Source organism: Pectobacterium actinidiae (genome assembly GCF_000803315.1).
GTDB lineage: Bacteria > Pseudomonadota > Gammaproteobacteria > Enterobacterales > Enterobacteriaceae > Pectobacterium > Pectobacterium actinidiae.
Window position 1 is genome coordinate 863,686 of the sequence record NZ_JRMH01000001.1, and the last position, 115,343, is coordinate 979,028.

At 51.6% G+C, this 115,343-nt stretch carries 83 protein-coding genes, 3 tRNA genes and 1 pseudogene; 54 read left to right on the forward strand and 33 right to left on the reverse strand.

From position 1 onward, the window contains the following. The first annotated feature begins 373 nt into the window (after positions 1-373). Positions 374-1,618, forward strand: a complete 1,245-nt coding sequence (gene amiC, locus KKH3_RS03610) for an N-acetylmuramoyl-L-alanine amidase AmiC (protein ID WP_039355879.1) — start codon at positions 374-376, stop codon at positions 1,616-1,618. 153 nt (positions 1,619-1,771) lie between these two features. Here the strand turns inward: amiC and KKH3_RS03615 are convergent. The 3 genes from KKH3_RS03615 to KKH3_RS03625 form a co-directional block, all read right to left on the reverse strand. Continuing rightward, a tRNA-Met gene (locus KKH3_RS03615) sits at positions 1,772-1,848 on the reverse strand. A gap of 48 nt (positions 1,849-1,896) precedes the next feature. Continuing rightward, a tRNA-Met gene (locus KKH3_RS03620) sits at positions 1,897-1,973 on the reverse strand. Positions 1,974-2,028: 55 nt separating this feature from the next. Then, positions 2,029-2,105 (reverse strand) — tRNA-Met (locus KKH3_RS03625). A gap of 272 nt (positions 2,106-2,377) precedes the next feature. Between KKH3_RS03625 and mltA the strand changes: the two genes are divergently transcribed. The 3 genes from mltA to tcdA all read left to right on the forward strand — a co-directional run bounded on the left by mltA (position 2,378) and on the right by tcdA (position 6,672). Then, positions 2,378-3,508 (forward strand): murein transglycosylase A, encoded by a 1,131-nt coding sequence (gene mltA / locus KKH3_RS03630; RefSeq protein ID WP_039355883.1) that lies wholly within the window; start codon positions 2,378-2,380, stop codon positions 3,506-3,508. A gap of 24 nt (positions 3,509-3,532) precedes the next feature. Further along, entirely contained in the window at positions 3,533-5,791 is a 2,259-nt protein-coding gene (locus KKH3_RS03635; RefSeq protein WP_039355884.1) for a molybdopterin-dependent oxidoreductase, read from the forward strand. A gap of 68 nt (positions 5,792-5,859) precedes the next feature. Further along, on the forward strand, positions 5,860-6,672 hold the full coding sequence (gene tcdA, locus KKH3_RS03640) for a tRNA cyclic N6-threonylcarbamoyladenosine(37) synthase TcdA (RefSeq protein WP_039355888.1): 813 nt from the start codon (positions 5,860-5,862) through the stop codon (positions 6,670-6,672). A 35-nt stretch (positions 6,673-6,707) separates the two neighbouring features. Here tcdA and csdE read toward each other — a convergent pair whose 3' ends face one another. Together csdE and csdA are read right to left on the reverse strand one after the other, a co-directional pair. Further along, on the reverse strand, positions 6,708-7,163 hold the full coding sequence (gene csdE / locus KKH3_RS03645; protein ID WP_039355891.1) for a cysteine desulfurase sulfur acceptor subunit CsdE: 456 nt from the start codon (positions 7,161-7,163) through the stop codon (positions 6,708-6,710). A gap of 3 nt (positions 7,164-7,166) precedes the next feature. Continuing rightward, positions 7,167-8,372, reverse strand: coding sequence for a cysteine desulfurase CsdA (gene csdA / locus KKH3_RS03650; RefSeq protein ID WP_039355894.1), 1,206 nt, complete (start codon positions 8,370-8,372; stop codon positions 7,167-7,169). Between the two features lie 183 nt (positions 8,373-8,555). Between csdA and KKH3_RS03655 the strand changes: the two genes are divergently transcribed. From KKH3_RS03655 to rlmM, 4 genes are all read left to right on the forward strand, one after another. Then, positions 8,556-8,777, forward strand: coding sequence for a YgdI/YgdR family lipoprotein (locus tag KKH3_RS03655; protein WP_039355898.1), 222 nt, complete (start codon positions 8,556-8,558; stop codon positions 8,775-8,777). A 524-nt stretch (positions 8,778-9,301) separates the two neighbouring features. Then, positions 9,302-10,225, forward strand: coding sequence for a transcriptional regulator GcvA (locus tag KKH3_RS03660; RefSeq protein WP_039362098.1), 924 nt, complete (start codon positions 9,302-9,304; stop codon positions 10,223-10,225). 146 nt (positions 10,226-10,371) lie between these two features. After that, positions 10,372-10,755: a DUF423 domain-containing protein gene (locus KKH3_RS03665; protein ID WP_039355901.1), complete on the forward strand. Its 384-nt coding sequence runs from the start codon at positions 10,372-10,374 to the stop codon at positions 10,753-10,755. Between the two features lie 4 nt (positions 10,756-10,759). Continuing rightward, a complete protein-coding gene (gene rlmM, locus KKH3_RS03670; protein ID WP_039355904.1) occupies positions 10,760-11,860 on the forward strand; it encodes a 23S rRNA (cytidine(2498)-2'-O)-methyltransferase RlmM in 1,101 nt (366 codons plus the stop codon). Positions 11,861-11,913: 53 nt separating this feature from the next. On the opposite strand, the gene xni is transcribed toward rlmM, so the two are convergent. The 3 genes from xni to queF form a co-directional block, all read right to left on the reverse strand. Beyond that, entirely contained in the window at positions 11,914-12,696 is a 783-nt protein-coding gene (gene xni, locus KKH3_RS03675; protein ID WP_039355907.1) for a flap endonuclease Xni, read from the reverse strand. A gap of 72 nt (positions 12,697-12,768) precedes the next feature. Continuing rightward, positions 12,769-14,133: a nucleotide 5'-monophosphate nucleosidase PpnN gene (gene ppnN, locus KKH3_RS03680; protein ID WP_039355910.1), complete on the reverse strand. Its 1,365-nt coding sequence runs from the start codon at positions 14,131-14,133 to the stop codon at positions 12,769-12,771. Between the two features lie 318 nt (positions 14,134-14,451). Further along, positions 14,452-15,300, reverse strand: coding sequence for an NADPH-dependent 7-cyano-7-deazaguanine reductase QueF (gene queF / locus KKH3_RS03685; RefSeq protein ID WP_039355913.1), 849 nt, complete (start codon positions 15,298-15,300; stop codon positions 14,452-14,454). 70 nt (positions 15,301-15,370) lie between these two features. Between queF and syd the strand changes: the two genes are divergently transcribed. From syd to KKH3_RS03705, 4 genes are all read left to right on the forward strand, one after another. Beyond that, a complete protein-coding gene (syd, locus tag KKH3_RS03690; protein ID WP_039355916.1) occupies positions 15,371-15,919 on the forward strand; it encodes a SecY-interacting protein in 549 nt (182 codons plus the stop codon). Positions 15,920-16,740: 821 nt separating this feature from the next. Then, positions 16,741-17,091, forward strand: a complete 351-nt coding sequence (locus tag KKH3_RS03695; RefSeq protein ID WP_039355919.1) for a YqcC family protein — start codon at positions 16,741-16,743, stop codon at positions 17,089-17,091. Then, on the forward strand, positions 17,084-17,869 hold the full coding sequence (gene truC / locus KKH3_RS03700; protein ID WP_039355923.1) for a tRNA pseudouridine(65) synthase TruC: 786 nt from the start codon (positions 17,084-17,086) through the stop codon (positions 17,867-17,869). The genes KKH3_RS03695 and truC overlap by 8 nt, the downstream gene beginning before the upstream one ends. Positions 17,870-17,950: 81 nt before the next feature. Continuing rightward, on the forward strand, positions 17,951-18,406 hold the full coding sequence (locus KKH3_RS03705; RefSeq protein ID WP_039355926.1) for a flavodoxin: 456 nt from the start codon (positions 17,951-17,953) through the stop codon (positions 18,404-18,406). A gap of 84 nt (positions 18,407-18,490) precedes the next feature. Here the strand turns inward: KKH3_RS03705 and KKH3_RS03710 are convergent, their stop codons facing one another. The 4 genes from KKH3_RS03710 to map all read right to left on the reverse strand — a co-directional run bounded on the left by KKH3_RS03710 (position 18,491) and on the right by map (position 23,443). Then, a complete protein-coding gene (locus tag KKH3_RS03710) occupies positions 18,491-18,880 on the reverse strand; it encodes a DUF3461 family protein (protein WP_010284811.1) in 390 nt (129 codons plus the stop codon). Positions 18,881-18,964: 84 nt separating this feature from the next. Next, positions 18,965-19,792: a 2,3,4,5-tetrahydropyridine-2,6-dicarboxylate N-succinyltransferase gene (gene dapD / locus KKH3_RS03715; RefSeq protein ID WP_039355929.1), complete on the reverse strand. Its 828-nt coding sequence runs from the start codon at positions 19,790-19,792 to the stop codon at positions 18,965-18,967. A gap of 28 nt (positions 19,793-19,820) precedes the next feature. Further along, positions 19,821-22,535, reverse strand: a complete 2,715-nt coding sequence (glnD, locus tag KKH3_RS03720; protein WP_039362101.1) for a bifunctional uridylyltransferase/uridylyl-removing protein GlnD — start codon at positions 22,533-22,535, stop codon at positions 19,821-19,823. A 113-nt stretch (positions 22,536-22,648) separates the two neighbouring features. Next, positions 22,649-23,443, reverse strand: a complete 795-nt coding sequence (gene map / locus KKH3_RS03725; RefSeq protein WP_039355933.1) for a type I methionyl aminopeptidase — start codon at positions 23,441-23,443, stop codon at positions 22,649-22,651. 344 nt (positions 23,444-23,787) lie between these two features. Between map and rpsB the strand changes: the two genes are divergently transcribed. The 19 genes from rpsB (at position 23,788) to tilS (ending at position 45,529) form a co-directional block, all read left to right on the forward strand. After that, on the forward strand, positions 23,788-24,513 hold the full coding sequence (rpsB, locus tag KKH3_RS03730) for a 30S ribosomal protein S2 (RefSeq protein ID WP_010284816.1): 726 nt from the start codon (positions 23,788-23,790) through the stop codon (positions 24,511-24,513). Positions 24,514-24,647: 134 nt separating this feature from the next. Further along, entirely contained in the window at positions 24,648-25,499 is an 852-nt protein-coding gene (gene tsf, locus KKH3_RS03735; RefSeq protein WP_010284820.1) for a translation elongation factor Ts, read from the forward strand. Between the two features lie 154 nt (positions 25,500-25,653). Next, positions 25,654-26,379, forward strand: coding sequence for a UMP kinase (pyrH, locus tag KKH3_RS03740; RefSeq protein WP_010296404.1), 726 nt, complete (start codon positions 25,654-25,656; stop codon positions 26,377-26,379). Positions 26,380-26,513: 134 nt separating this feature from the next. Further along, complete coding sequence (frr, locus tag KKH3_RS03745) at positions 26,514-27,071, forward strand: ribosome recycling factor (RefSeq protein WP_014914447.1); 558 nt, start codon at positions 26,514-26,516, stop codon at positions 27,069-27,071. 373 nt (positions 27,072-27,444) lie between these two features. Then, positions 27,445-28,641, forward strand: a complete 1,197-nt coding sequence (ispC, locus tag KKH3_RS03750; RefSeq protein WP_039355938.1) for a 1-deoxy-D-xylulose-5-phosphate reductoisomerase — start codon at positions 27,445-27,447, stop codon at positions 28,639-28,641. Between the two features lie 198 nt (positions 28,642-28,839). Continuing rightward, positions 28,840-29,601 carry a (2E,6E)-farnesyl-diphosphate-specific ditrans,polycis-undecaprenyl-diphosphate synthase gene (gene ispU, locus KKH3_RS03755; RefSeq protein WP_039355942.1) on the forward strand — a complete coding sequence of 254 codons (762 nt, stop codon included), beginning with the start codon at positions 28,840-28,842 and terminating at the stop codon, positions 29,599-29,601. 9 nt (positions 29,602-29,610) lie between these two features. Beyond that, positions 29,611-30,468: a phosphatidate cytidylyltransferase gene (gene cdsA / locus KKH3_RS03760; RefSeq protein ID WP_039355945.1), complete on the forward strand. Its 858-nt coding sequence runs from the start codon at positions 29,611-29,613 to the stop codon at positions 30,466-30,468. Positions 30,469-30,489: 21 nt separating this feature from the next. Beyond that, positions 30,490-31,845: a sigma E protease regulator RseP gene (gene rseP / locus KKH3_RS03765; protein ID WP_039355947.1), complete on the forward strand. Its 1,356-nt coding sequence runs from the start codon at positions 30,490-30,492 to the stop codon at positions 31,843-31,845. A gap of 35 nt (positions 31,846-31,880) precedes the next feature. Beyond that, positions 31,881-34,310: an outer membrane protein assembly factor BamA gene (bamA, locus tag KKH3_RS03770; RefSeq protein ID WP_039355950.1), complete on the forward strand. Its 2,430-nt coding sequence runs from the start codon at positions 31,881-31,883 to the stop codon at positions 34,308-34,310. A gap of 143 nt (positions 34,311-34,453) precedes the next feature. Further along, the gene (skp, locus tag KKH3_RS03775) at positions 34,454-34,951 is read left to right on the forward strand and encodes a molecular chaperone Skp (RefSeq protein ID WP_039355952.1); all 498 of its coding nucleotides are present in this window, start codon (positions 34,454-34,456) and stop codon (positions 34,949-34,951) included. A 3-nt stretch (positions 34,952-34,954) separates the two neighbouring features. Next, complete coding sequence (gene lpxD / locus KKH3_RS03780; protein ID WP_039355954.1) at positions 34,955-35,977, forward strand: UDP-3-O-(3-hydroxymyristoyl)glucosamine N-acyltransferase; 1,023 nt, start codon at positions 34,955-34,957, stop codon at positions 35,975-35,977. Positions 35,978-36,060: 83 nt separating this feature from the next. After that, the gene (gene fabZ / locus KKH3_RS03785) at positions 36,061-36,534 is read left to right on the forward strand and encodes a 3-hydroxyacyl-ACP dehydratase FabZ (RefSeq protein ID WP_172644777.1); all 474 of its coding nucleotides are present in this window, start codon (positions 36,061-36,063) and stop codon (positions 36,532-36,534) included. Between the two features lie 4 nt (positions 36,535-36,538). After that, complete coding sequence (lpxA, locus tag KKH3_RS03790; protein ID WP_039355957.1) at positions 36,539-37,327, forward strand: acyl-ACP--UDP-N-acetylglucosamine O-acyltransferase; 789 nt, start codon at positions 36,539-36,541, stop codon at positions 37,325-37,327. Between the two features lie 3 nt (positions 37,328-37,330). After that, a complete protein-coding gene (gene lpxB, locus KKH3_RS03795) occupies positions 37,331-38,482 on the forward strand; it encodes a lipid-A-disaccharide synthase (RefSeq protein ID WP_039355960.1) in 1,152 nt (383 codons plus the stop codon). A gap of 20 nt (positions 38,483-38,502) precedes the next feature. Continuing rightward, positions 38,503-39,099, forward strand: coding sequence for a ribonuclease HII (gene rnhB / locus KKH3_RS03800; RefSeq protein ID WP_039362104.1), 597 nt, complete (start codon positions 38,503-38,505; stop codon positions 39,097-39,099). Positions 39,100-39,184: 85 nt separating this feature from the next. Beyond that, positions 39,185-42,667: a DNA polymerase III subunit alpha gene (dnaE, locus tag KKH3_RS03805; protein WP_039355964.1), complete on the forward strand. Its 3,483-nt coding sequence runs from the start codon at positions 39,185-39,187 to the stop codon at positions 42,665-42,667. A 12-nt stretch (positions 42,668-42,679) separates the two neighbouring features. Continuing rightward, positions 42,680-43,639, forward strand: coding sequence for an acetyl-CoA carboxylase carboxyl transferase subunit alpha (gene accA / locus KKH3_RS03810; RefSeq protein ID WP_039355966.1), 960 nt, complete (start codon positions 42,680-42,682; stop codon positions 43,637-43,639). A gap of 107 nt (positions 43,640-43,746) precedes the next feature. Further along, positions 43,747-44,136, forward strand: a complete 390-nt coding sequence (locus tag KKH3_RS03815; protein WP_039355969.1) for a VOC family protein — start codon at positions 43,747-43,749, stop codon at positions 44,134-44,136. Further along, complete coding sequence (gene tilS, locus KKH3_RS03820; RefSeq protein ID WP_052201288.1) at positions 44,126-45,529, forward strand: tRNA lysidine(34) synthetase TilS; 1,404 nt, start codon at positions 44,126-44,128, stop codon at positions 45,527-45,529. Before KKH3_RS03815 ends, tilS begins: the two co-directional genes overlap by 11 nt. Before the next feature lie 72 nt (positions 45,530-45,601). Here tilS and rof read toward each other — a convergent pair whose 3' ends face one another. Then, complete coding sequence (rof, locus tag KKH3_RS03825; RefSeq protein WP_029367608.1) at positions 45,602-45,862, reverse strand: Rho-binding antiterminator; 261 nt, start codon at positions 45,860-45,862, stop codon at positions 45,602-45,604. Beyond that, a complete protein-coding gene (locus KKH3_RS03830; protein ID WP_015731006.1) occupies positions 45,849-46,049 on the reverse strand; it encodes a YaeP family protein in 201 nt (66 codons plus the stop codon). The genes rof and KKH3_RS03830 overlap by 14 nt, the downstream gene beginning before the upstream one ends. 240 nt (positions 46,050-46,289) lie before the next feature. Here KKH3_RS03830 and KKH3_RS03835 point away from each other — a divergent pair, with 240 nt between their 5' ends. Together KKH3_RS03835 and nlpE are read left to right on the forward strand one after the other, a co-directional pair. Next, positions 46,290-46,844, forward strand: a complete 555-nt coding sequence (locus tag KKH3_RS03835) for a YaeQ family protein (protein WP_039355972.1) — start codon at positions 46,290-46,292, stop codon at positions 46,842-46,844. A gap of 73 nt (positions 46,845-46,917) precedes the next feature. Continuing rightward, the gene (nlpE, locus tag KKH3_RS03840; protein ID WP_039355976.1) at positions 46,918-47,613 is read left to right on the forward strand and encodes an envelope stress response activation lipoprotein NlpE; all 696 of its coding nucleotides are present in this window, start codon (positions 46,918-46,920) and stop codon (positions 47,611-47,613) included. A gap of 58 nt (positions 47,614-47,671) precedes the next feature. On the opposite strand, the gene mutS is transcribed toward nlpE, so the two are convergent. The 3 genes from mutS to KKH3_RS03855 all read right to left on the reverse strand — a co-directional run bounded on the left by mutS (position 47,672) and on the right by KKH3_RS03855 (position 52,561). Further along, positions 47,672-50,236, reverse strand: coding sequence for a DNA mismatch repair protein MutS (gene mutS / locus KKH3_RS03845; RefSeq protein WP_039355979.1), 2,565 nt, complete (start codon positions 50,234-50,236; stop codon positions 47,672-47,674). Between the two features lie 452 nt (positions 50,237-50,688). Beyond that, positions 50,689-51,336 carry a LysE family translocator gene (locus KKH3_RS03850; protein WP_039355982.1) on the reverse strand — a complete coding sequence of 216 codons (648 nt, stop codon included), beginning with the start codon at positions 51,334-51,336 and terminating at the stop codon, positions 50,689-50,691. A 10-nt stretch (positions 51,337-51,346) separates the two neighbouring features. After that, entirely contained in the window at positions 51,347-52,561 is a 1,215-nt protein-coding gene (locus tag KKH3_RS03855) for an ATP-grasp domain-containing protein (protein WP_039355984.1), read from the reverse strand. Between the two features lie 159 nt (positions 52,562-52,720). Here KKH3_RS03855 and KKH3_RS03860 point away from each other — a divergent pair, with 159 nt between their 5' ends. The 6 genes from KKH3_RS03860 to KKH3_RS03885 are packed head-to-tail and all read left to right on the forward strand — an operon-like array spanning position 52,721 to position 60,101. Then, positions 52,721-53,905 carry a PLP-dependent cysteine synthase family protein gene (locus KKH3_RS03860; RefSeq protein ID WP_234991558.1) on the forward strand — a complete coding sequence of 395 codons (1,185 nt, stop codon included), beginning with the start codon at positions 52,721-52,723 and terminating at the stop codon, positions 53,903-53,905. Then, positions 53,895-55,082, forward strand: coding sequence for an argininosuccinate synthase (gene argG / locus KKH3_RS03865; RefSeq protein ID WP_039355986.1), 1,188 nt, complete (start codon positions 53,895-53,897; stop codon positions 55,080-55,082). Before KKH3_RS03860 ends, argG begins: the two co-directional genes overlap by 11 nt. Next, positions 55,079-55,882 carry a dimethylarginine dimethylaminohydrolase family protein gene (locus KKH3_RS03870; protein WP_039355988.1) on the forward strand — a complete coding sequence of 268 codons (804 nt, stop codon included), beginning with the start codon at positions 55,079-55,081 and terminating at the stop codon, positions 55,880-55,882. The genes argG and KKH3_RS03870 overlap by 4 nt, the downstream gene beginning before the upstream one ends. A gap of 11 nt (positions 55,883-55,893) precedes the next feature. Further along, on the forward strand, positions 55,894-57,588 hold the full coding sequence (locus KKH3_RS03875; RefSeq protein ID WP_039355991.1) for a carbamoyltransferase family protein: 1,695 nt from the start codon (positions 55,894-55,896) through the stop codon (positions 57,586-57,588). Positions 57,589-57,606: 18 nt separating this feature from the next. Then, positions 57,607-58,782 (forward strand): MFS transporter, encoded by a 1,176-nt coding sequence (locus KKH3_RS03880; protein WP_039355994.1) that lies wholly within the window; start codon positions 57,607-57,609, stop codon positions 58,780-58,782. Positions 58,783-58,799: 17 nt separating this feature from the next. Beyond that, entirely contained in the window at positions 58,800-60,101 is a 1,302-nt protein-coding gene (locus KKH3_RS03885; protein ID WP_039355997.1) for an ATP-grasp domain-containing protein, read from the forward strand. On the opposite strand, the gene KKH3_RS03890 is transcribed toward KKH3_RS03885, so the two are convergent. The 8 genes from KKH3_RS03890 to fecI all read right to left on the reverse strand — a co-directional run bounded on the left by KKH3_RS03890 (position 60,098) and on the right by fecI (position 68,762). Then, positions 60,098-60,808: a helix-turn-helix domain-containing protein gene (locus tag KKH3_RS03890; protein WP_039356001.1), complete on the reverse strand. Its 711-nt coding sequence runs from the start codon at positions 60,806-60,808 to the stop codon at positions 60,098-60,100. The two genes, KKH3_RS03885 and KKH3_RS03890, sit on opposite strands and share 4 nt — an antisense overlap. Positions 60,809-61,129: 321 nt before the next feature. After that, complete coding sequence (gene fecE / locus KKH3_RS03895; RefSeq protein ID WP_039356003.1) at positions 61,130-61,897, reverse strand: Fe(3+) dicitrate ABC transporter ATP-binding protein FecE; 768 nt, start codon at positions 61,895-61,897, stop codon at positions 61,130-61,132. Then, positions 61,898-62,857, reverse strand: coding sequence for a Fe(3+) dicitrate ABC transporter permease subunit FecD (gene fecD, locus KKH3_RS03900; RefSeq protein WP_039356006.1), 960 nt, complete (start codon positions 62,855-62,857; stop codon positions 61,898-61,900). Next, positions 62,857-63,852, reverse strand: coding sequence for an iron-dicitrate ABC transporter permease FecC (gene fecC / locus KKH3_RS03905; RefSeq protein WP_039356009.1), 996 nt, complete (start codon positions 63,850-63,852; stop codon positions 62,857-62,859). The genes fecD and fecC overlap by 1 nt, the downstream gene beginning before the upstream one ends. Beyond that, on the reverse strand, positions 63,849-64,763 hold the full coding sequence (locus tag KKH3_RS03910) for a Fe(3+) dicitrate ABC transporter substrate-binding protein FecB (protein ID WP_039356013.1): 915 nt from the start codon (positions 64,761-64,763) through the stop codon (positions 63,849-63,851). Before KKH3_RS03910 ends, fecC begins: the two co-directional genes overlap by 4 nt. 85 nt (positions 64,764-64,848) lie before the next feature. Further along, positions 64,849-67,197 carry a TonB-dependent Fe(3+) dicitrate receptor FecA gene (gene fecA / locus KKH3_RS03915; RefSeq protein ID WP_039356015.1) on the reverse strand — a complete coding sequence of 783 codons (2,349 nt, stop codon included), beginning with the start codon at positions 67,195-67,197 and terminating at the stop codon, positions 64,849-64,851. Positions 67,198-67,287: 90 nt separating this feature from the next. Beyond that, positions 67,288-68,244 carry a ferric citrate uptake sigma factor regulator FecR gene (gene fecR / locus KKH3_RS03920; RefSeq protein WP_039356018.1) on the reverse strand — a complete coding sequence of 319 codons (957 nt, stop codon included), beginning with the start codon at positions 68,242-68,244 and terminating at the stop codon, positions 67,288-67,290. After that, a complete protein-coding gene (fecI, locus tag KKH3_RS03925; RefSeq protein WP_039362113.1) occupies positions 68,241-68,762 on the reverse strand; it encodes a ferric citrate uptake sigma factor FecI in 522 nt (173 codons plus the stop codon). Before fecI ends, fecR begins: the two co-directional genes overlap by 4 nt. A gap of 291 nt (positions 68,763-69,053) precedes the next feature. Between fecI and KKH3_RS03930 the strand changes: the two genes are divergently transcribed. The 4 genes from KKH3_RS03930 (at position 69,054) to KKH3_RS03945 (ending at position 73,749) form a co-directional block, all read left to right on the forward strand. Continuing rightward, positions 69,054-70,670 (forward strand): EAL domain-containing protein, encoded by a 1,617-nt coding sequence (locus KKH3_RS03930; protein ID WP_039356021.1) that lies wholly within the window; start codon positions 69,054-69,056, stop codon positions 70,668-70,670. 120 nt (positions 70,671-70,790) lie between these two features. Next, positions 70,791-71,132: a zinc ribbon domain-containing protein YjdM gene (locus KKH3_RS03935; protein WP_039356024.1), complete on the forward strand. Its 342-nt coding sequence runs from the start codon at positions 70,791-70,793 to the stop codon at positions 71,130-71,132. 137 nt (positions 71,133-71,269) lie between these two features. Further along, a complete protein-coding gene (mltB, locus tag KKH3_RS03940; RefSeq protein WP_039356027.1) occupies positions 71,270-72,355 on the forward strand; it encodes a lytic murein transglycosylase B in 1,086 nt (361 codons plus the stop codon). A 668-nt stretch (positions 72,356-73,023) separates the two neighbouring features. Beyond that, entirely contained in the window at positions 73,024-73,749 is a 726-nt protein-coding gene (locus KKH3_RS03945; RefSeq protein WP_200802244.1) for a sulfite exporter TauE/SafE family protein, read from the forward strand. Here the strand turns inward: KKH3_RS03945 and KKH3_RS03950 are convergent. Both KKH3_RS03950 and KKH3_RS03955 read right to left on the reverse strand, forming a co-directional pair. Then, entirely contained in the window at positions 73,746-74,639 is an 894-nt protein-coding gene (locus KKH3_RS03950; RefSeq protein ID WP_039356030.1) for a LysR family transcriptional regulator, read from the reverse strand. The genes KKH3_RS03945 and KKH3_RS03950 overlap by 4 nt on opposite strands. A 123-nt stretch (positions 74,640-74,762) precedes the next feature. Further along, positions 74,763-75,956: an alpha/beta hydrolase gene (locus KKH3_RS03955; RefSeq protein WP_039356033.1), complete on the reverse strand. Its 1,194-nt coding sequence runs from the start codon at positions 75,954-75,956 to the stop codon at positions 74,763-74,765. 211 nt (positions 75,957-76,167) lie between these two features. On the opposite strand from KKH3_RS03955, the gene KKH3_RS03960 reads away from it, so the two are divergent. After that, the gene (locus KKH3_RS03960; RefSeq protein ID WP_039362120.1) at positions 76,168-76,902 is read left to right on the forward strand and encodes an FCD domain-containing protein; all 735 of its coding nucleotides are present in this window, start codon (positions 76,168-76,170) and stop codon (positions 76,900-76,902) included. 285 nt (positions 76,903-77,187) lie between these two features. Further along, a complete protein-coding gene (gene uxuA / locus KKH3_RS03965; RefSeq protein ID WP_039356036.1) occupies positions 77,188-78,384 on the forward strand; it encodes a mannonate dehydratase in 1,197 nt (398 codons plus the stop codon). 101 nt (positions 78,385-78,485) lie between these two features. Here the strand turns inward: uxuA and pelI are convergent, their stop codons facing one another. After that, positions 78,486-79,529: a pectate lyase PelI gene (pelI, locus tag KKH3_RS03970; protein ID WP_039356039.1), complete on the reverse strand. Its 1,044-nt coding sequence runs from the start codon at positions 79,527-79,529 to the stop codon at positions 78,486-78,488. Between the two features lie 569 nt (positions 79,530-80,098). Between pelI and KKH3_RS03975 the strand changes: the two are divergent. Further along, a pseudogene (locus KKH3_RS03975) lies at positions 80,099-81,306 on the forward strand (glycoside hydrolase family 28 protein). 319 nt (positions 81,307-81,625) lie between these two features. On the opposite strand, the gene KKH3_RS03980 reads toward KKH3_RS03975, so the two are convergent. From KKH3_RS03980 to KKH3_RS22065, 4 genes are all read right to left on the reverse strand, one after another. After that, the gene (locus KKH3_RS03980) at positions 81,626-82,795 is read right to left on the reverse strand and encodes an HlyD family type I secretion periplasmic adaptor subunit (RefSeq protein WP_039356041.1); all 1,170 of its coding nucleotides are present in this window, start codon (positions 82,793-82,795) and stop codon (positions 81,626-81,628) included. Positions 82,796-82,805: 10 nt separating this feature from the next. Beyond that, positions 82,806-84,935, reverse strand: coding sequence for a type I secretion system permease/ATPase (locus tag KKH3_RS03985; protein WP_039356044.1), 2,130 nt, complete (start codon positions 84,933-84,935; stop codon positions 82,806-82,808). A gap of 39 nt (positions 84,936-84,974) precedes the next feature. Beyond that, positions 84,975-86,414 (reverse strand): TolC family outer membrane protein, encoded by a 1,440-nt coding sequence (locus KKH3_RS03990; RefSeq protein WP_039356049.1) that lies wholly within the window; start codon positions 86,412-86,414, stop codon positions 84,975-84,977. A 363-nt stretch (positions 86,415-86,777) separates the two neighbouring features. Next, positions 86,778-103,526, reverse strand: a complete 16,749-nt coding sequence (locus KKH3_RS22065) for an Ig-like domain-containing protein (protein ID WP_080756518.1) — start codon at positions 103,524-103,526, stop codon at positions 86,778-86,780. A 714-nt stretch (positions 103,527-104,240) separates the two neighbouring features. Here KKH3_RS22065 and KKH3_RS04000 point away from each other — a divergent pair. The 7 genes from KKH3_RS04000 to KKH3_RS04030 all read left to right on the forward strand — a co-directional run bounded on the left by KKH3_RS04000 (position 104,241) and on the right by KKH3_RS04030 (position 112,008). Continuing rightward, entirely contained in the window at positions 104,241-105,887 is a 1,647-nt protein-coding gene (locus KKH3_RS04000; protein ID WP_039356052.1) for a multidrug ABC transporter permease/ATP-binding protein, read from the forward strand. A 206-nt stretch (positions 105,888-106,093) separates the two neighbouring features. Beyond that, positions 106,094-107,143: a type II asparaginase gene (locus tag KKH3_RS04005; protein WP_039356054.1), complete on the forward strand. Its 1,050-nt coding sequence runs from the start codon at positions 106,094-106,096 to the stop codon at positions 107,141-107,143. 405 nt (positions 107,144-107,548) lie between these two features. After that, entirely contained in the window at positions 107,549-108,070 is a 522-nt protein-coding gene (aroL, locus tag KKH3_RS04010) for a shikimate kinase AroL (RefSeq protein ID WP_039356055.1), read from the forward strand. A 139-nt stretch (positions 108,071-108,209) separates the two neighbouring features. Then, positions 108,210-108,494: a pyrimidine/purine nucleoside phosphorylase gene (gene ppnP, locus KKH3_RS04015; protein WP_005975968.1), complete on the forward strand. Its 285-nt coding sequence runs from the start codon at positions 108,210-108,212 to the stop codon at positions 108,492-108,494. A 261-nt stretch (positions 108,495-108,755) separates the two neighbouring features. Further along, positions 108,756-110,033 carry a nucleoside permease gene (locus KKH3_RS04020; RefSeq protein WP_039356057.1) on the forward strand — a complete coding sequence of 426 codons (1,278 nt, stop codon included), beginning with the start codon at positions 108,756-108,758 and terminating at the stop codon, positions 110,031-110,033. Continuing rightward, positions 110,030-111,031, forward strand: coding sequence for an ADP-ribosylglycohydrolase family protein (locus KKH3_RS04025; RefSeq protein WP_039356061.1), 1,002 nt, complete (start codon positions 110,030-110,032; stop codon positions 111,029-111,031). Before KKH3_RS04020 ends, KKH3_RS04025 begins: the two co-directional genes overlap by 4 nt. Continuing rightward, positions 111,031-112,008 (forward strand): PfkB family carbohydrate kinase, encoded by a 978-nt coding sequence (locus tag KKH3_RS04030; protein ID WP_039356063.1) that lies wholly within the window; start codon positions 111,031-111,033, stop codon positions 112,006-112,008. Before KKH3_RS04025 ends, KKH3_RS04030 begins: the two co-directional genes overlap by 1 nt. Here the strand turns inward: KKH3_RS04030 and KKH3_RS04035 are convergent. Beyond that, complete coding sequence (locus KKH3_RS04035) at positions 111,982-112,728, reverse strand: GntR family transcriptional regulator (RefSeq protein ID WP_039356065.1); 747 nt, start codon at positions 112,726-112,728, stop codon at positions 111,982-111,984. The genes KKH3_RS04030 and KKH3_RS04035 overlap by 27 nt on opposite strands. Positions 112,729-113,465: 737 nt before the next feature. Here KKH3_RS04035 and KKH3_RS04040 point away from each other — a divergent pair. Continuing rightward, positions 113,466-115,256: a methyl-accepting chemotaxis protein gene (locus tag KKH3_RS04040; protein WP_039356066.1), complete on the forward strand. Its 1,791-nt coding sequence runs from the start codon at positions 113,466-113,468 to the stop codon at positions 115,254-115,256. Positions 115,257-115,343: the final 87 nt, after the last annotated feature.

Below are 115,343 nucleotides of genomic sequence, written 5' to 3' on the forward strand. Positions count from 1 at the left end.
CCAGAAAAGTCAGGATTCTGTTTCATCTTGCTACCATGCCCTAAATAATTCGAGTTGCGTGAAGGCGGCAACCGCGCGAATCCCCAGGAGTTTACATAAGTAAGTGACTGGGGTGAGCAAGGACAAATTGGCTAAGCCATTTGAACGCCGTTTACGGCGGCCCTTCAGGGCGAGGCTCAGAGAGGAGCCGAGTATTGCCAACGTACATGCGGCTTGAAGTATGACGGGTATGAATAGGATTTTTGCATGACAGCGTGGGACAGATTCGTTAAAGTTTTTGACAATTTTCATCTTTATTCACTTTTTAATTGCCTATTAGTGCATTCGCAACACACCAATGCAGGATAGTGCACAGCAATCAGATCGGAGTGTCATGTCTCATTCGAATCATCATTTGACTCGACGGCGTCTATTACAAACCGCAGCAGCAACCTGGCTGTTAAGCGTAAGTGGTGTAGGGATAGCGGCGACGACGCAGGTCGTTGCGGTGCGCGTCTGGCCGTCTTCTGCCTATACCCGCGTTACGCTGGAATCCAATCACCCGCTGAAATATAAACAGTTTAGTCTGAGTAATCCTGAACGCATCGTGGTGGATATCGAAAATGTTCATCTGAACAGCGTATTGAAGGAGATAGCCAGCCAGTTTACGTCAGATAACGATCCGCTGATTAAAGAAGCGCGTATCGGACAGTTTGATAAAACCACGGTGCGTTTGGTGTTGGAGCTCAAGCAACAGGCGACGACCAAAGTCTTTACGCTGGGGCCAGTGGCCGAATTCAAGCACCGGCTGGTACTGGATTTGTATCCTGCCGCAGGGCGCTACGACAACGAAGACGATCCGCTGCTGGCGCTGCTGGAGGATTACAACAAAGGCGATCTGGAACGTACGTTACCGGCAGAAGCACCGAAAGCTGGGAAAGCAGGGCGGGATCGTCCGCTGATTATTATGCTCGATCCCGGCCACGGCGGTGAAGATCCCGGTGCGATTGGCAAGAATAAAACGCGCGAGAAAGACATCGTGCTGCAAATCGCTCGTCGCCTGCGCAAGCTGATCGATAATGAATCCAACATGAAAGCGTATATGACGCGTAATGAAGATGTGTTCATTCCGCTGCGCGTGCGGGTAGCGAAAGCGCGCAAGCAGCGTGCCGATCTGTTCATTTCGATTCATGCGGATGCGTTTACCAATCGATCGGCAAGAGGATCCTCGGTTTTTGCACTGTCGAAGAAAGGGGCAACCAGTACCGCTGCCAGATTTCTGGCGGAGACCCAGAATGAATCGGATTTGATTGGTGGCGTGAGCATGAGCGGCGATCGCTATCTGGATCACACCATGTTCGATCTGGTGCAGACCGCGACGATTAGCGACAGCCTGAAGTTTGGTAAAGAGATCCTGACCCGGCTGGGTAGGGTGAATCGTCTGCATAAAAACAGTGTCGATCAGGCCGGATTTGCGGTACTGAAAGCGCCGGATATTCCGTCTGTTCTGGTTGAGACGGCATTTATCAGCAATCTGGAAGAAGAGCGTAAGCTGCGCACCAGCCATTTCCAGCAGCAAATTGCGGAATCCATTTTTGCTGGAATTAAGGCCTACTTTGCCAGTCAGGCTGAGCGATAGTTGATGTTGCACGATAACCGCGTCTTACTGGCGCGGTTCAGAGGGAATCAATAAGTCTGGAGTGCGCGTAGGAACTGCATAGAAAATAGGTGGCGCAGAAAAACAAAAAAGCACCCGTTAAGGTGCTTTTTCGCTATCAGATATAGTTTTAGTTGGTTGCGGGAGCCGGATTTGAACCGACGACCTTCGGGTTATGAGCCCGACGAGCTACCAGGCTGCTCCATCCCGCGTCCGTAATAACTAATCTTCACTGCTTTTGATGGACGACTCACATCAATTGGTTGCGGGGGCCGGATTCGAACCGACGACCTTCGGGTTATGAGCCCGACGAGCTACCAGGCTGCTCCACCCCGCGTCCGTGTGACTTATTTTACTACCTTTACTTCTTTTGATGGACGACACACATCAATTGGTTGCGGAGGCCGGATTTGAACCGACGACCTTCGGGTTATGAGCCCGACGAGCTACCAGGCTGCTCCACCCCGCGTCCGTGGATGCGCACTATACTCTCCATGAGCATTGATGCAACCTATTTCTATAAAAAGCGCGGTATTGGGTTGTCAGGTGATTGATTTACCACCTGATAGGTTGTTTTGTGACCGCAATGGTAGTGGTAAGCAGAACCCGTGACTTTTGTTACGCCGCCTACCGAACAGTACACGCTTGATCCGTGGATTTATATGCTGTCCCATTCCTTTCTCGATAGCCGTTTGTTATCGTTCGACGGTAAATTTTTTGATGTAAAAAGCGAGCGCAAAGATGAAGGGACGGTGGGGAAAATACGTGCTGACCGCAGTGGTCATTGCCATTCTGGCGGGGTGCCAATCCAGGCCAACCGATCGCGGGCAGCAATATAAAGATGGTCACCTCAACCAGCCTCTGGAATTGGTGAATGAACCTAATGCCAAAGGAAAACCGGTCAACGCACGGGATTTTATGACTCAGGTTTCTGAAATCCGGTCAGCGTCACCTAATCTGTATTCGCGCAATAATACGACCTTTCAGGCGATTGAAAACTGGATGATGTCAGGCGCGGATACCCGTGAGCTGAGCAAGTTTGGTTTGAGCGCCTGGCAGATGGAAGGCGTCGATAACTTTGGTAACGTGCAGTTCACTGGTTATTACACGCCGGTGTTGCAGGCGCGCCACACCCGTCAGGGTGAATTCCGCCATCCTTTATATGCTATGCCGTCAAGGGGCAAAAATAATCGTCGGCTACCGGATCGTGCCGGCATTTATTCTGGTGCGTTGGATGAGAGACTGGTTCTTGCCTGGACTAATTCGCTGGTCGATAACTTCATGATGGAAGTGCAGGGCAGCGCCTATATTGATTTTGGCGATGGACGCCCGCTGACGTTCTTCGGCTACGCTGGCAAAAACGGCCATGCCTACCGCAGTATTGGTAAGGTGCTGATCGATCGTGGTGAAGTCGCGCGTGAAGATATGTCTATGCAGGCCATCCGCAAGTGGGCGGAGCAGCACACCGAATATGAAGTGCGTGAACTGTTCGAGCAGAATCCTTCCTTTGTGTTCTTTAAACCCATGATGTCTGCGCCCGTCAAAGGGGCTAGCGCCGTGCCGCTGGTGGCGAAAGCCTCCGTTGCCTCTGACCGTTCGTTGATCCCGGCTGGTACGGCTCTGTTAATGGAAGTGCCGCTGTTGGATAACGTAGGTAAATTCACCGGCAAGTATGAAATGCGCCTGATGATTGCGCTGGATGTCGGCGGGGCGATTAAAGGCCAGCACTTCGATATGTATCAGGGCATTGGGCCCGATGCAGGGCACTCGGCAGGTTTTTATAACCACTATGGCCGGGTCTGGGTTTTAAGGGACGCGCAAGGCAGCATGGCCAACGGTTCGGGTTCTTCATTGCTGGTTAATTATCAATAAAATTGATTTTTCTCTGAGGTTGTCATGGCCATTAAACGTTATCCACATCTTGCGCACTGGGGCGCGTTTACCGCGGTGGTTGAGGACGGCAAGCTGATTCGATGCGAACCGTTTGCTGACGATCCGGCACCGTCTGCCATGCTCGATTCCATCGTACCGCTGGTGTATTCGGACCGACGTATTCGCCGACCTTCGGTGCGTCGCTCCTGGCTTAAGAAACGCGAAAACAGCGACAGAACGCTACGCGGCCGGGAGGACTTTGTTGAGGTTGATTGGGACGTCGCGCTCGATCTGGTTGCGCAAGAGAATCGCCGCATTCGCGATCGCTACGGTGCGGACGGCATGTTTGCCGGCTCCTACGGTTGGTCATCTGCCGGGCGCTATCACCATGCGCGTTCTCAGGTTCGACGCTTCTATTTCTCCGGCGGCGGCGCGGTCGATCAGCAGGGCAATTACAGCTGGGGCGCGGCGCAATTCTTCCTGCCGTACGTGATTGGCACCTTCCACCCGCTGACGGGAAAGGTAACTGAATGGCGCAGCGTCGCCGAGCACTGTGATATTTTCCTCGCGTTTGGCGGTCTGGCGCTGAAAAACGCACAGGTGGCCTCCGGCGGTGCCGGACACCATACACTTAAACCCGCGTTGGAAGCGCTGGTGGCGAAAGGGATTCCGGTCATTAACATCAGCCCGATGCGCGATGACTGCCCTGAATTTGTGAATGCCGAGTGGATTCCTATCCGCCCGAATACCGATGTCGCCCTGATGCTGGCACTGGGTTATGAAATTCAGCGCTTGGGTGCCGACGATAAAGATTTCTTGCAACGCTACTGCGTGGGCTACGAGCAACTGAGCGACTACTTGCATGGTCGCGGCGACGGTGTCGTGAAAACGCCCGAATGGGCCAGCGACATCACGGGTATTCCTGCCGAGCGCATCCGACGTCTGGCGCAGCAGTTGATCGGTGTTCGCAGCTTTATTACCTGTTCTTACTCCGTACAGCGTGCACACCGCGGCGAACAGCCCTATTGGATGATGATTGCGCTGTCTTCAATGCTGGGGCAAGTGGGGCTACCGGGTGGGGGATTCTCCTTCGGCCACGGTTCGATGAACAGCGTCGGCAACGAGCGTATTTCAACGCCTGCGCCCGCTTCTCCGTCAACCCCGAACGCGGGACAGGCGATCCCTGTGGCACGTATCGCCGATATGCTACTGCATCCGGGAGCGCCTTATACCTTTCAGGGCGAAACCCATACTTATCCCGATATTCATCTGATTCACTGGGCGGGCGGTAATCCGTTCCATCATCACCAGCAGTTGAACCGTCTGGTGGACGGCTGGCGTAAGCCGGATACGGTGATTGTGCAGGATATCGTCTGGACGCCCGCAGCGCAGATGGCGGACATCGTTCTGCCCGTCACCACCACGCTGGAGCGTAATGATATTGGCGGGTCGTCTCGCGATCGTTTTATCTTTGCTATGCATCAGGCGATTGCGCCGCAGCATCAGGCGCGTAATGACGTGGATATCTTCATCGAGCTGGCGGAACGTCTGGGCTATGGTGACATATTCACGCAAAATCGCAGCGAGCAGCAATGGCTTGAACACCTTTATGATGAGTGTCGTTCAAGGCAACGAGATGCCGCTGATAACTGGCCGTCATTTGAGGCGTTTTGGCAGCAGGGACATGTCGAAATCCCGATGGATGAAAAACCGTTTGTGTTCTTTGAGGACTTCCGCCGCGACCCGCAGCAGCATGCGCTGAGTACGCCAAGCGGTAAAATTGAACTGTTTAGCTCTGCCATCGCTAGTTATGGCTATGCCGATTTTGCGCCGCATCCTGAATGGCAGCCTCCCGTTGAATGGTTGGGAGCCAAAAGCACGGAAGAATGGCCGCTGCACTTTATTTCCATTCAGCCGTCTGACCGTTTGCACAGCCAACTGGCCGCTACGCCGCAGGTTGCCGCGAATAAGACCGCAGGAAAAGAGACGCTGTACATGCACCCGCAGGATGCCGCTGCGCGGGATATTACCGATCGCTCTCAGGTGGAAGTCAGAAACGCGCGTGGCCGTATTCTGGCGGGCGTACAGATTACCGACGGCGTCACACCGGGTGTGGTGATTATGTCTACCGGTGCCTGGTTTGAGCCCGGCTTCGGCCAGAAAACGTGGCATCCGGTTGAGCAATCAGGAAATGCGAATGTCCTGACGCTGGATATCGGCACCTCACCGCTGACGCAAGGACCAAACGCTATGAGCTGTCTGGTAGATGTGGTGCGGGTTTAGCGCTATCCTGAGCCGATTTTTCTCGCTGTTTTATTTTCCTGTGATTTTGTTTTCGTAAGGTTGGTTGAATGAGTACGCAATTATCCGAAGCCTATTTGCAACGCTTCGGCGGCACCGCGCGGTTATATGGTCAACAGGCGCTGGCGCTGTTTTCTCAGGCTCACGTTTGCGTGATTGGCATTGGTGGCGTCGGCTCCTGGGCGGCGGAGGCGTTGGCACGTACCGGCATTGGCGCGATCACGTTGATCGATATGGATGATGTGTGTGTCAGTAACACCAACCGGCAGATCCACGCGCTGCGCCAGCACACTGGGCAGTCGAAGACGGAAGTGATGGCTGAACGTATTCTGGCGATCAACCCGGAATGTAACGTCACCTGCGTAGATGATTTCATCAGCGCGGAAAACGTGGCCGAGCTGCTCGACCAGAATTTCAGCTATGTGATTGACGCCATCGACAGCGTGCGTCCGAAGGCGGCTCTGCTCTCCTACTGTCGCCGCTATAAGATCCCGGTAGTAACCACGGGCGGTGCGGGGGGGCAGATTGATCCGACCCGAATCGAGGTGGCCGATCTGGCGAAAACCATTCAGGATCCGCTAGCCGCCAAGCTGCGTGAACGGCTAAAGCACGATTTTAACGTGGTGAAGAACAGTAAAGGAAAGCTGGGTATCGACTGCGTGTTTTCCAGCGAACCGCTGGTTTATCCGCAGCCTGACGGATCCGTTTGCGCGTCGCGCAGTACGGCGGATGGGGTGATGCGCATGGATTGTGCGTCAGGCTTTGGTGCTGCGACAATGGTAACCGCAACCTTTGGGTTTGTTGCGGTATCCCATGCGCTGAAGAAGATGATAGCGAAAAGGGGAAGATCGTCTACGACGTAACAAACAGTCTGCGGCATAGAAATAGCCGAGTGCCGCTATTTTTTCGCCGCCTCTTGTTCGGCAATCTCCTTGATTCTGGCGGCCAGCGCCGCCAGCCCGCTTGAACGTGAAGCGCTGAGCTGAGCGCGTAGCCCCAGCTTATCGAACAGTGCCAGCGGATCGTGCTGCAATAGCGCTGCTGGCGTTTTTCCCTCAACGGCGGTTAACAATACAGCCAGTAATCCCCGCACAATGCGTCCGTCGCTGTCGCCGTAAAAATGCAGCCTGCCGTCTTCCTGACGTTGATAACCCAACCAGACGCGATTTTCACAGCCGGATAATGAAACTTCCTCGGTTTTCAGCTCCTCGGGCAGCATGGGTAGCGCTTTTGCCAATAAAATGAGCTGCCGATAGCGATCTTCCCATGCGCGGCAGGCATCGAATCGTGCTAGCAGGTCGGCGACGGTGGTGTAGTGGCCAAAAGGATGGGTGGTGTCAGTTGTCTGGGTCATGGTTTAGTCGATCAATAATTCAAGGGCGCTGCCCACTGCGGCGATCAGCGCAGCAACATCTTGTTGGTTGTTATAGGGGGCAAACGAGGCGCGTAGTGTGCCGCTGACGCCGAGCGCGTCCATTAATGGCTGTGCACAGTGATGCCCAGCACGCAGTGCGATGCCGCTTTCAGCTAACAGCGTAACGAGATCGCTGTGGTGTACATCGGCAATATCAAAGGACAGCACGCTGGAATGCGGGCTACGGAAGCTGCGAAAGCCGGGGAACTGCGCCAGATGCGTTTCTGCAAGCTGCGCTAACCGCTGGCTATGCTGCTCTGCGGCATGCCAGTCCAGTGTGGTCAGCCAATCTAGTGCGGCAGACAGGCCAAGTACGCCAGCAATGTGGGGGGTTCCCGCTTCAAAACGCTGTGGAATTGCCTGCGGTTTGAAGCCGTCAAAGGAAACCTGTGTCATCATCTTCCCACCGCCTTGCCACGGCATCATACTTTCCAGCAAGTCGGTTTTGCCGTACAGCACGCCGATGCCGGTTGGGGCATAAAGCTTGTGCCCGGAAAACGCGTAGAAATCGATATCCAGCGCCTGTACATCGGGTGGGCAGTGAACAATGCCCTGTGCGCCGTCAACCATCACGACGGCACCATAGCGGTGAGCCAGCGCAATCGCCTGCGCCAGATCGGGCTGGCCGCCTGTCACGTTTGACATCTGTCCCAGCGCCAGCAGGCGAGTTTTTGGCGTGATCAGTGTAGCTAACTGTTGGATATCCGGTAACAAATCTGCGCCTATCGGCAACTTCACGATATTCGCGCCAGTTTGCTGCGCCACCATCAGCCATGGAATCAGGTTAGCGTGATGTTCCGCTTCACTAACGACGATCTCGTCACCTGGTTGAAGACGAGGACGGGCATAGCTTTGGGCGACCAGATTGATCGCTTCCGTCGTGCCTCTGGTCCAGACAATGGAACGCGGGTCGTCTGCGTGGAGTAACGTGGCGACTTGCTCACGAGCGCCTTCAAAACGCTGGGTTAGCGCCTGCGCGCCGCGATGCTGGCTACGGTGCACCGTGCCACTCTCGCTGCAATAGAACGCCTGCACCGCGTCAATGACAGGCTGGGGTTTCAGCGCGGTCGCGGCGCTATCAAGATACACCGTCGAATGCTGAAGGGCAGGGAACTGTTGGCGAAAGGTGGCGGGGTTAAACGGTGTCATGAGCATCCTCTTTTGGAGGGGCGATCCTGTCCCATTTTGTCGATAGAGACAAGTTTAGGACTATGCTTAATGCGATTTTATGGAAAAAATTACAACTGTTGCTACGCTTTAAAGTGTTACTTTTCAGGATTTCCTGATGAGATAATTATCTTGGATGAAATTTAATTTTGATGAGGGCTAATTATGAAGAATAAAATCTCTATTTTTGCCGCTGTTGTAATGGCATTTACTCTGGCAGCCTGTTCTAGTAACTATGTTTTACATACCAATGATGGGCGTACCATTATCTCTGAAGGCAAGCCAAAAGTTGATAACGATACGGGGATGATCAGCTACACCGATGCATATGGTCAGAACCAGCAGATTAGTCGTGATAATGTGCGTGAAATGGTTGAAGCGAAGTAATCGAATATTACTCGTGTTGCTGTGTCTACTCAAATGCCAGCGGTAAAACGCTGGCATTTTTGTCTTCATTGAGGACAAAAAAAAGCACCGCAATTTGCGGTGCTACACAAAAAATCACTTTGGACAGACAGGGTAAATGTACAGGAAGTGAATAGGGTAGACTCGCTACCACATCTGCAAAAGGCAGACAAAAAAATAGCAAACACAACATCACAACCACAAGCCAAAAGCACCTCAGGTCACCCTTCCGCACTTTTCGTTCCGGCCCAGGAAGTTGCGCTAATATAGGTATTTGCTGGTACATCCTCAACGGACAAATTATAATGTCTCGGATTACAAAAACTAATAGTTGTACCCATCATCTTTCGTTGTAGATAAGTTGGTCGTTGTCGATGGCTTTGAACGCGCAGACAGCGGATCGGCTGGGGCGATTTCCCATTGTCGCTTTTCTGCACCTTAAGTGTTATTGGGTACGAATGTACCTGATAAATCGCTTATTTAGCGTAAACCAAAAGATTTCATTCATGTCAAAACGTCTTCCTCCGCTTAACGCATTGCGCGTTTTTGATGCGGCGGCTCGCCATTTAAGTTTTACCAAAGCAGCAGAAGAACTGTTTGTCACGCAGGCCGCCGTCAGCCACCAGATTAAGTCACTGGAAGATTTTCTGGGGCTTAAATTATTCCGCCGTCGTAATCGCTCCTTACTACTGACGGAAGAGGGGCAAAGTTACTATCTTGATATCAAAGAGATCTTCTCCTCTTTGAATGATGCAACCCGTAAGTTGCAATCCCGCAGCGCCAAAGGCGCGTTAACGGTTAGCCTGCTGCCCAGTTTTGCTATTCATTGGCTGGTGCCGCGTCTCTCAAGTTTTAACTCTGACTATCCAGGGATTGATGTGCGTATTCAGGCAGTGGATCGCGATGAAGATCGTCTGGCGGATGATGTGGATGTCGCGATTTTCTACGGTCGGGGTAACTGGCCGGGGTTGCGGGTAGAAAAGCTGTACGCCGAGTATCTTTTGCCCGTTTGTTCACCGGTATTGCTGACGGGGAATCATCCGTTAAAAACGCCGGATGATTTGGTGGCGCATACGCTGCTGCACGATGCGTCGCGTCGTGACTGGCTGTCCTATACGCGCCAGCTTGGCGTGCAGATTAACGTGCAGCAAGGGCCGATTTTCAGCCACAGTGCGATGGTGTTGCAGGCGGCGATCCACGGGCAGGGCGTCGCGCTGGCGAATAACGTAATGGCACAAACGGAAATCGAGGCTGGACGACTGGTGTGTCCGTTTAACGATGTGCTGGTCAGCCGGAATGCTTTTTATCTGGTATGTCATGACAGTCAGGCAGAACTGGGTAAAATAGCCGCCTTTCGCCATTGGATTCTGGCGCGGGCAGCCAGCGAACAGGAAAAGTTTCGCTTCCGCTATGACAACGGCACGCGCTGAAGCCGTGTCGCTGTCGAAGGTTGAGTGACCGAATAACTCACGTAGAGCACTACGTTTCAGACTGAGACAGACCTATTTGCCGAACGAAAACGGCGGTCTTTGTCAGCAACCTCGTTTATAGGTAACAACGATTATGGGTAACTACGATGAATAGTCGTTTTATGCTGGTGTTTGCTGCTATCAGCGGCTTTACTTTTGTCGCGCTAGGCGCGTTTGGCTCTCATGTTCTCAGCAAAACGCTGGGCGCAACGGAACTGGGCTGGTTACATACTGGCCTTGAATATCAGGCATTTCACACGCTGGCGATTTTGGCGCTATCGGTTGCGATGCAACAGCGAACCAATCTGTGGTTTTACTGGAGCAGCGTTTTTCTGGCGTTGGGAACGGTACTCTTCAGCGGAAGTTTGTACTGTCTCGCGCTTTCTCACCTGAAACTTTGGGTTTATGTGACGCCAATTGGCGGAGCCTGTTTTCTGGTGGGGTGGATATTAATATTGATTGGCGCACTGCGTCTGAAGAGAAAGGCTTAACGCCATGAATAAAGTCATTTTGTATTGCCGCCCTGGGTTTGAGAAAGAATGTGCGGCGGAAATAACGGAAAAAGCTACGCAGCATAATGCCTTTGGCTTCGCGCGCGTAAAAGAGAACAGTGGCTACGTCGTGTTTGAATGCTATCAGCACGAAGATGCCGATCGTTTGGTAAAAACGCTGCCGCTGCATGAGCTGATTTTTGCCCGTCAGATGTTCGTGAGCGGTGAACTGCTGCGCGACCTGCCACCAGAAGACCGCATCACGCCCATCGTGGGGATGTTGACGGGAGCCATTGAGCGCGCGGGGGAGCTGCGTGTCGAAGTTCCTGACACCAATGAAAGCAAAGAGCTGATGAAGTTCTGCCGCAAATTCACCGTGCCGCTGCGTGCGGCGCTGCGCGAACACAAAATTCTGCTGGGTTATGAGAAAGCGGATCGTCCGGTTCTGCATGTGCTGTTTATTGCGCCCGGCTGCTGCTATGCCGGTTACTCTTATAGCAATAACAACTCACCGTTTTACATGGGTATCCCACGTCTCAAGTTCCCTTCTGATGCGCCAAGCCGTTCGACGCTGAAACTTGAAGAAGCCTTCCACGTTTTCGTTCCAGCGGATGAGTGGGATGAGCGCCTGAGCAGCGGGATGTATGCGGTAGACCTGGGCGCTTGCCCCGGCGGTTGGACTTATCAACTGGTTAAACGCAGCATGATGGTTTATGCGGTAGACAATGGGCCAATGGCGCCGAGTCTGATGGACACCGGGCAGGTGATGCACCATCAGGCAGATGGCTTCCGCTTCGAGCCACCGAGTAATAACGTGTATTGGCTGGTATGCGACATGGTAGAAAAACCGGCGAAAGTGGCGAGCCTAATGAGCGACTGGCTGGTGAAAGGCTGGTGCCGTGAAGCCATTTTCAATCTGAAGTTACCGATGAAGAAGCGCTACGAAGAAGTGTCACAGAATCTGGCGCTGCTGCGTGAACGTCTGAGCGAAAATGGTATTCATGCCGAAGTCCATGCCAAGCATTTGTATCACGATCGTGAAGAAATCACCGTGCATGTGCGTCGTTTCTGGGGCGCAGTGCCTGGCCGACGCGACGAACGATAGTATCGTGCTGATGCGTATCTGGGGGCACTCAGGTACGCATCCGTATTTATCCGCTAGTGAGAATACGGCGGTGCGCTATTTTGCACCGGCAGCCTCAACTGCTGTAGATTGCCATTAAGCGTTAAATCGGTACGCAGCGTCGCAACCTGACGACTGATCAGCGCCATTTCCTTATGCTGTTCCAGCTTCTTACGCCACTTTTCCGGTACGGCATCCAACTGTTGATACAGCGTTTCCAGATTCCCTGCCTGTTGTAAAAGCTGTGCGGCACTTTTAGGGCCGATGCCTGCGACGCCCGGAATCTTGCTGCTGCTAATACCTGCCAGCCCCCAGTAGTCCGTAAGCTGTTGCGGTGACACACCAAATTCCTGTTCGATAAAGGGAAGATCCAGCCAGCGTTTCTGAAAGTAATCCCTGATCTGAATATGCGGTGCCAATAATTGGCAGTACCCTTTGTCGGTTGATACGATCGTTGCCTGATGGCCCGCTGATGACAGCTTGACGGCCAGCGTAGCCGCCAAATCGTCGGCTTCATTGCCGAGGCTATGCCAGCTTGCTACGCCAACGGCGGCAAACGCCGCTTTAATCTGCGGGAGTTCCTGCTTCAAATTATCCGGCATTGGCGTGCGTCCTGCCTTGTAGTCCGGCAAGAGTTGGTGACGCCAACTGGCATCGCGATCTTCATCATCAAAGACGGCGACCGCGTGCGTAGGCTGGCTGTTTTGTATGAGCTGATGCAGCGCATGTTGGCATGCCGTGATACAGGGCGAACCTTGTACCGCATGAATGCGACGTATCAGATTGAGCGCGTCGACAATCAGCAAATGGACGGGCATCGCGTGATTCCTGATGTGATAAGAGGGGGAAAGCCGTGCTTTCCCACATAGGTATGACCGATCGGTGAACCGTTAGGCGCAGATTTCGTAGCAGGGAATATAGGCGCTACCAGGCAGCTTCATGCGCTGCTGTGCGACAAAGCCTTGTAGCAGCGTATCCATGCTCTTCATCATCTGCGGGTCGCCGTGAATTTTGTACGGCCCACGCTGCTCAATGGCCTGAATGCCGACTTCCTTCACATTACCGGCCACAATGCCGGAGAACGCCCGGCGCAACGCGGCAGCCAGTTCTTCAGCTGGCTGATTCGGATGCAGGTTGAGGTTAGCCATATTTTCATGTGTCGGCTCAAAGGGCAGTTGCAGGTCGGGTGCGATGCGCAGTGACCAGTTAAAGCTGTAAGCATCGCCCGTGTGGCGGCGGCTTTCTTTCACCTGTGGCATCGCTTTCTTCATCTGACGGGCGACTTCTGCTGCGTCATTAATGATGATCGAGTAGTAGCGGCGCGCCTGACGGCCCAGCGTGCTAACAATGAATTCATCCAGCACGCGGAAATAGTCTGCGCTTTCTTCCGGCCCGGTCAGGATAATCGGCAGCACCTGCTCGCTGTTCTCCGGGTTCATCATAATGCCCAGCAGGTAGAGGAATTCTTCCGCCGTTCCAACTCCGCCAGGGAAAATAATGATGCCGTGTCCGATACGGACAAAGGCTTCCAGACGCTTTTCGATATCCGGCATGATAATCAGTTCATTGACCAGCGGATTTGGCGGTTCGGCGGCAATGATGGACGGCTCGGTCATACCGATGAAGCGTCCTTCTTTATAGCGCTGCTGCGCGTGACCGACGGCGGCACCCTTCATAGGGGCTTCCATCGCACCCGGACCGCAGCCCGTGCAGATATTCAGTTCACGCAGGCCAAGCTGGCTGCCTACCTTGCGAGCGTACTGGTATTCAATTTCATTAATCGAGTGACCGCCCCAGCATACCACCATATTCGGTTCTTCCCCGACGTGGAGCGCCCTGGCGTTACGCAGGATAGAGAACACCAGATTGGTGATATGGGCGGAATTTTCCAGATTCAGGTTCTGATAGCGACCTGCGCTGGCGATTTGGCCGTTGACGAAAAGAATGTCGCGCAATACGGCGAACAGATTAGCCTGCAAGGCTCGAATGATGTTGCCGTCAACGAAAGCGTCTTCCGGCGGGTTCACCAATTCCAGTTTGACACCACGCTCGCGGCGCAGCACGTTGATATCAAAATCTTCATAACGAGACAGCAGCTCTTTGCTGTTATCTGTCTGGCTACCGGAATTCAGTACGGCGAGGGAACAGTTGCGAAACAAACGGTAGAGATCGCTGCTGGCTGTGCTTTTCAGCATGTCCACTTCCAACTGCGATAACAAATCCATCGATCCCAATGGGCTGATATGTGTAATCAATTTTGCTCCTTGAAACGCAATATAATTCGCGATGCCATGCTGGCTGACGAGAGCACGTTCTGTTGTTACACGCTCGACGTTTCAGCAGCACGGCACGAATGTCATTCATTTAAGACACGACGCGAAACGCGCATGCGTTAAATACCGCGAGCTTAAATGAAACCTACTTGAGCACCGTTCAGACGTTATGGATCTTTTATTGTCTGGCACACCACCTTAACGTGCCGCCATCATTTTTTCCAATGTTGGCGGCAGTCTGTCGCCTTACTTGCGCGATGCCACGCAATTTACTCTGCAAGCCTGCGGCTTATCGACTGGTTACTGGCGCGGCAGGCGTCCATTTGGCGCGTTAAAAGGGGTATTACTGCGCCATGGGTTGATGTCCAGCCCGCCGCGTCGGGTATAGCGGGCATACACGCTGAGTTTTTCCGGCTGGTAATAGCGCATGATGTCGTTAAAAATTCGTTCCACACACTGTTCGTGAAATTCGTTATGATGACGAAATGAGACAATGTAGCGCAGCAGCGCTTCACGGTTGATGCGCTTGCCGCGATAGTGAATTTGTACCGAGCCCCAGTCGGGCTGATGGGTGATCAAACAGTTGGATTTCAGCAGGTGGCTGACCAGCGTTTCTTCAACGATTGGTGCGTCCTGTTCGTTTGTCGCCAGATAGTCGGCGTTGAAGTCGTAGCTGTCGATCTGAATGTCTTGATCGTCGATACACTCGCCTGTGAATCCTGCTATCGGCTGGCCTTCAAGCTCGCTGAGTTTGAAAAGTGTGATGCTGACATCTCCCTGTGCGCAATCCGCCAGATCCTTGGCTAACGTTGCGCGTACGCTTTCCCAGCTGTCGAATACTGTCTGATTAAAGCTGTTCAGATACAGCTTAAAGCTTTTTGATTCAATCAGATTCAGGCTTTCCGCATTAAGATGCATTTCACCGACGGCGACCTGAGGCACGCCGCGATTGTTCAGCCAGGAAAGCTCATAGAGCGTCCAGATATCCGCGCCATGAAAAGGCAGATTGTCAGGATAAATGCCGAGTGGAACGCGGTTCAGGCTACGTGGCACGGGTTGCAGAAGTGCGGCATCATAGCGGTCGTGATAGGGAGTGGGTTTGCCCAGTGTCAGCCCGCTCAGGGCCTGATGCTTGTCATAGACGGACATGCTGTTACCTTGATGTGATAAGCGTGATGGTGAATAGTGTAACCTGACTAAAAGAGTGATGAGAAAAATTATGGAGCATGAGGTTGTTTCAGCACTGGCGGCGTTTACTCAGCGCTATGTTGCCTGTTGGCAGAAGGAAAAGGGGCATTTGCCTGCCAGTGAAGCACTTTACGGTATACCTTCCCCGTGTATTGTCGAAAATTATGACGATACGGTTCACTGGTCGCCACAGCCTTTTACTTCTTCAGCCGCATTAGATGGTGTGGAACGTGCGCTGGAAATCAGCCTGCATCCCGATATTCATGCTTTTTACACCGCGCAGTATGCCGGGGATATGGCGGCGCAGTTTGATTCGCTATCTTGCCAGCTGTTGCAGGTGTGGAGCGAAGAGGATTTCACCCGGATGCAGGAAAATCTGATTGGTCATTTATTAACGCAGAAACGCCTTAAGCTTATGCCTACGCTGTTTTTAGCGACGACCGATTCGGAGCTGACAATGGTGTCGCTGTGTAATGTTTCCGGGGAAATCATCCTGGAAGAATTCGGCACGAAAAAACGTCAGATCTTAGCGCCAACGCTGGCGTTATTTCTTTCTGGGCTTAATCCGTTAGCGGTCTAATGGTTAATCGAATTTCACTTTCGGCTTTGTGAGAGATCTCTTACATTTGCTGTAAGAAATGTCTTATCTTTAATGTTGAAAATATGTTTCATTTTTATTTTTTCATTATTAATTAGAAGATTATAATAAAATCTCGCTGTGTCACCTGAGGGGCGTTGAGATACATTGTCAATTACCCCTTGCTGAAAGCTGACAATTAATACATCTTATTACTTAAGTTAGTAACCGGTTACAGTGTGTGTAACCGTTACTATAGGTAACAAAATAACGTTACTGCGCTCGGGTTGTTCTCAGGAAGAAACATTGTTTCAGGAAGAGACATTGCTTTAGGAAGAAACGTTGTTTTAGGGATAAACGCTGTTTTAGGAAGAAACAGTCGCTTCAGGAAAAAGCATTGTTTTCAGGAAGAAGCACAGTTTTCAGGAAGAAATAGGGTTTCAGGATGAAATCAGGGACACCTCCAGGAAGGAGACCGAGAGCCGATTAGGAATATCGGTGGGGCAGGAGCCTAAAGGGATTGAATCACGGAAGATACAGGATGGAAACGTCAGGAAGAAAGTGGGACGCCAGCAAGGATTGTGGGTTAGGACGACCAAAAAGGAAAAGTTTTCACGGATGAGCAGGGATGCAAATGTGTAGCGGGATAGCTATAAAACGAACCGGGGGTACTGAGCAATCAGTACCCCCAATTTTTTGCCTGTAACGATCGGAATCAGGGGTTATTTTACATAGCATATGACCAAAATGCAGCGATTGGGTCAGACTGATATCAGTGCTATGCTTTGCCGCCATTACTGTTGGCGTCTAGGGCGAGAAACCGCATGAGTAGAGAGAACCAGGTTCGTCAGTCATTATTCGATATTGAGCGCGCATTGAGAGAAAGCCCTTTCTGGCAGGTTGTCCCGCCGGAAGATGAGGCCTTTAACAGCACGGAGCCTTTCAGTCTCGATACCATGAAACCCGAAGAGTGGTTGCAGTGGGTTTTTTTGCCGCGCATGCATGCCTTATTGGACAGCGAGCTAGCGCTGCCCGCTGAGTTGGTTTTACTGCCTTATTTTGAAGAAGCACTGGAAGGTACGCCAGAAGAGACTGCGGCGATTTTGTTGCGTATCAGGCTGCTCGATGAGCTGTTCAACCCCGATGTGCAGGATGGCGCAGCGCACGATGCTTGAGATTATTTATCAGGATGAGCATCTGGTTGCCGTCAATAAACCCAGCGGCTGGTTAGTCCATCGTAGTTGGCTGGATCGCAAAGAAAAAGTCGTGGTGATGCAAACCGTGCGCGATCAGATCGGCCAGCATGTGTATACCGTTCATCGTCTCGACAGGCCGACATCCGGCGTGTTGCTGCTAGCGCTGTCCAGCGAGGTGGCGCGTGCGTTATCCCAGCAATTTGAATCGCACCAGATGCAGAAAATGTACCATGCCGTTGTACGGGGCTATGTGCTGGATGACGGCGTGATCGACTATGCGCTCACCGAAGAGCTGGACAAGATTGCTGACAAGTTTACCCATCCTGATAAGGCACCGCAGCCTGCCGTCACACATTACCGTTCGTTGGCGCAGGTTGAGATGCCGGTCGCCATCGGTCGTTATCCTACGGCACGCTACAGTCTGATGGAGTTGAAGCCACAGACCGGGCGCAAGCACCAGCTACGCCGCCATATGTCACATATCCATCATCCGATTATCGGCGATACCGCGCATGGCGACCTGCGACACAATCGCGGCATGGAGTCGCACTTTTCCTGCGGCAGGCTCATGCTGCATGCCAGCGAGTTACAGCTAAACCATCCGGTGAGCGGACAGCCATTGAGGCTACAGGCGCGTTGGGATTCCCCGTGGCAGGGGGTGATGAGGCAGTTTGGCTGGCAGGGGATTCTCCCTGATTTTGAAGGGGTTGAGTTTCCTGCCGACTCAGGTCAGGATAGCGAACATTTCGTCGAGTAATCATCGCAGTCTTATTACTGCCGTATTATTTTTATATTACTTTTATATCAAACATATTGAATTAAAAAGGGAGTCAGAAGCATGGCGCAGATTGGTATTTTTGTTGGTACGGTCTACGGGAATGCATTGCTGGTGGCCGAAGAAGCCGAAAATATACTCAAGGATCGTGGTCACGAGGTTAAGGTCTTTGAAGATGCGACGCTGGAATCCTGGCTGGATTACCGCGAGCATTCGGTTTTAGTCGTCACGTCGACGACGGGACAAGGCCAGTTGCCTGATTCTATTGTTCCGCTTTACGCCGCACTGCGTGAGAAAGGCGGTTACCAGCCCGCGCTGCGCTATGGCGTGATTGCGCTGGGTGACAGCAGTTACCCGAACTTCTGCGCGGGTGGTCATCTTTTCGATGCACTGTTGCAGGAAATCGGTGCGAAGCGTCTGGGTGATGTTTTGGAAATTGATGCTGTTGAACATCCAGAGCCGGAAGTGATTTCATGCCCGTGGGTTGAGGCATGGGCTGATTCAGTTGACGCACAGTAATGCTGTGCTGAGATAAGAAACGGGAGCTCACAAGGCTCCCGTTTTCGTTGCGGTCTGTCTTAATGTATTTAGAGATGAACGTGTTTAACGGTTCTTGGTCAACTTCTCTAAATCCGCTTCGATTTCGGTAATTTTGTTGGAAACCACGCTCTCCAGATGACGTAGGTCATCGAGGATTTTGCGTTTCAGATCGACTTCAACCTGTTCCTGCTGGCAGATTTTATCTAACTCATCAATTACATAACGCAGATTTGGGCTGATCTCGTTGATCTCTTTATAGCCCTGTCCGCTGTTGTCGGCCACGATGGTCTTGCGCTGACGTGGATATTTGAACTTCACGCTTTTAGCAAAAAACTCGCCCTTATCTTTGCGAAAATAGATCTTCAGGATGTCGTTGTTTGCTTCCTGACGCAGGCTATAGCGATCGATATCATCGGGATTGGTAATGCCCAGGCTTTTTAGATTGTCATACATAGCGTCACCTTCTCGGTTTTTAGATAGTCCTGATTATCGTTCGAGCATAAAAAAACGGCGGGGGATTAACCCGCCGTTTCTCGTTTAGTCGATAGAGCGTAATAACTCATTGATACCCACTTTACCGCGGGTTTTTGCATCCACTTTCTTCACAATGATGGCGCAGTACATGCTGTGGCTACCATCTTTGGACGGCAGGTTGCCAGAAACCACGACGGAGCCTGCGGGGACGCGGCCATAGTGAATTTCACCCGTTTCACGATCGTAAATACGGGTACTTTGGCTGATGAACACGCCCATGGAGATGACGGAACCTTCCTCAACCACAACGCCTTCTACGACTTCAGAACGCGCACCGATGAAGCAGTTATCTTCGATGATGGTTGGGTTAGCCTGTAACGGCTCCAAAACACCACCGATGCCCACGCCGCCGGACAGGTGAACATTTTTACCGATCTGAGCACAAGAGCCTACGGTTACCCACGTATCCACCATGGTGCCTTCATCAACGTAAGCGCCGATGTTGACGTAAGATGGCATCAGCACGGTATTACGTGCGATATAGGCACCGCGACGCACGCTGGCTGGTGGTGCAACGCGCACGCCTTCACGCTGGAAACGCGCTTCATCATAGTCAGCGAATTTCATTGGCACTTTGTCGAAAAAGCGTGTTTCTCCGCCTTCGATAAGTTGGTTATCGTTAATACGGAAAGAGAGCAGCACGGCTTTCTTCAGCCACTGATGCGTAACCCACTGGCCGTCGATTTTCTCTGCAACGCGCAGGGCGCCGCTATCCAGCAGGTTGATAGCCTGATTGACGGCTTCACGCGTGACGGTGTCTGCGTTTGCCGGAGTGATTTCAGCGCGGCGCTCGAAAGCCGTCTCAATGATGTTCTGTAATTGTTGGTGCATCCTGATTTCTCTTTCCTGATTGTAAAAATTAACTCAATGGTACTTTATCGTTTGGGTTAAGGGCTTCTGTCAACCGTTCTTGCAATTTAAGGCGTAAATCCGGCTTTAATGCCCGTCTGTCGCTGTCGGCCAGAATGAAAAGATCCTCTACCCGCTCGCCGATCGTGGAAATGCGTGCGCCATGCAGCGACAGGTTGAGATCGGCAAAAATTTCACCGATGCGTGCCAACAGTCCCGGTTGGTCAAGCGCGCAGAGCTCCATGTAGCTACGTCTGTCCGTATGTGTCGGCAGAAAGTTGACCTCGGTGGGGACGCTGAAATGGCGCAGCTTAGGTGATGGTCGGCGCACGCGCGGGTGTTGGTAGTGCCGATGTGTCAGCGCCTGTTCCAGCGCGTGGCGGATCATCTCATGCCGATCCTGCGCCAGCGGGCTGCCGTCCGGTTCCAGCACGATGAACGTATCCATCGCCATGCCGTCGCGGCTGGTGAAAATTTGCGCATCGTGCACGCTGAGGTTGCGTCGATCCAGTTCGCCAGCGACCGCCGCGAAAAGGTAAGGTCTGTCCGGGCTCCAGATAAAAATCTCTGTACCGCCACGGCTGGCTTGATGGCTGATCAGCACGAGCGGTTTGTTGACGTCATGTTCCAGCAGATGACGTGCGTGCCAGGCAAGCTGATTTGGCGAGTGACGCAGGAAATAATCGGCTCGACAGCGGCTCCAGATATGGTGCAACGCTTCTTCGTCAATGTTGTCCATGCGCAGTAGCGCCAGCGCCTGCAACCGATGGTGGCGGACGCGTTCGCGTAAATCCGGCGTATTTTGCATGCCACGTCGCAGCTGCTTCTCGGTAGCGAAATAGAGTTCACGCAACAGGCTCTGTTTCCAACTGTTCCACAGCGTTTCATTCGTCGCGCAAATATCCGCAACTGTCAGGCTGACCAGATAGCGCAGGCGAGTTTCGCTCTGCACTTCGGTGGCAAATTGCTGAATGACGGTGGGATCCTGAATGTCGCGACGCTGTGCGGTGACCGACATCAGCAGGTGGCAGCGCACCAGCCAGGAAACCAACTGAGCTTCACGCGAGTTCAGTCCGTGCAGTGCGGCAAACTCCAGCACATCCTGCGCGCCCAGTTCAGAGTGATCGCCTCCTCGGCCTTTGGCGATATCGTGGAACAACGCGGCCAGCAGCAATAATTCGGGCTGGGGCAGGCGAGGGTAGAGCTCTACGCACAGAGGATGCTGTGGCCGCGTATCCTCATCGGCAAAGCTTTCCAGCTTGAGCAGAACGCGGATCGTGTGTTCATCCACCGTATAGGCGTGAAACAGATCGAACTGCATCTGACCGACGATGTTTCCCCACAGCGGCATATACGCCCACAGCACGCTGTGGCGATGCATTGGCAGCAGCGCACGGCTTACCGCATGCGGATGGCGCAGAATATTCATGAACAGCTGACGTGCTTCTGGGATGGTGCAAAGCGGGCTGGCAAGGTGGCGACGAGCATGGCGCAACTGGCGCAATGTGGTGGAGTAAATACCGCTAATATCACGGTTGCGCACCATCAGGTAGAACATGCGCATGATGGCTTCTGGCTTTTTGATAAACAGATTCTCATCGCGCAGATCAAGCAGATTGCCGCGTAACTGGAATTCATCGTCAATCTGACGAGGCTTCTCACTCGCATCCAGTGCCAGAATTGCTTCGTCAAAGAGCTGCAACAGCATCTGGTTCAACTCGCTGACGCGACGCGTCATACGGTAGAAGTCCTTCATCATGCGTTCTACCGGCGTATTCCCCTCGCCCTGATATTGCAACAATTGCGCGACGTTAAGCTGTCTGTCGAACAGCAGCCGATTGTCGTAACGCGGCAGGATCAGGTGCAGGGCGAAGCGGATGCGCCACAAAAAGCTTTGGCATTCGTTCAGCTCTTTACGCTCCGCTTCTGTCAGAAAGCCGAACCCTACCATTTCGTTGAGCGAGGTCGCACCGAAGTGGCGTCTCGCGACCCACAGCAGCGTGTGAATGTCGCGTAGTCCGCCTGGGCTGCTCTTGATATCGGGCTCCAGGTTGTAGCTGGTGCTGTGATAGCGCTGATGGCGCTCTTGTTGTTCGGCGATTTTTGCTGGGAAAAATGCGGAGGATGGCCAAAATTCATCGCTGAACACGTGTTTTTGCAGCGTAAGAAACAGGGCGACGTCGCCGCATATCATGCGGGATTCGATCAGGTTGGTCGCGACAGAAATGTCTGCGCGTCCTTCCTGTAAGCACTCTTCCAGCGTCCTGACACTATGGCCGACTTCCAGCTTCAAATCCCACAGTAGGGTGATGAATTGGCCGACGCGCTGTGAGTGCTCCTCACTCAGTGCCGTCTGGCTTAATACCAGCACATCGATATCGGAAAGCGGGTGTAGCTCTCCTCGGCCATATCCACCCACTGCCACCAGTGACGTTTGGGCAATATTTTCAAAGCCGTGGAAGTACCACAGCCGTTGCAACAGGCGATCGATGAACAAAGTTCTGGCATCAATCAGCTTTTCTGCGCTGACGCCGGAACGGAATTCTGAACCGAGCCAAAGCTGAAACAGTTCCAACTGCTGTTTTAACGTCTGGCAATTCAGCATGTCATCCGCGTAGGTCAGCGGTGAAGCGGGCAACTGCGCTGGTGCACTGGGATCTACAGGGCTGTTTGATGAGGACGCGTCGGGTGGCGTACTGTCTGGCGAAAATCGGTTATCTGTCATAGCGCAGCCCATAAAAAAACGCAGAGCGCGTTTTTCAACGTCGCTTGCGACGGCTCGTAGGGTGGCGTGCTTTCTGCACGCCATAAAAAAGCCGGCATCTGCCGGCTCCGTGTTTACTGTTCATGCGTGATGATGTTGGGGATGGTGTCATCCTTTCGCAACGTCATTATTTCGCAGCCGTTATCGGTTACCACAATAGTATGCTCGTACTGTGCCGACAAGCTGCGATCTTTGGTTTTTACCGTCCAGCCGTCTTTCATGGTACGAATACGGAAATCACCGGCATTGAGCATAGGCTCGATCGTAAATGCCATACCCGCTTGCAGCACTACGCCACCGTCGTCTGCATCGTAGTGCAGAACCTGTGGCTCTTCGTGGAAGCCCTTGCCGATGCCGTGACCGCAGTACTCACGCACCACGGAGAAATTATTCCCTTCCGCAAACTGCTGGATCGCTTTGCCCAACGTACGCAGGCGAATGCCTGGCTTAACCATTTTCAGCGCCAGATAGAGACTTTCCTGCGTGATGCGGCAGAGGCGCTCACCCAGAATGGTCGGTTTGCCCGCAATGAACATTTTTGACGTATCGCCGTGGAAGCCGTCTTTGATTACGGTGACGTCGATGTTGACGATGTCGCCGTCTTTCAAAATGCGTTCTTCGCTAGGAATACCGTGGCACACCACTTCATTGATGGAGATGCAGACGGATTTCGGGAAGCCGTGGTAGCCCAGACAAGCAGAAATGGCCTGCTGCTTATTGGTGATGTGATCGTGACAGATTCTGTCCAGCTCGCCAGTACTAACGCCCGGCACCACGTGGGGCTCGATGATTTCCAGAACTTCGGCAGCCAGGCGACCCGCTACGCGCATTTTTTCGATGTCTTCAGGAGTTTTAATTGAAATTGCCATTGATGATTGTCCGCAGGTGCCTGTTAAGCACAAAAATTAAGAGCGATAACTAATAACTTATGTTACCAGCCATGCCGCTGGCTTGCCAAACTATCATTCTGATTTGTGGACGGTTGAATAACAAATGTTGGTGTCGCTGGGGGATTTATGGTATAAAGCGCGCCGATGATCCGGCTGGATATCGGTTATACGGTATTCAACCACATCGACTAAACTCACTTTGTGTAAATAACACACACATGTCGGCACGTTCGCCGGGGTGCTCCTGAGGTGTTTCACCGGATGGGGTCGGCGCAATGGGACATGTGGAGGCATAACCCCATACTTAATCAATAGAGGTAATCATGGCAACTGTTTCCATGCGCGATATGCTCAAGGCTGGCGTACACTTTGGTCACCAGACCCGTTACTGGAACCCGAAAATGAAGCCATTCATCTTCGGTGCACGTAACAAAGTTCACATCATCAACCTTGAAAAAACTGTACCGATGTTCAACGACGCTCTGGCTGAGCTGAGCAAAATTGCTTCTCGCAAAGGCAAAATTCTGTTCGTTGGTACTAAGCGCGCAGCAAGCGAAGCGGTAAAAGATGCAGCCAACAACTGCGATCAGTTCTTCGTGAACCATCGTTGGTTGGGCGGTATGCTGACTAACTGGAAAACCGTTCGTCAGTCCATCAAACGTTTGAAAGATCTGGAAACCCAATCTCAAGACGGCACGTTCGACAAGCTGACCAAAAAAGAGGCGCTGATGCGCACTCGTGAACTGGACAAGCTGGAAAACAGCCTGGGCGGTATCAAAGATATGGGCGGTCTGCCAGACGCGCTGTTCGTTATCGACGCCGATCACGAGCACATCGCAATCAAAGAAGCTAACAACCTGGGTATTCCGGTATTCGCAGTGGTTGATACCAACTCCGATCCAGATGGCGTTGACTACATCATCCCTGGTAACGATGACGCAATCCGTGCAGTTAGCCTGTACCTGAGCGCTGTTGCTACTGCTGTCCGCGAAGGCCGTTCTCAAGATCTGGCTGTGCAGGCAGAAGAAGGCTTAGTAGAAGCTGAATAATAAGTCTGGCTCGTTGAGCCCTTATTAACCAGGTAGTACTAGTTTGGTTAGGGGCCTTTTTATGGCCCCTTTTTCACTTTTAAAGCTGTTTGGTCGTGACGACCAGGCAGAACAAATCTTCCGAGGATTTTAGAATGGCTGAAATTACCGCATCCCTGGTAAAAGAGCTGCGTGAGCGTACCGCTGCGGGCATGATGGAATGTAAGAAGGCGCTGGTTGAAGCTAATGGCGACATCGAGCTGGCAATCGAAAACATGCGTAAATCTGGCGCAATTAAAGCGGCTAAGAAAGCTGGTAACGTTGCTGCTGATGGCGTGATCAAGACTAAGATCGACGGTAACTACGCTGTGATTCTGGAAGTTAACTGCCAGACCGACTTCGTTGCTAAAGATGCTGGTTTCCAGGCATTTGCTGACAAAGTGCTGGATGCTGCGGTTGCAGGTAAAATCACTGATGTTGACGTGCTGAAAGCACAGTTCGAAGAAGAGCGTGTTGCACTGGTTGCGAAAATTGGTGAGAACATCAACATTCGCCGCGTTTCTGCTCTGGAAGGCGAAGTTCTGGGTAACTACCAACACGGTGCGCGCATCGGTGTTCTGGTTGCCGCTAAAGGCGCTGACGAAGAGCTGGTTAAACACCTGGCTATGCATGTTGCAGCAAGCAAGCCAGAATTCGTTAAGCCAGAAGACGTGTCTGCTGAAGTGGTAGAGAAAGAGTACCAGGTTCAGTTGGAAATCGCGATGCAGTCTGGCAAGCCGAAAGAAATCGCAGAGAAAATGGTTGAAGGCCGTATGAAGAAATTCACCGGTGAAGTTTCTCTGACGGGTCAGCCTTTCGTTATGGATCCAGCCAAGTCTGTTGGTCAACTGCTGAAAGAGCACAACGCTGACGTGACTAACTTCATCCGTTTCGAAGTGGGTGAAGGCATTGAGAAAGTTGAGACTGACTTTGCTGCTGAAGTTGCAGCAATGAGTAAGCAGTCTTAATAACAAAAAAAGAGCCGCCAGTTGGCGGTTCCTTTTTATCCAGCCCAAAGAGTTTTAGTTCGCTTGGTTTCCTGTATTCAGATAGGAGCCGAGTGGAACAGTTTTGATTTTTACAACCCCTCAATACGACGACAGCCTGTAGGATAAGAACACCATGGCAACCAATGCAAAACCCGTCTATCAACGAATCCTGCTGAAGCTCAGTGGCGAAGCTTTACAGGGAACTGAAGGTTTTGGTATCGATGCGAGCATTCTGGATCGCATGGCTCAGGAAGTGAAAGAACTGGTTGAGTTAGGCATTCAGGTCGGTGTAGTTATCGGCGGTGGTAACCTGTTTCGTGGCGCGGGTCTGGCTAAAGCGGGTATGAACCGCGTTGTGGGCGACCACATGGGAATGCTGGCGACCGTCATGAATGGTCTGGCAATGCGTGATGCGTTGCACCGTGCCTATGTGAACGCTCGCCTGATGTCTGCTATTCCGCTGAATGGCGTCTGTGATAACTACAGCTGGGCAGAGGCGATTAGCCTGCTGCGTAATAACCGCGTAGTGATTTTCTCCGCCGGAACAGGCAACCCTTTCTTCACCACAGATTCTGCGGCTTGCCTACGCGGCATTGAGATTGAAGCGGATGTCGTATTGAAAGCGACAAAAGTCGATGGCGTCTATTCTGCCGATCCAGTGAAAGATCCTACAGCGACGATGTATGAAACGCTAACTTATCAAGACGTGTTAGAACGTGAGCTGAAAGTCATGGATCTTGCCGCGTTCACGCTGGCACGCGACCATAATTTACCAATCCGTGTTTTCAACATGAACAAGCCTGGCGCACTGCGTCGCGTTGTCATGGGTGAAAAAGAAGGGACGTTGATTAGTCAGTAATAACGGCTAATCCCGATTATAGGGTAATATATTCTCAGTATTGCTCTATACGCCAGCCACGCGCTGGCATTAATTATTCACCGGGTCATGCACTGCATGGCCTGCCAGGCAACCAGTTTTCAAGGGTTCACAACGTGACTAATGAAATCAGAAAAGATGCTGAAACGCGCATGGACAAATGTGTTGAAGCGTTTAAAAATCAGATCAGCAAAATCCGTACCGGCCGTGCATCGCCTAGCATTCTCGATGGCATCCAGGTTGAATATTATGGCAGCGCAACGCCACTGCGTCAGGTTGCTAACGTTGTCGTAGAAGATTCCCGCACGCTGGCGATTACGGTATTTGATCGTTCGCTTGGCCCAGCGGTTGAGAAAGCGATCATGGCCTCCGATCTCGGCCTGAACCCGTCTTCAGCTGGTACAGTAATCCGTGTTCCACTGCCACCACTGACGGAAGAACGTCGTAAAGATCTGATCAAAGTCGTTCGCGGTGAAGCGGAGCAAGGGCGCGTTTCTGTACGTAACGTGCGCCGCGATGCTAACGACAAACTGAAAGCGCTGCTTAAAGATAAAGCGATCAGTGAAGATGAAGAACGTCGTGCTCAGGACGACGTGCAGAAACTGACTGATAACTTCATTAAGAAAGTGGATGTGGCTCTGGCAGAAAAAGAAGCGGAGCTGATGGAGTTCTAATCAGCCTGTTGGATAGTGCGTCGCAGGGAGCGTGTGGGCTGGCCCCCTTTTTCCTACGGCGCTTTATTTTTATACTCGTCATTCTTCACGTTGCATGTGTGTTGGCCGCGTTCAGCCACCCGAATCACTTACTTGAGTAAGCTCATCGGGATGCCATCTCTAGCCGCCTGCCTGAAACGTGAATTATGTAGAGTATTACAATGGTTATGCAAGGAATGGGTGAAGGCTAGCCCCTCTGGGTAGTAAACAATTTTTTGCTAGGTATATGCTTGTGGCTGTCGTGACTGTGATCGAGAGCAGAGATATATCATGGTAATCGTCTCAGACTCGTGTACCTTCCTGTCATCAAATCCGGTTATTCAGAGCATTTTTAATGAAGCAACTGACAATTCTTGGTTCCACTGGCTCTATTGGCGTCAGTTCGCTGGCCGTCATTAATGCCAACCCCGATAAATTTGCTGTACGCGCGCTCTCTGCCGGACACAACGTCAAGTTGATGTTAGAGCAGTGCCTCGCTTTCCAACCCGCTTATGCCTCAATGGCGGATGAAGCCTCTGCAACCGCCCTGCGCCAGCAGTTGGCGGGCTATGGTTGCAAAACGGAAGTGCTGGCAGGCGTTCAGGCCGCGTGTGACCTTGCTGCATTAGATGGCGTTGATCAGGTCATGGCCGCGATTGTGGGGGCCGCTGGATTATTGCCGACGCTGGCAGCAATCCATGCCGGAAAACAGGTGTTGTTGGCGAACAAAGAATCACTGGTTACCTGTGGGCGTCTCTTCATGGATGCTGTGGCGCAAAGTGACGCGCAGCTTTTACCGATTGATAGTGAACATAATGCGATTTTTCAGAGTTTACCTGAGCAAATTCAGCGCCAATTAGGCTACGCTTCATTGTCGCAGCATGGGGTCGAACGTATTGTTCTGACTGGCTCCGGTGGGCCGTTTCGTGAAACGCCGGTGTCGGCGCTGGCGGATATGACGCCAGATCAGGCGTGCGCGCACCCAAACTGGTCAATGGGGCGCAAAATTTCGGTTGATTCTGCCACGATGATGAACAAGGGGCTGGAGTATATCGAAGCGCGCTGGCTGTTTAATGCTTCTGCCGAAGAGATGGAAGTCATTATCCATCCGCAGTCGGTGATTCACTCGATGGTACGTTACCGTGATGGCAGCGTTCTAGCGCAGTTGGGATCGCCCGATATGCGTACGCCGATTGCTCATGCCATGGCGTATCCTGAACGTGTGACATCGGGGGCAAAAGCGTTAGATTTTTGCCAGATTGGCGAGCTGACATTTTTAGCCCCAGACTATGCGCGCTACCCTTGTTTACAGCTCGCTATTGATGCCTGTAATCATGGTCAGTCGGCCACCACGGCGTTGAACGCCGCAAATGAAATTGCGGTAGCGGCATTTTTGCAGTCGCAAATCCGTTTTACGGATATTGCAGCGGTAAATCGTCAGGTTATTGAACAACTTACATTACCAGAACCCGCCAGCGTTGATGATGTTCTGTTTATCGACGGCTGGGCCAGACAGGCCGCAACACAGACCCTGATACATTACGCGCGGTAGCCGGATAGACCCATGGCACAATTTGTTCATGTGCGGTGGAGGTGGTATAGTCTGCGCCACTCAATGGTTGATTATGCGAAAATTGTTTAATCGACTGTGAAGCTAAGCCGTGATCGTTCACGGCTTTTTTTGCGCTAACGGGGTCTGATGTTACGGAAGGACTGTTGTATTTCTTGCTTGAGGAAATAAGTACGCGTTATGCCGTCCGATAATCAAAAAAATACTAACGATCTGCCACCCGCCGGGCCGCGGCATGTTGCCATTATCATGGATGGCAATGGTCGCTGGGCGAAAAGCCGGGGGAAAATGCGGATTTTTGGCCATCAGGCTGGTGTAAAGGCTGTGCGACGTTCGGTCAGTTTTGCAGTGAGCCAAGGGCTGGATGCACTGACACTTTACGCATTTAGCAGTGAAAACTGGAACCGTCCGGCGCAGGAAGTTTCCGCACTCATGGAACTGTTTGTTAGGGCGCTGGACAGCGAAGTGAAAAGCTTGCACAAGCACAATGTCCGCCTGCGGGTCATTGGCGATATCGGCCGCTTCAGTCCGCGTTTGCAAGAACGAATCCGCCGTTCAGAAGCACTGACAGAAAAGAATCAGGGGCTCACACTGAATATTGCCGCGAATTATGGCGGCCGTTGGGATATTATTCAGGGAGTACGGCAACTTGCAGAGCAGGTGCAGGAAGGCATTCTGCGCCCTGATAGCATTAATGAAGCGTCATTATGTCAGTACATCTGTCTGAATGATCTGGCTCCGGTTGATTTGGTGATCAGAACCGGTGGAGAACACCGCATCAGTAATTTTCTTCTGTGGCAAATTGCTTATGCTGAATTTTACTTTACTGATGTCCTCTGGCCTGATTTCGATGAACAAGTCTTTGAAGGTGCGCTGAATGCTTTTGCACAACGCGAGCGCCGCTTCGGGGGAACAACACCTATCGATGCTGATGCATCCTAGGGGGAACTTTTGCTGAAGTATCGCCTGATTACTGCTTTTATTTTGATCCCGATTGTTATTGCAGCACTTTTCTTGCTGCCTCCTCTGGGATTCACGTTGGTTACGCTAGCTGTCTGTATGCTAGCGGCGTGGGAATGGGGCCAGTTGGCGGGGTTTGCCTCTTATGGTCAACGCCTATGGCTCGCGATCCTGTGTGGTTTCTTGCTGGCGTTGATGCTGTTATCACTCCCGGCCTACCATTATTCCGTTCATATTCCGCAAATCAGTATCGCGCTGTGGTCATCACTGGTGTGGTGGGGTGTCGCGCTGCTGTTGGTGCTGTTCTATCCGGCTTCTGCTTCATTCTGGCGTCATTCGCGTACATTGCGACTGGTGTTCGGTATCATGACGATCGTGCCGTTTTTCTGGGGCATGGTCGCGCTTCGCCATTACGATTACGCGATTAATCCATTCGCTGGTGCCTGGTGGCTGCTGTACGTCATGCTGTTGGTGTGGGGGGCAGACAGCGGTGCCTACATGTTCGGTAAACTGTTTGGTAAGCGTAAACTCGCGCCAAAAGTCTCGCCGGGCAAAACCTGGGAAGGCTTTCTCGGTGGTCTGGCAACCTCTGCGTTAATCTCTGTGCTGTTTAGCCTGTATGCGCCGTTAACGGTAGCGCCAGCGACGTTGTTGATTTGTTCCATCGCCGCTGCGCTGGCCTCGGTGCTGGGTGATTTGACGGAAAGTATGTTCAAACGCGAGGCGGGCATCAAAGACAGTAGCCATTTGATTCCGGGGCACGGTGGCGTGCTCGATCGTATCGACAGCCTGACTGCTGCGGTTCCTGTGTTCTCTTGCCTGATGCTGCTGCTGTTTAAAGTGGCTTAGAATAAAGCGGTAGAGCTATTTATGCTGAGTTTTCTTTGGAATCTTGCCGCGTTTATCATTGCACTGGGTGTGCTGGTCACTGTCCATGAATTTGGGCATTTCTGGGTCGCGCGCCGCTGTGGTGTGAAGGTCGAACGCTTTTCTGTCGGTTTCGGACGCGCGCTATGGCGTCGTCGCGATCGCACGGGTACAGAATTCGTGATTGCGCTGATCCCGCTTGGCGGCTACGTCAAGATGCTGGATGAGCGCGTCGACACGGTTGCGCCAGAATTCCGTCACCAATCATTTAACAGTAAAACGGTCTGGCAGCGTGCGGCCATCGTTAGCGCCGGCCCAATTGCCAATTTCCTGTTTGCGATTGTGGCCTACTGGCTGGTGTTTATTCTCGGTGTACCCGGCGTGCGTCCGGTAGTAGGTGAAATACTGCCCAACTCCATCGCGGCGCAGGCGGAAATGTCGGCGGGAACGGAACTAAAGTCCGTTGATGGTATCGAAACGCCTGATTGGGATGCTGCGCGTCTGGCTCTGATCGGTAAAATCGGCGATAGCGATGTTGTGATCGGAACCGCACCTTTAGGCTCTGACCGTGTCGTTCAAAAAACGCTGGATTTACGTGAGTGGCAGTTTGAACCGGATAAGCAAGATCCCGCCGCCTCACTTGGGATTATTCCGCGTGGTCCGCAAATCGAGCCGGTACTGCATCAGGTGCAGGCAGGGTCGGCGGCGGAAAAAGCAGGTTTGCAAGTCGGGGATAGGATCGTTAAAGTCGACGGGCAGGCGCTAGCGCAATGGCGTGATTTTGTCATCGCCGTGCGCGATAACCCCGGACAATCTATTGCTCTGGAGGTGGAGCGTAATGGTTCAACAGTACCGTTGACGTTAACACCAGACAGCAAATCTGTGGGAAGTGGCAGAGTTGAAGGGCTGGCAGGCGTAATGCCAAGCGTGACGCCACTGCCTGAGGAATACAGAACTGTGCGCCAGTATGGGCCGTTCAGCGCTGTCTACCAGGCAACAGATAAAACCTGGCAACTGATGAAATTGACCGTCAGTATGTTAGGGAAACTGGTTATGGGTGATGTTAAGCTGAACAACCTGAGCGGTCCCATTTCGATTGCACAGGGGGCTGGAATGTCAGCAGATTATGGATTGATTTATTACCTGATGTTTTTGGCTTTAATCAGTGTCAATTTGGGGATCATCAATCTATTCCCTCTGCCGGTATTGGATGGTGGACACCTGCTCTTTCTTGCGGTTGAAAAGTTGAAGGGCAGGCCGGTTTCTGAGCGTGTGCAGGACGTTAGCTATCGCATTGGTACAGTGTTGCTGATGTTGTTAATGGGACTCGCACTTTTCAATGATTTCTCTCGTCTCTAGGCGCGGGATTAGGTTAGGAAAAACGCATAACAACGATGGCGATCAAAAAGTTGCTCATAGCGTCGCTGCTGTTTAGCAGCGCAACCGTATACGGTGCAGACGGGTTCGTAGTGAAGGACATTCATTTCGAGGGCCTGCAAAGAGTTGCCGTCGGGGCGGCATTACTCAGTATGCCAGTCCGCGTTGGTGATACCATCGGTGACGATGATATCGGTAACACCATCCGTGCCTTGTTTGCGACCGGAAATTTTGAAGATGTTCGTGTCCTGCGCGATGGCGAAACGCTGATTGTGCAGGTGAAGGAACGTCCAACCATCGCCAGCGTCACGTTTTCCGGCAATAAGTCAGTCAAAGACGACATGCTGAAAGAAAACCTGGAGGCTTCCGGCGTGCGCGTCGGTGAAGCGTTGGACCGGACTGCGCTCACCAGCATCGAAAAAGGACTGGAAGATTTCTACTACAGCGTGGGTAAGTACAGTGCGTCGGTTAAAGCCGTTGTCACACCGCTCCCGCGTAACCGCGTAGACCTGAAACTGGTCTTCACGGAAGGCGTTTCCGCCAAGATTCAGCAGATTAATATTGTTGGTAATAAAGCATTTAGCTCCGACGAATTGATCTCTCGTTTCCAACTGCGTGATGAAGTGCCGTGGTGGAACGTGGTGGGCGATCGTAAATATCAGAAACAAAAGCTGTCTGGCGATCTGGAAACCCTACGGAGTTTCTATCTGGATCGTGGCTATGCGCGTTTCAACATCGATTCCACTCAGGTGAGCCTGACGCCAGATAAAAAAGGCATCTACATCACCATCAATATGACGGAAGGCGAGCAGTACAAGCTGTCCGGCGTAGCGGTGAAAGGTAATCTGGCTGGTCACTCTGCGGAAATCGAAGGGTTGACGAAGATTGAACCGGGTGAACTCTACAACGGGACGAAAGTGACCCGAATGGAAGAGGACATCAAGAAGCTGCTGGGTCGTTATGGCTATGCTTATCCGCGCGTGGTGACACAGCCGGAAATTAATGACGCAGACAAAACGGTGAAATTAAACATCAACGTTGATGCTGGTAACCGTTTCTACGTGCGTCATATCCGCTTTGACGGTAACGACACGTCTAAAGACTCCGTTCTGCGCCGTGAAATGCGCCAGATGGAAGGGGCATGGTTAGGCAACGATCTGGTTGAGCAGGGCAAAGAGCGTTTAAACCGACTGGGATACTTTGAAAGCGTTGATGTAGAAACGCAGCGTGTTCCCGGCGTGGCCGATCAGGTTGATGTAACGTATAAAGTCAAAGAGCGTAATACGGGGACATTCAACTTTGGTGTCGGTTTCGGTACAGAAAGTGGCGTGAGCTTCCAGGCTGGGGTTCAGCAGGACAACTGGCTGGGAACGGGTAACTCCGTAGGTATCAGCGGGACTAAAAACGACTACCAGACGTATGTCGAGCTGTCACTGACCGATCCGTACTTTACCGTTGATGGCGTTAGCCTCGGTGGCCGTGTCTTCTATAACAAATTTGAGGCGTCTGACGCCGATCTGTCTGACTACACCAACGTGAGTTATGGCGTTGGCAGTACCTTGGGCTTCCCGATTAACGAGAATAACTCACTGCGTGTCGGTCTGGATTATGTCCATAACGATCTGTCGGATATGAGACCGCAGGTGGCGATGTGGCGTTATCTGGATTCCGTGGGGGTTAATCCTTCTGTGGTTGGCGAGAATGTCAAATCTAGCGCAGATTTCAAAGCGAACGATTTCTTCCTGAATACCGGATGGTCGTATAACAATCTGGATCGCGGCTACTTCCCGACGAAGGGGACTCGTGCGTCTGCGAATGCTAAAGTTGCGGTGCCGGGTTCTGACAACGAATACTACAAACTGACGTTTGACTCCGCGAGCTACTATCCGTTGACTGACAGCGGTAAATGGGTGGTGATGGGGCGTACGCGCGCAGGCTTTGCTGATGGCATCGGTAGTAAGGAAGTGCCGTTCTACGACAACTTCTATGCCGGTGGTTCCAGCACGGTGCGTGGTTTTCAGTCGAATACCATCGGTCCTAAGGCTGCATATTACAAATGTAATGGTAGCGAGTCTTCCTATGCGAATTGCCCGATCGATTCAACCAATCTGGATGACGCGGTAGGTGGTAATGCGATGGCCGTGCTGAGTGCGGAACTTATCGTGCCGACGCCGTTTATCAGTGATAAATACGCGAACTCTGTCCGTACTTCCTTCTTCGTGGATGGCGGTACGGTATGGGATACCAACTGGGAAAATACACCTGCAACGATTGCTGCGGGCGTACCGGATTACAGTAAAGCGAGCAACTTCCGTGTTTCCAGCGGTATCGCGTTGCAATGGATGTCTCCGCTTGGGCCATTGGTCTTCTCCTATGCCCAGCCGGTTAAAAAGTACGATGGAGACAAGTCGGAACAGTTCCAGTTTAACATTGGCAAAACCTGGTAGTGTGACGTCAATCGGTTGTATGCAGGGAATGTCGCATCGTTGTTCATGGATATGAATGGTTGAACATAGGCCGTTCATATCATGACGCGATGCTCATAATTACAGTGTTAAGACACAAATTAGGTTAGGTTGAGGAGTTTATAGTGAAAAAGTGGTTATGTGCCGCAGGCCTCGGTTTAGCATTGGCTGCTTCAGCCAGCGTTCAGGCTGCTGATAAAATTGCCGTTGTTAACGTCTCTAGCATTTTCCAACAGTTGCCGCAGCGTGAAACCGTTGGCAAACAGCTGGAAAACGAATTCAAAGGTCGAGCTTCTGAACTGCAAACGATGGAAAGCAATTTACAGAGCAAGATGCAGAAGCTGCAACGTGATGGTTCTACCATGAAAGCGAGCGAGCGCAGCAAAATGGAGAAGGACGTCATGGCTCAGCGCGAGCAGTTCTCCACTAAAGCGCAGGCTTTTGAGCAGGATAACCGTCGCCGTCAGACTGAAGAACGTAACAAAATCCTGAGCCGCATTCAGGATGCGGTGAAAGCCGTTGCAACCAAAGAAGGTTATGATGTTGTGATTGACGCTAACGCGGTTGCGTATGTCGCCAATGCTAAAGACATTACTGCCGATGTGCTGAAACAGGTTAAATAATACATGTATTCAATTCGACTGGACGCGTTAGCTCAACAGTTGGATGCACAATTACACGGTGATGGCGATATCGTCATCACCGGTGTTGCTTCTATGCATTCAGCAAAAACTGGGCAAATTACGTTTCTTTCCGACAGTCGTTACCGTGAGCAACTGGCCGGGACGCAAGCGTCCGTGGTCGTGCTGACGGAAGCGGATTTACCTTACTGTCAGGTTGCGGCGCTGGTAGTGAAGAATCCCTACCTTACCTATGCGCGTATGGCGCAACTGCTGGATACGACGCCGCAGCCAGCAACTGATATTGCGCCGAGCGCGGTTATTGCGCCAGACGCGACGCTGGGTCAGAACGTGTCCGTTGGCGCAAATGCCGTCATCGAATCTGGTGCACTGTTGGGAGATGGCGTTGTCATTGGCCCTGGCTGCTTTATCGGCAAAGATGCTCGCATTGGTGCCGGTACGCGCTTATGGGCAAATGTCACGATTTATCACCGCGTTGAACTGGGTGAACATTGCCTGATCCAGTCGGGAACGGTGATTGGTTCTGACGGCTTTGGCTATGCCAACGATCGCGGCAACTGGGTGAAGATCCCGCAGTTGGGGACGGTCAGAATTGGCGATCGGGTTGAGATTGGCGCGAGCACAACCATCGATCGTGGTGCGTTGGATGATACGGTCATTGGCAATGGTGTTATCATTGATAACCAATGTCAGATTGCGCACAACGTCGTGATTGGCGACAATACCGCGGTCGCGGGTGGCGTCATTATGGCGGGGAGCTTGAAAATTGGTCGTTATTGCATGATCGGTGGTGCCAGTGTGATCAATGGGCACATGGAGATCTGCGATAAAGTAACGGTAACGGGAATGGGGATGGTCATGCGACCAATCACAGAACCTGGGGTATACTCTTCGGGCATTCCTTTGCAACCCAATAAAGTGTGGCGCAAAACTGCAGCGCTGGTGATGAATATTGATGAGATAAGCAAACGGCTGAAAGCCGTTGAACGAAAAGTCGATAACGTTTAATCACTCGCGTTTTATTTGCGGCCTGCCTGAAGACACCTAATTTAGGGTCTGTGCAGGCCGTGTTGTTGATGGCATCAGTTTTTATGGACAGGAAGAGTATTTTGACTACTGACACTCATACTCTGCATATTGAAGAGATTTTAGAATTATTACCGCACCGTTTCCCGTTTTTGCTGGTTGATCGGGTACTGGATTTTGAAGAAGGGAAATTTCTGCGGGCGGTGAAAAACGTCTCTTTCAACGAACCCTTCTTCCAGGGCCATTTCCCGGGCAAACCGATTTTTCCCGGCGTGCTGATTCTGGAAGCAATGGCTCAGGCCACCGGTATTCTTGCGTTTAAAAGCGTGGGTAAACTGGAACCGGGTGAGCTGTACTATTTCGCCGCTGTTGACGAAGCGCGCTTTAAGCGCCCCGTGCAGCCAGGCGATCAAATGATCCTTGAAGTTGAATTCATCAAAGAGCGTCGCGGCGTTGCGCGCTTTAAAGGTGTTGCCAAAGTTGATGGCGAAGTGGCCTGTGAAGCGTCAATGATGTGTGCTCGCCGTCGGGAGTCCTGATAACGTGATTGATCAAACCGCCTTTATTCACCCTAGTTCGATTGTTGAAGACGGTGCCATCATTGGCGCTGGCGTTCATATTGGCCCGTTCTGCTATATCGGTTCTCAGGTTGAGATCGGTGAAGGGACGGTGCTGAAATCACATGTCGTCGTCAATGGCGTCACTAAAATTGGTCGCGACAACGAAATCTATCAGTTCACGTCAATTGGTGAAGTGAACCAGGATCTCAAATATGCCGGGGAACCGACCCGCGTTGAGATTGGCGATCGTAACCGCATCCGTGAAAGCGTCACGATTCATCGTGGCACGACACAGGGCGGTGGGTTGACTAAAGTCGGTAGCGATAACCTGTTGATGATCAACACGCATATCGCGCATGACTGCGTAGTGGGTAGCCGTTGTATTCTGGCGAATAACGCGACGTTGGGCGGCCACGTTTCCGTCGATGATTTTGCGATTATCGGTGGAATGACGGCGGTACACCAGTTCTGTATCATCGGTGCCCACGTTATGGTTGGCGGGTGTTCCGGTGTGGCGCAAGACGTGCCGCCGTATGTTATCGCTCAGGGTAACCACGCTACGCCGTTCGGCCTGAACATTGAAGGTCTGAAGCGTCGTGGATTCGAAAAAGATACCCTGCACGCGATTCGTAACGCGTACAAACTGCTCTACCGCAGCGGTAAAACGTTAGACGAAGTGAAACCGGAAATTGAAGCGCTGGCGGCTGAACACCCGGCGGTGAAGGCGTTTACCGATTTCTTTGCCCGTTCTACTCGCGGCATTATTCGTTAATCCATGTCATCACGTCCTTTGACTATTGGGCTGGTCGCCGGAGAAACTTCCGGCGACATCCTTGGCGCAGGCCTGATCCGGGCGCTAAAAGAAAAGGTGCCGGATGCGCGGTTTGTCGGCGTTGCCGGGCCGCGTATGCAGGCCGAAGGCTGTGAAGCTTGGTACGAAATGGAAGAGCTGGCCGTCATGGGTATTGTGGAAGTGCTGGAGCGACTTCCTCGCCTGCTGAAAATTCGGCGGGATTTAACCCAACGCTTCAGCGAACTCCAGCCCGATGTCTTCGTAGGCATTGATGCTCCTGATTTCAATATCACGCTAGAGGGCAACCTCAAGCAACGCGGTATCAACACCATTCACTACGTCAGCCCGTCTGTGTGGGCATGGCGGCAAAAACGCGTTTTCAAAATAGGTAAAGCGACTAATCTGGTGCTGGCCTTCTTGCCTTTTGAAAAAGCGTTTTACGATCGGTTCAATGTGCCCTGTCGCTTTATCGGTCATACTATGGCCGATGCGATGCCGCTGCATCCCGATAAGCTGGCAGCCCGTGCGACGTTGGGTATTGCGCCCGATGTCCATTGTCTGGCGCTATTGCCGGGCAGTCGCGGTGCAGAAGTTGAAATGCTTAGCGCGGATTTTCTCAATACGGCTGTGCTACTGCGTCAGCATTTTCCCGATCTGGAAATCGTGGTGCCGCTCGTCAACAGCAAACGGCGTGAACAGTTTGAGCGGATAAAAAGTAGTGTGGCTCCCGATTTGCGCGTGCATCTGCTGGATGGGCTGGCGCGTGAAGCTATGGTTGCCAGTGATGCGGCACTATTGGCATCAGGTACGGCGGCGCTGGAGTGCATGCTGGCTAAATGCCCGATGGTTGTCGGCTATCGTATGAAGCCTTTTACCTTCTGGCTAGCACAGCGCTTGGTCAAAACGCCGTGGGTGTCGCTGCCGAATTTACTGGCCGGGCGTGAGCTGGTGACGGAATTGCTACAGACTGAGTGTACGCCGGAGAAGCTGGCTGCTGCGCTACTGCCGCTGTTTGCCGATACGGAAGAAAGGGTTGAGCTACGCACGACGTTTGTGGATTTGCATCAGCAGATCCGCTGTAACGCCGATGAGCAAGCGGCTCAGGCGGTACTGGAATTAGTAAAGCCATGTTAGTAAAACCATCCAATAAAACCATGAGTGAAATATTTATCTATCCGCAGGCGACCTGTATCGCTGGCGTTGATGAAGTGGGGCGCGGCCCTCTGGTTGGCGCGGTCGTAACGGCTGCGGTGATTCTGGATCCAACTAGGCCAATTGTCGGGTTGGCGGACTCCAAACAGCTGAGTGAAAAACGTCGGCTGTCGCTCTATGATGAAATCAAAGAGAAGGCGCTGGCGTGGAGCCTTGGCCGTGCGGAACCGGAAGAGATTGATCAACTGAATATCCTGCATGCTACCATGTTGGCAATGCAGCGTGCGGTGGCTGGATTGGCTATCGTGCCTGATTTTGTTCTCATTGACGGCAACCGTTGCCCGGCATTGCCAATGCCCGCGCAGGCGGTCGTTAAAGGGGATAGCCGTGTGGCAGAAATTAGTGCGGCCTCGATTATGGCGAAAGTCACTCGCGATCGTGAGATGGTCGAGTTAGATCAACGCTTCCCCGCCTATGGTTTTGCCCAACATAAAGGTTATCCAACGGCTTTTCATCTGGAGAAACTGGCCGCACTGGGTGCCACCGAGTTTCACCGTCGGAGCTTCGCGCCAGTCAAACGTGCATTAGGTCTGGCGTAAACATCATCATTAACTCTCGGTATGGCGTGCGCACGTAAGCGTGTCGTTGCCATGCTGACTAATCGATAAATTCTGGGATCTGGAGATGGCCGAACCACGTTTTGTTCACCTGCGTGTTCATAGTGACTATTCCATGATCGATGGGCTGGCCAAAGTCGGTCCGCTGGTAAAAAAAGCGGCGGCACTCGGCATGCCAGCGCTGGCGATTACCGATTTTACCAACCTGTGTGGGCTGGTTAAATTCTATGGCGGCGCGCATGGCGCGGGAATCAAGCCCATTATCGGCGCAGATTTCTGTGTCGAAAGCGATGAATTGGGTGATGAGCTCGCGCATCTTACCGTCCTGGCAATGAATAATGCTGGCTACCAGAATCTCACGCTGCTGATTTCCCACGCTTATCAGCGAGGTTATGGTGCTGCCGGGCCGACGATTGACAGGGATTGGCTGGTTGAGCATCAGGAAGGGCTGATTTTACTGTCTGGCGGCCGTCGGGGTGACGTCGGCCGATTTTTGCTGCGTGGTAATCAGGCGCAGGCCGAACAGTGTCTGGCCTTCTATCAGGAACACTTTCCCCAGCGTTACTATCTGGAATTGATCCGCACGTCCCGTCCCGATGAAGAAAGCTATTTGCACGCGGCCGTCGAGCTGGCGACGAAGCACGGGATACCCGTGGTGGCGACCAATGAAGTGTGTTTTATCAGTACTGATGATTTTGATGCTCACGAAATCCGCGTAGCGATTCACGATGGCTACACGCTTGATGACCCCAAACGTCCACGTAATTACAGTCCGCAGCAGTACATGCGTTCCGAAGAGGAGATGTGCGAGCTGTTTGCGGATATCCCGGAAGCATTGGCGAACAGCGTTGAAATTGCTAAGCGCTGTAATGTAACGATTCGTCTGGGTGAGTATTTCCTGCCGCAGTTCCCGACGGGCGATATGAGTACGGAAGATTTTCTGGTTCAGTGCTCGAAAAAAGGGCTGGAGGAGCGTCTCGAATTCCTGTTCCCTGACCCAGAAGTGCGCGCTGAGCGTCGGCCTGAATATGATGAGCGTCTGGACATTGAACTGGGCGTAATCAACCAGATGGGATTCCCCGGCTACTTCCTAATCGTAATGGAATTTATCCAGTGGTCGAAGGATAACGATGTGCCTGTTGGGCCAGGACGTGGTTCCGGTGCGGGCTCGTTAGTGGCCTACGCGCTGAAAATCACCGATCTGGATCCGCTGGAATTCGACCTGCTGTTCGAACGTTTCCTCAACCCTGAACGTGTCTCCATGCCTGACTTCGACGTCGATTTCTGCATGGAAAAACGCGACAAGGTTATCGACCACGTCGCGGAAATGTACGGGCGTGATGCGGTGTCGCAAATTATCACTTTCGGTACGATGGCGGCGAAAGCGGTAATTCGTGATGTAGGGCGCGTGCTCGGGCATCCTTATGGGTTTGTCGATCGTATTTCAAAACTGGTGCCGCCCGATCCGGGGATGACGCTGGAAAAAGCGTTTGCCGCTGAGCCACAGCTGCCGGAAATTTATGAAGCCGATGAGGAAGTTAAGGCGCTCATCGATATGGCGCGCAAGCTCGAAGGGGTAACGCGTAACGCCGGTAAACATGCGGGTGGGGTGGTGATATCCCCCACCAAGATTACCGATTTCGCACCACTGTATTGCGATGCGGAAGGGAACCATCCGGTTACCCAGTTTGATAAAAATGACGTGGAATATGCCGGGCTGGTGAAGTTCGACTTCCTTGGCCTGCGTACGCTGACCATCATCGACTGGGCGCTTGGGATGATTAACGCCCGTCGCGCGAAACAAGGGCAGGAGCCGATTGATATTGCGGCTATTCCGCTCGACGATAAGAAAAGCTTCGACATGCTGCAACGCTCGGAAACCACCGCGGTATTCCAGCTTGAATCGCGCGGCATGAAAGATCTGATCAAACGCCTTAAGCCCGACTGTTTTGAAGATATGATCGCACTGGTGGCCCTGTTCCGCCCTGGGCCGCTGCAATCCGGCATGGTAGATAACTTCATCGACCGTAAACATGGCCGTGAAGCGATCTCGTATCCTGATATCGAATGGCAGCACGAGTCACTCAAACCTGTTCTGGAGCCGACCTACGGCATTATCCTGTATCAGGAACAGGTCATGCAGATCGCACAGGTTCTGGCAGGCTATACGCTGGGCGGCGCGGACATGCTGCGTCGTGCGATGGGGAAAAAGAACCCGGTCGAAATGGCGAAGCAGCGTGGTGGCTTCGAAGATGGCGCCAAATCTCGCGGCGTGAACGGCGAACTGGCGGTTAAGATTTTCGACCTGGTGGAAAAATTCGCTGGTTACGGCTTTAATAAATCTCACTCTGCGGCTTACGCGCTGGTGTCTTACCAAACGCTGTGGCTGAAAGCGCACTATCCGGCAGAATTCATGGCGGCGGTGATGACAGCCGATATGGACAACACGGATAAAGTGGTCGGCCTGGTTGATGAATGCTGGCGGATGGGGTTAAAAATTCTGCCCCCGGACATCAACAGCGGGCTGTATCACTTCCACGTTAACGACGATGGCGAGATTGTTTACGGCATCGGCGCGATTAAAGGTGTGGGTGAAGGTCCGATTGAGGCGATTATAGAAGCGCGTAATCAGGGCGGCTATTTTAGAGAGCTGTTTGACCTCTGCGCGCGAACCGACATTAAAAAGCTGAACCGCCGCGTGCTGGAAAAGCTGATTATGTCTGGGGCATTCGACCGTCTGGGGCCACACCGTGCCGCGCTGATGAATTCATTGCCTGATGCGCTGAAGGCCGCCGATCAGCACGCGAAAGCGGAAGCTATTGGTCAGGTGGATATGTTCGGCGTGCTGGCCGATGCGCCTGAACAGGTTGAGCAATCCTACAGTACGGTGCCACCGTGGCCGGAGCAGGTGGTGCTGGATGGTGAACGGGAAACGCTGGGGCTATATCTGACCGGCCACCCGATCACACAATATATTAAGGAAATTGAACGCTATGCCAATGGCGTGCGTTTGAAAGATATGCACCCGACGGATCGGGGTAAAATGACCACTGCCGTAGGGCTGGTGTTGGCGGCTCGCGTCATGGTTACCAAGCGGGGTAACCGTATTGGTGTCTGCACATTGGACGATCGCTCCGGTCGTCTTGAGATTATGCTGTTTACCGATGCATTGGAAAAATATCAGCATTTACTCGAGAAAGACCGTATCCTTATCGCCAGTGGACAGGTCAGCTTTGATGACTTCAGCGGCGGGCTTAAAATGACCGTCCGAGAGTTAATGGATATCAGTGAAGCGCGGGAAAAATACGCGCGCGGGCTTGCTATCTCGCTGACTGACAGGCAAATTGATGACCAGCTATTAAACCGTCTCCGCCAATCGTTGGAACCCCATCGATCGGGGACGATCCCAGTGCATCTCTATTACCAGCGTGAAGATGCGCGCGCACGACTACGTTTCGGCGCAGCATGGCGTGTAACGCCTGCCGATGCGCTACTGAACGAGCTGCGCACATTAGTGGGTAATGAGCAGGTGGAACTGGAATTTGACTAATATAGGAATACTATGAGTCTGAATTTTCTTGATTTTGAGCAGCCGATTGCAGAGTTGGAAGCGAAAATTGACTCGCTGACCTCAGTCAGCCGTCAAGACGAAAAATTAGATATTAATCTGGACGAAGAAGTTCAGCGCCTGCGCGAGAAAAGCGTTGAACTGACGCGTAAAATCTTCGCCGATTTGGGTGCCTGGCAGGTTGCGCAATTAGCGCGCCATCCGCAACGTCCTTATACGCTTGATTATATTAAGCATATCTTTACCAACTTTGATGAATTGGCTGGCGATCGTGCCTATGCCGATGACAAAGCGATTGTCGGCGGGATTGCCCGTTTGGATGGACGCCCGGTGATGATCATTGGTCATCAGAAAGGCCGTGAAACCAAAGAAAAGATTCGCCGTAATTTTGGCATGCCTGCACCGGAAGGGTATCGCAAAGCGCTACGCCTGATGGAAATGGCCGATCGCTTCAAGATGCCGATCATCACCTTTATCGACACACCGGGGGCTTATCCGGGCGTTGGTGCAGAAGAACGCGGTCAGTCTGAGGCTATCGCGCGCAACCTGCGTGAAATGTCGACGCTGCGTGTGCCCATCATCTGTACCGTTATCGGTGAAGGTGGCTCCGGTGGTGCGCTGGCTATCGGCGTGGGTGACAAGGTCAACATGCTACAGTACAGCACTTACTCGGTTATTTCACCGGAAGGCTGTGCGTCTATCCTGTGGAAGAGCGCGGATAAAGCGCCGCTGGCGGCGGAAGCCATGGGTATCATTGCGCCGCGTCTGAAAGAGCTGAAACTGATCGACACCGTGATCCCCGAGCCATTGGGTTCTGCGCACCGTAACGTTCCGGCAATGGCAGAGTCTCTGAAAGCGCAACTGCTGGCCGATCTGCTCGATCTCGACGGCCTGACTGAAGAAGAACTGTTGAACCGCCGTTATCAGCGTTTGATGAATTATGGTTACTGCTGATAAGGTGATTGTCTGATTGATGTATTATCAATCAGGCGATTCTGGCGTTACTTTGAAAATCCGTTGTCAGAAATGACAGCGGATTTTTTGCTATGAGGGTGTGAAGCATGCTGAAGCTGCTCGATGTCCATCACATTGCGGTTATTGCCTCTGACTATGAACGCAGCAAGGCGTTTTATTGTGATGTGCTGGGGTTTACGTTGAACAACGAGGTCTACCGTGAAGCGCGGCAGTCGTGGAAAGGAGATCTCTCGCTGAATGGGCGTTATACCATTGAGCTCTTTTCTTTCCCCCATCCACCCGCGCGTGTCAGCCAGCCAGAAGCCTGCGGCCTGCGCCACCTGGCTTTTGCCGTGGCTAACGTAGAACAGGCCGTTGCCTCGCTCGAACAGGCTGGCGTTATCTGTGAACCCGTCCGGATCGATCCTGAAACGCAGCAGCGCTTCACCTTTTTCTCCGATCCTGACGGCTTGCCTTTAGAACTGTATGAGATCTGATACCGTGGACTGCACCGAACCTGATGATGGATTACTCCAGACGATCGTGACGCAAACGGCCGGATGCGGTTCGATCCTGCTGGCCTACAGCGGCGGTCTGGACTCTAGCGTGTTATTACATCTGCTGGTGGCTCTGCGTCAGCGTTTAGGACTGCCTATTCGTGCGGCTTATATTCACCATGGTTTAAATCCGCTGGCAGATAGCTGGGCCGAACATTGTCGTCAGCAGTGTGAACGCTGGCAGGTGCCGTTTGCTTCGTTGCCGGTGAAGGTTGAGGCACAGAACGGTGGAATTGAAGCCGCGGCCAGAACGGCACGTTATCAGGCTTTGCAAGCGCATCTGCAAGACGGGGAAGCCTTGCTGACGGCGCAGCATCTTGATGATCAAAGCGAAACTTTTTTACTGGCGTTGAAACGCGGCAGTGGGCCTGCCGGGTTATCTGCGATGGCGGCTCAAAGCACGATTGATCACCATCGTCTTGTGCGTCCGCTGTTAGGCATTTCTCGCTTGCAGCTGGAAGCGTATGCGCAGCGACATCAGCTTGACTGGATTGAAGACGACAGCAATCAGGATGAACGTTTCGACCGTAATTTTCTACGTCGCCAGATTTTACCGCGATTGACGCAGCGCTGGCCGCATTTCCCCTCCGCTGTGGCGCGTAGCGCCCAGCTTTGTGCCGAACAGGAACAACTGCTCGATGAGCTGCTGGAGGAATCATTGCAGGCGTTATGCCAGTCGGATGGCGCGTTGAGCATTAACGGTCTGGTGCCGCTAAGCCCAGTGCGTCGTTTTGCTCTTCTGCGTCGCTGGCTGGCGCAGCAAGGCGCGACGATGCCCGCGCGTGAACAGCTACAGCGGCTCTGGGATGAAGTGGCGATGAGCCGTCAGGATGCGGATCCGGTATTGCAACTAAATCAGATGCAGGTTCGCCGTTTTCGTCAGTATCTCTATCTGCTGCCGCTGATGCCGTCACTAAAAGACCATATTGTCCCGTGGCAATTACCGTCATGCCCGCTGTCGTTACCTGAAAATTTGGGCACGTTGCTGTTGGCCGATAGCGGTGAGGCGATTCGCGCACCGGAAAACGATGAGTCGGTGAGTATTCGCTTTTCGACCCGTGGAACCGTGCATATTGTTGGTAGAGCCCACGGGCGACAAATCAAAAAGCTTTGGCAGGAGCTGAATGTTCCACCCTGGTGGCGCGACCGTACACCACTGGTGTTCTACAATGAGCAACTGATTGCGGCCGTGGGGCAATTCGTCACGCGAGAAGGGCAGGCGAAAGCAAACCAGTCGGTGTGGCACATTCTTTGGGAGAAGAAAGCTTGGGGAAAAACGAGCTTGGGAAAAGAAAGCCTCGGGAAAAAGCTAAAGTTGGCAGACTCGGAATAAAAACGGACAACCTGCGTTGCCCGTTTGGAAGCATTTATTCAGCGTTTGCCGCTAAATGAAAGGAGAAGTCTGTCAGGATTCGCTGACGACGACCTTCCCGATTTCAGGGTGACTGAAACTGACGATGTGATCGAGACGCAGTTCGCGCGTCGTACCGGAGGCTTCAATCACCAGATATTCGACCTGCTTACGTGAGATCATATCACTGGCTTTACCGGTCACAACTTCACCATTGCGCAGTTCCAGCGTCAGCGTCAGATTCTGCTGACAAGTGGCTTCCAGGCTGTCGTAATCATCACAGTTTATGGGTTGATATTCATTACTCATTGACATAATCACTCACCAATAAGTTAGCGGCAGCAAAAGCGGCCTGTTCCCTGACGGAGGATGGTAACGCCTCATTCGCGGCAATGCCATCCAGGGTTTTCAAAACACAACCCAGCGAATCGGGTATATAGCCCAGATCGCCACTGGCGATCTCTGCGTATAAGCGACGTACTAATTCACAGTATTCTTGCACTATATCCTCCCTTGAAAGCTTAGCTCGGTAGATATTCATGCATCATCACTCGCTACGGTGCGCGATGTTGTAAGCCTACGAAGATAAACTCTATTTATCAAACCGACTATAGCATAGGCACTAACAGGATATCAGTAGTCCTTAGAGGCCTAATCTATCGGTTACGTGGCAGATATCACCTTTACTGTGAGGATGGCGCTAACTCAAGTAAACTAGGAGGGAATAAATACGAGGTTACTGATGGCATTAAAAGCAACGGTTTACAAAGCAGCAATCAATATTGCCGATATGGATCGGAATTTTTTTCACGACGCGAACCTGACGATAGCGCAGCATCCGTCTGAAACCGAGCAGCGTATGATGCTGCGGCTTTTAGCGTGGATCTGCCACGCTGATGAAAACCTGCGCTTTACCAAAGGGCTCAGCGCAGACGACGAGCCGGAAATCTGGCGACGTAACGATACGATGGAGCTGAAACTGTGGATTGAGCTCGGTCTGCCGGATGAAAAACGGCTTAAGAAAGCCTGTAATCAGTCCCGTGCTGTGGTGCTGTATGCCTACAGCGATCGTGCAGCGCAGGTTTGGTGGAATACGATATCGGGTAAGGTGTCCGGGTACAAGAATCTGGCTATCCGCTTTTTAGATGATAATCAGCTCGCTCAGGTTGCCGGATTGGCTCAGCGCACCATGTCATTGCAGGCAACGATACAGGACGGCACGATCTGGTTATCTGACGATAAGAATAGTCTTGAAATAGCATTTTCTGAGTGGAAAATTCCTCAAACTCAGGGATGATAACGGGCTGGATACGTTCCAGAACATTGAGCAAGAACAATAAAAACAGGGCAGAGACGGCAGGAAAATAATGATGAAAAAACTGGCTATCGGTGTGCTGTTGATTGCAGGGATTTCTGGGTTGATCGGGTGTCATACTCGCTCACAAGTTCAGGAAGAGCCCCTTAAACCAATGGCGCAAAGCTATCGTGGCGTTTTACCCTGTGCGGACTGCGGAGGGATTGATACGTCACTGTTTTTGGAAAAAGACGGGACGTTTATTCTGCGCGAACAGTATCAAACGACGCGAGAAGGCAACAACACGTTTGCTTCTTATGGGCAGTGGCGACGTACCGCAGACAAGCTGGTGCTGACGGATAGCGCGGGTGAAAAACGCTACTTCCGCCCGGTTGATAATTCACTTGAAATGTTGGATCAGCAAGGTTTACCGATCAATTCATCTCTTCCACGTCAGCTGACGGCAACCGAGCAGCCTCTGCCAAATACGCCGATGGTAATGAAGGGAATGTACCGCTATATGGCGGACGTCGCGACCTTCTCTGACTGCGCGACAGGAAAAACCTTTGTGATCGATGATAGCGCAGAGTTGGAAAGACAATATTTTCGGGTGAGAACCACTGCGGGTGAGCCTGTATTGCTGATTCTAACCGCGCATTTTGCCGTAATTCCGTCAATGGAAGAAGGTCAGATGGTGAAAGCTGTGGTCCCCAACAGCAGTAATAAAGCACGTATGAGAGCACGAGCAAACTGCGATACACAGATAGACTGATTCGACTTTTAAAAGAAAAGGCACTGACTTTCAGTGCCTTTTTTGTATCGATGACCCGTTAGAGCATTTTCTTTAGCTGGTAGAGCCAGTCCAGCGCCTGACGGGGCGTGAGCGCGTCAGGATCGATGCCCTCCAGTGCTTCAATCGCCGGTGAGGGTTCATCATTGCTGAGCAGTGCCAGCTGTGCGCCATCAATATGGCTGGATGACGCATTATTCGATAACGTTTCCAGCTCTTTCAGCTTCTGACGAGCACGTTTAATCACTTCTTTTGGGACACCCGCCAGTGCGGCGACGGCAAGGCCGTAACTTTTGCTGGCTGCGCCATCTTGTACGCTGTGCATAAAGGCGATGGTGTCGCCGTGCTCGCGTGCATCTAAGTGAACGTTTACTACGCCTTCCATTTTTTCTGGCAGGGTGGTCAGCTCAAAATAGTGCGTGGCAAACAGCGTCATGGCTTTGATGCGGTTTGCCAGATTTTCGGCGCAGGCCCATGCCAGCGACAGGCCGTCGTATGTCGAGGTTCCGCGGCCGATTTCGTCCATCAGTACCAGGCTATTTTCCGTAGCGTTGTGCAGGATATTCGCCGTTTCCGTCATTTCTACCATAAAGGTGGAGCGGCCAGAGGCCAGATCGTCTGCAGCACCCACGCGGGTGAAAATACGATCGACGGGGCCAATGACCGCCTGATCTGCGGGCACAAAGCAGCCGATGTGCGCCATCAACACGATGAGTGCGGCCTGACGCATGTAAGTACTTTTACCGCCCATATTGGGGCCGGTGATAATCAGCATACGACGCTGTGGTGTCAGCGACAGGGGGTTAGAGATAAACGGCTCACGAAGCACCTGTTCGACGACAGGGTGACGACCGCCTGTGATTTTGATGCCGGGCTTATCACTCAGCGTCGGGCAGACGTAATTCAGCGTATCGGCGCGTTCGGCCAGATTCGTCAGGACATCCAGTTCGGCCAACGCGGCGGCGCTTTGTTGAAGCTCGGCCAGATGAGGCAGCAGCAGGTCGAAAAGCTCATCGTAGAGCGCTTTTTCCAGCGCCAGCGCCTTGCCCTTCGAGGTCAGAACCTTGTCCTCGTACTCTTTTAGCTCGGGAATGATATAGCGTTCGGCATTTTTCAGCGTCTGGCGGCGTACATAGTGAATCGGCACCAGATGGCTTTGACCACGGCTGACCTGAATGTAATAGCCGTGTATGCCATTGAAGCCGACTTTCAGCGTATCAAGTCCCAGCTTTTCGCGCTCGCGAATTTCCAGACGGTCCAGATAATCGCTGGCACCGTCAGCCAGCGCACGCCATTCATCCAGTTCGGCATGGTAGCCCGGCGCGATAACACCGCCGTCACGTACCAGCACGGGCGGCGCTTCGACAACCGCGCGTTCCAGTAAATCCCGCAGCTCATCAAATTGACCAATCAGGCTGACCAGACGACGAACCGAATCAGTTTCCAACGGCGCAAGCTGCTGGCGAATATCGGGAAACTGCTGGAAAGCATGGCGCATACGTGCAAGATCGCGCGGGCGAGCCGTGCGCAACGCGAGCCGCGCCAGAATACGCTCCAGATCGCCGACCTGTCGCAGATAGGGTTGCAGATCGAGAGTGATCTCCTGCAACGCACTGATTGCCTGTTGGCGCTGTTTGAGCGCCTCAATATCGCGGCTGGGCATGTGAATCCAGCGTTTCAGCATCCTGCTGCCCATTGCCGTCACGGTGCAGTCCAACACGGCAGCCAGCGTATTTTCCACTCCGCCAGACAGATTCTGTGTGAGTTCAAGGTTACGGCGCGTGGCGGCATCCATGATGATGCCGTCCTGCTGGCGCTCCATCGTAATGCCGCGAATATGCGGCAGCGAGGTGCGCTGGGTGTCTTTCGCGTATTGCAGCAGGCATCCGGCGGCTCGCAGTGCGAGTTTTGCCTGCTCTACGCCAAAACCAGTCAGATCGCGGGTGCCAAATTGCAGGTTGAGCTGCTGACGTGCCGTATCAGGTTCAAACTCCCATAGCGGACGGCGACGCAGTCCGTGGCGGTTTTCGATCAAATCCATGGACTCAAAGGATTCAGGGTAGAGCAATTCCGCTGGATTGGTGCGCTGTAATTCGGCCGCCATGGTTTCTCGATCGGCAGGCTCGCTCACCCGAAAGCGTCCAGAGCTGATATCCAGAGTGGCATAACCGAATCCCCGTCCGTCCTGCCAGATCGCTGCCAGCAGGTTGTCCTGCTTTTCCTGCAATAGCGCTTCGTCGCTGATGGTTCCTGGCGTGACGATACGGACAACTTTGCGTTCTACAGGCCCTTTGCTGGTGGCCGGGTCGCCAATTTGTTCGCAGATAGCGACGGATTCGCCCATTTGCACCAGTCTGGCAAGGTAGTTTTCAACGGCATGGTGAGGAACGCCAGCCATCGGTATCGGTTCCCCTGCGGAAGCGCCGCGCTTCGTCAGAGAAATATCCAGCAGTTGAGAAGCCCGCTTGGCATCGTCATAGAACAGCTCGTAAAAATCGCCCATGCGGTAAAACAGCAGGATTTCCGGATGTTCAGCCTTTAACCTAAAGTACTGCTGCATCATCGGCGTATGGGCAGTGAAATCCTTGTCGGTAGAATCTTTCATATTGATTTTACTCAGTCTTAACGCTTTTGTTCGTCAGGTGATGGCATTGGGTTTGATAGCAAACCTTGCTGATGGCGCGTCACCTGAGCATTGAAATGGAATGCCAGAAGTATACTGACTGGCGGATGAAAAACATCACCCGCGAGTGCGCTATCTTATCATTGATGGCTGCGATTTGACGTCATGGCGACGTTACCAGACTGAGGCAGGGATGCGTATCCGATTTTTCTACGATTACTCAAGTACGCGAGGCAGCTCGCAGGTTTCGCTCATAACGCAGTAGAGGAAACGATAACGTACGATGAAAAGTGCATGCTCAAGAAGACAGATGGGACTAAATAGCTTCGCATATTACCGTTCCATGTTAGCCAGGTCATGCTGATATTGGGCGAAGCTATTTAGTATTTTTAACGAAGAGAATACCATCGTCGTGTGTTTTTAATAATATTACTTCAGAAAGGATTAGCCAGAGTAAATGCCGTGTATAGCGTTTTTATTCCGAGAAATAGCATTAGTGAGCCAGCAATAATATCAAACCATTTTTTATAATTGAGATAGGTGTTTCTTGGGCGCTGATAAGACAGAACGACAGCGACAAAGATATACCACAAGGCATCAATAGAGAAGGCGATAGCGGGTAAAATAAAATACATCTCAAATGAGAGCGTATGACTCAATAGGGCGGAGAAGACGCTGGCAAAAACCAGGGCAGTATTGGGGTTACTTAATTGAATAATAAGCCCCTGGAAATAGCTTTGCATGAACGACTGTTGTTCAACACCCTCTAGAGTATGGTTTACAGTAATGTTGGTTTTTTTAATTGTGAATTTATACGCGAGATAAATGAGATAGCACCCCCCCAATATTCTGATGAAAAAATAAAAATCGGGCATGGTTTTGATAATGGCTTGAAGGCCAAATATTGCAGCAAGGGAAAAAATCAAACTTCCTGTACCCATACTGAGTGCCGTCGCAATTCCATTCAGCCGAGATGTCGCGACAGTTGTTCGTGCAACCAAAAGAAAACTTTCTCCTGGATTCATGGCTCCTAATAGTAATGTCCCGCTGATGGCGAATAAGGTGAATGCTACATTTTCCATTTTTAACCTTTTATTTTGTGCAGTATTTGTACTTTAGTGTTATCTCAGATAACGCATCCTGAGCGGTAGATAACGCTTCGCCAGCCGTAGTCCCTGTCGCAATTGCAAATAAACTCCTGTCAAAACTATTTGCTACGCGGCGCGCCGTGTCACCGGGTTTCGTTAACATAGTAATATCTTTGATACCGGTTCGGCGTCTTGCTTCTTCCAGACCTAGTACACTGTCGAGAATAAATTTTTCATTACCTTCTGGTGAGGAATACCATACCGCTGAATAACAGGTATCCTCCCTTTTACGTAAGTCAATTTCCTCTACACTATCGGTATTTATTTTTGCTACAAGATTCATCAAATCGATGCCTGTAGAAAACTCCAATAGGCGATAGATATTGTCTCCGCCTGGGCGAGTATGGCTTTCGATAACGGTGGGGCCATTATTTGAAAGAATAATTTCAGTGTGGGAGGCACTGTTGTCGAACCCCATTACACTTAGAAAATCTTGGATATATTTTCTGATGAGATCTTCCTGCTCAAGCGTAATGGGTGCGGGTAAAACATGACCAATTTCAACGAATTTATCATTTTTGTATTTTTTTGTAATGGCTAAAATATGATGTTGGCCATGGTAAGAAATAGCCTCAACGCTGTACTCATCTCCAGCAACAAATGACTCAAGAATAAACGTTTCACCGCTCTTTTCGCAAAGTATTGGCTCAAGTTGATGATAGCTTTTCTCATCGTGAAGAAGAAATATATCCCTGCTGGCCTCACCTGAAAGTGGTTTTAAAACAGCAGGAAAGCCAACACGCTTCAATGCAGGGGCAAGATCAGAATGTTGATTTATTTTTTCAAATTTTATCGTTGGGAAGTTATTCATTTTCAGATGCTTGCGCATCGAATATTTATCCACGGTCCTGCTAACCAATTGCTCATCGGTAATAATCGGTAACCCGGTATAGGCCGCTACACGAGCTGCGACCTGTTGCCATTGTTCATTAAAAGCGATTACGCGGTCGATACTGAAAATTGTTTTATTTTCACATATATTTCGTGCTAATGATTCTATGTCATCTTTATTCTCAGGGAAATTGATACCATCATAAAGATTGTCTTCATTAAGATTAATCTTTCTTGTGGGATCAGGGATGATGAACAAGTGATGCCCAAGCAACTTGAGTTTCTTATGTATCGGAGAAAAGCCACTACCTATGATCAGTATGCGCATATCACCTACTCTTATCGAATGCTTTATATGCGTAAGACTCTCTCTTCAAGACATCCTCCGCAACTGACAATTCTGCTAGTTGTAAAGAAAATACGTAAAACTTAAGGTGGCTAACGTTTCTCGGATAGGAATATTTTTTGATAAACGAAGGGTGTTTTTATGCTGAGCGTTATGTATGGGTTTTTTAAACGAAATCTATTTCATTATTTTGATTTTTTAAAGTTTGAAAATAATGGACTATTCGTATATCAAGCAAATCGTGGTATTCCTGTTCTTATTGCCAGAATAGATAGTTCAGCTAATTCAGAGAAAATTAAAATGAAATACAACAGTATTCTTAAGACAGTAGGAAATACACCCTGTGTACGTATCAATGCGTTTGACACTCAAGGCGTAAATGTCCATCTTAAAATGGAAACAACCAATCCAGGTGGGAGCATTAAAGATAGAATCGCTATTTCCATGCTGGAGAAAGCAGAAAGTAAAGGCGTACTGCGCAAAGGCATGATCGTTATCGAGCCATCATCAGGGAATACCGCGATTGGCTTGGCAATGGCATGCGCCGCAAAAGGATATAAATTTATTGCTATTTTAGATCGCATGGTACCCAGTGCTAAACGAGATAAAATAAAGGCTTATGGTGCGGATATCATTTTCTTACCAGAATTTGAAGATGGTATTGATACGGTTTTGTATCGTATAGAATTGACTAAAAAAATCATTTCGTTATACCCAAACGCCTTTAGTCCCATGCAGTTTGAGAATCAGGATAACCCTCAGGAACACTACGATTCAACAGCACGAGAAATATACAGTCAGTTCTCTGGTGATATTAGCGGTGTTTTTATTACCGCAGGAAGTTGCGGCACAATCACTGGCGTTTCAAGATACCTTAAAGAAATGAATCCTGCGATTAAAGTATTTGCGGTTGAGCCGATGGGGTCAATTATCTTTGGCGGTGAGGCAGGGAAATATTTTGTGCAGGGTGCTGGCTTGGCATTTCGTCCCAAAATTCTAGATGATCGTTACATCGACGATGCGATAAAAATATCTGATTTCACGGCGTTTAAAATAGCTCGTGAGTTGGCTCGTAAAGAAGGCATCCTGATTGGTGGCACGGGGGCTTGTGCATTATCTGCCGGGCTGGAACGTCTGAATAAGTTCAACCCGGGGGATAATGTCGTGATTATCATCCCAGATAGTGGTGAACGATACGTTGATACTATTTACAGTGATACATGGCTTGCAAAGCACGGGTTCTCAGAGTTGATTGAAAAAAGTGACTGTGACAATGAATTGACATCTCTCGTTTATGAATTAGGATGTACTCTAAATGATTTCTGATAATGTTATTGCTATATTTTATAATCGTCTTTACAACCCGCTCATTATCAAGGATCTAAAGAAAAATTTTACCAATGTGTATTCTGTTTTGATTGATGAAGGCAAGGCATGTGACATAGAAGATATTGAGCTGGAATGTATAGCCGCAGGTGCAGATCGCTTTATTTATAAGGATTATCGTGACCAATACGCACGTAATATCATCTCAAAAGCGATCAAGGCTAATGCGATATATCAAGATGGCTACCATCTCAGTGCGGCATTATCACGCCCAGCGTTAGCTGAGGCTGCGGTTGAAGTCGCAACCGAGTTGAATATTGAACATATTGCACATCAATTCCGTGGAAACGATCAAGTCAGAATGGACATGAATATCGAAATACTCGGTAAAACGCCCATAGCTTCATTGAGACGTTTTTCCCATAGCGATCAAGATGTTTATGACTATGCACGCCGTTATAATATTCCATTAGAGTTTGGCTGTAATAATCCCTACTCTACGAGTGAGAATATGTGGGGGCTGACGATAGAATGTGGTGATTTAGAAAATCCTGGCCGTACAATGCCTGAAGACGTAAAGGATTTTATATCCGCAGAATATAAAGAATGTGTGGAGCCAACGGTCATCACGTTGGGTTTTGCAAAAGGTATACCTGTCTCGTTGAATCATGAATGTATGCCACTTTACGAGATTATTGAAAGATTAAAAATAATTGGTAATACCTATTTAGTCGGCCTGTTCGATATGGTTGAGGATGGTGTCGTTGGCTTAAAAAGTCGTGCGATATATCAATCTCCAGCAGCACATCTTTTAATTATGGCACATAAGCAATTAGAGATTTATTGCTCTAATAGAAATGAAAATTGGTTTAAAGAAACTATCGATAGAAAGTGGACTGAAATGGTTTATTCAGGTCTTTGGTACGATCCTTTAATGAATCATTTAAACTCTTTTATTGACAGTATCAATTGCAATGTGAATGGCACCGTAGATTTAGAGATCGGTATGTACTACGCCCGCGTTATCTCTCGTGATTCGGATTCGTCAATCTACAATGCGGATATGGCCATTTACAACTGTGGACATCTTTATAGTCAAGATGATGCAGAAGGATTTTCACGGATATTTAATATTCATAGTAAATGTAGTGCAATCAAAAAAAGGGAAATAAAATGATTCATGAACTACTGATGTGTAAACCTGACTTCTACGATATTGAATATGTTATTAATGATTGGATGGATCCAAAAAACAAAGTAGACAAAGTTGTCGCACAAAATCAATGGAATTATGTTTACGATCAACTGGTGACGCGTGGTATAAAAGTTAAAGTTATTGAGCCAGTAAAAGGCTTACCAGATATGACTTTTGCCGGTGACTGCGGCATGATTCATAATAATAAATTTCTGGCAAGTAATTTCAGGCACCCTGAACGGCAGGGTGAGACACCGTATTATATCGATTTTTTGAAGAAAGAGGGTTTTGAAGTCCATCGTGTCGAGCCTGGTGTACATTTTGAAGGTCTGGGAGATGTGATTTACTGGGACGACAGTATTATATTCGGTTTCGGTCCTCGCTCTGATAAAGACGCGGTTAAAGCCATTCGGGAAACGTATCCAGAATTGAAAGTTCTTGGCGAATTACATATTCAGGATAATACGTTCTTTCATGTTGCACTGGCCTTCTCTTTCATTTCTGAAGATACAATTATTTATTACCCTGAGGCTTTCACTAAGGAAAGTCAGGATTATATTGAAAAAAACTTTAGCCGGCGCATTGCTGTCTCAGAGTTTGATGCCAAAGAGCTGTTTGTATGTAACAATATCCCTATTGGTAACGATGTATTAATGCATGATTGTTCTCCTGAAGTTGAACAAAAAATTAATGATTTTGGTTTCAATGTTGTTAAATGCAATATGAGTGAATATTTTAAAAGTGGCGGGAGTTTACGCTGTCTGGTGCTTAAGCTGAATTAAGAGGTTTTAAAATGTATATTTTAGGCATTAATTCAGTCTACCATGAATCCTCAGTGTGCCTGATTAAGGATGGTGAGGTTGTTTTTGCGATTGAAGAAGAGCGTTTAAATAGGCAAAAACATGGTAAATCAGCAGATCTTGATAATCCTGATGAGTTACCCCTGTCTTCGCTTAACGCTGCGCTCGCCTTTGCTGGTATTCAACTGTGTGATGTTCATAGCATTGGCTACTCTATTGATCCCATAGCCAGGCATAAGTCTGCTTATATTAATGAGACAAAGTTATCTGATGGTTGGGCAAGTGAGTCTGGAGAAGGTCTGTTCTATCGTAAAACAGCAAATGTTCCATTGATCTTGCAAAACATGGGATTCCGCGGTGATTTTCATTGGGTAGCGCACCATACTGCTCACGCTGCATCTGCATATTATCCTTCGTCTTTTAATGAATCACTGGTTCTTTCTCTTGATGGTATCGGTGAGGATAATACCGCAGGTGTTTTTATTGGAAAGGAAAATAAACTAACGAAAATATCGACCATAACGTATCCTAACTCTATAGGTTTCATGTGGGAGAGAATTTCAGAGTATCTTGGATTTTCTGAATATGATGCCTGCAAGGTTATGGGCATGGCGGCATATGGTGATGCTGAAAGATTCAAGGAGCAGTTTTCCTCGATTGTTGAGTGTTTGCCGGAAGGGCAGTTTACTATTAATAACGATATTCTCACGTTTCGTAGTAAATCATTCTCAAAATTGGAATCGTTGTTTGATTTGCAAAAGCGTCATAAACATGACGAGCTACGTCAGGAACATTATGATATTGCAGCGACACTGCAAGTTGTTACCGATGATATTGTTATGAACATTGCCAGGCATTATCTGGCAAGCAGCGGTAGCCACCACCTCTGTCTGGCTGGTGGCGTAGCATTGAATTGTATTACAAATCGATTGCTCTATGAAGCGTGTGACATTGCTGATATCTATGTACAGCCAGCCGCACATGATGCTGGTACCGCTATCGGCGCTGCACTGTATATTTGGCATCATATTATGGAGCAGACTCAGCGTCATCCAATGGTCAGTGCTTACCTCGGTCCTGAATATTCAGATACGCAGTATGAGCACGAATTGAAAAAATACAATTTAACTTGGGAGAAAGTGGATAATATCCACCAAAGAGTCGCCTCACTGATCGCTGATAATAATGTTGTGGCTTGGTTTCAGGGGCGAATGGAGTTTGGTCCTCGCGCCCTTGGTAATCGTAGTCTGTTGGCCGATCCTCGTAATAAAGATATTCGCGATCTGATGAACTTAAAGGTTAAGCATCGTGAGTTCTTTAGGCCTTTCGCACCCAGCGTGCTGCGAGAATATGCGAGTGATTGGTTTATTTCTCGTGGTTTACCCGATGCGGCAAAATATATGCTGTTAGCGATGGATGTTAAGCCTGCTAAGCAAAATGCTATTCCCGCTGTTACGCATGCAGATGGCACCGCACGGGTACAAATTGTCGATAAAGAAACAAATGAAAGCTATACCCATCTGATTAGTGAGTTTCATAAGCTTACTGGTGTACCTATTCTACTTAATACTTCTTTTAACGATAGTGAACCCATTGTGTGTTCACCGGAGGACGCTATTAAAACTTTTCTCAAAACAAGAATTGACTTTTTAGTATTGGGTGATTATATCATTAAGTCTATTCATTAATTTATACAGGTTGCACCAGTGATCACGAAAATTGTGTTGGCACGTTTTTTTTCTATATTTGCAGAAGCATTTATTATTTTCGCTGTGCCGGTACTGGTGTATACCTCAACAAATAGCGCTTCATTAACCTCCTTAGCTTTTGGTTTGGAAAGATTAGCACGCGTAGTATCATTGCCTCTTTCAGGTTGGATTGGGCATAAAATTCACCCACTTAGAATGCTATATTTTAGTGATAGTATTCGAGGCTGCGTGTGCCTATTATTGTATTTTTCTTACCCTTATATATCTCCTGAATATATAGTAAGCCTGATTATTCCTATAGCCTGTATTTTGTCGTTCTTTAGCGGCGCAGGCTATGTGAATCTTGAGGGCTTCGTTTCTCAAACGATATCTAGTAATAAACTACCTTCTATTTACTCTCAACTGCAATTTGTCGAGCAGTTTACTTATATAGCAGCACCAATACTTGTAAGTATTTTAACGTTAAAATTTTCTATTCTGCAAACATTTATATTTATATCAATACCTTTTATTATCAGCACTTTTTTGTGGATGTCTATCCACAAAGTGAAGACGACAGTGAGTGCAGAGAGTCATGATAAAAAGTCATTAAAATACATCATCGCCTATATTGCTGCTAATCGAGATTTGAAAAAAATAATAAGCCTTACCTTTTTAGTAAATATCATGCAAGGGGCATTATTATCAACGGCAGTCTATGTTATTACATCCATTTTTCACCAGCCTGAACAAGGCTACGCGCAGGCGCTTGCTATGGCAGGAATAGCCAACTGTTTGCTGTTTTTTGTTGCGCCAAAACTAATTCGTCGATTCCACATTCGTACTGTGGGGCTAAGCGCATTTATTATAGCCGCATGTGGTTTATTGGTGGTTGGTGTAGCAAATAATTTCTATGTTTATCTGCTTGGCTTTCTGCTTATTATTGGTTCGGAAGGGTGCTTCAATCTTTTTTCCCGCTTTTATCGTGCCAGGCTTTTACCTGCTGAGGGATTCTCTCGTTATTTAGGTATTGTATTGGTTCTTAATCAATTAGCCGTTCCGCTGGCTAGTTTTATTTGCGCTAAATTCTTATTGCTAATTGATTATAAATATATTTTTATTATTTTTTTTCTGGTTGTCGTTTTTTCTTTTTTTCTAATAAATCCATTTCGTTACTTTACATCCAAAGATTAATCTCATAAGGATAGAGAATGAACACGAAAAAGTATCTGCTAGTTCTTGATTATCTCCCTGCAAGAATTCATGACTTAAAACTTATCAAGGAATATGTGAAAGCGCAGTACGACCTGGATATGGTGATCGTCAGTGATATGCTCTCGGGTGAGGAGAGAAATATATGTGATCACGTCTATCACTTGCCTGTATCTACTGTGAATTATGAAGATGAAGTAATTAAACTGATTAAAAATGTAGAAATGGAGTGTGCGTGTATTCTCCCTTTTATGGATGCGGTATCGGGACACGCGGCTGTCATTGCCAAAAGATTAGGGCTATATGGTGACGATGCGACATTAAGTTTTGCTGGTATCGACAAGTTAAAATTCAGGGAACAGGAATCGATCCTGGAAACATTTCTTCATGCACAGAATATTGTTACGCCGCGCTCAACGCATGTGAGCGATTATCAGCAATTAAAAGCGTTTTTTGAATTATGTCCGTCAGGTGTAGTAATAAAACCAGTCGATGGTCGGGCAAACATTGGTGTGAAAATCGTCAAGGCCATGGATTCGCTAGAGGCTTCTTACGCTGCGTCCTGTCTGGCTGCACCTGACAGCAGCATCATTGCAGAGGAGTTGATTGCTTTTGATTCTGAGTTTTCCTATGACGGCGTAGGTGTACTTTCATTTTTGACGCAAAAAGTCAGTCAGCTTGGTGATTATCCTGTCGAACTTGGACAAATCGTGCCAGCACAGTGTTCTCCGACGCAGGCTCTGGCATTAGTCAAAGCTGGTCAAAGTATGAATCTTCTTTCGGGTCAACGTTACGGCGCTTTTCATAACGAAATTAAACTTGATTCAATCACTGGAAAAACGTTTTTAGTCGAAACAAATCGTCGCCCTGCCGGCATGCGTATCTGGGATATGGCAAATAAAGTGTTTGGTATATCGTTGCAGAAAATATGGGTTGATCATTTGGTGCAAGGTTTTTCTGATACCCGTGCGATTCCAGAACCTATTGGTAGCGCGTTTCTTATTAACCTGCTTGCCCCTGAAGACGGAACTATTAAAACAGAAATGAACCCGGAGTTAATAAAAAATGAAATGGCGTCGTTAGTGAAGGAAATACTTAATGAATATAAGTATGAAATTATTGACATTAAGGTAAATGTTAAAGGGAATTCCCCGGTTTATAAAATTCCAAAAACGAACAATGATTTTTGTGGGTATGTCTGTGTTTATATAGATAAAGAAAAAATTAATCATGCTGAACTAATGAGCCTGATAAATAAATCGTGGCAGTCGATAATTAAAGACTATATTCACTACATTTAAATCAGATTGTAACATATCGCTTTAGCAATGGCGGCGACCTTGTTCGGCACCGCCAGCTTCTCAAGGATATTTTGCATATGAAAATTTATGGTACTAGTTGATAAATGCAAGATGTTGGCGATGTCTGAGGATGTTTTTCCTTCGGAGGCCCAGCGCATGATCTCGACTTCACGTATTGTCAGCGGAGGAGAATCGTTGTTACTCTCTGTTAGGGACGAATATTTACAGGCCATTGATGCCGATATAAGGAGTAAGCTTAGGTCATCTACATTATGCCCATCCTGTTTTGTAAGGTTTTCTCCTCTAAAAAATGAGCATAATACATTCTCATCTTTGGGGGTCTTATATATTGTTGAACACCCATCCTTAATGTTTTTTTTATTAAAATAACTTAAGGTTTTAGGATGCTGTTTTTTTATGTGTGTTTGCCAGGAAAAAATTGAAGGTGGGTAAAGTAAAGTCGCATTGCTAAGTATAGTTAGAACTGAGTTATGAGTTTCTCTATCAATGGTAAAATTATCGTCAAAGCAGCTCAGTAAGGTAAATTTTCTTTTTGTTAAGGGGTAAGGGCTTTCTTTGTAGAGGGAGTAATAATTAAATCCATATGATTTTATAATGTGTAAGATGGTTTTTTTCAACTGAATAAGTGTTTCTGCACTGTCTATTTCTTTACATTTGCATCTAAAATAAGTATTTTTTGATAACATCTTGATTACTCCTTTTCTCAAGGTGATTAAATTTAAAGCACGCACCTTGCTCAAGGCAATACATAAGTTTTAATAAAGTTTAAAAATGTATAATTAGTCTATGTATTGATATTTAGTTCTTTTTATCTCTGCATGCCAAGATTTATCCTCTTTTATCAATAAATTTATTTATGTCTTTCAACAGGCTGATGTATGCCTACCTCTATAATTATTATCGATTACGCTTTTTATATTATTAATATTCATAGAATGTATGACCCAATTGGCTCTCTTTTGCTGAAGAGGCGTTCAGGCCGCAGTATCCTATTTTTCTGCTTGCGCTCACCGCACCACACACATTGGCTGGCCTGATATCGGCTCGGGGTGGATCTCCGCATCGATGCTGAATACCTGTTGTAGTAAGTCCGGTTTCATGACCTCGCGTGGTGACCCCTGTGCTATCACGCGTCCACCGGCCAGCATCACCAGATGATCGCAGTAGCGGCTGGCCTGATTCAGATCGTGCAGAACGGTCACCACCGTTTTGCACGCCTGATTCAGTTCGCGCAGCAGTTTCATCAGTTCAACTTGATGATTGATATCGAGGTAAGTCGTCGGTTCGTCGAGCAGTACAATGGGGGTATCCTGCGCGATCAGCATCGCCAGAAACGCCCGTTGGCGTTGCCCTCCGGACAAATCGGTTAACCGTTTGTCGGCGAGGTCGACGATGTGCGTTTTCTCCATCGCGAGCTGCACGCGCTGGCGATCGTCCTGTGATAAGCGTCCCCACAGCGATAACCAGGGGCTGCGCCCGTAGGCCACCATGTCACGCACGGTGATTCCCTCTGGCGTGAGGTGATGCTGTGGTAACAGCGCCAGATGGCGCGAGAGCTGGCGAGCCGAGAACGTAGAGAGCGGCTTGTCGTTGAGCCGAATAGCTCCCGATTCCGGCATAAGGAGTTTGGCGAAACACTTCAGTAACGTTGATTTACCGCAGCCGTTGGGGCCGAGTAGGGCAGTAATTTTCCCCGCAGGCAGTGAAAGTGACAAGCCATCAAGAATACGCTTGTCGCCATATCCCGCCGTCAGGTTTTGTGTTGTCAGTTCCATTTAGCGCATTCTCACAAGAAGCCAAAAAAACCAGGGCGCACCGATAATCGCGGTGAGCACCCCGGCGGGTAATTCCATCGGCGGGTTCAGTGTGCGTGCCAGCAGATCGGCAAGCAGCAGTACCAGCGCACCAGCAATGGCAGAAGCAGGAAGGAGCCAGCGGTGCCGTCCTCCCACCAGATAGCGGATCAGATGTGGCACCACGAGGCTGATAAAGCCGATAGGGCCACAGATAGCCACGCTGGTCGCGGCGAGTGCTACGGCGAGCGCTAATCCCCAGAACTGAACGTGCCCGATATTAACGCCCAGCGTGCTGGCGCGGTCGTCGCCCAGTGCTAACAAATCCAGATCGCGGCAAAAGCGCAGGCTGAGTGGAATGAGCACACTGAGGACGGGCAGTGCGACCATGACGAATGAGCAGTCGCGTCCCCATAGGCTTCCCGTCAACCACAGCAGTGCGTTGTTGATATCCTGCGGACGGGAGATAACTAGGTAGTCGGTGACGCTTGCCCAAGTGGCGGACAGCGCGATGCCGATGAGCGCCAGCCGCATTGGGGATGACACGCCTGCGATAAGTCTCAGCAGTAGCAGCCCGGCGATGCCGCCGATGAACGCGAGAAGCGGTAGCCAAATCACGGGTAGCGCAGGCACCAACATCAGTGTGCTGACGGTTGCCAGACTCGCCGCGTGGTTCACGCCGAGAATATCGGGCGAGGCCAGCGGGTTACGCACAATTCCCTGCACCAGCACGCCGGAAATCGCCAGCGCTGCGCCGACGAACAGCGCTAGCAGCACGCGGGGCAAGCGATACTGCGTCAGAACATAATGATGCTCGCTGGTGCTGTGCCAGCCGCTCATCAACGCCGACCACGGCAGCGGAATCGCGCCCATGCGCAGCGACAGAATGCTGGTGGCGAGTAGCAACAGTGTAATCGAGATAAACACAATAACGGGGCGCATTATCCTCGCCTCCTTGCCAGCCACACGAAACAGGGCGCGCCGATCAGGGCCAGCACTGCGCCGGCAGGCAGTTCGCCCGGCCAGGCGAGCGCGCGGGCAAGCAGATCGGCCAGTAACATCAATGCCGCGCCCATCAGCATGCTCATGGGGAGCACTTTTCTTTGGTCGTAACCGATCCAAAAACGCGCCAGATGCGGTATTAACAGGCCGATAAACGCGACCGGACCGGCGACGCTTACGCAGGCACCGACCAGAATCAGCACCGCTAGATTGAGGATCAGGCGCAGACGATCTAAGTTGACGCCCAGTGTGTGGGCGCTCACGTCACCGACATTGAGCAGGTTAAGCTGGTTCGCCAGAAGCAGAACTACGGGGGTGACGATGATGACAAACGGGAAGAGCTGCCAGAATTCCACCCAGCGAGCATGCGATACGCCACCTGCCAGCCAGTAAAAAATGCCATAGGCGTGATCTTCCGCCAGCAGCAACGTGATGCGGGTTAACGCCATGCACAGGGCTGAAAGCGCGACGCCCGCCAGAATCAGCCGATTGCGATCGAGCGTTTGTCGCCAGCCGCCGCCAACTGCCATCACCATCATCCAGCACAGGCCGCCGCCGATAGCCGCAACAAAGGCGATGGGGTAACCGGAGAGTGAAGAACTGAACGCGCTGGTCAGTGCCATCGCCAGCGCCGCGCCGCTATTGATGCCGAGCAAAGAGGGTGACGCCAGAGGATTATGGGTCAGGATCTGGAGCAAAGCGCCGGACAGCGCCAAACTGGCGCCGATCAGCACGGCAACCAGACTGCGTGGCAGGCGCAGGTTGAGTACCAGCGCCTCCGGTAGTGAAGAGGGCGATCCCGTTATCAGCGCCTTGAGGGCACTCAGGGCGGGAATGGGGATCGCGGAATAGCAAAATAGGCTGAGCCAGAACACGCCCAGCAATGCCGCTATCGGTAATCCCCAACGCCAGAACGGGTGGAAACCTTGCCTCATTGCTCGCTGCTGACGCTAACGGGCTGATGCTTAAAAATCTTCACGGTATCGCTGCCGACGCGCTCTGCTGCAAAGATGCCGCGCATCCGTGCCCAGGCGTTGCTGTCAACGGCGGCAATTTGCTGTTTTTGCTGGGCTTCCAGCAGGTTCCAGAGCGTATCCTGCTGCCAGCGCTTCACAATACTTTCTTCGCGATAGTGCGTCACAATCAGCCACTGTGGGTTAATCGCCAGCAGTTGTTCCAGGTTGATGGCGGTCATCGGGGCATTGTTGATGGGTTTCGGAACCTTCAGGCCGAGGGCAGCCAGCACGCTGCCGGTATAGGCATCGCTGGAGTACAGGTTAAACTGCTGTTCGCGCGAGGTGCCGAAGGCGACGCTTGTACCTTTGGGAAGTTGGTCAGCGTAGGCTTTCATTGTTTCACGATGCTGGGTGAGACGAGCCTGCATGGCCTCTTCTTTCCCCAGCACCTTGCCGATGATCTCCGCCGAGTGCAGATTTTCTGCATAGGTTTCGTTGCGCGATTTCAGCAGCAATACCGGTGCAATGGCCTTCAGCGCTGTGTAAATACCGCTATGGCGGCTGCTATCGGCGATGATCAAATCAGGTTTCAGTGCGCTGATGGCTTCCAGACTCGGCTGCGCGCGCGTGCCGACAGAGTGCCAGGGTTTGAGATGCTCACGGACTTCAGCCAGGATCCGGTCTGGATCGTTGTCATCGGCGATGCCAACCGGGCTGACGTCTATGGCAGCCAGCGCGTCAGCAAAAGAGAGTTCCAGCACCACAATGCGCTGAGGTGGCGTGTCGAGCGTAAAGGAACCCTGTTCATCCTGCACCGTGACTGCATTGGCGCGACCCAGTCCGAACAGACAAAGTGTTGCAATCAGTGCAACGCGAATGAGAGCAAACATAGCGTAACTCCACGATTATTGTGATCGAATAAGTCATGATCGTTAGTCAGGCCGGGCATTCGCCCGGCGAGTGATAACGTCACAATCAGAATTTCAGCGAACCCTGCATATAGAAGGTGCGAGGTTGGCCGGCATAAATCCCCTTGTTGTTGTCGTCGCTGTTCGAGCGCGTGTAATAATCGTGGTCGAACAGGTTTTTCACACCAAAGGCCAAATTGAGATCAGAGAACTGCGGGCCGAAGTCGTAGGCCGCACGGGCACCCCATAGCATAAAGCCGGGGATACGTCCGGCGCTGCCATCGGCGCTTTCGGCAACGGTGTTAGCGTTATTGGCAAACTGGCTGGACTGGAACTCACTGTTCAGGTTGAACGTCCAGTTGCCCGGTTGGTAATCGACACCGAATCCGCCTCGGTGTTTTGAAGAAAAGGGGACCTGATTACCGTAGGTGTTGCCCACTTCGCGAATTTCCGCATTCACATAGGCATAGCGCGCATAAACCGACACCGCTTCTAAGCGGGGCGACAGGTCGGTGAGGTTGTAGCGCGCCTGTGTTTCCAGCCCGGAATGGCGGGTTTTGCCACGGGTGGTGACCGTATCGTTAGTCTGATTGGAGTCGTACTGGTTATTAAAGTTAACCAGAAAAACGCCCATCTCTGCCGTCAGCGCACCGTCGTCGTAACGGGTGCCGACTTCCCAGGTGCGCGCTTTTTCTGGTTCCACTTTGCCGCTTTTAGCAGCCTTGCCAATTCGGCTGTACTGTACGGTGCCGAACGATCCTTCGGTGTTTGCATAAAGATTCCAGCTATCGTTGACGTGATAAAGCACGTTCAAGGCAGGCAGTGGCGCATTGTAGCTGACCGCTTCGCCTGTACCTTTCAGCGTATTGTCCTGATGGGATTTGATGTGCTCAAAGCGCATTCCCGGTGTAATCGTCCAGTTGCCGATATCAACGCGATCATCGATATACCAGGCGTGTGCCTCTGTGCCCGCGCGGGTTTCGCGATCGATGGGGCTGTTGGCACTTGGCTGCGTCTTGCTGGCGGTGCTGGTGAAATAACGCACCTCGTGGGTCGATTCGCTGACATAGCGGTAACCGACTCCCACTTCATGAGCGGATGAGCCGAGGGTAAAACTTTGGCTGTAACGGGGTTCGATGCCGCGTACCCAATATTCGCGTGGCGACAGGGTGATGATCGCGTTTTGTTCCAGATAGCCGCTGCGCAACGTGCGCGTGTAGAAGCCCTGAATGTTGAATTTATGCTGCTGATCCGGCTGATATTGATAGCCCAGACTGGCAAGCTGACGACGCCCCCAGAAACGATCGTATGGGCGTGTTGACTGCCAGCGGTCAGCATTGTAATCGGCACGCGACAGGCCGCCTGGCATATCGGCACTGCCATCGTAATATTGCAGCAGGCTGTTAAAGGTGTGTACATCGTTCGGTGCGTAGCGGCTTTTCAGCATGACGTCATCAATACGGGTTGAACTGTGTTCGCGCCAGTCGCTACCGCGCGTGCCAGAATAAAGCAGCGCTGAGCCAAAACCGTTATCCGCCGTGCCGCCGACGAGCAGGTTATGGGTTTCTTTTGGGTTGTTCTGTGAAGAGCTTGGGCTGTATTGACCCTCTACACCGGCGCTAATGCCGAATTCCTTCGGGATCGCTCGGGTGACAAAGTTCACAACGCCGCCGACGCTCTGTGGCCCGTAGCGAACTGCGCCGCCGCCGCGCACAACGTCAATGGCATCCATATTGCCCAAAGAGATTGGGGCGAGGGAAAGCTGTGGCTGACCATAGGGCGCAAACGGCACGGGAATACCGTCCATCAACACGGTTGAGCGGCTAGCCAGGCGAGGGCTGAGACCGCGAATACCAAAGTTCATCGCCAGATCGTGGCTGCCCGTACCGTTATTCTCTGGCGCATACACACCCGGTATACGGTTTAAGACGTCGCGCATCGTGGTCGCACCCGTCTTGGCAAAGTCTTCGCGACGGATCACATCACGTGCACCCGCGTGTTCAAAGACGTCATTTTCACGTGCTTCACCCAGCCAATCGCCAACGACCGTCAGCGTTTCTTCCGCTGGTGCCGGAATCGGTTCGAGCGTCCAGGCGTTATCGCCTAGCGCTTTCAGTTGCAGACCGCTACCCGCAAGCAGGGCTTTCAGGCCACCGTCAACGGTGTAGTCGCCGTGCAGGCCGTTGCTGCGCTTTCCCTGTGTCAGGCTGGCATCCACCGACAGCGTAATCCCGCTGCGGGCAGCATAGTGATTGAGTGCCTTGTCTAACTCACCCGCAGCAATATCGTAGCGTGCGGTGGCGGGCGTAGTGGCAGCATAGGCCATCCCTGTCGTGATACCGACTGTCGAGAGCAGGCTGAGCTGTATCGCCATCGCTAAAGGGGTTGCTTTACGAAAGGCGCGTAAGAGCGTCATAACGTCTCCATCATCATTTTTGTTGTATACCTAAGTCGAACGAGAGGAAGAAAAAGGACAATCAAGAATGATAATTTTTTTCGTTATCGTTTAGTTTGCGGGAAGGATGTTGACCCAGTAACGGGTAATGTACTGAATTTTAACCGGAAGGGTTTTCTCGATGACCTGTAGCACCGTATCGGTATTTTGTAACGGGAAGGTGCCGCTTAACCGCAACGTAGCGACCTCAGGGCTACAGCGCAGCACGCCGTGACGATAGCGCGCGAGGGTTGCGATCACGTCGCCGAGCGGCTTATTGCTGAAACTGAGAATGCCCTGCGCCCAGTTGCTGTCTTCTTCATCTGCGGATTGGGTTTCACCCAACTCCTGTGCGCTGAAGCGCAGGCTTTCACCCTGACGCACAATGCGTTCTTGGGTTGAATCTTCTGCCAGTACGACTTTCACCGCATGGTGTTGCACGCTCAGTAGCGTGCTTCCTGCTTCCTGACGTACCGTGAATTCAGTGCCGAGTGCGGTCAACTGCCCGTGTCGCGTTTGCACGTAGAAAGGACGATTGCTGGCATCCTGTCCGGTGGTAATCGCGATTTCGCCGTACCAGAGGTGAATACGCCGCTGCTGTGGATCGAAGCGAACGTCGACGGCGCTGTCGGTGTTAAGCGAAAGCAGCGTTCCGTCTTCCAGACGCTGCTGGCGGATCGCGCCTTTCGCCGTGGTGTAATCGGCTCTAAGGCCCGTTCCGGTGTCGGAACGCCAAAGTTGCCAGCCGCCGCCCACGCCTAACAGCAGAAGCAGTCCCTTCATCACTCTGCGACGGGTAAGCTGGGTATCCTGAAGCGCACGGTGGGCGATGTTGCTGGGCACGACGTTCATCTGATTGCGCAGGTTTTCTACCTGCGACCAGGCCCACTGGTGATCCCGGTTTTGCTCATACCACCGCTGCCATTTCTCGGTTTGCTGAGGGCTCGCACGTTCGTCGCTCAGTACCGCATACCAATGCGAGGCGGAGCGCAGAGCCTGACGCTGTGAGTCAGTTAGCGGGAGGCTCATAGCCCATGCTCCAGACGGAACAGCAGGCAATGTTCCGTGGCTTTGGCCACGTATTTTTTAACTGAACTGACGGAGACATTCAGTCGCGTGGCAATCTCACCGTAGGCCATGCCGTCAAGCTGGGAAAGCAAAAATGCCTGTCGTGCTTTGTGGCTCAGGCCATCGAGCATGAGATCCACCTGCTGGAGCGTCTCAAGCTGCTGTTGCTGAATCTCCGGTGAGGGTGCAAGCGCTTCCGGCAACTGCTCTAGCCTCTCCAGATAGGCTTTCTCCAGCGCATTGCGGCGAAAGAGATCGACCATTACGCGCTTGGCAACCGTGCACAGAAAAGACTTGGGATCGCGAATTGTGGTCAGTGACTCGCCGTTCATCACGCGCAGGAAGGTGTCCTGAGCAATATCATCAGCATCAAAAGAGGATTGGAGCTTGCCCGTCAGCCAGCGCTTCAGCCAGCCGTGATGCGAACCGTAGAGCGATTCGAGCGTCAGTTCAGCAGAGGTGGTGGCGTGGTCAGAGATCATGGGCAGAAATAGCAAAGCGTATCGACGGTCAATAATAGGGCGCTATGTTAATATGATAATGGTTCTCATTACAATTGAATCACAGGGTGATATCGATACGATAGCCGTAACAGGAAGCAACCTTCTGTTTTTTAAAGAAAATAAATATAACGTTTTCGAACCGGTGGGGCGTTACTGAGCCATGTAGCGACCAGCGCCTGAAAATCAGAATTATTTCGGTTATTGAGCCATTGCAAAGAAAGGTTGTGTGCTATGTTGAGTTTCTCGTGATAATGACGCATCGTCCCTATGAAAAAAAGCCTGCTAGCCTATTTTCAAACGCTCTATTTCAAGCGTAGTTTTTTCTTGATCTTTTCTACTTTGTTTTGTGTTTTTACTGCTGTCTTCGCACTGGCTCTTCTGGTCTATGCGGTGGTGACATTCAGACAGTTTGAGAATGATGTAGAGAGTTTTTCTGACGTTGCTGTTGGGCATGCTGAAGAGATCATGGGACAGGCTACCAGAGTGCTGGATGTGTTTGAAAAAAACACGATCCGTTCGTGCTCAAGTGAGCATATGGAGCAACTCAGGCGTGCTTCTTATTCTAACGATTATGTACAAGATGTGATCTATATTGAGGACAATCGCCCTCGCTGCTCTTTGATATTGAGTGATATTAATCGTTTGCCGCTTCCTTCCCCCAATCTTATCTATAAAAATAAATATCGAGTCTGGTATGACGCCAATAATCCGCTTAACAGATATCGCCGTATGATTTATGTTGGGTTGTCAAACTATCTGATCGTCCTCAATCCGAATTCTTTCATGAACGTCCCCTCTTATAGCCATAATATAAAATATGCTTTTGTTGAGAAAGACAATGGCACGGTCATTATATCGAATGAACACACTTCAAATATTGCGTTAATGCTTTTTGGTCAATCTACGGCGACAGCGCAGTTTTACAGCAACAATAAATATTTCCGTTTGAAAACGATGGCAAACGATAACATTTTGCTGGTGGTTAACGCTGATTCACCTCAATCTTATCGCTTTGCTTTTATGTTGTTCCTCTATTTTATCCCTCTGTGTCTGACGCTTTCGTTACTGCTGGCTGCGCTAATCTCCAGAAAGTCTCTGGCAATTCAGAGCCCAGATTATGTACTCAATCAGGCGCTGAGGAAAAAAGAGTTTGAATTGCATTATCAGCCCATTATTAAGCTGAATACCGCTGAGGTTGTGGGATGCGAGGCGTTGGTTCGCTGGCGGCATTCTGATGGTCGTCTGATTACGCCAGATATCTTTCTCCCTGTAGTTCGGCAGGTAGGATTAATGAAGGCGATGACATTTTATGTCATCGATGAGGCGCTAAAAACGGCTGTTGTACTGAAAGAAAATTATCCTGAGATGTTTATCTCTATCAATCTTGAAGCGGCCGAGTTTGAGGATATGTCCGTTTTTAATTACCTCTCGGAGCAGATTGACGTATATGGTGTTGAAGGGGCGAATATTAATGTTGAATTAACCGAATCATCCATGATCGAACCACAAAAAGCGGCTCCTATGGTGGAGCGATATCAACAAAAAGGGATTGATGTCGCCATTGATGATTTTGGTACTGGCTATTCCGGGCTATCGTATCTTGAGCGGGTAAAAGCCAATAAGCTTAAAATAGATAAGTCGTTTGTCGGGAATATTAATCATAATTCACCTACTGACATTGTGCTGTCCCATATTGTCAGCATGGCACACTGCCTTAACCAACAAATAGTTGCTGAGGGTGTCGAAACCCCCATTCAGGAAGCCTACCTGAAAAGCCTTGGCGTAGCCTATGTACAGGGCTGGCTGTATTCCAAAGCGATAACGCAGGAGGCATTAATCGCATTTCTGGCGGCAAGAGACAGCATGGCGCCAGATGAGCAGTAAAGCCACGATAAACCAGGCTTCACTATCAAAAATGTGCATAAAAGGGTAAAATATCGAAAATATGGTAGTTACCTAATGATATTTATTGCTTTTTTATTGTGAATTTTTCAGGAGTTTATCATGCAACAGTTACCCCCTTGTCCGAAATGCAGTTCTGAATATACCTGGCAAGAAGGCGAGATGCTTAACTGCCCTGAATGCGGAAATGAGTGGTCCGCAACAGACGATGCGGCAGTGCAGGATGACGCTTTAGTGGTGAGAGATGCTAACGGCAACCTGCTGGCGGATGGTGATACGGTGACGGTCATTAAAGACCTGAAAGTCAAAGGCAGCTCGACGCCGCTGAAAATCGGCACCCGCGTGAAGGGTATTCGTTTGGTGGAAGGCGATCACAATATTGATTGTAAGATCGACGGTTTCGGCCCGATGAAGCTGAAATCTGAGTTTGTGAAGAAAAACTGATTCGGGTGTGATGACATACGCGTCGGTCTTCTATTGGTCGGCGCGCTGCATTTTTTCACCTCTGGCTGGTTTTTTCACATCGGACAATCCTTTACCATAGCCTGTATTGATTCCTTACCTGGCTATACGGATATCTGATGCGTCATTTGGTTCGTTTTCTTCCTCTGCTCGTTTTGCTCTCGGCCTGTAGCAGTCAGCCTGCTCCTCCTCCCGCAGATGCGCCTTCAGGTAATCCTTTCAAAGGCGGCTTCCTGCTTGAACCTGCTCACAATGTGCATCCGCTCGGCGGTGATTTTGCGACTAATCCGGCTACTGCGCGGTTTGTCGATAAAATGGTACTGGAGCACGGTTTTAATCGTCAGCAACTGCATGATGTGCTGGTTCAGGCGAAAAGTCTGGATTGGGTGATCCGGCTGATGGATAAACAAGCCCCGACATCGCGTCCGCCTTCCGGGCCGAACGGCGCCTGGAACCGCTACCGTAATCAGTTTATTACGCCAGACAACGTGCAGAATGGCGTAGCGTTCTGGAATCAATATCAGGATGCGCTACAGCGTGCCCAGAATATTTACGGCGTTCCGCCTGAGATCATCGTCGGCATTATTGGCGTAGAAACCCGTTGGGGAAGAGTGATGGGGAAAACGCGCATTATCGATGCGCTGGCAACGCTGGCATTTGATTACCCGCGACGTGCCGATTACTTTGCCGGTGAGCTGGAAACCTTCCTGCTGATGGCGCGTAACGAAGGCAACGATCCGCTCAGCCTGCGCGGCTCTTACGCGGGGGCGATGGGCTACGGGCAGTTTATGCCGTCATCCTTCAAGAACTACGCGGTGGATTTCGACGGCAACGGACATACCAATCTGTGGGATCCGGTGGACGCGATTGGTAGCGTAGCCAATTATTTCAAAGCGCACGGATGGGTGAAAGGCGCACCTGTAGCGGTGCAGGCAAACGGTCAGGCACCGCTGCTCCCAAATGGTTTTAATACCCGCTACTCGCTCACGGAGCTACAGGCTGCGGGTCTGACGCCACAGCATTCTCTGGCGGGATACAGTGAAGCCAGCCTGCTGCGGTTGGACATCGGGACGGGTTATCAATACTGGTACGGCTTGCCGAACTTCTACACCATCACGCGCTACAACCATAGCACGCACTACGCGATGGCTGTATGGCAACTGGGGGAAGCCGTAGGTCGCGCGCGCCAGAATCAGAGTTACTAAGCTCAGACCGTTGACAAGCCTATTTGCCGAATGAAAACGGGAGTAACGGAATAGAAGAGTAAAGCGTTTGCGCCAGGGATGGCGCAAGCCGAGCGTACATGGACGTATTCACAGCGTCTTTACGATCTATCCGTTATTCCCGCTCTACGGACTTTGTCAGCAATCTCAGTTACTAAGCTTTTCCCTTTACAGGCTGTCTCTTCGCCATATTTCCAATGCAGACGCAGAGACAGTTTCGTGCGCCATAACGCTGCTATTCATATGCTATACCGTATACGCGCCCGACGCAGGGCGCTCAGTCGCCGCCGCCCTGCGAACCCAGGCTTCTGGCATAAATTATGCCGCTGCGCGGTGCCATCGGCGTTCGTGACCGCTAACCGAGCCGCCAGTGACGCGTTCCCGACGCGGCACTGGCTTTCGCGACGTCCTGTCGCTCACTCGGCGGTCACGCCCACCGCTGCATAATTTTTTACGCCAGATAACGACAACCCCATGAGCAATCGCCGCATCGCATGCGATGCGATCGAAATCTCATCCCTACTAATGCTCCCCTTACCTCAAATTTTCCCTGAATCACCCTCAATACAATCCGCATCGACAGCTTTGCTGCATCATTGGACTATTCCTGCATGGGGTTCTTTCTATAGTGCTGTAAACCGAGGCGATGCATGACGACGATGATGGTGGTGTTCCTGCTGGCTGGCGTAGTGAAAGGCGTGATTGGCTTGGGGTTGCCGACAATCGCGATGGGGTTGTTAACGCTGGCGATGCCCGCAGCCAGCGCGGCGGGGCTCCTGATCGTTCCGTCGCTGGTGACCAACATCTGGCAGCTCGCCTGTGGCCCCGCTTTTCTCAGCCTGATTAAACGGTTTTGGACGCTGTTTGCCGGGATCATTATTGGGACGCTCTGGAATGGCCTGCCAGCGCTTACCTCGTCATCGTCATGGACGAGCACCGCGCTTGGCGGCATTTTAGTGGTTTACGGCCTGTGGGGAATGATAGCGACGACGTTGCCGCAGCCCGGTCGTCATGAAATCTGGCTGTCGCCGCTGGTGGGCTACATCACGGGGGCTATCACGGCGGCAACGGGCGTCTTCGTGATTCCCGCGGTACCTTATCTGCAATGTCTGCGGCTCAATAAAAACGATCTGGTGCAGGCGCTGGGGCTGGCGTTTACCGTTTCTACGTTGGGGCTGGCGCTACAGCTGATGCAGGGCGTCGGGCTACAGGGCATCGATCTCTGGCAGTCGATGTTGGCGCTGATTCCCGCTCTGTTGGGTATGATGATTGGGCAACGCCTGCGCCACGCGATTAGTGAACAGGTTTTCCGGCGCTGCTTTTTCATCGGGCTGGTGGCGCTGGGTGGGTATATGGCCGCGCACGGGCTGCTTTAAATGGCGTTCTCTGCTGTAATAAAAGTCACGAAATCCTGAACATAGCCGGGCAGGGCAGAAAACTGGCGGGCGCAGACCACCAGATTACGCGTCGCCCAGTCGTCTGACAGCGGGATCGCGTGAATCGCCAGTCGCTCCATCATGCGCTGTGCGGCATGCCGCGGAAGAATGCCAATGCCGATACCGCTGTGAATCACCTGCGTGACGGCATCGAAGCTGGCAAGACGCACGCGGTAATTCAGGCGTTTTCCCAGCTTTCTGGCATGCTCGTCGATATGTTCCTGTAAGGCTGCGCCTTCGCTAAGCCCGACAAATTCGGCGTCGGCAATGGTGGAAAAGGTAAGCTGCTGAGCGTCAGACCACATGCTGGTTCGGGGAACCACAACCACCAGCTCGTCGCGACGGAACGGGCGCGTTTCCAGCCCGTCGAGCGGCACGGAATCGGCCACGATACCGAGATCGGCGGTTTGATTACGGATAGCGCTGACGATATCGCGGCTGAGTTTTTCATTCACCGCGATGGATATCTGCGGGCAGACCTCCAGATAGCGACCCAGCAGAGCAGGCAAATATTCATTCAGCGCCGCAGAGTTGCACAGTAGAGGAATATGGCCGCGTAGCCCTTTGCTGTATTGGTGTAATTCGCTACGCATATGTTCGACCTGACGCAGAATAATGTGGGCATGGTGCGCCAGCGAAAAGCCCGCATCGGTGAGCGAGACACCTGCCTTAGAGCGCAGCAGCAGCGGTACGCCAAGTTCATCTTCCATTCCCCGGATTCGCTCGCTAGCCGCCTGCACCGTCAGGCTCGACGTTGCTGCGCCACCCGTAATACTGCCTGCTTTCTGAATATTGAGAAACAGCCGGAGATCGGTTAAATCGAATCGCATAGGGAAGCCTGTCTCGGAGGAGTCGATACCCGCCATTATGATGGTGAGTCAGGGCGACGGCAATCGCCCAGTCCGCGACTGACTGAAACTCCGCTGTATGGCTTCCTTCTGTTCTCGCTAAGGTTATTGCGTGTGCAGTACGTTGGCCATGACCTGATTTTGCCAGTCGAAATAGGGGTTAAAGGTCAGACGTACATGGGTTTTGCCATTTTCTACGTATCCCCAGTCGGAATACCATAGCGTGCTGCGATCCTGACAGCGCTTCAGGTCGTTCAGGGGGAGGCCGTTGGCGCAGATGATGATGGCACCCGTTTTGCCATATTCTTTATTTTCTGGTGAAAACAGGAGCGACATATGTGAGAACTGGCTGATGCGCCATTCAGGCAGCGAACCTGTACGCACCAAAACACGTGAGGAATGGACACCGTCAGGACGCTCGCCATACCAAATCAACCGGCTGGATGGGTGGGTAAACTGCTTATCAAAGGTGTCGACAATATAGGTCGTATCGACGACGGAATCATGCTCTGCCAGCACGATTAACACCGGCTTGTCATAAGGCTTTTTGGCGAGTTCTGAACGAACGCCGCTGCTGGAATAATAATATTGGGCGAAGCCGTTGGTCGGCACTCGCATATAGCGAGTTGCTAACTGCTGGGGATAGCCGGGGCGCGGTGGCATCAGCCAGTCGGTAAACACGGACAGCACCGGTGCCATGAAGGCGTATTTTTCGTTGGATTTAATCGCGGGGGAGAACAGCACCAGCCCTTTGATTTCAGTGTGCTGTAAGGCGTATTCCAGTACCAGATTACCGCCGGTGGAAAAACCGCCCAGATACACCTCATCGAACTCTTTGCTGAGGATGGCCGCCTGTTCGGCAACCACTCTGCGCCAGTCATCGACGGTGACGTGCAACAGATCGGAGGGGCGGGTGCCATGACCCGGTAGCAACACGGTTCTGACCAGAAAGCCTTGTTCGACCAATTGCGGTGTCACGTCGGTGAACGACCCCGGCGAGTCACCCAGCCCGTGGACCAGCAAAATTGCCTTACGTGGCTGGCCGATGGGGCGAGTTTCATTAGGTGTATTCCAACGTAATTCCAGCTGTTTATTCGTGGTCTGGAAGGCGCGATGCTGTTCTACCCAGCGCGTGGTGTCTTGCTGGTAACGCTCGAATGACGTTTGCCCTAATGGCGTGATGTCGCGCGGATTGCTATTGCATCCCGTCATGAGGATCACGCCGATGATGGCGAACAAACCAGCCCCTCTCCGTTGCCAGACTGTCCACGCAACGAACCGGAATACGTCTCTTGTCATTTGTGCTCCTTGCCTGCTGGCAACATCAATCTGATCGCTAACGGGATATGGCGTTTCGACAACACTATATCCGAAATTATTTATCATGCAGATTGCTCAATGTGCGGGCGTGATTCGGCTTCATGTTATACTTCGGACAAATTGGGCGTTTTTTCTGTCTTTTGGTCAGGCCAATATTATGATGGCCAATGTTGAAGAAAGGGATGGCAGCATGCGTTTATATCAGCAGATTGGCGACAATCTTCGCGCGGAAATTCTGAAGGGAAACTATCAGATTGGCGACCGTTTGCCTCCCGAACGTGATATTGCTGAAACCTATAACGTCAGCCGTAGCGTGGTGCGTGAAGCCCTGATCATGCTGGAGCTGGAAAAGCTGATTGAGGTGCGCAAAGGCTCTGGCGTTTATGTCATGCAGCTTCCGACCGCGCAGGAAAAAGACAGCGTGGTGGACAGCGGCTATGGCCCCTTCGAGCTGATGCAGGCGCGTCAGCTGCTGGAAGGCGAAGTTGCTGCGTTTGCCGCGATGCAGGCGACCAAAAGTGACATCGTGAAAATGCGACAGGCCATTGAACAAGAAAGGGTGTCGCTTGAGAACGGTAGCGTGGATGAAAGCGCCGATGAACAATTCCATTGCCTGCTGGCGCAGTCTACCCAAAACAGCGTCTTAGCCAACATGGTGTATGAGGTGTGGCAGGCGCGTAAACGCAGCCCCATGTGGCAGGGCATTCATTCCCATACCGATGATTTCAGCTATCAGCGCCAGTGGCTGGACGATCATGAGCAAATCCTGCGTGCCGTGTCTCGTCGTGATGTGAACATGGCGCGTCAGGCAATGTGGCAGCATCTGGAAAACGTAAAAATTAAACTGCTGGAAATCTCAAATGTGGACGATCCGGCCTTCGATGGTTACCTGTTCGAGTCTGTTCCTTCGCGCCTGGAACCCTGATTTCTTCGATGTTTCCTTCCCTGTGTCACTTTTCTCTCCGGCATCGCATCGGTGTGCGGAGGGGAAATATATCAGACCAAATTTCTCTTTTCTGACTTTCCTTTCATTTTTACAGCCTGATTACGCATGATGTTAGTCCAAAAGTCGGTTTTTTTGTGTAATTGGTCAATCAATTCGTGAGTTTCGTTTGACAGCCTGTGTCGGTGAGGTAGGCTTTTCCTTATTTATTGATGAAAGAAAGTGATGAAAACAACTCTCTCACTTGGCGAAAAAAGGTAACTCGTTATGGAACAAACCTGGCGTTGGTACGGCCCGAACGATCCTGTTTCATTGGATGACGTTCGGCAAGCCGGTGCGACCGGCGTGGTGACGGCATTGCACCACATCCCGAATGGCGAAATTTGGTCGGTTGAAGAGATTGAAAAGCGTAAAGCTGAATTGAAGGCGAAAGGACTGGTGTGGTCGGTGGTGGAAAGCGTACCGGTTCATGAAGAGATCAAAACCCAGACGGGGAATTATCAGCAGCATATTGCCAATTATCAGCAATCGCTGCGTAACCTGGCGCAGTGCGGGATCGATACGGTGTGCTATAACTTCATGCCCGTGCTGGACTGGACGCGAACCGATCTGGAATACGTGCTGCCGGATGGCGCAAAAGCGCTGCGTTTCGATCATATCGCCTTTGCGGCCTTTGAACTGCATATCCTGAAGCGTCACGGTGCTGAAAAAGATTATACGGCGGATGAACAGGCACAGGCCGCCGACTACTTCCGTGCGATGAGCGAAGAGGATATCGCGCGCCTGACGGGCAACATTATCGCCGGACTGCCGGGCTCCGAAGAGGGCTATACGCTGGAGCAATTCCGTGGCCGTCTGGCGGAATATGATGGTATTGACCATGCGAAGCTGCGTGAGCACCTTGGACATTTCCTCCGTGAGATTGTGCCCGTTGCGGAAGCGGTCGGCCTCCGCCTTGCCATTCACCCTGACGATCCTCCGCGTCCTATCCTTGGGCTGCCGCGCGTGATGTCGACGATTGACGACATGCGCTGGCTGAAACAGACGGTCGATAGCCTTCATAACGGCTTTACCTTCTGTACCGGGTCTTACGGCGTACGGGCCGATAACGATCTGGTTAACATGCTGGAAACGTTCAGCGATCGCGTGCATTTCACCCATCTGCGTGCCACCTGTCGGGAAGACAATCCCAACACTTTCCATGAAGGCGCGCATTTGCAGGGGGATGTGGACATGGTGGCGATCATCAAAGCCATTCTGGCGGAAGAGCTGCGGCGTCAGAAGGCGGGCGATCGCCGTCCGATCCCGATGCGGCCAGATCACGGGCATCAGATGCTGGACGATCTGAAAAAGAAAACCAATCCTGGCTACTCGGCAATCGGGCGCTTGAAAGGGCTGGCGGAACTGCGTGGCGTCGAGCTGGCGCTGAAGCGCACGCTGTTTACCGAATTGCAGCAAGGATGATGAAATGAAACAGACCGTGCTTGATAGCACGGTCTGTTGAAGATGGATGCGTCAGAACCCCAGAGGGGGTATTAATTCAGGTGTGAATTCTGCTGGCAGAATTACAGGGCTTTAACGTTTGAACGGCTGACTTTACAGTTCTTGGTATCCCACTGTTCGTCATGTTTTGTTGGTGTGCCTTTGCCTTTTTCTACACCAGTAAACTCTTCACATATTTTAGGTTTACCTGCTTTGTAGTTTTTAATACGCAAATCACGGATTTCAGCGACATCACCAAAGTTACGGTTTACGCCAGCGATGCTGTCGATAGTGCCGTTAACGGTTGCGCTGATGATGGTGAGGTTACGTGGGCCACCGTTGTTGGTGCAGTCACCGCAAGAGCGCCACAGTTTTCCGTGTTGGCCAGTCAGGGTGAAGTTGCCCTGTACGATAGTGTGACTGTTCTTGGAGTTCTGTTGCAGTACTTTGTCCGGCTTGCCGCCAGGGCCATTGGTGGTGTTATGGGCGACACCGCCGACGATGGTCATGGTTTTACCCAGGTTGGTTGCCGCATCTTCACAAACGTCTTCCCAGATCACGTTTTCAATACGGCAGTTGCCTGACTTACAGTGGATACCGTCAGAACCGCCTTTTTCGGAGATGCGCAGGTTCTTAATGGTGGCATTTTCCAGCGTGATAACAGGAGGCTGTTTATCACTGTCACCGCTACAGCTCAGACCCAGAGTAATACCACCACAGTCGACGGTTTTATCTTTAATTACCGCACCGGCTTTACATTCTGAACTGGCTGCCTTAAGCGGCGCAGCGCGCAGTGGTGCAGGAGCCGTCTGTGCTGCGTTAGATTTCAGGACGCTATTATTACCGCTAACGGTATCCACCCAATACCAGTAGTCCGACTGCGGATTAGCCGTTAAATCGGTAAAGGTTCTGTCGGTGGAATTGAGTTCTGCGATTTTTTCGCTGCCCGCCTGATTATTACTGGTGTTGCGATACACATCCTGGCGAACAACGTTGCCTGCATCGGTAGACCAGCTTAAATAGGTGGCATTGTCTTTTTTCAGCAGCATCAGCATGGTGTCATCAGCCTGAGCCTGAAAAGAAAAAGCAGCAGTACATAAAAATATCGGTGTTAAATACTTAAACATGTGTTTTCCTTGTAAATTAAACGGATATTTTTCTCTTTATTTATTCCAAATAAAGAGGGAGTCCTTGCGCATCCGAAAGGATTATATAGCAGAGAATGTGAAATGAATAACAATTCGTCGAGTTTATTGAGGTTAATCAGGTTATTTAATTTAGTCTGTTATTATTTTGTATTTAATTTTAATTATCGCTTATTATTTTTTATTTAATTATTTTTGGAGGGTGGCAAATACTCGGAAGGCTCTTATTAAGGAATAAGAGAACGGAATAGTGTGGCGCGGTGAAAATCTTACCACTCACCTACTGCTACGCGTGACCGGATTCGGTTTGTTTCTACGTTTCATTGATGTGTCATTTACTTTTCTGGTGATAGTTTAATCATGCGTAAAATTGAATGCTTTTCTGAATAAGCATTGAAATTTTTTATGTAAATGGAATTTTATTAATCTACATAGTCATGTACGACAATTTTTAGTTTCTATAAAGGCGTTTCATGTTTCTTAATTAAATAAAGAGAAGGCGTAATTCCTTTTTAGTCACAATAAAATTGCAGATATCTATAAGGTTTGACATGGAATACAAATCAGGCAAGCAAGTTTTATCATTATCATTGGGGCTATTGGGTCTGTTCAGCGCATCGGTATTTGCTTCTGATTCCCGAACGGTGAATGAGCCGAAAGCACCGTCTTCCTGTACGGTACTTAAAGCGGACGGTAGTACGGCCACGAGTACGATTCAAAAAGCGCTGAATAATTGCGGGCAAGGAAAAGCGGTAAAGTTGAGCGCAGGGAGTTCGTCCATTTTTCTGAGCGGTCGCTTTCGCTACCTTCTGGCGTGAGCTTATTAATCGACAAAGGGGTAACCCTACGTGCAGTGAATAACGCCAAGTCTTTTGAGAACGCACCATCATCCTGTGGCGTGGTGGATAAAAACGGTAAAGGCTGTGATGCGTTTATTACCGCGACGAGTACGACAGGTAGCGGAATCTATGGGCCGGGCACCATTGATGGGCAAGGGGGCGTGAAGCTTCAGGATAAAAAGGTGAGCTGGTGGGATCTGGCTGCTGATGCCAAAGTGAAAAAGTTAAAACAGAATACCCCCCGGCTGATTCAGATTAATAAGAGCAAGAACTTCACGCTGTATAACGTTTCTCTCATTAATTCTCCGAACTTCCATGTGGTGTTCAGCGATGGTGATGGTTTCACCGCGTGGAAAACCACGATCAAAACGCCGTCCACCGCCAGAAACACCGACGGTATCGATCCGATGTCGTCGAAAAATATCACCATCGCCCACAGTAACATTTCGACGGGCGACGATAATGTGGCGATCAAAGCCTATAAAGGCCGTTCTGAGACACGCAATATTTCCATTTTGCATAACGAATTCGGAACGGGACATGGCATGTCGATCGGTAGCGAAACGATGGGGGTTTATAACGTGACGGTCGATGATCTGGCTATGACTGGTACCACGAATGGCTTACGTATTAAAAGCGATAAATCGGCAGCCGGCGTTGTCAATGGCGTTCGGTATAGCAACGTGGTCATGAAGAACGTAGCGAAACCGATCGTGATTGATACGGTGTATGAGAAAAAAGAGGGAAATAATATCCCTGACTGGAGCGACATTACGTTTAAGGATATTACGTCCCAAACCAAAGGCGTGGTGGTGCTAAACGGCGAGAATGCGAAAAAGCCGATAGAAGTGACGATGAAGAACGTCAAACTGACGAGCGACAGTACATGGCAAATCAAGAACGTCACCGTTAAGAAGTAGTTCGATTAATAAGTTGGTTTGTCATGACAATGTCCAGATCGTTGACAAATCTTCTTGCAGAACGAGAACGGTGGTAATGGGATAGAAGAGTAAAGCGTCCGCGCCATGGACAAAAACGTCAGGAACGTTTTTGAACGTCGCTTGCGACGGCCCTGAAAGGGTGAATCTCAGGGATGAGATTCATATTTGCGCGGCTCGAGCTTACAGGGAGGTACTTGCAGCGTCTTTACGATCTACCCATTATCACCGCTCGACTCACTTTTTCAGCAATCGCAGCACCGTTATTTATAAAATGACAGCGTGCATTGAGTGTACTGACTTAACGTTCACGCAGCGCTTCATTGACCTTATTCAGCGGTTTAATCAGATAGTCCAGCACGCTTTTTTGGCCGGTTTTTATCTCTACGCTGGCAACCATGCCGGGCACGATGGGGAATTTTTCCCCGGCTTTGTTGGTCAGCTCCGCCTGCGTGGTGCGCACATAGATCCGGTAATAAAACTGATCGCGCCTGACTTCGTCCTGAAGGGTATCGGGCGACACGCTTTCGACTTCACCCGTTAAATTGCCGTAGATGGAAGAATCATAGGCGGTGATTTTTACCGTGGCGGGCAAACCCGGCCGGATGTAGGCAATATCGCGTGGGTTGATGCGCGTTTCGATCAGCAATTGGTCTTCCAGCGGTACGATTTCCATCAGCTTGCCGCCCGGTTGCAGTACACCGCCAACGGTCGTGACCTGAATGTCTTTCACAATCCCCCGTACTGGTGATGTGATGGTGGCGCGCTTGAGCTGATCGGCTTTCCCGCTGACCACTTCCATCTGAGCCTCCAGATCGGCGTTGTTCTTGACCTGTTCTTCCCGCGCCCGCACGGCGTATTGGTTGTTAGCTTCGTCGATTTTGCCGCGAATTTCGCTAATCTGGCGGCGTAATCGGATCACCTCGACGGCGCTGGCGGCACCGCGCTGCACGAGCGGCTCCGTCATCCGCAGCTCTTGCTCCACCAGCCGCATAGACTGTCGCAGGTTGGCGACCGTTTCATCGCGATTGCGTAAGCGTGATTGGTACAACTGGCGTTCGCGTGCGGCCAGCGCGGGCTCCTTCATGGTTTCCGCGCTGAATTTGAGCGGTTCGCCGCTGAGCTCGGCATGCAGACGTTCGGCGGATGCCCGTAACGTTTGCACGCGGGAGAAGGCTTCGCCGTAGACAGACTGGAAGCGGTTGATGTCCAACTGCGCCAGCACCTGACCTTTCTCAACGACGTTACCTTGTTGCACATATATCTGGCCGATAATCCCGCCGTCCAGGCTTTCAATCACCTGAGCGCGGGTTGACGGCGTCACCTTGCCGCTCCCGACGGAAACCTCATCCAGCACGGCGAAGGTGGCCCAGATAAAAAACACGATCAGCCCCAGCAGACTGAGCCAGATAATAACGGATACGCGTCGACCCTGGCGTTTCAGGTCATCATGGATCGTGATGCTACTCATTGTTTTCCCCTTACGCCACGCTCTGTGCCGGTTTGCTGATCGCCTTCAAAATCTGGTCACGCGGGCCATCTGCCACGATGCGTCCGCCATCCATGACGACCACGCGGTCAACCAGCTTGAGCAGCGCCGGACGGTGTGTCACCAGGACTAGCGTGCGGCCCGTGAGCCAACTGCTTAATTGGTGGATAACGTGGCTTTCCAACTGTTCATCCATCGAGGCGGTGGGTTCATCCAGCAGCACAATCTGGGGGTTACGTAGCAGCATCCTGCTGAGCAGGATCATCTGCCGCTGCCCGCCGGATAAACCGCGTCCCCCCTCATGAATGAGGCGATCCAGGCTGGCGGCATCCTGTTGTATCAGGCTGAGTGCGCCGCTAATGCGCAGCGCCTGCAACAATTCCTGCTCGGTGGCGTGCGGATTGCCGAGCATCAGATTTTGCCGCAGGCTGCCGAAGAACAGGCGTGATTCCTGCGACAGAAAACCCAGTTGGCGGCGGACATCAGCCGGATCGATCTGGCTGATGTCTACGCCATCAATGATGACCTTGCCGCGCGTCGCCGTCGCCTGATTGGCAAGCAGCTTGAGCAAGGTGGATTTCCCCGCGCCAACCTTACCCAGCAGCGCTACTTTTTCGCCCGGTTTGATCTCCAGTTTGCCGACCTGCAAGGCGGTATCGCCTTTTTCGGGATCGTAGCTATATTGCACGTTGTGCAGTTGGAAGTGCCCCTGAAGGATCGGGCAGTGCGCCATTTTGCCGTCTTCCGGTCGATCCAGCGGTTTTTGCAGGATATCATCCAACCCGGTCATGGCGGTTTTCGCATGCTGCCAGCGGGAAAACACCATCGTGAGCTGCATGAGCGGGGCGATGGTGCGGGAGGAAAGCAGGCTACAGGCCACAAGTGTACCGGTGGTGATGTCACCTGCCATCACCAGATAGCAGCCGAAGACTAGCATGCCAGCATAGGTGAGCTGTTGGACGGTAGACGCCCAGCCGCTGAGCCGTGCCCCCCACACGCGCTGTTTCATCCCGATGGAGGCGCTGACTTCGTGAGTTTGCTCCCACTGACGCTGAAAGTAGGGTTCGGCCTGTAGCGCTTTGATATCTTCGATCCCTTCGATGGACTCGACCAGCACCGCATTACGCAAGGCGCTTTCGCGCATGCCTTCTTTGGCGAGCTTCGCCATCGGCCATTGCAGCATCAGGCCGGGGATCACAATCAGCGGGATCGCCAGCATGGGAATAAATACCAGCGGGCCGCCAATCATTGCCATGATGCCGAGAAACAGCAAGACGAACGGCATGTCAGCGGCCGCCCCGACGGTCGTTGAGGTCAGCAGTTCACGCACTTGATCGATTTCCCGCAGCTGCGAAATAAACGAGCCGGTAGACTTAGGCCGCGCTTCATTTTTTATCGCCAGCGCGCGGGCGAATAGCATACCCGACACGTTCAGATCGATGCTCTTGCCCATTAAATCGGAGACAACGGTGCGCGACAAACGGATGGCGTACTCTAATGCAGCGGCCAGCAGAACGCCGAAAAACAGCACCCACAGCGTGGGAATGGACTGCGCCGGAATCACACGGTCATACACCTGCATGGAAAACAGGATCCCCGCCAGCGCCAGAACGTTACCTACGACAGAGGCCAGAGAGATTTCCCCGATCTGTCGTTTTGCGCCGCGAAAATGTTGCCAGAACCAGTGCTTACGGTATGGTTTGACGAAATCATCGATACGGGTATCGCGGCCGCGTTCCGCGATGCCGACCAGCACGATAATCCCCTGGCTGTGTTTGATGAGTTCGGTCAATTCGGCTTCGCGCTGAAGATCGCCACCGTCATTTAGCCAGTAGGTGGCGATGCCTTCATCATTCAATGATTCGATGACGATGACGCCGCCGTCATCGGTTTCTGCCAGTACTGGTAAGATCTGGTTGCGCCAGCGGAGTTTCTCCCTGTGTCGCAGGCTGATGCTCAACCCCATTAGATGGCTGATTTGTTCTAACTGGCGGGCAATCGGCTGCTGTTCGTACCAGCGCATCTGCTGGCGTACCGACTGGGTATCCACTACCTGTCCATAGTGGGCGGCGGCGCGAGCCATCGCGGCAATCCAGACTTCAGTTTGGGTGACTTGTGTCATTGATATTCCTGCATGTTCTTATCCGGCAGGCAAGCCGGCTTACAGCGACGGTAGCGTCTCGCCACTGGCTTGATGACGTTCAATACCCAGCATATCCAGCAGATTATCGACGGCAGCGGCATAGTTAACCGCCGCTTCCCAGCCGTCGTATAACGCGCCAATGCGTGAGGTTTCGGCCTGCAACACGTCTTGCTCAACGCTGAGCAGGTCGTTCAGACTGCGCTTGCTGAGTTTGTATTCATCCTGATAGACGTTGCGGGTGTAGGTCGCGCTGGTGATTTGCTGCTGGCTCGCTTTTTCACGCTGTTGTGCCCCGATGAGATCGGCGTAGGCCGTCGAGGCTTTCTGGTTCATATCCAGTTTTGCTGCTTCGACTTCGGCCTGCGCCGCTTCACGCGTGCCTGACGCGGCATCAACGCGTGCGCTGACGGCACCGCCCTGATAAAGCGGAGCTTCCACCACTAGCTGTAGCTGGTCATCCCAGTAATTACGCCTGTCCGTTTCATAACGGGTACGGCCTGCCTGCACGGCAATGGTCGGCCAGTGCTGTGCTTCCGCCTGACGAATCCGGTGGCGCGAAGCCTCCTGCTTGGACTGCGCGCTCAACACCGCGTTACTCTGCTGGTAGGGAAGTGCTTTGAGCGTGATCTTTTGTTGCAGTAGCGCACGGGGCAGATCGGGCAGGGTGGTGGTGAGAACGCCGGTCAACACGCTGAGCTGTGCCAGAGAGGAACGTTCCAGTGCCCGATATTGCTCCAGCGTTGCCTTCATACCGGCGATGCGGGTTTCCGCCTGCAAGATGTCGGATTGCGTACTGAGACCAGCTTCGGCACGGAGTGTCGCCGTGTCTTTTACCAGACTCAGTGACGTGATATTGCGTTCTGCCGCCTGACCGAGTTCCTGATAGCGTTTGACTTTCAGGTAGGTGATCAACGTTTGCTGACCGACCGTGGTCATGGTGCCATAGAGCTGGTAGCGGTAGGCATCTGACAGGCTGTGTTGCTCATCAATGCTGCCGCCCGTTTTACCGAAATCGTACAGGAGCTGTTTCAGCGTGATCCCCGCCGTGGAATTGTTGCTCATCGTGCCGCCGCTATCGCTTTGATCGGACCGACCGACATTGCCGCTAAGGCCGATTTGCGGGAACCAGGCGCTTTGCGCCACGCGCAGATCGGCTTCGCCAACGCGAATTTGTGCCGAGGCCTGTGCGATTTGTGGGTTGCGTGCGAACGCGCGGAGAATAGCCTGCTTGAGATCCAGGCTATCGACCTGCTGTTCTGTCGGCGCGGCGGACCAGTCAAACGCAACGGCCTGAGCACATGTCGACGAGCTATAGAAGAAAGGAACGCTGCCGCAGGCCAGCCCGAGTGCCAACATATAGCGCGGTGTGTGATGGCGTAATGTGCGAGTCAAAAAAGCGCGATTGCGCAGAAAAAACACGTCCTTGATAAAAAATCTGATAAAAAATGGTTTGTGCATCAATTACCCCTGTTTTCATCACGCTTTGTTTTCGTTCCTTTACACATATTTGTGCCGCTACCGAGGCAGTTTCGTTCTGTCTCTTGGACACGTATCTATGCTGCTGTTGAGGCGGTTTCGTGCGCGATAATGGCGCTATTTTTTGCTACCTCGTAGCACGCGCCCGACTCGGGACGGCTCAAACGCCGCTCGCCCCGAGACCCCTGGCTTTTGGCGCAAGCTTTCGCCGCGTCCATGCGGCTCATCCTAAGCTTGCTATTTCCTCAGCATAATTTTTTACGCCGGATAACGACTAAGTCCGCGTTGATATCCGCATTTGTGTATAAGCAGCAGCCCCTGGTAGAACTGCCACTTAAAACACCGTTACACCATATTGACGAGCAGGCCTTGCTGTACCAGTACATCTCCCAGGTTGTTGGCGTTGTCTAACGATGAATGGTGGTAGACGTCGAAATGTTGACCATCAATGTCGCGCTGTCCTACCGTGCTCCAGGCTCCTTCACCCGGAATCAGGTTTACCCGATTTCCTTCGCCCCCGACGATCAGCAGGTCATCCTCTGGTCGGTCGGTGACATTCAGGGCACGGTCGAGATCCAGCGTGATGCTGTTGGTGCCGTTTTGGCCTAAATCGAATATCTCCACGTTATCGACTTTCAGCCCCAGCTCGGTGAGATCCAGATTGAGCTCGGTGCCGTTCAGCACCAGCGTATCAATGCCGTCGCCACCATCGATCTGGGTAAAGTCGAGCGTTGAGAGCGTAATCAGGTCGTCGCCTTCGCTGCCTTCGATGTCTGTACCTGTTTGCACACTGCCGTCGGCCAGACTGATGACGACCCCTCCGATGGCATAAACGCTCTCTTCCACGTCGGTGCTGACGCTGTTGTCGATGGGGTGTGTCTCACTGAGTGCGGCCGCTGCGACTGTCGAGCTGACCTGAAGAGGTTGCACATCGGTGCTTTCCTCGGTGTCGCTCTGTTCGATGGACAGCGAGGACAGCTGAGCGACGCTGCTATCATCAACATCCAGTACGGCGGCGCTCATCGTTGGCAATCCAATGACGACGCCGGACGTTAATCCCGCAGAGACGCCGGTGAAGTTACCCGCCAGATCGGTGACGGAGGCTTCAACCGCCGTTCCCAACAGCGCTGTCAAAATAGCGCTTACGTTGAGGAGGTTGATACCCAGCAGTGAACTGGTGAAATGCGCGCTCCACTTGCCATCTGCACCTACGGTGCCTTGTAACGATTGCCCAAGCAGCGTGACGGTCACCTTGGCACCTTGCTGCACGTAGCGCGATGTTCCGCTGATGGTGACGCCGTTCGCCAACAGGCCAACGGTGTTGCCAATCAGCGATCCCACCGCATCTATGCCCAACTGCGGCAACTGGTGCGTTTTCACGATCACACTGCTGCTGGTGTTGTTGGTGTTGCCATAGCGGTCGGTGACGGTGACACCGACGGAGAGATTGCCATCAAGAATGCTGGTGAGATTGGCACTCGGCACCGTGACGCTCCAGGTTCCGTTGTTGGCGACGGCAACCGTCGTCGAGAACCCACCTACGGTCAGCGTGATACTACCGCCTGCGGCATTGGTCGTGGTTCCACTGATGAGTTGGTTCACGCCCGCTTCAGCCAGATTCAGGTAACCGTCTCCGCCAAACAGGGAGCCGAGACTGACTGTCGGCAGCGTGTGAACGCCTACGCCGATCGACACACCCGCGCTGGTGGTTTTGCCTGCCGAGTTGGTCAGAGAAGCACTGAGGGATAACGTACCGTCAGTCAGATTGCTGAGATCGAGTGACGGTAGGCTGACTGACCAGGTTCCGTCGCTTTGCACCACGGCGGAGTAGGCTTTAGTACCCAGGGAAATCTGGATCGTGGAGCCTATCGCGTTGGTGCTGGTACCGCTGATAACCTGACCTGCGGCTGCTTCTACGGCATTCAGCAGACCGTCACCGCCAAACAGCGGGTTAATCGCAATGGTGGGCAACGCGTTGATAATGACATTCAACGGGCTGGTGGTTTCTCCCACGTTACCCGCCGCATCAACCAGACGAACGCCAACGTTAGTGACGCCATCCACGAGGGCTTTCAGATCGAGACTTGGGACTGGCAAGCTCCAACTGCCGTTTGCACCGACCGTTGTGGTGTAGGTTTTGCTGCCCAGCGTGACGCTGATTGTCGTACCTGCCGCCACATTGCTCGTTGTCCCACTGATGCTTTGTGCGCTCAACAGACTGGAAAGATCCAAGACGCCGTTGTTGAACAATGGGGTGAGGGTGATGGTCGGTGGCAAGATGGAAACGTTGAGAGCCGCGCTAATGCTATTACTGTTGCCTGCCGGATCGGTCACCGTCGCGCTAACGGTGAGATTGCCATTGGCCAGGCTGGACAGTTGCAGCGGCGTAAGGCTAGTGCTCCACGTGCCGTCATTGCCAACGGTGGTGTTGAGCGTCAGCGTACCGATGCGTATGGCAATGGTCGACCCCGCGGCGGCGTTGGTGGTGGTGCCGCTAATCGTCTGTGTCAGTGCGGCTTCTGCGACATTGAGGAAGCCATCGCCGCCAAACAGTGAGCCAAGGCCAATCGTCGGCAGGGTTTTGGCAATGATGTTGATCGCGCTACTCACTGTGCTCGTGTTGCCGGAAGCATTCGTGATGGAAACCCCGAGCGTCGCACTGCCATCGGCTAACGCACTGAGATCGGTCGGTTGCAGTGTCAGGCTGAACGCGCCATTGGCTCCAACGGTGGACAGGAACGTTTTACTACCGAGAGTCACGGTGACCTGCGATCCTACCGCAGCATTCGTGGCGACACCGCTAATGGTCTGCGCGACCAGCGCTTCTGCCGCATTGAGGAAGCCATCACCGCCAAATATCGGATTCAGGGTAATCACTGGCTGGGCGAAATCGAACTTGATGCCAGCGCTGCCAGTGGTGCTATTGCCTACCGCATCTGTCGCCGTGGCGCTTACGGTGAAATCACCGCTGCCCATCCCTTGCAGAATACCGAGTACGCTTGGGGTGACGGCAGCGCTCCATTTACCATCCGAGCCGACGGTGGCTGTGGCGATTTGCGAACCTGAGATGCTGAGCGTAATGGTTCTGCCTGCCAGACCGGTGGCTGTGCCGCTGAGGGTTTGGTTGACGAGCAGGTCGCTCAGATTCAGCAGGCTATCACCAAAGACCGGGTTGAGTGTGATACTCGGCAGAGTCTTGATGATGGCTGGAACGTTCACAATCTGGCTGGCGGTGTTGCCTGCGTGATCGGTGACCGCCACGCCCAGCGCCAGCGTTCCATCCTGCAAGGCCTGCAAGTCAAGCGCAGGAACGGACAGGCTCCAGGCTCCGCCTGCACCGACAGTTATCCCCGCATAAACCTTGTTGCCCAATGTCACGCTGACACTCGCGCCAGCGGCGATATCTACATTACTGACTACCCCACTGATAATTTGGCTGGTAGCCGCTTCCGCCGCATTCAGCGCGCCATCTGTGAAAGCCACAACAGAATTAATCACTGGCAGTGATTTCAGTACATTAATATCAACCAGCTCATTCTTCACATTACCGTGTGAATCGACAATCGCGACGTTTAACTGTAGCAATCCATCGCTTAATCCACCGAGCAGCGTAGGCGGCAGAGAAACACTCCAGGTGCCGTTGGCTCCCACCGTAGCCTCCACCGTGGTGCCGAGCACGGTGACCTGAACTTTCGCCCCCAGATAGTCCCCCGTTGCGTTACCGCTGATGACCTGTGTGACCAGCGATTCGGCCAGATTGAGGATGCCGTCGTTACCGAAAATGTCGTTAATGCCTGCACCGAGCGTCTGATTTAGCGCGACGTCCAATGTGACATCAAGGTGTGTGCTATTGCCTGAGGTATCGGTCAGCGTCACGCCGATGACTTGTGGCCCGTCGACCAGGCTTTGCAGATCGACGGCTAGCACTGGAATCGTCCAGGTTCCGTCAGAACCAACCGTGGTCGTACCGGTTAATGGCCCGGCGGTTAACGTAACGGTGGCATTGGGTTCCCCTGTCCCTTTAATCTCTCCACCCACCAATGCTTCGGCCAGCGTCAGGATATTGTCATCAAATAGACTAATGGTGAGTAGCGGAGTATCCGTATCGACGGTAACGACCTGCGTATCCGTTGTGGTATTGCCCGCACTATCTGCAAGCGTTGCGGTAATGGTGTGGGTGCCATCGCCCAACTGTGCCAGATCGGCGGCTGGCACATTCACGCTCCAGTCGCCAGTGACGGAAACCTGAGCCGTGTAGGTTTTGCCATTCAGCACCACGCTGACGAGTTGCCCAGCCTCCGTGGTGGATGCCGTCCCTGTAATCGTCTGTGCAGTGCTGGCTTCTGCGCGATTGAGCACGTTATCACCCGCAAAAGTGACGATATCCAATGTTGGCGGAGTGGTATCGACCAGCACCGTTTTGGTTTCGGCGATTAGCGGGACGGGTAGTACGGTAGTTGCCGAGACATTAACACTACCATCGGTCGTGAAATAGTCGCGGGCGGAAATAGTGGTTGTCCAGAAGCCATCGCTGTCGGTTATGATCGTACCAATAACGGGTACGCCCCCGATTGATACGGCTATTGTGCTCATCGGCGTAATGCCAGTCACTCGCCCAGAGAGGGTGAGATTACCGTCCATCTCGGCGGCGTTGATGATATCGTCATTGGCTATTGCGTCGATCACCATTGTTAGAGCCGGTTGTGTCAGATTGACGTTGAATCCCACACTTTCTGGCGTCGCCGGATTACCCGCTTTATCCGTCGCATCAACGGTGATGGTGTACGTTGTATTTGCCAGAGCCTGCAAATCGGCAGAAGGGATGGTCACGCTCCATGCGCCGCCTGCGAGAATTTTTCCCGTGTAATCGACGCTATTCAGCCTGACGGTCACATTTTGGCCCACCTCCAATCCGGTTGAGGTGCCACTGATGATTTGCGCGACACGGCTTTCCGCATAGCTGAGACCATCCAGCCCGGCAAAGGTGGTAATGTCCAGCGTCGGTGCGGTTTGCGCGATAGTCGCCTGAGAATTCAATGTGGCGCTGTTACCCGCGTCATCCGTTGCGGTGATAACGATATTGTGCGTTCCGTCAGCTAGCTGGCCGAGCTGCGTTGGGGTCAATTCTGCCGTCCAGACGCCGCCGGTGATTTGTACAACGAGCGATTGTCCGCCAAGCGTAACCGTCATGCTTGCTGCATCCCCCGCGTTACCACTAAGCGTTCTGCCCAGCAGGGTGTCAGCTTCCGCAATGCTCAGATAGCCGTCGTCAAACGGGGTATTTAAGGTGAGCGCCGGTGGGGTGAAATCGCTGGTAAACAATATCGGTGTAGAACCGATATTGCCCGCAGCGTCGGTCGCGGTGATGGTGATGGTATGTTGACCATCACTCAGCGAATTCAACGCATTCTGCGGGAGCGTCACCGACCAGTTACCCGCATTATCTACCGTGCCAGTGTAACGAATCCCGTTGAGGTCGATCTCCAGTTTAACGCTTTGCCCGTTACCGCCAATCTGCGTGCGGCCTGAGAAGGTGAGTACGGATGCGGCTTCGGCGCTGCTCAGAATATTGTCGCTCCCAAATGGGTTTACGTCGACAATCGGGGCGGGCAGCGTTTGCGCCGAACTGACATCGAGCGAGGCGCTGGTATTGCTATTGCCCACCCAGTCGGTGACCTTGACGCTAATGCTGTAATCACCTTCGGTGAAGATCGCCAAATCGGCAGGACTCAGATCTCTGGACCAGCCGCCTAACCCGTCAGCGATGGCGGTAAAGGTGGTGTCTACCAGCGTGGTTTTATTGGTCACGGTAACGATGACTTCCTGCTCTGCGCTGGTAATACCGGTTTTACCGGTTAAGGTCTGAATGGCCTGAATTTCAGTGGTATTAAGGATACCGTCGCCAAAAGGCAGATCCAGCGTTGCTACTGGCATGGTGGTGGTCAGAACATTGGCCGTGGCTGATGCGTTACTGGTGTTGCCCGCAGAATCGGTTACGGTAACGGTGAAATTCACCGTACCATCCGGCAGGTCGATCAGCGTCTGGCGATCCAGCGATAATGACCAACTGCCGTCGGCGTTCACCGTAGCAGGGACGCTTGTGCCGTTAATGCTGACCGAGACGGTTTGCCCTACGTTGCTGGTGAGCCCAGTTTGCCCGGATAGCGTCACACCCGGCTGTGCATCCGCCAGACTCAGTTTGCCATCGCCGAACGGGGTGTCCAGCGACGCGACAGGCACGCCGACAATCACGCTGGTGAAGGTGTCGCTGCCTGTTCCCGTATTGCCTGCGTGGTCAGTTACGGTCACGTTGATGGTGTGGGTGCCATCGCCTAATGCAGACAAATCGGCGGCGGGCAGCGTGACACTCCACTGGCCGTTTGCTGTTACCGTAGCGTTATAAGTGGAGGTTATCGTGCCGTTGGTGATCGAGACAGACACGTTCTGGCCTGGATCGAGGAGCCCCGTTGTGCCGGTCAGCAGTTGATCCGTCGTACTTTCAGCCTGGTTTAGTACACCGTCAACGAACGGTGTGGCGATGCTGATGGTGAAATTGGTGTGGATGACGACATCCAGCGAACCGCCCGCGCTGCCAGTATTGCCTGCGCTATCGGTTACCGTCGCACTGACCTGCACGTTGCCATCCGCCAGAATATTAAGCGCATTAGCTGGAATGGTTGCACTCCACAGGCCACCCGCGAGCGTCACGCCCGTTACGGTATAAGCCCCTATCGTGACCTGAATCGCAGTCCCGACCGGCAGATTGGTATAACTACCGCCGATCGTCGTCTCTGTCGCCAGCTCTGCGCGACTGAGAACATTGTTGTCATAGAGCGCATTCAGCGTCAGCGTTGGAAGCGACTGCGTTTTTAACGTGATATCGATACTGGTAGTGTTGGGATTGCCTGCGCCATCTGTCACGCTAGCTTCAAGCGTTTTCACGCCGTCACCCAACGCCAGCAGGTCGTTCGCTGTAATCGAGATTTGCCAGACACCGTTGCTATCGGCAACGGCGCTATAGACTGCCGTACCGACTTTTATCGTAATCAGAAGGCCTGCTTCCCCCTTGCCACTCAGCGGTAGCCCAGCCAGCGCATCGGCTAAACCGATATCGCTGGTGTCAGCCAACATGTCGATGGACAACAGCGGTGGGAGGGTATCGACCGTAAACTGATGGGTCGTCGTCGCCGGATTCTGCGCGATGTCGCTGACCGTCGCGGTCACATCCTGGTTGCCCTGCGGCAGATTTTGAACGTCGCTGGCGGGAACGGTCGTGTTCCAGCTACCGTCAGCCCCAACGGTCGCCAGATAGGTTTTGTTGTTCAGCATCACCGTGACGCGTTGCCCCGTCTGAACATTCGTCGTTGAGCCGGAAATGAGCAGGTCGGATTGGGAATCCTGCGCGCTGACGACATCATTACCAGACAGCGTGCTAATGGTGATACCAGGCAGGTTAGCAGGGTCGGTGATGACGGTGATGTTATGCGTCGTCGAGGTGGCGTTTCCGCCGATATCGGACACACTGGCGGTGATCGATTGTAAGCCGTCAGGAAGGTCGGATACATCGTTAGCAGGGATCTGCACGCTCCAGTTACCTGAGGCATCTGTTTGGGCAACGTAGGTTTTGTTATTCAGTTCGATGGTGACTTGTTGACCTGGCTCGACAAATTGACTCGTACCTGAGAGCGTCAACGGCGCTAGCGACTCAGCCTGATTAATGTAGTCATCTGTAGATACGATCCCGATACTCAGGCGTGGTGCCTGTGACGGATCGGTATCCAGTATGATGGTGTGGCTGACGCTGCCCGTATTACCTGCGACATCTGTCAGGCTGGCGGAAATCAGCGTGGCGCCGTCAGGCATATTAACCAGATCCCCTGCGGGGATGGTAATGTTCCAACTGCCGTCTGCCTGAATGGCTCCTTGATAAATTTGCCCATTAATGGCGACATTCACCACAATGATTTGTCCGCTGTCATTGGCTGGGGCTGTCCCCGAGATAATCAGCGGCTGGTTGCTTTCGGCGATGTTGATGATGTCATCGTTACTGACAGTATTAATGGTCAGCACTGGCGGCGTGAGATCGACAAATGCGCTACTGCTCAGTGTGGCAGTGTTACCTGAGATGTCCTGCACGGTGACGTCAAACATCAGCATCCCTTCAGGCAGACCAAGCAGGGCGGAAGGCGGAAGCACAATGTCCCAGTTACCGGTATTGTCAACCATACCTGAGTAGGTCTGTCCACCGATCGTCACGCTGATTTCCTGTCCTGGCCCTTGTAATCCGGTGGTGCCACTTAGTGTTTGACCACTTTGCGCTTCGCTGAGGTTGAGGTAACCGTCATCAAAAGGTGTGTCAATTAATAACATGATCGAGTGATTGATACTGACATTCAGTTGCTGCGAATTCGTGACTAAGTTGCCTGTCAGATCATAGGTGCTGGCTCCAATGGTAATAGGGCCATCACCCAATAGAGCCAAATCGGTAGGGGGAACAGATGTACTCCAACTGCCATCTGCCTGTACCGTTGCGACATACGTTTTTCCGTTCAGCGTTACGCTAACCAGGGAGCCTGCTGCAACATTATCCGTGTTGCCATTAATCGTCAGTGCGCTGGCGGCTTCAGCGGCATTCAGTTGATTATCGCCCGTTATAGGTTCAATCGATAGACCGCTTGCCAGCGTGTTCACCGTAATCTCGCTGCTGGCCGTGGCCGGGTTACCCGATATATCCGTGACTGTGGCGATAATTGTCTGGCTGCCGTTTGTCAGAAGCTGCATATCTGCGCTCGGAACCGTTACATGCCAACTGCCGTCAGAACCGACCAGTGCGGTATAGGTTTTGCCGTTTAGTGTGAGGGTGACGACTTGCCCGGCCTCGACATTGATACTGTCTCCGCTCACTATCTGGGCTACGCGTGCTTCTGCACCATCGACAATATTGTTCGTTGCAAAGCTATAGATTGTCAGTTGCGGCGGATTCGTCACGCTGGTATCGATAGTAATAGGCTGGTTGATACGTGTCGTATTACCTGCTGCATCTGTCAGGCTGGCGGTCAGGTTATAACCGCCATCAGCTAATAGCGTCAGGTCTGAGGTAGGAATATCCAGACGCCAGTTGCCTGTATTGTCGACCGTGGTGAGGTAGTTTTTCCCATTTAGCGTGACAATAACGCTACGTCCTTCTTCACTGAGTGAGGCCGTGCCGGAAACAGTCTGTGATGTTAAGACTTCAACTGCATTCAGAATGGTATCGGTGCCCAGATTGTTCATGGTCAAGGCCGGTGGGATACGGTCGATGGTCACATCTCTGGTAAGCGTCGCGCTATTGCCTGCTTCGTCAGACACGTCGATGCGCAACGGTTGCACACCATCTGTCAACGCTTGTAGGTGGCTGGCAGATAGCGTAATGCTCCACTGTCCAGCCGCATTAACAACTCCGGTGTATACCATGCCGCCAAAGGTTGCGGTGATAACTTGATCGGGTGAAGTGATCCCCGTATTACCGCTGATAGTTTGATTTACGCCCAATTCTGCGGCGTTCAGTACACCATCCATGAATGGTGTGTTCAGGGTGAGTGCAGGCAAATTATTGGTGAATATTCCAATAGTGTGACTGGTATTCAGCGTATTGCCTGTACTGTCTACGGTACTGGCAATGAGGGTGCTTTTACCATCCGCCAACTGTTGCAGGTCTGCTGGCGATATCGTGATGTTCCAACTTCCGTTAGGCTGCGTGGTTCCTGTATATAGCTTGCCATTCAATACCAGCGACACGGTCGATCCTGGTGCCACGTTTTGCGTGCTGCCGTTGATCGTCAGTGCGGTGGCGATTTCGGCTTGATTGAGGCGATTATCACCCGCGATGGTATCAATAGCGATCCCACTCAGGGCGGTGTTGAGTGTGATGTCTTGATTGAGCGTGACCGTATTGCCACTTTTATCGCTGGCACTGACCGTCACAGTATTAATGCCCTGTGTCAGGTGGGTCAATGCGGCCGATGGGATGTCCACAGACCATTGACCATCACTGCCTATCTTGGTCGTGTAAATGTCAGAGCCGAGCTTGATGGAGACCAACTGGCCTGGTTCAAGATTCAGGCTGGCTCCGCTGACCTGCTGAGTCACGTTGACTTCTGCGCCGTCGATAATGTTATTAAGCGCAATCGCGTTCAGCGTGAGAATAGGTTGAACGGTGTTAATCAGCAGGGATTGTGTCGATGTTGTCACATTGCCTGCCGCATCGCTCAGCGTTGCACTCAATGCGTGATTGCCGTTTTCTAATGCTTGCAGATCGACGGTTGGGATTGTCGTGCTCCATTGACCGTCAATCTGAACGATAGCCGTGTATTGTTTATTATTCAGTATGACGGTAACCGTTCTTCCCACCTCGGACAGCGACGCGTTACCCGACAGTGTTTGATCGCTTAAAATCTCCGTCGAGTTGATGATGCCATCCGTTGAGATCAGCTTCATGGAAAGTAATGGCGGCTGGAGATCGGCTGTGAAGTTGGTGGAAATTTCGGTGCTATTTCCTGCGGCATCGATTGCCTGAACACTGATCGTTCTCTGGCCAGACGTTAATGCTTGTAGCTCTGCGGAAGGGATCACGACACTCCAATTCCCTTGTTCATCAACCGTTGCCGTGTGGACTTTGTTGTTTAACGTCACGGTGACCGTCTGACTTGCCCCGATAATACCCGTTGTTCCTGTCAGTGTTTGGTTAGCGGCGGCTTCTGCTACGTTAAGTACTCCGTCTGAGAACGGAGTATCGAGGGTAGGTTGTGGCACCGTATTGATATAAATGCCCAGATCCTTGCTGTCGCTGACGGCTTCTCCCCCCACCGTTTCGACAGTCGCAGTCACGGTGACGATCCCGTCTTGCAGAGCCTGAAGGTCAGCGCTGCTGATAATAATGCTCCAACTACCGTCAGCAGCGATAAGACTGGTATAAATCTTGTTATTGAGCGTAAGCGTAACGGTTTCCCCTTCCGCTACGTTTACGGTAGCGCCGCTAATTGTCAGCGGTTGTGAGGCTTCAACGCGATTAATGATATCGTCGCTGGCGACGATACTGATCGCGATGCCTTCACCCTGAACGTCAACAGTAATCAGATTTTCTGCGCTACCGACGTTGCCCGCTTTATTACTCACGCTTGCGGTGATCGTCGCGGTGCCATTTTGCAGCAGCGAAATCTCGGCGGCAGAAATGGGCACTTGCCACGTTCCCCCTACTTCTACCGTTGTAAAGAACACCTTGCCATTTAAGGTAATAGTGATGGACTGGCCAGCCTCAACGTTAGTGGTCGAGCCAGTCAATAGATGCCCGACCTTTGCCTCTGCGCCATTAATATGGTTATCGGTACCGACGAATGGATCGATGGTCACCGTTGGAGCATTACGCGGATCGATACTCAATGTGATCGGTCTATTGGCGAACACGGTGATGCCTGCCGCGCTGGACAGGCTGGCGAAGACATCGTAGCCGCCATCTGGCAGGTTGTTGTATTCGTCGCTGGTGCTTGCTGATAAAAGACGCATTTGCCGAGATTGTCTGGCATCCACCAATGCGCTAAACGCCGAAGGCGGTAGCACGATATTCCAGTTGCCGTCAGTCCCGACAACACCGCTGAAGGTTTGGCCATTAAAAGAAAGCGTGACGGATTGTCCCGCTTCCCGGATGGACGCTGTGCCGCTAATGAGTTGTTCGTTGCCGGATTCTTCGATATTGATGATATCGTCACCCGCAATGACGCCGATCGTGATGGTCGGTGCGGTGAAATCAATAGTCGTGTCGAGTGTGGCATTGCCCTGGTTTCCGGCTGCATCGAGAGCGGTCACGGAGAGGACATGGTTCCCTTCGGCGATCTGTTGCAGTTCGGCAGGGGACAGCGTGAGTGCCCAGTTACCGTCGTTATCAACAGCGGCAATATAGATGTTGCCACCAAACTGCACCATAACACTTTGACCTTCGCCGCTAATGCCTGTGCGACCTGTAATCGTCTGATTAACGGTGGCTTCTTCGCTGTTGAGAATAGCGTCCTCAAAAGGCGTATTGATGGTGGGTTGCGGCAGGGTATTGATATAGACCCCAAGGTTATGCGAGGCCGTTGTGGGGACACCATCTGCGTCATTCACACTGGCGGTGATGACATTATTGCCATCGCTCAAAGCCTGTAGGTCTGCACTGGGAATCTGGATTGCCCATCTGCCATTGTCGAGGACGGTTGTCGTGTAGGTTGTGCCATTCAGTGTCAACGTAACGGTCTGACCTGCCGGTATATTACTGGTGGTACCGTTGATCGCCAGTGGCATCGCCGCTTCCGCTACATTAAGCAGGTTATCCGTTGAGATGATACCAATAGCAATATGGTTGCCACTGCGATCGACGGTAATGTCATGACGGGTGCTGACTGAATTGCCGGAACGATCGCTGACGCTGACGTCGATGGCACTAACGCCATCTGGCAAGCTGAGCATATCTGCTTCTGGCACGTTGACACGCCATCCGCCGCCAGCCTGTATGGTCGCAAAGTAACGCATTCCGTTTAATGTGATGGTTACGATCTGGCCCGCTTCAATATTCTCTGTTTTACCACTGAGCTGCTGGCTAGCGTTAATTTCCGCAGCATCGACAATATTATCGTTAGCGAAGGGATCGAGCGTAATTGACAGTGGTAGCAAGGTGCCGGTATCAATCGTCAGAGGACGGGTGACCGTCGTGGTATTTCCTGCGGCATCGCTGACCGTCGCGATCAGATCATAGGACCCATCAGTGAGTGTAGCGAGATCGACCGCGGGCAATGTGGTGCGCCAGGTACCATCGTTTTCAATAACGCCACGGTAGGTTTTGCCATTGAATAAGACGCTAACGAATCGACCCGCTTCGCTGATGGAAGCAGTACCGCTGACGATCTGATTGGATAGTAGTTCCGTTGCATTGATGACGTCGTCACCCGCTGTGAGAGAGACGGTCAGGGTCAGGGGAATAATGTTTACGCTAATAGTTTGTGTAGTTTCAGAGACGTTTCCGGCAATGTCTTTGACAATAACCGTCAGAGGCTGATTGCCTTTTGGTAGCGCCTGTAGTACGTCTGGAGGGAGAGTGACAACCCAGTTACCGCTGTTGTCCACAGTGCCCGCATAATTTTCCCCATTCAGAGTAATGCTTACACTCTGCCCACTGCCGGTGATACCGGTGTTTCCTGTTAGCACTTGATCCAGTGCGGCTTCACTGGCATTGAGAATCCCGTCCTCGAACGGTAGGTCGAGGCTTGCCTGCGGTAAGGTATTGATCAACACCGTGAGTGTATGCTCGACCGACACGGTTCCATCCGTTCCTGGGACGCTGGCGGTAATGAGCGTTTGCCCATCGGGCAGCGCTTGAAGATCGGCTGGAGGAAGCGTGGCAGACCAGTTGCCGTTGGTGCCGACAGTGGCGGTGTAGGTTTTGCCATTCAGCGTCAGGGTGACGGTTTGTCCGGCAGCAATGTGGGCGGTGGTGCCGTTAATGGTCAACGGCTGCTGGGCTTCAAGCGCGTTCAGGTAGTTATCAGCCGAAACCGTGCTGATATTGATGGCTTCGATATTGGTATTGACGGTAAAGGTCTTGCTTTGCGTGGTGGTATTGCCCGCCTTGTCGGTCAGGGAAACACTCAGGGTATAGTCGCCGTTGGTTAACGCCAGTAGTGCATCGGCAGGGAGCGTGACTTTCCACGAGCCGTCGGCGGCAACAACTCCGGTGTAGGTGATGCCATTGAGAGTAACGGAGACGGTCTGCCCGGCTTCGGCTGGTGATGTGCTGCCCAGCAGATCCAGTGCCGATTGCAGTTCATCGGCGGTCAGTAGGTCATCACCGGTCAGTGCCTCAAGCGTGAGCGTTGGCGCGGTGGTATCGACCGTAAGCGTGCGTGTCAGCGTGGTGATATTGCCTGCTACATCGGTGAGGGTGGCCCGTATAAGGTATTCACCGTCGCCCAGCGCTTGTAAATCTGCCGCTGGCAATGTCAGGCTCCAGCGCCCGTCGCTGCCGATGGTGGCGGTGTAGGTTGTGCCGTTCAGGGTGACGGTAACAATCCGGCCAGCCTCACTGAGGGAGGCGGTTCCGCTCAGGAGCTGATCGCGTGAGCCTTCATCGGTATTCAGAATATCGTCACCGGCAATCGCATTGAGAGTGAGCACGGCGCTGCTGAAGCTGATGGTAACCTGTGTTGTGGTGCTGGCCTGGTTGCCTGCAATATCTGTCACGGTGATCGTGAATGCATTCTCGCCCTGTGGCAAAGCGAGCAAATCGCCGGAAGGCAGTGTGATTTGCCAGTTGCCATTCGCGTCGACCGTACCCGTGTAGATTTTACCACCCAGCGTGAGGGTAACCTGTTGCCCGCTGCCGGTAATGCCGGTTGAACCGCGGATAATCTGGTCTTGTCCGGCCTCTGCTGTGTCCAAAACACCGTCTTCAAACGGCAGCGTGATGATCGGCTGAGGCAAGCTATTGATCAGAACCGACAGCGTGTGTTCGGTTGATATTGTCCCGTTAATCCCCGCCACGCTGGCGGTAATGAGCGTTTGCCCATCGGGCAGCGCCTGAAGATCGGCTGGAGGAAGCGTGGCAGACCAGTTGCCGTTTGAACCAACGGTGGCGGTGTAGGTTTTGCCATTCAGCGTCAGGGTGACGGTTTGTCCGGCAGCAATATTGGCGGTGGTGCCGTTAATGGTCAACGGCTGCTGGGCTTCAAGCGCGTTCAGGTAGTTATCAGCCGAAACCGTACTGATATTGATGGCTTCGATATTGGTATTGACGGTAAAGGTCTTGCTTTGCGTGGTGGTATTGCCCGCCTTGTCGGTCAGGGAAACACTCAGGGTATAGTCGCCGTTGGTTAACGCCAGTAGTGCATCGGCAGGGAGCGTGACTTTCCACGAGCCGTCGGCGGCAACAATCCCGGTGTAGGTGATGCCATTGAGGGTAACGGAGACGGTCTGTCCGGCTTCGGCTGGCGATGTGCTGCCCAGCAGATCCAGAGCTGATTGCAGTTCATCGGCGGTCAGTAGGTCATCACCGGTCAGTGCCTCAAGTGTGAGCGTTGGCGCGGTGGTATCGACCGTAAGCGTGCGTGTCAGCGTGGTGATATTGCCTGCTACATCGGTGAGGGTGGCCCGTATAAGGTATTCACCGTCGCCCAGCGCTTGTAAATCTGCCGCTGGCAATGTCAGGCTCCAGCGCCCGTCGCTGCCGATGGTGGCGGTGTAGGTTGTGCCGTTCAGGGTGACGGTAACAATCCGGCCAGCCTCACTGAGGGAGGCGGTTCCGCTCAGGAGCTGATCGCGTGAGCCTTCATCGGTATTCAGAATATCGTCACCGGCAATCGCATTGAGAGTGAGCACGGCGCTGCTGAAGCTGACGGTAACCTGTGTTGTGGTGCTGGCCTGGTTGCCTGCAATATCCGTCACGGTAATCGTGAATGCATTCTCGCCCTGTGGCAAAGCGAGCAAATCGCCGGAAGGCAGTGTGATTTGCCAGTTGCCATTCGCGTCGACCGTACCCGTGTAGATTTTACCACCCAGCGTGAGGGTAACCTGTTGCCCGCTGCCGGTAATGCCGGTTGAACCGCGGATAATCTGGTCTTGTCCGGCCTCTGCTGTGTCCAAAACACCGTCTTCAAACGGCAGCGTGATGATCGGCTGAGGCAAGGTATTGATCAGAACCGACAGCGTGTGTTCGGTTGATATTGTCCCGTTAATCCCCGGCACGCTGGCGGTAATGAGCGTTTGTCCATCGGGCAGTGCCTGAAGATCGGCTGGAGGAAGTGTGGCAGACCAGTTGCCGTTGGTGCCGACAGTGGCGGTGTAGGTTTTACCATTCAGCGTCAGGGTGACGGTTTGTCCGGCAGCAATATTGGCGGTGGTGCCGTTAATGGTCAACGGCTGCTGGGCTTCAAGCGCGTTCAGGTAGTTATCAACCGAAACCGTACTGATATTGATGGCTTCGATATTGGTATTGACGGTAAAGGTCTTGCTTTGCGTGGTGGTATTGCCCGCCTTGTCGGTCAGGGAAACACTCAGGGTATAGTCGCCGTTGGTTAACGCCAGTAGTGCATCGGCAGGGAGCGTGACTTTCCACGAGCCGTCGGCGGCAACAATCCCGGTGTAGGTGATGCCATTGAGGGTAACGGAGACGGTCTGCCCGGCTTCGGCTGGTGATGTGCTGCCCAGCAGATCCAGTGCCGATTGCAGTTCATCGGCGGTCAGTAGGTCATCACCGGTGAGTGCCTCAAGCGTGAGCGTTGGCGCGGTGGTATCCACCAGTAGAGTGATGCTGGCTTCTGTTCCATCGGCGCTGCTAACCTTGAGTGCGTATTCGCCATTGGCCAATGCAGCCAACGCTTCGCTTGGTAGCATTAAGCTCCAACTGCCATCTGCGTTAATGCGCGTCTGGTAGACAACATCATTGAGCGTAATAGTCAGAAGCGTGCCTGCGGCCAGATTAGCGGTGGTGCCACTTAACTGTTGCGGTATTCCTACCTCGCTACCGTTAAGTATATTGTCGCCCGTTAAGGGCGATATCAGGATGCTTGGATCAGGGGAGGTCGTATTATTTTTATCGTCACTACGTGCTGAACTGATACCTACTGCTGCGGTAGTCGCCAGAGCAAGTCCACCGAGAATACCAGCTATCGACGCAGTAGACAGCGTCGCTGTACCGATACTCATCGCACCCAGACTGGATAGGGTCGCATACTCTGGTACAACGGCCAGCGTTTCTCCCGCGAGTGCCGCCCCTTCTGCTGCTGCCGCACCGGAGAACTGAGCATGAATGAGTCGAGTGCCATCGTCAAAAACCAGCTCGCTGTGATAGCCCGCGGCATCCAGCGTGAAGAAGCTTTCATAGCGGACGGTAGTACCGTCTGTCATGTGCAAGATAAGATCGTCGCCGATGCGTTCATAGCGGGACACGATGTCCGGTGTGCCATAAATTCTTACGGTGCTACTTTCCAGTAGCTGGACATTTGTGGTTCCTTCCGGGACTGCTCTGATGAATTGGCCATCCTGACGCGACAGGATATTTGCATTTCCCGCAATAACATTCATATCTGACATGAAATAGCCTCTTACTTATCTGCAACCATTGTCTGCATACTTCTCCTGGCATAATGAGTGCCTTGTTGGAGAGGTATAGGTATATGCGCGACCAAGAGGAGCGCTAAAATAGACCTGGCTCAGAAATGGAAAAACAGTAAAGCATGGCTAAATATATCGCTGTGTATCTCTCTTCCATGAGGACTAGGCTATCGGGATGATGTTTACCCGAGCCTTGATATTTATAGGTGTGGCTTAACTAAAAATCCAATTTTTTTGAAATGTTTTGAAAACAAAAAAATCATAACAATATTCTTTTTTATTAAATAACTTACCAACTCCTCTCTTTTTAAATCATTACCATACTAATGGTAATGATTTGCTCCCGTCATTTAGCCATTGTAAATCGTAATTTCATGGTTTTTTATGCTGGGTTGATAGGGTTAAGGTGAAATATTTGTCTCGAGGTATGTGTCTTTATTTTTATTGATTGTATCAATTTGTGTTTTTTGTTTTTCACAATAAAAGGTAAGTGTTAACGCGATGCCTTGTCAGGGAAATGATAACAAGATGTGATGATTTATCATTTTTGCTAATGCGTTGTACGGGCGATGCGGGATGTGGTGTCTGGGGATGGGTGTCTGGTGTAACACAGGATATGAGAATTATTCTTGATATCGCGGTCATCACCATTACACTGCGAGCGATTGTTTTCATCATAGAGACCAGGTTGTTATGGCGTTGCTCCACATTGTTTACCAACAATACCGTTGGCCTTTTCTTGCCGTTATCCTGTTAAGTTTACTGAGCGCCGCGTTGGGCATTGGGCTTATTGCCTTTATCAACCTGCAATTGATTGAAACGGTCAATCAGTCGTTGAGCGTGTTGCCGCAATTTCTGGGCTTGCTGCTGCTCCTGATGGGCGTGACGCTGGCGTCGCAACTGGCGCTGACTACGCTGGGACACCATTTCGTTTACCGCCTGCGTGGGCAATTTATCAAGCGTATTCTGGACACCAACATTGCCCGTATCGAACAGATCGGCAGTGCGCAGTTGCTTGCCAGCCTGTCGAGCGATATCCGCAATATCACGATTGCATTTGTACGTCTGCCGGAGCTGATCCAGGGCATTGTGCTCACCATAGGTTCGGCCGCTTATCTGGCCTGGCTCTCCCCTAAAATGCTGGCCGTGACGTCGATTTGGATTGCGGTCACGCTCTGGGGCGGTTTTATGCTGGTTTCCCGTGTGTATCGCCACCTGACTCAGGTGCGGGAAGCGGAAGATCGTCTCCAAAAAGATTACGAAACGGTGATTAACGGGCGCAAAGAACTGACGCTCAATCGTGAACGGGCGCAGAAGCTGTATGAAGATATTTATCAGGCCAATGCGCAGGATTACCGACAGAACGTGATTCGCGCCGACACTTTCCACCTCAGCGCGGTGAATTGGTCGAATATTATGATGCTGGGTGCCATTGGCGCGGTTTTTTTCATGGCAAATAATCTCGGTTGGGCAGATACCAACGTGGCGGCAACATACTCACTGACGCTGCTGTTTTTACGCACGCCGATGCTTCAGGCCGTTGGCGCACTGCCTACGCTGCTGAGCGCGCAAGTCGCGTTTAATAAGTTAAAACTTTTCGATTTAGCGGATTATCAGGAATCGTTTTCCGTAGCGGCGGCCCCTGTTGACTGGCACACGCTGGAACTGCGTGATGTGGTGTTTCGCTATGATGATTCCGGCTTTGAAGTCGGGCCGATCAATCTGGTGATAACACGTGGCGAGCTGGTATTCCTTATTGGCGGCAACGGGAGTGGGAAATCTACGCTGGCGATGTTGCTGACAGGGCTCTATATCCCGGTTTCCGGTTCGCTACTGCTGGATAACCGCCCGGTTACGGCAGAAACACGTGAGGACTACCAAACGCTATTTTCCGCCATCTTTACCGATTTCCATCTGTTCGGGCAGATGATGGGACGACAGGGAACGGAGCCCGATACGGCGCTGGTGGATAGCTGGCTGGATCGCCTGAACATGCGGCATAAGCTGACGCTGGAGAATCATCGGGTGATGAACTTACAGCTGTCTCAAGGACAGCGTAAACGTGTGGCGTTGCTGCTGGCTGTCGCCGAACAGCGTGACATCCTGCTGCTGGATGAGTGGGCGGCCGATCAGGATCCGCAATTCCGCCGTGTATTCTATCTTGAGCTGTTACCGCAGTTGCGTGCATTGGGGAAAACGATTGTGGCGATCAGCCATGACGATCACTACTTCGAACATGCCGATCGCCTGCTTGAAATGCATCAGGGGAGTCTGTCGGAACTGACGGGCGACGCGCGTGAACAGGCCTCGCAGGATGCCGTGGCACAGATTAGTCGGTAGCACAAATCAGCATGGCTGAACGCCTCGCTGTGAGGCATAACACACGGTTAACATGAAGTTTTACAGGCATATATTAATTCGTTGAATTCTGGGGCATTATAAGCGCCAATGTTGGCAGACTGCCAACAGAGTTGAGGTTTTTTACTTACAGATCAGGCACCTGACGTATCTGGTCTGCCACTTAACTCAATAAGTTGGTATAGGTTATGAAAAGGATATTTAACGCGTTATTCGTCGTTGTTTTTGTTTGTTTTTCGTCTCTGGCAAATGCGGCAGAAAATCTACCGAACATTGTCATTCTGGCAACGGGCGGCACGATTGCAGGTTCCGCTGCGGCCAACACCCAAACCACGGGCTATAAAGCGGGTGCGCTGGGCGTAGATACACTGATTCAAGCAGTGCCAGAGCTGAAAACACTTGCCAATATCTCAGGCGAGCAGGTTGCCAGCATCGGCAGTGAAAATATGACCAGCGATGTGCTGCTGAAGCTGAGCAAGCGCGTGAATGAGCTGCTGGCACGCAGCGATGTTGATGGCGTAGTGATTACTCACGGTACGGATACGCTCGACGAATCGCCTTACTTCCTGAACCTGACGGTGAAGAGTGACAAACCGGTGGTCTTTGCCGCCGCGATGCGCCCGGCAACAGCCATCAGCGCTGACGGCCCGATGAATCTGTACGGTGCGGTAAAAGTTGCAGCGGATAAAAACTCTCGCGGTCGTGGAGTACTGGTGGTGCTGAACGATCGTATCGGTTCTGCCCGTTTCATCAGTAAAACCAACGCCTCTACGCTGGATACCTTTAAAGCGCCAGAAGAGGGTTATCTGGGCGTGATTATTGGCGACAAAGTTTACTACCAGACTCGTCTGGATAAAGTTCACACCACGCGTTCTGTATTTGACGTGACTAATGTAGATAAACTGCCAGCCGTCGATATTATTTATGGTTATCAGGACGATCCTGAATATATGTATGACGCCTCTATCAAACACGGCGTGAAAGGCATCGTCTATGCGGGCATGGGCGCAGGTAGCGTATCCAAGCGCGGCGATGCAGGTATCCGTAAAGCGGAAAGCAAAGGCATTGTTGTCGTGCGTTCCAGCCGTACCGGCAGCGGCATCGTCCCACCGGATGCGGGCCAACCTGGTCTGGTTGCCGATTCTCTGAGCCCGGCAAAATCACGTATTCTGCTGATGCTGGCGCTGACGAAAACGACGAACCCAGCAGTGATTCAGGATTATTTCCATACGTATTAATCGCCTGAGCGATTTTTAGTGTGGTAGCCCCGCCTTTAAACGCGGGGCTTTTTATACCCGTCATACTTCAAGCTGCATGTGCGTTGGCGTCGTTCAGTCACCCGAATCACTTACTTGAGTAAGCTCATCGGGATGCCCTCGCTCGCCGCCTTCCTGCAACTCGAATTATTTAGGGTATATTTCCTGTCATCCCATTTTTGCTTTTAGTCATACAACTTGTCGTTTCCACTGAGAAGTCACTTCCCTCTCTGTTGATTTTATCGGTATGATTCAGCCCACGACAAAGCAGGTAATCACCCTTATTTATCTTGATACCCGAAATAATTCGAGTGGCGGGACTGCCTCCGCGCGTCCGGCTTGAAGTATGGCGGAGTGGGTGAATAAAAAAGAAGGATACGTCATTACATGACACACCCCATTTTTATGGTTGGTGCCAGAGGCTGTGGGAAGACCACCGTTGGGCATCAGCTAGCGCAGACGTTGGGATATGACTTTGTCGATACTGACCTGTTTATGCAGCAAACGACCAATATGACGGTGGCGGATGTGGTTGCGCAGGAAGGATGGCATGGGTTCCGCCTGCGTGAAAGCCTGGCGCTTCAACAGGTGACCTCTAACCGCTGCATCATCGCGACAGGCGGCGGTATGGTGCTGGCGGAAGCCAATCGACGCTTTATGCATGAGAAAGGCACCGTTATTTACCTCCATGCGGATGCGGAGCTATTAGCTCAGCGGCTGGAAGAAAACCCGCAGGATAACCAGCGGCCGACGCTGACGGGGCGTCCTATCGCTGAGGAAATGGCCGATGTACTGGCCGCGCGTGAGGCGCTTTATCGCGGTGTCGCGCACCACGTCATCGATGCATCACAAACGCCCGAAGCGATTGTGGCAAGCGTGTTGAAAGCGCTGCGCTCGTCGGCAGCGTAGGGTGGTAGACCGAATACTGGCAAAATAATCACCAGTCAGTGTTACCGAACACCAACTTTCAATGAATAGATCGTGACAGTGGCTCGACTCTCCTTTTAAGATGAATTTCCTGAATTTTTTCGATGATAGGTGCCGCGCTATGCTGAATGTAAATGAGTATTTTGCAGGGAAGGTCAAATCAATCGGTTTTGAAGGCGACAGCATCGGCCGCGCCAGTGTCGGCGTCATGGATGCGGGTGAATACACCTTTGGAACCGGGCAGCCGGAAGAAATGACGGTGATCACCGGCGCATTGAAAGTCCTGTTGCCAGGCGCACCGGATTGGCAAGTTTTCACACCGGGAGAAACGTTTTTCGTTCCGGGAAAAAGTGAGTTCAATTTGCAGGTGGTCGAACCGACCTCTTATCTGTGTAAGTACCTATAATATCTATTCTATCTCTATAGCGTAGATCATTCTCGCCGCATTGTGTGCAACATAATGCGGCGTTTTTTTATGCTTATCCTGCCTCATTCCCCTTGTTCCCTCTAATGCGGTTAGCGTCTTTCTCTACCATTCTTCCTCTGATGGGATAAATAATGCTGCAAAAATGTTAAGTAGCTCAAGTAATGAACGCAAAGGTATTTAAAAGGTATTATTAATTGGTATTTTAAAGGTGTACCTTACTCTGTCATGAAGGATGTAAATATGAAAACTACAGCAAAGCTGTCGTTCATGATGTTTGTTGAATGGTTTATCTGGGGAGCCTGGTTTGTTCCACTTTGGCTGTATCTGAGCAAAAGTGGATTTACGGCGGGTGAAATCGGCTGGTCGTATGCCTGTACCGCAATTGCCGCGATTCTGTCGCCGATTCTGGTGGGATCGCTCACCGATCGCTTCTTTGCCGCGCAAAAGGTGCTGGCAGTGTTGATGTTCGCCGGGGCGATCCTGATGTACTTCGCGGCACAGCAAACGGAATTTATGTATTTCTTCCCGCTGCTGTTGGCCTACTCGTTAACCTACATGCCGACGATTGCACTGACTAACAGCATCGCTTTCTCGCATGTTGCTGATGTCGAACGGGATTTTCCACGCATCCGGGTATTGGGAACGATTGGCTGGATCGCCTCCGGTATCGTCTGCGGTTTTCTACCGACGTGGCTTGGCTTTAGTGATATTTCTCCCACCAATGTTCCGCTGCTGATTACCGCTGCCAGCTCTGCGTTGCTGGGCTTCTTTGCGTTTTTCCTGCCCAATACGCCACCGAAAAGCACCGGCAAGATGGATGTTAAAGTCATGCTGGGGCTGGACGCGATTGTGTTGCTGAAAGACAAAAATTTTCTGGTGTTTTTTGTCTGTTCCTTCTTATTCGCGATGCCACTGGCGTTTTATTACATTTTTGCCACAGGCTTCCTCACCGAAGTCGGCATGAAGAATGCGACAGGCTGGATGACGCTCGGCCAGTTCTCGGAAATTTTCTTTATGCTGGCGCTGCCGTTTTTCACCAAACGCTTTGGTATTAAAAAGGTATTGTTGCTGGGGCTGGTGACGGCGGCTATCCGCTATGTCTTCTTCGTCTACGGTGATGCTTACCACTACTTCACGTACGCACTGCTGTTCCTCGGTATCCTGCTGCACGGCGTGAGTTACGACTTCTATTATGTGACCGCCTATATCTACGTTGATAAAAAAGCGCCGGTACATATGCGCACGGCAGCACAAGGGCTGATTACGCTCTGCTGTCAGGGTTTCGGCAGCCTGTTGGGATACCGTTTGGGTGGCGTGATGATGGAGAAACTTTTCGCCCACGGTGAGCCAGTGAACGGCCTGACCTTTAACTGGACCGGTATGTGGCTTTTTGGTGCGGTGATGATCGCGATTATTGCACTGATCTTTATCCTGTTTTTCCGTGAATCGGATAAGACGATCTCGACCATTGATGTAGACGGTGCAAATAAGCATTTCAGTACAGAGGAAAGCAAATGAAACAAGAACGTATTCTCGGTGCCTTATACGGCCAGGCTTTAGGGGATGCGATGGGCATGCCATCGGAACTGTGGCCCCGAACGCGTGTGAAAGCACATTTCGGCTGGATTGATCGCTTTTTACCCGGCCCCGCGGAAAACAATGCAGCGTGCTATTTTGGCCGTGGTGAGTTTACGGATGATACCTCGATGGCGCTGAGCCTGGCCGACGCCATCATTGAATGCGAAGGCGAAATCAATGCTGATGCGATTGGTCGCCACATCCTGAAATGGGCGGAGTCGTTCGATGCGTTTAATAAGAATGTGCTCGGGCCGACGTCTAAAATTGCGTTGAAGGCGATCCGCCAAGGCACGCCGGTCAGCGAGCTGGAAAATAATGGCGTCACGAACGGCGCTGCGATGCGGGCTTCTCCGCTAGGCTGCCTGCTGCCTGCACACGATCTTGATGAATTTATCGATCAGGTGGCGCTGGCATCCAGCCCGACGCATAAATCCGATTTGGCGATTGCGGGAGCGGTAGTCGTTGCCTGGGCGATTTCCCGGGCGGTTGACGGAGCCAGCTGGCAGGAGATCGTCGACGCACTGCCGTCCGTCGCACGCCACGCGCAGGAAAAGCGTATCACGACGTTTAGCGCCTCCCTTGCCGCGCGTCTCGAGCTGGCGCTAACTATCGTGCGCCGTGCAAACGGGACGGAAAGCGCCAGCGAGCAGCTTTATCAACTGATTGGCGCGGGAACGAGTACGATTGAATCCGTCGCGACTGCCATCGCGATGGTGGAACTGGCGCAGACTGACCCAAATCGCTGTGCGATTCTGTGCGCCAACCTCGGCGGAGACACCGATACGATCGGGGCGATGGCGACTGCAATATGCGGTGCGCTGCATGGGGTAACGGCGATTGATGTTGCGCTGAAGCAGGAGCTGGATGACATTAACCAGCTTGATTTTACCCGCTATGCCAGCCTGCTCCTGCAATACCGCTCAGCACGGGAGGCGTGATGAAAGCCAGCGAACTTGCTGCAAAACTGGATGAGCTAACGATGCGTCAGCCGCTGACCATCATCGGGGCGGCGGTGATTGACGTGATTGCCGATGCTTACGCCCTGCCGTATCGCGGGTGTGATATCGAGCTGAAGCAGCAAAGCGTGAATATTGGCGGCTGTGCCTTGAATATTGCCATTGCGCTTAAACGCCTTGGGATAGCCGCACAAAACGCCTTGCCCGTCGGGCAGGGTGTGTGGGCGGATATCATTCGTCAGAGTCTGGAAAAACAGAATATCACCACGGTGGTACAAACCGATGCGGGAGATAACGGCTGGTGTCTGGCGCTGGTTGAACCGGACGGCGAACGAACTTTTATGTCCTTCAGCGGGGTTGAGAACCAGTGGAATGACCGTTGGCTGGCGTCGTTATCTGTCGTCGCGGGGAGTGTGGTCTACCTGTCGGGCTATCAACTGGCGGCACCGTGTGGTGAACGTCTGGTGAACTGGCTGGAAAATTTGCCTGACGTCACGCCGTTTATCGATTTTGGCCCACGCATTGCCGATATCCCGGAAAACCTGATGGCGCGCATTATGGCGCTTCACCCGGTGGTTTCCCTTAATCGTCAGGAGGCGGACGTGGCAGCGGACATGCTCGGCGTGTCAACTGATGTGCAAACGTTGGGGCGAGCCTGGCGGGAGGCATACCGTGCACCGGTGATTATTCGTCAAGACAAAGCGGGGGCGTGGTATTTCGATGCAGCTTCAGAGGGCGTCATTGCCCCGTTTCCGGCGACGGTAGTGGATACCATCGGTGCAGGGGACAGTCACGCGGGCGGGACATTGGCCGGCTTGGCCGCTGGGTGGTCACTGGCCGATGCCGTTACGCTGGGGAACGCCGTTGCGGCTTATGTCGTGAGCCACCGTGGCGGAGACTGCGCGCCTACGCTGGCTGAACTGCGTGCCCAGTTACTCCTCGCAGACGAACACGTATAGATCGCTACGGCAATAGCTGATGCTGTACTCGATGGGCCGGTTCTGCGGGTCGAGCGCAATCTGCTTGATGACCAGAACCGGTACTTTATTATCAAGCTGGATGTGTGACTGAAACTCGGCATCGGGCATACGGGCGCTGACGCGGCTGCGTGTACGCTGTGGATTGATATTCTGGCTACGAAAATAGTCATATAGTGAGATGCCGATATCCTCTGCATCGGCGATCAGATCGACAGGAACATACGATTCCTCAATTGAAACCGCGTCCTCATCGACATAGCGAATACGTTTCAACAGAAAAACGGGCGTTTCTGGTGTAATAGCCAACTGTTCGGCCACTTCTTTGCTGCTTTTTACGATTTGTTTGTTCACCCATAGCGTATTGGGTTTTTTGCCTCGGAGCACGACCTGCTGTGAAAACCCGCGCGCTTCTTTCAACGAATATTCAAAAATATTATTGATTTGCGTACCGTAGCCGCGTACGCGGGTCACTACACCTTCTTCCTCCAGCGTCTGCATGGCTTTACGCACGGTAATGCGCGATACGCCAGCCAACTGGCTCAGATCGCGTTCGCCCGGCAAAATATTGCCATGTTCCAGCATGCCGTTGCGCACCGCGTTTTTTACCGTTTCAGCAAATTTTAGGTAGAGAGGGGTATTGTCTGCTGTCGCAAAGCGCTGAGTAAGCTGTTCTATTAATTGAGTATGCGCGTGTTCCATTCTTCTCTGATCCTGGCCAGCCTGCGTAGGTTCTATAATACCACTGGTATTATTGCCGCTATACCGAAAAAGTTCAGTCATGTCACCGCATAAAAACAAATTAATAATAATGATTCCCAGCATAATATTCTGGAATAAAATCTATCGCTCTCTTTTGTGAGACGGCGCATTAATTTCATATATCCGTCATACTTCAAGTTGTATGTGCGTTGGCTGCGTTATTCGGCACACTTACGTGTACCTCGCCCCGTTGGGGCCGCTGCCAGCAGCGTTCAACTCTGCCTTTGGCAGAGTTGTCACTCACCCGAATCACTTACTTGAGTAAGCTCATCGGGATTCTCTCATTCGCCGCCTACTGAAACTCGAATTATTTAGGGCATATATGAGTTATTTTATTAAATAGTCATGATTAATTAATCGTGCAAAATAATGATGTTATTATTAGGAATAATCCCTAATTTGTTAAAAGGTAATAAATTACAGGAGTTAGCGATAATTTTATATTATGGCTGGTAATAAGTTGTTTATCCTTTATTTTTTATTTTATTTGGATTTTTATATTGAGCGTTGATTTGAAGTCCATTTGATGTCTTTTATTTACATAAAAGATTAGTTGAACATATTAATTAGTGTTTCAGGTTTTAAGATAAATAGCGGTGATAGAATGTGATCGCATTCAAGTTTTATTTTTCTTTGCCGTTATGGATAGTATAACTATTCTACGCAAAGAGTATTTTATGCTGAAAACGACGCGTTCCCGCATTCTTGCGGCTTGTTCGACCATTGTTGTACTTTCGCTTGTTATTAATACCTTTCTTAACTACACCATAGCCAATAACGCTAATAAGGAATCGATCCAGAATACGCTGAATGCGGTAGCGACTAGCCACAGTATAGCCATTAGCGACTGGGTTGCTTCTAAAACGCAGATGATCTCCGCGCTGCATGATCGTGCTATACAGGATGAAGATCCGATCCCGTTGTTTAAACAGATAGTGGCATCGGGCGGGTTCCTGAACGTATACATGGGCTACGCCAATGGCACGGCTAAGTTTGCCGATCCTGGCGGTATTCCTGCCGATTACAACCCTACTATCAGGCCCTGGTATCAGCAGGCGGTGAAAGAAGGTAAGCCGTTAGCAACCGCACCATACGTTGATATGGTAACCAATACGCTAGTGGTTTCTTTCGTTGCACCTGTCGTTGAAGGGGGAACGGTTCGGGGCGTAGTCGGTAGCGACGTGACGATGAAAAGCGTGATCGAAAACGTCAAAGCCATCAACCCGAGTCCAGGGAGTTTCGGCGTATTGATTGACCGTAATGGTACGATCATTGCGCACCCGGATGAAAAACTGACGCTAAAAAATATCACCGATATTGCTCCTGCTATTAATCTGAACGAGATTCTTTCAGCCGATAGCGCTCGAGATGTGGATTTCTCCGGGTCAACAAAGCTGGTGTTGGCAAAACCGATTACTGGCACGAGCTGGTTCATGCTGGTGGCGTTAGATAAAGCCGAAGCCACCACGGGCATGCGTTCTCTGTTGTCTACCTCTGTGATCACGCTGGTTGTTATCGCTCTGTTGGGCACGCTGGTGATTGGTTTCATCATTGCGTCGGCGCTTAAACGTCTGCTGCAAATCCGTGACGCAATGGATGATATCAGCAACGGTAATAACGATCTGACGCAGCGACTGCCGGATGAAGGGCATGATGAAGTCGCGCAAATTGCCCGCTCGTTTAATATCTTTGTCGACAAAATCAGTCAGGTCATGATGCAGATTCGCGACATCAGCGCATCGCTTCAGGTTGCGGCGGATGAAATCTCGGCGGGGAACAACGATCTCTCCGCGCGTACTGAATCTGCGGCATCGAGCATTCAGCAAACGGCGGCCTCGCTGGAAGAAATTTCTGCGGCGGTGACGCAGTCGGCAGGATCGGCGCAGCAGGTTAACGCGAAAGCGCTGCTGCTGTCGAAAGATGCTGGTACGGGCGGAAAAGTGGTGTCTGATGTGATTGTCACGATGGAAGAGATTGTGGTCGCGTCTGGCAAAATCGGCGATATCATCGGTGTTATCGATGGCATCGCATTCCAGACTAACATTCTGGCGCTGAACGCCGCGGTAGAAGCCGCGCGAGCGGGTGAACAGGGCCGGGGTTTTGCCGTTGTTGCTGGTGAGGTTCGTAGTCTGGCACAGCGTAGCGCGCAGGCTGCAAAAGAAATTAAAGAGCTGATTGAATCGACGGTCTCCAGTGTGACCTCTGGTTCCGTGCAGGTTCGTCAGGCCAGCGACAAGATGAATGAAATTGTCGGCGGCGTATCTACGGTGAGCTCGGTGATGTCTGAAATCACGCATGCGGCAGATGAGCAGATGCGGGGGATCAACGAGATCAACAAAGCGGTCGCGCAATTGGATTCGATGGTGCAACAAAATGCCGCGCTGGTGCAGGAATCTGCCGCTGCGTCGGGTGCGTTGCAGTCACAGGCCGAAGAACTGAATGCCGTTGTCGGTGCATTCCGAGTCTAACGGATTTGTGACTGAGGAGGTATTGCCCGCTGCCAACACGGTAACGGGCAATAACCGACTGCATTAGTAATCGGCAGTATTAGTAAT

Excerpts from the sequence above, each read along its gene's own strand:
- amiC (WP_039355879.1), top strand. The coding sequence starts at position 374 with ATGTCTCATTCGAATCATCATTTGACTCGACGGCGTCTATTACAAACC.
- mltA (WP_039355883.1), top strand. The coding sequence starts at position 2,378 with ATGAAGGGACGGTGGGGAAAATACGTGCTGACCGCAGTGGTCATTGCC.
- KKH3_RS03635 (WP_039355884.1), top strand. The coding sequence starts at position 3,533 with ATGGCCATTAAACGTTATCCACATCTTGCGCACTGGGGCGCGTTTACC.
- tcdA (WP_039355888.1), top strand. The coding sequence starts at position 5,860 with ATGAGTACGCAATTATCCGAAGCCTATTTGCAACGCTTCGGCGGCACC.
- csdE (WP_039355891.1), bottom strand. The coding sequence starts at position 7,163 with ATGACCCAGACAACTGACACCACCCATCCTTTTGGCCACTACACCACC.
- csdA (WP_039355894.1), bottom strand. The coding sequence starts at position 8,372 with ATGACACCGTTTAACCCCGCCACCTTTCGCCAACAGTTCCCTGCCCTT.
- KKH3_RS03655 (WP_039355898.1), top strand. The coding sequence starts at position 8,556 with ATGAAGAATAAAATCTCTATTTTTGCCGCTGTTGTAATGGCATTTACT.
- KKH3_RS03660 (WP_039362098.1), top strand. The coding sequence starts at position 9,302 with ATGTCAAAACGTCTTCCTCCGCTTAACGCATTGCGCGTTTTTGATGCG.
- KKH3_RS03665 (WP_039355901.1), top strand. The coding sequence starts at position 10,372 with ATGAATAGTCGTTTTATGCTGGTGTTTGCTGCTATCAGCGGCTTTACT.
- rlmM (WP_039355904.1), top strand. The coding sequence starts at position 10,760 with ATGAATAAAGTCATTTTGTATTGCCGCCCTGGGTTTGAGAAAGAATGT.
- xni (WP_039355907.1), bottom strand. The coding sequence starts at position 12,696 with ATGCCCGTCCATTTGCTGATTGTCGACGCGCTCAATCTGATACGTCGC.
- queF (WP_039355913.1), bottom strand. The coding sequence starts at position 15,300 with ATGTCCGTCTATGACAAGCATCAGGCCCTGAGCGGGCTGACACTGGGC.
- syd (WP_039355916.1), top strand. The coding sequence starts at position 15,371 with ATGGAGCATGAGGTTGTTTCAGCACTGGCGGCGTTTACTCAGCGCTAT.
- KKH3_RS03695 (WP_039355919.1), top strand. The coding sequence starts at position 16,741 with ATGAGTAGAGAGAACCAGGTTCGTCAGTCATTATTCGATATTGAGCGC.
- truC (WP_039355923.1), top strand. The coding sequence starts at position 17,084 with ATGCTTGAGATTATTTATCAGGATGAGCATCTGGTTGCCGTCAATAAA.
- KKH3_RS03705 (WP_039355926.1), top strand. The coding sequence starts at position 17,951 with ATGGCGCAGATTGGTATTTTTGTTGGTACGGTCTACGGGAATGCATTG.
- KKH3_RS03710 (WP_010284811.1), bottom strand. The coding sequence starts at position 18,880 with ATGTATGACAATCTAAAAAGCCTGGGCATTACCAATCCCGATGATATC.
- dapD (WP_039355929.1), bottom strand. The coding sequence starts at position 19,792 with ATGCACCAACAATTACAGAACATCATTGAGACGGCTTTCGAGCGCCGC.
- glnD (WP_039362101.1), bottom strand. The coding sequence starts at position 22,535 with ATGACAGATAACCGATTTTCGCCAGACAGTACGCCACCCGACGCGTCC.
- map (WP_039355933.1), bottom strand. The coding sequence starts at position 23,443 with ATGGCAATTTCAATTAAAACTCCTGAAGACATCGAAAAAATGCGCGTA.
- rpsB (WP_010284816.1), top strand. The coding sequence starts at position 23,788 with ATGGCAACTGTTTCCATGCGCGATATGCTCAAGGCTGGCGTACACTTT.
- tsf (WP_010284820.1), top strand. The coding sequence starts at position 24,648 with ATGGCTGAAATTACCGCATCCCTGGTAAAAGAGCTGCGTGAGCGTACC.
- pyrH (WP_010296404.1), top strand. The coding sequence starts at position 25,654 with ATGGCAACCAATGCAAAACCCGTCTATCAACGAATCCTGCTGAAGCTC.
- ispC (WP_039355938.1), top strand. The coding sequence starts at position 27,445 with ATGAAGCAACTGACAATTCTTGGTTCCACTGGCTCTATTGGCGTCAGT.
- ispU (WP_039355942.1), top strand. The coding sequence starts at position 28,840 with ATGCCGTCCGATAATCAAAAAAATACTAACGATCTGCCACCCGCCGGG.
- rseP (WP_039355947.1), top strand. The coding sequence starts at position 30,490 with ATGCTGAGTTTTCTTTGGAATCTTGCCGCGTTTATCATTGCACTGGGT.
- bamA (WP_039355950.1), top strand. The coding sequence starts at position 31,881 with ATGGCGATCAAAAAGTTGCTCATAGCGTCGCTGCTGTTTAGCAGCGCA.
- lpxD (WP_039355954.1), top strand. The coding sequence starts at position 34,955 with ATGTATTCAATTCGACTGGACGCGTTAGCTCAACAGTTGGATGCACAA.
- fabZ (WP_172644777.1), top strand. The coding sequence starts at position 36,061 with ATGGACAGGAAGAGTATTTTGACTACTGACACTCATACTCTGCATATT.
- lpxB (WP_039355960.1), top strand. The coding sequence starts at position 37,331 with ATGTCATCACGTCCTTTGACTATTGGGCTGGTCGCCGGAGAAACTTCC.
- rnhB (WP_039362104.1), top strand. The coding sequence starts at position 38,503 with ATGAGTGAAATATTTATCTATCCGCAGGCGACCTGTATCGCTGGCGTT.
- dnaE (WP_039355964.1), top strand. The coding sequence starts at position 39,185 with ATGGCCGAACCACGTTTTGTTCACCTGCGTGTTCATAGTGACTATTCC.
- accA (WP_039355966.1), top strand. The coding sequence starts at position 42,680 with ATGAGTCTGAATTTTCTTGATTTTGAGCAGCCGATTGCAGAGTTGGAA.
- KKH3_RS03815 (WP_039355969.1), top strand. The coding sequence starts at position 43,747 with ATGCTGAAGCTGCTCGATGTCCATCACATTGCGGTTATTGCCTCTGAC.
- tilS (WP_052201288.1), top strand. The coding sequence starts at position 44,126 with ATGAGATCTGATACCGTGGACTGCACCGAACCTGATGATGGATTACTC.
- rof (WP_029367608.1), bottom strand. The coding sequence starts at position 45,862 with ATGTCAATGAGTAATGAATATCAACCCATAAACTGTGATGATTACGAC.
- KKH3_RS03835 (WP_039355972.1), top strand. The coding sequence starts at position 46,290 with ATGGCATTAAAAGCAACGGTTTACAAAGCAGCAATCAATATTGCCGAT.
- nlpE (WP_039355976.1), top strand. The coding sequence starts at position 46,918 with ATGAAAAAACTGGCTATCGGTGTGCTGTTGATTGCAGGGATTTCTGGG.
- mutS (WP_039355979.1), bottom strand. The coding sequence starts at position 50,236 with ATGAAAGATTCTACCGACAAGGATTTCACTGCCCATACGCCGATGATG.
- KKH3_RS03850 (WP_039355982.1), bottom strand. The coding sequence starts at position 51,336 with ATGGAAAATGTAGCATTCACCTTATTCGCCATCAGCGGGACATTACTA.
- KKH3_RS03855 (WP_039355984.1), bottom strand. The coding sequence starts at position 52,561 with ATGCGCATACTGATCATAGGTAGTGGCTTTTCTCCGATACATAAGAAA.
- KKH3_RS03860 (WP_234991558.1), top strand. The coding sequence starts at position 52,721 with ATGCTGAGCGTTATGTATGGGTTTTTTAAACGAAATCTATTTCATTAT.
- argG (WP_039355986.1), top strand. The coding sequence starts at position 53,895 with ATGATTTCTGATAATGTTATTGCTATATTTTATAATCGTCTTTACAAC.
- KKH3_RS03870 (WP_039355988.1), top strand. The coding sequence starts at position 55,079 with ATGATTCATGAACTACTGATGTGTAAACCTGACTTCTACGATATTGAA.
- KKH3_RS03875 (WP_039355991.1), top strand. The coding sequence starts at position 55,894 with ATGTATATTTTAGGCATTAATTCAGTCTACCATGAATCCTCAGTGTGC.
- KKH3_RS03885 (WP_039355997.1), top strand. The coding sequence starts at position 58,800 with ATGAACACGAAAAAGTATCTGCTAGTTCTTGATTATCTCCCTGCAAGA.
- KKH3_RS03890 (WP_039356001.1), bottom strand. The coding sequence starts at position 60,808 with ATGTTATCAAAAAATACTTATTTTAGATGCAAATGTAAAGAAATAGAC.
- fecE (WP_039356003.1), bottom strand. The coding sequence starts at position 61,897 with ATGGAACTGACAACACAAAACCTGACGGCGGGATATGGCGACAAGCGT.
- fecD (WP_039356006.1), bottom strand. The coding sequence starts at position 62,857 with ATGCGCCCCGTTATTGTGTTTATCTCGATTACACTGTTGCTACTCGCC.
- fecC (WP_039356009.1), bottom strand. The coding sequence starts at position 63,852 with ATGAGGCAAGGTTTCCACCCGTTCTGGCGTTGGGGATTACCGATAGCG.
- KKH3_RS03910 (WP_039356013.1), bottom strand. The coding sequence starts at position 64,763 with ATGTTTGCTCTCATTCGCGTTGCACTGATTGCAACACTTTGTCTGTTC.
- fecA (WP_039356015.1), bottom strand. The coding sequence starts at position 67,197 with ATGACGCTCTTACGCGCCTTTCGTAAAGCAACCCCTTTAGCGATGGCG.
- fecR (WP_039356018.1), bottom strand. The coding sequence starts at position 68,244 with ATGAGCCTCCCGCTAACTGACTCACAGCGTCAGGCTCTGCGCTCCGCC.
- KKH3_RS03930 (WP_039356021.1), top strand. The coding sequence starts at position 69,054 with ATGAAAAAAAGCCTGCTAGCCTATTTTCAAACGCTCTATTTCAAGCGT.
- KKH3_RS03935 (WP_039356024.1), top strand. The coding sequence starts at position 70,791 with ATGCAACAGTTACCCCCTTGTCCGAAATGCAGTTCTGAATATACCTGG.
- mltB (WP_039356027.1), top strand. The coding sequence starts at position 71,270 with ATGCGTCATTTGGTTCGTTTTCTTCCTCTGCTCGTTTTGCTCTCGGCC.
- KKH3_RS03945 (WP_200802244.1), top strand. The coding sequence starts at position 73,024 with ATGACGACGATGATGGTGGTGTTCCTGCTGGCTGGCGTAGTGAAAGGC.
- KKH3_RS03950 (WP_039356030.1), bottom strand. The coding sequence starts at position 74,639 with ATGCGATTCGATTTAACCGATCTCCGGCTGTTTCTCAATATTCAGAAA.
- KKH3_RS03955 (WP_039356033.1), bottom strand. The coding sequence starts at position 75,956 with ATGACAAGAGACGTATTCCGGTTCGTTGCGTGGACAGTCTGGCAACGG.
- KKH3_RS03960 (WP_039362120.1), top strand. The coding sequence starts at position 76,168 with ATGCGTTTATATCAGCAGATTGGCGACAATCTTCGCGCGGAAATTCTG.
- uxuA (WP_039356036.1), top strand. The coding sequence starts at position 77,188 with ATGGAACAAACCTGGCGTTGGTACGGCCCGAACGATCCTGTTTCATTG.
- pelI (WP_039356039.1), bottom strand. The coding sequence starts at position 79,529 with ATGTTTAAGTATTTAACACCGATATTTTTATGTACTGCTGCTTTTTCT.
- KKH3_RS03980 (WP_039356041.1), bottom strand. The coding sequence starts at position 82,795 with ATGAGTAGCATCACGATCCATGATGACCTGAAACGCCAGGGTCGACGC.
- KKH3_RS03985 (WP_039356044.1), bottom strand. The coding sequence starts at position 84,935 with ATGACACAAGTCACCCAAACTGAAGTCTGGATTGCCGCGATGGCTCGC.
- KKH3_RS03990 (WP_039356049.1), bottom strand. The coding sequence starts at position 86,414 with ATGCACAAACCATTTTTTATCAGATTTTTTATCAAGGACGTGTTTTTT.
- KKH3_RS22065 (WP_080756518.1), bottom strand. The coding sequence starts at position 103,526 with ATGTCAGATATGAATGTTATTGCGGGAAATGCAAATATCCTGTCGCGT.
- KKH3_RS04000 (WP_039356052.1), top strand. The coding sequence starts at position 104,241 with ATGGCGTTGCTCCACATTGTTTACCAACAATACCGTTGGCCTTTTCTT.
- KKH3_RS04005 (WP_039356054.1), top strand. The coding sequence starts at position 106,094 with ATGAAAAGGATATTTAACGCGTTATTCGTCGTTGTTTTTGTTTGTTTT.
- aroL (WP_039356055.1), top strand. The coding sequence starts at position 107,549 with ATGACACACCCCATTTTTATGGTTGGTGCCAGAGGCTGTGGGAAGACC.
- ppnP (WP_005975968.1), top strand. The coding sequence starts at position 108,210 with ATGCTGAATGTAAATGAGTATTTTGCAGGGAAGGTCAAATCAATCGGT.
- KKH3_RS04020 (WP_039356057.1), top strand. The coding sequence starts at position 108,756 with ATGAAAACTACAGCAAAGCTGTCGTTCATGATGTTTGTTGAATGGTTT.
- KKH3_RS04025 (WP_039356061.1), top strand. The coding sequence starts at position 110,030 with ATGAAACAAGAACGTATTCTCGGTGCCTTATACGGCCAGGCTTTAGGG.
- KKH3_RS04030 (WP_039356063.1), top strand. The coding sequence starts at position 111,031 with ATGAAAGCCAGCGAACTTGCTGCAAAACTGGATGAGCTAACGATGCGT.
- KKH3_RS04035 (WP_039356065.1), bottom strand. The coding sequence starts at position 112,728 with ATGGAACACGCGCATACTCAATTAATAGAACAGCTTACTCAGCGCTTT.
- KKH3_RS04040 (WP_039356066.1), top strand. The coding sequence starts at position 113,466 with ATGCTGAAAACGACGCGTTCCCGCATTCTTGCGGCTTGTTCGACCATT.